Source organism: Paracoccus yeei ATCC BAA-599 (assembly GCF_000622145.1).
Classification (GTDB): domain Bacteria; phylum Pseudomonadota; class Alphaproteobacteria; order Rhodobacterales; family Rhodobacteraceae; genus Paracoccus; species Paracoccus yeei.
In genome coordinates, this window is sequence record NZ_JHWH01000007.1 from 1 (window position 1) to 113,955 (window position 113,955).

At 68.5% G+C, this 113,955-nt stretch carries 101 protein-coding genes and 1 pseudogene (1 of these 102 only partly in view); 43 read left to right on the forward strand and 59 right to left on the reverse strand.

What is annotated here, in order from left to right; all coding sequences use genetic code 11:
• The 4 genes from BU28_RS0104120 to lpxK all read left to right on the forward strand — a co-directional run.
• Window positions 1–296, forward strand: a 296-nt coding sequence (locus BU28_RS0104120; protein WP_028718334.1) for an IS5/IS1182 family transposase, incomplete at its 5' end; no start/stop codon positions are given.
• A gap of 328 nt (window positions 297–624) precedes the next feature.
• The gene (locus tag BU28_RS0104125; RefSeq protein ID WP_028718335.1) at window positions 625–870 is read left to right on the forward strand and encodes a DUF4170 domain-containing protein; all 246 of its coding nucleotides are present in this window, start codon (window positions 625–627) and stop codon (window positions 868–870) included.
• 23 nt (window positions 871–893) lie between these two features.
• Window positions 894–2,126, forward strand: a complete 1,233-nt coding sequence (locus tag BU28_RS0104130; protein ID WP_028718336.1) for a 3-deoxy-D-manno-octulosonic acid transferase — start codon at window positions 894–896, stop codon at window positions 2,124–2,126.
• Window positions 2,123–3,112, forward strand: a complete 990-nt coding sequence (gene lpxK, locus BU28_RS0104135) for a tetraacyldisaccharide 4'-kinase (protein ID WP_028718337.1) — start codon at window positions 2,123–2,125, stop codon at window positions 3,110–3,112. Before BU28_RS0104130 ends, lpxK begins: the two co-directional genes overlap by 4 nt.
• Window positions 3,113–3,153: 41 nt before the next feature.
• Here lpxK and BU28_RS0104140 read toward each other — a convergent pair whose 3' ends face one another.
• Entirely contained in the window at window positions 3,154–3,822 is a 669-nt protein-coding gene (locus BU28_RS0104140) for a DsbA family protein (RefSeq protein WP_028718338.1), read from the reverse strand.
• The gene (locus BU28_RS0104145) at window positions 3,819–4,376 is read right to left on the reverse strand and encodes a DUF721 domain-containing protein (RefSeq protein ID WP_028718339.1); all 558 of its coding nucleotides are present in this window, start codon (window positions 4,374–4,376) and stop codon (window positions 3,819–3,821) included. Before BU28_RS0104145 ends, BU28_RS0104140 begins: the two co-directional genes overlap by 4 nt.
• Window positions 4,377–4,527: 151 nt before the next feature.
• Between BU28_RS0104145 and BU28_RS0104150 the strand changes: the two genes are divergently transcribed.
• Both BU28_RS0104150 and BU28_RS0104155 read left to right on the forward strand, forming a co-directional pair.
• The gene (locus tag BU28_RS0104150) at window positions 4,528–5,541 is read left to right on the forward strand and encodes an A/G-specific adenine glycosylase (protein WP_088239169.1); all 1,014 of its coding nucleotides are present in this window, start codon (window positions 4,528–4,530) and stop codon (window positions 5,539–5,541) included.
• 4 nt (window positions 5,542–5,545) lie between these two features.
• Entirely contained in the window at window positions 5,546–6,682 is a 1,137-nt protein-coding gene (locus BU28_RS0104155) for an alkane 1-monooxygenase (RefSeq protein ID WP_028718341.1), read from the forward strand.
• On the opposite strand, the gene BU28_RS0104160 is transcribed toward BU28_RS0104155, so the two are convergent.
• The 6 genes from BU28_RS0104160 to BU28_RS0104185 form a co-directional block, all read right to left on the reverse strand.
• Window positions 6,677–7,459: a hypothetical protein gene (locus tag BU28_RS0104160; protein ID WP_036761933.1), complete on the reverse strand. Its 783-nt coding sequence runs from the start codon at window positions 7,457–7,459 to the stop codon at window positions 6,677–6,679. The two genes, BU28_RS0104155 and BU28_RS0104160, sit on opposite strands and share 6 nt — an antisense overlap.
• Window positions 7,456–8,505, reverse strand: a complete 1,050-nt coding sequence (locus tag BU28_RS0104165; protein ID WP_028718343.1) for a GSCFA domain-containing protein — start codon at window positions 8,503–8,505, stop codon at window positions 7,456–7,458. Before BU28_RS0104165 ends, BU28_RS0104160 begins: the two co-directional genes overlap by 4 nt.
• Window positions 8,506–8,632: 127 nt before the next feature.
• Window positions 8,633–9,763, reverse strand: a complete 1,131-nt coding sequence (locus tag BU28_RS0104170) for a site-specific DNA-methyltransferase (protein WP_028718344.1) — start codon at window positions 9,761–9,763, stop codon at window positions 8,633–8,635.
• A gap of 86 nt (window positions 9,764–9,849) precedes the next feature.
• Window positions 9,850–10,482, reverse strand: a complete 633-nt coding sequence (locus BU28_RS0104175; protein WP_028718345.1) for a ribonuclease HII — start codon at window positions 10,480–10,482, stop codon at window positions 9,850–9,852.
• On the reverse strand, window positions 10,479–10,958 hold the full coding sequence (locus BU28_RS0104180) for an ureidoglycolate lyase (RefSeq protein WP_028718346.1): 480 nt from the start codon (window positions 10,956–10,958) through the stop codon (window positions 10,479–10,481). The genes BU28_RS0104175 and BU28_RS0104180 overlap by 4 nt, the downstream gene beginning before the upstream one ends.
• A 61-nt stretch (window positions 10,959–11,019) precedes the next feature.
• Window positions 11,020–12,210 (reverse strand): MFS transporter, encoded by a 1,191-nt coding sequence (locus BU28_RS0104185; RefSeq protein ID WP_028718347.1) that lies wholly within the window; start codon window positions 12,208–12,210, stop codon window positions 11,020–11,022.
• Window positions 12,211–12,539: 329 nt separating this feature from the next.
• Here BU28_RS0104185 and BU28_RS21960 point away from each other — a divergent pair, with 329 nt between their 5' ends.
• From BU28_RS21960 to BU28_RS0104200, 3 genes are all read left to right on the forward strand, one after another.
• Window positions 12,540–13,220, forward strand: a complete 681-nt coding sequence (locus BU28_RS21960; protein ID WP_233144960.1) for a GntR family transcriptional regulator — start codon at window positions 12,540–12,542, stop codon at window positions 13,218–13,220.
• 102 nt (window positions 13,221–13,322) lie between these two features.
• On the forward strand, window positions 13,323–14,960 hold the full coding sequence (locus tag BU28_RS24475; RefSeq protein ID WP_233144961.1) for a L,D-transpeptidase family protein: 1,638 nt from the start codon (window positions 13,323–13,325) through the stop codon (window positions 14,958–14,960).
• 1 nt (window position 14,961) lies between these two features.
• Entirely contained in the window at window positions 14,962–15,804 is an 843-nt protein-coding gene (locus tag BU28_RS0104200; protein ID WP_081791267.1) for an extensin-like domain-containing protein, read from the forward strand.
• Between the two features lie 6 nt (window positions 15,805–15,810).
• On the opposite strand, the gene BU28_RS0104205 is transcribed toward BU28_RS0104200, so the two are convergent.
• Both BU28_RS0104205 and BU28_RS0104210 read right to left on the reverse strand, forming a co-directional pair.
• The gene (locus tag BU28_RS0104205; RefSeq protein WP_028718349.1) at window positions 15,811–16,542 is read right to left on the reverse strand and encodes a Crp/Fnr family transcriptional regulator; all 732 of its coding nucleotides are present in this window, start codon (window positions 16,540–16,542) and stop codon (window positions 15,811–15,813) included.
• Window positions 16,543–16,668: 126 nt separating this feature from the next.
• Window positions 16,669–17,979, reverse strand: a complete 1,311-nt coding sequence (locus BU28_RS0104210) for a FliI/YscN family ATPase (protein ID WP_088239171.1) — start codon at window positions 17,977–17,979, stop codon at window positions 16,669–16,671.
• A gap of 106 nt (window positions 17,980–18,085) precedes the next feature.
• Here BU28_RS0104210 and BU28_RS0104215 point away from each other — a divergent pair, with 106 nt between their 5' ends.
• The 11 genes from BU28_RS0104215 to BU28_RS21975 all read left to right on the forward strand — a co-directional run bounded on the left by BU28_RS0104215 (window position 18,086) and on the right by BU28_RS21975 (window position 27,438).
• Entirely contained in the window at window positions 18,086–18,472 is a 387-nt protein-coding gene (locus tag BU28_RS0104215; RefSeq protein WP_028718351.1) for a FlgB family protein, read from the forward strand.
• The gene (flgC, locus tag BU28_RS0104220) at window positions 18,472–18,864 is read left to right on the forward strand and encodes a flagellar basal body rod protein FlgC (protein ID WP_028718352.1); all 393 of its coding nucleotides are present in this window, start codon (window positions 18,472–18,474) and stop codon (window positions 18,862–18,864) included. Before BU28_RS0104215 ends, flgC begins: the two co-directional genes overlap by 1 nt.
• An 11-nt stretch (window positions 18,865–18,875) precedes the next feature.
• Window positions 18,876–19,154: a flagellar hook-basal body complex protein FliE gene (gene fliE / locus BU28_RS0104225; RefSeq protein ID WP_028718353.1), complete on the forward strand. Its 279-nt coding sequence runs from the start codon at window positions 18,876–18,878 to the stop codon at window positions 19,152–19,154.
• Between the two features lie 3 nt (window positions 19,155–19,157).
• On the forward strand, window positions 19,158–19,424 hold the full coding sequence (locus BU28_RS0104230) for a flagellar biosynthetic protein FliQ (protein WP_028718354.1): 267 nt from the start codon (window positions 19,158–19,160) through the stop codon (window positions 19,422–19,424).
• 4 nt (window positions 19,425–19,428) lie between these two features.
• The gene (locus BU28_RS0104235; protein WP_028718355.1) at window positions 19,429–20,145 is read left to right on the forward strand and encodes a flagellar hook-basal body complex protein; all 717 of its coding nucleotides are present in this window, start codon (window positions 19,429–19,431) and stop codon (window positions 20,143–20,145) included.
• Between the two features lie 13 nt (window positions 20,146–20,158).
• Window positions 20,159–20,944, forward strand: coding sequence for a flagellar basal-body rod protein FlgG (gene flgG, locus BU28_RS0104240; RefSeq protein ID WP_028718356.1), 786 nt, complete (start codon window positions 20,159–20,161; stop codon window positions 20,942–20,944).
• A complete protein-coding gene (gene flgA / locus BU28_RS0104245) occupies window positions 20,941–21,351 on the forward strand; it encodes a flagellar basal body P-ring formation chaperone FlgA (RefSeq protein ID WP_028718357.1) in 411 nt (136 codons plus the stop codon). Before flgG ends, flgA begins: the two co-directional genes overlap by 4 nt.
• Before the next feature lie 15 nt (window positions 21,352–21,366).
• Entirely contained in the window at window positions 21,367–22,119 is a 753-nt protein-coding gene (gene flgH / locus BU28_RS0104250; protein WP_051577726.1) for a flagellar basal body L-ring protein FlgH, read from the forward strand.
• A 19-nt stretch (window positions 22,120–22,138) separates the two neighbouring features.
• Complete coding sequence (locus BU28_RS0104255) at window positions 22,139–22,693, forward strand: hypothetical protein (protein ID WP_028718359.1); 555 nt, start codon at window positions 22,139–22,141, stop codon at window positions 22,691–22,693.
• Between the two features lie 176 nt (window positions 22,694–22,869).
• Window positions 22,870–23,832 carry a glycosyltransferase gene (locus tag BU28_RS21970; RefSeq protein ID WP_143809696.1) on the forward strand — a complete coding sequence of 321 codons (963 nt, stop codon included), beginning with the start codon at window positions 22,870–22,872 and terminating at the stop codon, window positions 23,830–23,832.
• A gap of 294 nt (window positions 23,833–24,126) precedes the next feature.
• Entirely contained in the window at window positions 24,127–27,438 is a 3,312-nt protein-coding gene (locus BU28_RS21975) for a calcium-binding protein (protein ID WP_233144962.1), read from the forward strand.
• Here the strand turns inward: BU28_RS21975 and BU28_RS0104270 are convergent.
• A complete protein-coding gene (locus tag BU28_RS0104270) occupies window positions 27,435–28,808 on the reverse strand; it encodes a phosphohexomutase domain-containing protein (RefSeq protein ID WP_028718360.1) in 1,374 nt (457 codons plus the stop codon). The genes BU28_RS21975 and BU28_RS0104270 overlap by 4 nt on opposite strands.
• Window positions 28,809–28,980: 172 nt before the next feature.
• Between BU28_RS0104270 and BU28_RS0104275 the strand changes: the two genes are divergently transcribed.
• From BU28_RS0104275 to BU28_RS0104285, 3 genes are read left to right on the forward strand one after another with little or no spacing between them, the layout of a single operon-like run.
• A complete protein-coding gene (locus BU28_RS0104275; protein WP_028718361.1) occupies window positions 28,981–29,382 on the forward strand; it encodes a ketosteroid isomerase-related protein in 402 nt (133 codons plus the stop codon).
• Window positions 29,379–29,960: a GNAT family N-acetyltransferase gene (locus BU28_RS0104280; RefSeq protein ID WP_028718362.1), complete on the forward strand. Its 582-nt coding sequence runs from the start codon at window positions 29,379–29,381 to the stop codon at window positions 29,958–29,960. Before BU28_RS0104275 ends, BU28_RS0104280 begins: the two co-directional genes overlap by 4 nt.
• Window positions 29,961–29,968: 8 nt before the next feature.
• Window positions 29,969–30,823 (forward strand): carbon-nitrogen hydrolase family protein, encoded by an 855-nt coding sequence (locus tag BU28_RS0104285; protein ID WP_028718363.1) that lies wholly within the window; start codon window positions 29,969–29,971, stop codon window positions 30,821–30,823.
• Window positions 30,824–30,830: 7 nt separating this feature from the next.
• Here BU28_RS0104285 and BU28_RS0104290 read toward each other — a convergent pair whose 3' ends face one another.
• The gene (locus BU28_RS0104290; protein ID WP_028718364.1) at window positions 30,831–32,297 is read right to left on the reverse strand and encodes an MORN repeat-containing protein; all 1,467 of its coding nucleotides are present in this window, start codon (window positions 32,295–32,297) and stop codon (window positions 30,831–30,833) included.
• 127 nt (window positions 32,298–32,424) lie between these two features.
• Here BU28_RS0104290 and BU28_RS0104295 point away from each other — a divergent pair, with 127 nt between their 5' ends.
• Complete coding sequence (locus BU28_RS0104295; protein WP_028718365.1) at window positions 32,425–34,095, forward strand: NAD+ synthase; 1,671 nt, start codon at window positions 32,425–32,427, stop codon at window positions 34,093–34,095.
• A 216-nt stretch (window positions 34,096–34,311) separates the two neighbouring features.
• A complete protein-coding gene (locus BU28_RS24100; RefSeq protein WP_233144963.1) occupies window positions 34,312–35,436 on the forward strand; it encodes a Hint domain-containing protein in 1,125 nt (374 codons plus the stop codon).
• On the opposite strand, the gene pncB is transcribed toward BU28_RS24100, so the two are convergent.
• Window positions 35,433–36,743 (reverse strand): nicotinate phosphoribosyltransferase, encoded by a 1,311-nt coding sequence (gene pncB, locus BU28_RS0104305; RefSeq protein ID WP_028718367.1) that lies wholly within the window; start codon window positions 36,741–36,743, stop codon window positions 35,433–35,435. The two genes, BU28_RS24100 and pncB, sit on opposite strands and share 4 nt — an antisense overlap.
• The gene (pncA, locus tag BU28_RS0104310; protein ID WP_028718368.1) at window positions 36,740–37,336 is read right to left on the reverse strand and encodes a bifunctional nicotinamidase/pyrazinamidase; all 597 of its coding nucleotides are present in this window, start codon (window positions 37,334–37,336) and stop codon (window positions 36,740–36,742) included. Before pncA ends, pncB begins: the two co-directional genes overlap by 4 nt.
• Before the next feature lie 94 nt (window positions 37,337–37,430).
• On the opposite strand from pncA, the gene trhO reads away from it, so the two are divergent.
• The gene (trhO, locus tag BU28_RS0104315) at window positions 37,431–38,321 is read left to right on the forward strand and encodes an oxygen-dependent tRNA uridine(34) hydroxylase TrhO (RefSeq protein ID WP_028718369.1); all 891 of its coding nucleotides are present in this window, start codon (window positions 37,431–37,433) and stop codon (window positions 38,319–38,321) included.
• 89 nt (window positions 38,322–38,410) lie between these two features.
• Here the strand turns inward: trhO and BU28_RS0104320 are convergent, their stop codons facing one another.
• The 4 genes from BU28_RS0104320 to BU28_RS0104335 form a co-directional block, all read right to left on the reverse strand.
• Window positions 38,411–40,693: an NADP-dependent malic enzyme gene (locus BU28_RS0104320; protein ID WP_028718370.1), complete on the reverse strand. Its 2,283-nt coding sequence runs from the start codon at window positions 40,691–40,693 to the stop codon at window positions 38,411–38,413.
• Window positions 40,694–40,777: 84 nt separating this feature from the next.
• Window positions 40,778–42,136 (reverse strand): oligosaccharide flippase family protein, encoded by a 1,359-nt coding sequence (locus tag BU28_RS0104325; RefSeq protein WP_028718371.1) that lies wholly within the window; start codon window positions 42,134–42,136, stop codon window positions 40,778–40,780.
• 13 nt (window positions 42,137–42,149) lie between these two features.
• Window positions 42,150–43,634 (reverse strand): GumC family protein, encoded by a 1,485-nt coding sequence (locus tag BU28_RS0104330; protein WP_028718372.1) that lies wholly within the window; start codon window positions 43,632–43,634, stop codon window positions 42,150–42,152.
• A gap of 41 nt (window positions 43,635–43,675) precedes the next feature.
• A complete protein-coding gene (locus tag BU28_RS0104335; protein ID WP_028718373.1) occupies window positions 43,676–44,413 on the reverse strand; it encodes a P-loop NTPase family protein in 738 nt (245 codons plus the stop codon).
• Between the two features lie 94 nt (window positions 44,414–44,507).
• Here BU28_RS0104335 and BU28_RS0104340 point away from each other — a divergent pair, with 94 nt between their 5' ends.
• The gene (locus BU28_RS0104340; RefSeq protein WP_081791269.1) at window positions 44,508–45,527 is read left to right on the forward strand and encodes a glycosyltransferase family 2 protein; all 1,020 of its coding nucleotides are present in this window, start codon (window positions 44,508–44,510) and stop codon (window positions 45,525–45,527) included.
• Entirely contained in the window at window positions 45,524–46,351 is an 828-nt protein-coding gene (locus BU28_RS0104345) for a glycosyltransferase (RefSeq protein WP_028718375.1), read from the forward strand. The genes BU28_RS0104340 and BU28_RS0104345 overlap by 4 nt, the downstream gene beginning before the upstream one ends.
• On the opposite strand, the gene BU28_RS0104350 is transcribed toward BU28_RS0104345, so the two are convergent.
• Window positions 46,348–47,127, reverse strand: coding sequence for a hypothetical protein (locus tag BU28_RS0104350; RefSeq protein WP_028718376.1), 780 nt, complete (start codon window positions 47,125–47,127; stop codon window positions 46,348–46,350). The two genes, BU28_RS0104345 and BU28_RS0104350, sit on opposite strands and share 4 nt — an antisense overlap.
• Window positions 47,128–47,401: 274 nt before the next feature.
• Between BU28_RS0104350 and BU28_RS0104355 the strand changes: the two genes are divergently transcribed.
• The gene (locus tag BU28_RS0104355; RefSeq protein ID WP_028718377.1) at window positions 47,402–48,109 is read left to right on the forward strand and encodes a sugar transferase; all 708 of its coding nucleotides are present in this window, start codon (window positions 47,402–47,404) and stop codon (window positions 48,107–48,109) included.
• A gap of 31 nt (window positions 48,110–48,140) precedes the next feature.
• Here BU28_RS0104355 and BU28_RS25235 read toward each other — a convergent pair whose 3' ends face one another.
• On the reverse strand, window positions 48,141–48,329 hold the full coding sequence (locus BU28_RS25235) for a hypothetical protein (protein ID WP_028718378.1): 189 nt from the start codon (window positions 48,327–48,329) through the stop codon (window positions 48,141–48,143).
• 174 nt (window positions 48,330–48,503) lie between these two features.
• Here BU28_RS25235 and BU28_RS0104365 point away from each other — a divergent pair, with 174 nt between their 5' ends.
• On the forward strand, window positions 48,504–49,709 hold the full coding sequence (locus BU28_RS0104365) for a glycosyltransferase family 4 protein (RefSeq protein WP_028718379.1): 1,206 nt from the start codon (window positions 48,504–48,506) through the stop codon (window positions 49,707–49,709).
• Here BU28_RS0104365 and BU28_RS0104370 read toward each other — a convergent pair.
• From BU28_RS0104370 to BU28_RS0104390, 5 genes are all read right to left on the reverse strand, one after another.
• Window positions 49,690–50,310, reverse strand: coding sequence for a 4'-phosphopantetheinyl transferase family protein (locus BU28_RS0104370; RefSeq protein ID WP_028718380.1), 621 nt, complete (start codon window positions 50,308–50,310; stop codon window positions 49,690–49,692). The two genes, BU28_RS0104365 and BU28_RS0104370, sit on opposite strands and share 20 nt — an antisense overlap.
• Window positions 50,307–54,962, reverse strand: a complete 4,656-nt coding sequence (locus BU28_RS0104375) for a MupA/Atu3671 family FMN-dependent luciferase-like monooxygenase (protein ID WP_028718381.1) — start codon at window positions 54,960–54,962, stop codon at window positions 50,307–50,309. Before BU28_RS0104375 ends, BU28_RS0104370 begins: the two co-directional genes overlap by 4 nt.
• Entirely contained in the window at window positions 54,959–55,948 is a 990-nt protein-coding gene (locus tag BU28_RS0104380; protein ID WP_028718382.1) for a glycosyltransferase family 2 protein, read from the reverse strand. The genes BU28_RS0104375 and BU28_RS0104380 overlap by 4 nt, the downstream gene beginning before the upstream one ends.
• Before the next feature lie 4 nt (window positions 55,949–55,952).
• Complete coding sequence (locus BU28_RS0104385; protein WP_028718383.1) at window positions 55,953–62,234, reverse strand: type I polyketide synthase; 6,282 nt, start codon at window positions 62,232–62,234, stop codon at window positions 55,953–55,955.
• A gap of 99 nt (window positions 62,235–62,333) precedes the next feature.
• A complete protein-coding gene (locus BU28_RS0104390) occupies window positions 62,334–63,755 on the reverse strand; it encodes a hypothetical protein (protein ID WP_028718384.1) in 1,422 nt (473 codons plus the stop codon).
• 119 nt (window positions 63,756–63,874) lie between these two features.
• On the opposite strand from BU28_RS0104390, the gene BU28_RS0104395 reads away from it, so the two are divergent.
• Window positions 63,875–64,642, forward strand: a complete 768-nt coding sequence (locus BU28_RS0104395; protein WP_028718385.1) for a WecB/TagA/CpsF family glycosyltransferase — start codon at window positions 63,875–63,877, stop codon at window positions 64,640–64,642.
• On the opposite strand, the gene BU28_RS0104400 is transcribed toward BU28_RS0104395, so the two are convergent.
• The 8 genes and pseudogenes from BU28_RS0104400 to BU28_RS0104430 form a co-directional block, all read right to left on the reverse strand.
• Entirely contained in the window at window positions 64,578–65,816 is a 1,239-nt protein-coding gene (locus tag BU28_RS0104400; protein ID WP_158212777.1) for a glycosyltransferase, read from the reverse strand. The two genes, BU28_RS0104395 and BU28_RS0104400, sit on opposite strands and share 65 nt — an antisense overlap.
• Before the next feature lie 148 nt (window positions 65,817–65,964).
• Complete coding sequence (locus BU28_RS26755; RefSeq protein ID WP_416171845.1) at window positions 65,965–67,065, reverse strand: Hint domain-containing protein; 1,101 nt, start codon at window positions 67,063–67,065, stop codon at window positions 65,965–65,967.
• Between the two features lie 231 nt (window positions 67,066–67,296).
• Window positions 67,297–67,992 (reverse strand): annotated as a pseudogene (locus tag BU28_RS26760) (calcium-binding protein); the annotation flags it as partial.
• 128 nt (window positions 67,993–68,120) lie between these two features.
• Complete coding sequence (locus BU28_RS0104410; protein WP_028718388.1) at window positions 68,121–69,167, reverse strand: ABC transporter ATP-binding protein; 1,047 nt, start codon at window positions 69,165–69,167, stop codon at window positions 68,121–68,123.
• Window positions 69,164–69,946 carry an ABC transporter permease gene (locus tag BU28_RS0104415; protein WP_028718389.1) on the reverse strand — a complete coding sequence of 261 codons (783 nt, stop codon included), beginning with the start codon at window positions 69,944–69,946 and terminating at the stop codon, window positions 69,164–69,166. The genes BU28_RS0104410 and BU28_RS0104415 overlap by 4 nt, the downstream gene beginning before the upstream one ends.
• Window positions 69,943–70,788 (reverse strand): ABC transporter permease, encoded by an 846-nt coding sequence (locus BU28_RS0104420; RefSeq protein WP_028718390.1) that lies wholly within the window; start codon window positions 70,786–70,788, stop codon window positions 69,943–69,945. Before BU28_RS0104420 ends, BU28_RS0104415 begins: the two co-directional genes overlap by 4 nt.
• Window positions 70,789–70,836: 48 nt before the next feature.
• Window positions 70,837–71,943 (reverse strand): ABC transporter substrate-binding protein, encoded by a 1,107-nt coding sequence (locus BU28_RS0104425; RefSeq protein WP_028718391.1) that lies wholly within the window; start codon window positions 71,941–71,943, stop codon window positions 70,837–70,839.
• Window positions 71,944–72,087: 144 nt separating this feature from the next.
• Window positions 72,088–72,927: a fumarylacetoacetate hydrolase family protein gene (locus BU28_RS0104430; protein ID WP_028718392.1), complete on the reverse strand. Its 840-nt coding sequence runs from the start codon at window positions 72,925–72,927 to the stop codon at window positions 72,088–72,090.
• A 145-nt stretch (window positions 72,928–73,072) separates the two neighbouring features.
• Here BU28_RS0104430 and mutS point away from each other — a divergent pair, with 145 nt between their 5' ends.
• Window positions 73,073–75,706, forward strand: a complete 2,634-nt coding sequence (gene mutS / locus BU28_RS0104435) for a DNA mismatch repair protein MutS (RefSeq protein ID WP_028718393.1) — start codon at window positions 73,073–73,075, stop codon at window positions 75,704–75,706.
• Here the strand turns inward: mutS and BU28_RS0104440 are convergent.
• The 7 genes from BU28_RS0104440 to BU28_RS0104470 form a co-directional block, all read right to left on the reverse strand.
• Window positions 75,695–77,071, reverse strand: coding sequence for a glycosyltransferase 61 family protein (locus BU28_RS0104440; RefSeq protein WP_028718394.1), 1,377 nt, complete (start codon window positions 77,069–77,071; stop codon window positions 75,695–75,697). The genes mutS and BU28_RS0104440 overlap by 12 nt on opposite strands.
• A gap of 36 nt (window positions 77,072–77,107) precedes the next feature.
• Complete coding sequence (locus BU28_RS0104445) at window positions 77,108–77,833, reverse strand: proteasome-type protease (protein ID WP_028718395.1); 726 nt, start codon at window positions 77,831–77,833, stop codon at window positions 77,108–77,110.
• A gap of 68 nt (window positions 77,834–77,901) precedes the next feature.
• On the reverse strand, window positions 77,902–78,813 hold the full coding sequence (locus BU28_RS21980) for a transglutaminase family protein (RefSeq protein ID WP_081791271.1): 912 nt from the start codon (window positions 78,811–78,813) through the stop codon (window positions 77,902–77,904).
• 12 nt (window positions 78,814–78,825) lie between these two features.
• The gene (locus BU28_RS0104455) at window positions 78,826–79,785 is read right to left on the reverse strand and encodes an alpha-E domain-containing protein (protein ID WP_028718396.1); all 960 of its coding nucleotides are present in this window, start codon (window positions 79,783–79,785) and stop codon (window positions 78,826–78,828) included.
• A 13-nt stretch (window positions 79,786–79,798) separates the two neighbouring features.
• On the reverse strand, window positions 79,799–81,205 hold the full coding sequence (locus BU28_RS0104460) for a circularly permuted type 2 ATP-grasp protein (protein WP_036761943.1): 1,407 nt from the start codon (window positions 81,203–81,205) through the stop codon (window positions 79,799–79,801).
• A 175-nt stretch (window positions 81,206–81,380) separates the two neighbouring features.
• Window positions 81,381–83,354, reverse strand: a complete 1,974-nt coding sequence (locus tag BU28_RS26575; RefSeq protein WP_051577730.1) for a M10 family metallopeptidase — start codon at window positions 83,352–83,354, stop codon at window positions 81,381–81,383.
• A gap of 26 nt (window positions 83,355–83,380) precedes the next feature.
• Window positions 83,381–83,725 (reverse strand): hypothetical protein, encoded by a 345-nt coding sequence (locus BU28_RS0104470; RefSeq protein WP_028718398.1) that lies wholly within the window; start codon window positions 83,723–83,725, stop codon window positions 83,381–83,383.
• 214 nt (window positions 83,726–83,939) lie between these two features.
• On the opposite strand from BU28_RS0104470, the gene BU28_RS21990 reads away from it, so the two are divergent.
• Window positions 83,940–84,299 (forward strand): STAS domain-containing protein, encoded by a 360-nt coding sequence (locus BU28_RS21990; protein ID WP_051577731.1) that lies wholly within the window; start codon window positions 83,940–83,942, stop codon window positions 84,297–84,299.
• 56 nt (window positions 84,300–84,355) lie between these two features.
• Window positions 84,356–84,877 carry an ATP-binding protein gene (locus BU28_RS21995; protein WP_233144964.1) on the forward strand — a complete coding sequence of 174 codons (522 nt, stop codon included), beginning with the start codon at window positions 84,356–84,358 and terminating at the stop codon, window positions 84,875–84,877.
• An 18-nt stretch (window positions 84,878–84,895) separates the two neighbouring features.
• Here the strand turns inward: BU28_RS21995 and hspQ are convergent, their stop codons facing one another.
• The 4 genes from hspQ to BU28_RS0104500 form a co-directional block, all read right to left on the reverse strand.
• Window positions 84,896–85,228 (reverse strand): heat shock protein HspQ, encoded by a 333-nt coding sequence (gene hspQ / locus BU28_RS0104485; RefSeq protein ID WP_028718399.1) that lies wholly within the window; start codon window positions 85,226–85,228, stop codon window positions 84,896–84,898.
• Window positions 85,229–85,301: 73 nt separating this feature from the next.
• Entirely contained in the window at window positions 85,302–86,048 is a 747-nt protein-coding gene (locus tag BU28_RS0104490; protein WP_028718400.1) for a metallophosphoesterase, read from the reverse strand.
• A 70-nt stretch (window positions 86,049–86,118) separates the two neighbouring features.
• Entirely contained in the window at window positions 86,119–87,708 is a 1,590-nt protein-coding gene (gene serA / locus BU28_RS0104495; protein WP_028718401.1) for a phosphoglycerate dehydrogenase, read from the reverse strand.
• Window positions 87,709–87,821: 113 nt separating this feature from the next.
• Window positions 87,822–88,976 (reverse strand): phosphoserine transaminase, encoded by a 1,155-nt coding sequence (locus BU28_RS0104500; protein WP_028718402.1) that lies wholly within the window; start codon window positions 88,974–88,976, stop codon window positions 87,822–87,824.
• 207 nt (window positions 88,977–89,183) lie between these two features.
• On the opposite strand from BU28_RS0104500, the gene serB reads away from it, so the two are divergent.
• The 3 genes from serB (at window position 89,184) to BU28_RS0104515 (ending at window position 92,326) form a co-directional block, all read left to right on the forward strand.
• Window positions 89,184–90,059, forward strand: coding sequence for a phosphoserine phosphatase SerB (gene serB, locus BU28_RS0104505; RefSeq protein ID WP_028718403.1), 876 nt, complete (start codon window positions 89,184–89,186; stop codon window positions 90,057–90,059).
• Between the two features lie 79 nt (window positions 90,060–90,138).
• A complete protein-coding gene (locus BU28_RS0104510; protein ID WP_028718404.1) occupies window positions 90,139–90,831 on the forward strand; it encodes a CDP-alcohol phosphatidyltransferase family protein in 693 nt (230 codons plus the stop codon).
• Window positions 90,832–90,859: 28 nt separating this feature from the next.
• Window positions 90,860–92,326 (forward strand): ABC transporter substrate-binding protein, encoded by a 1,467-nt coding sequence (locus BU28_RS0104515; RefSeq protein WP_028718405.1) that lies wholly within the window; start codon window positions 90,860–90,862, stop codon window positions 92,324–92,326.
• 107 nt (window positions 92,327–92,433) lie between these two features.
• Here the strand turns inward: BU28_RS0104515 and BU28_RS0104520 are convergent, their stop codons facing one another.
• The 4 genes from BU28_RS0104520 to BU28_RS0104535 form a co-directional block, all read right to left on the reverse strand.
• Entirely contained in the window at window positions 92,434–93,345 is a 912-nt protein-coding gene (locus BU28_RS0104520; RefSeq protein ID WP_028718406.1) for a lytic transglycosylase domain-containing protein, read from the reverse strand.
• Window positions 93,346–93,405: 60 nt separating this feature from the next.
• Entirely contained in the window at window positions 93,406–93,897 is a 492-nt protein-coding gene (locus tag BU28_RS0104525; protein ID WP_028718407.1) for a hypothetical protein, read from the reverse strand.
• 112 nt (window positions 93,898–94,009) lie between these two features.
• Window positions 94,010–94,750, reverse strand: coding sequence for a L,D-transpeptidase (locus tag BU28_RS0104530; RefSeq protein ID WP_028718408.1), 741 nt, complete (start codon window positions 94,748–94,750; stop codon window positions 94,010–94,012).
• Between the two features lie 283 nt (window positions 94,751–95,033).
• The gene (locus tag BU28_RS0104535; RefSeq protein ID WP_028718409.1) at window positions 95,034–96,335 is read right to left on the reverse strand and encodes a D-amino acid dehydrogenase; all 1,302 of its coding nucleotides are present in this window, start codon (window positions 96,333–96,335) and stop codon (window positions 95,034–95,036) included.
• Window positions 96,336–96,578: 243 nt separating this feature from the next.
• Here BU28_RS0104535 and BU28_RS0104540 point away from each other — a divergent pair, with 243 nt between their 5' ends.
• From BU28_RS0104540 to BU28_RS0104560, 5 genes are all read left to right on the forward strand, one after another.
• Window positions 96,579–98,213: an MFS transporter gene (locus BU28_RS0104540; protein WP_028718410.1), complete on the forward strand. Its 1,635-nt coding sequence runs from the start codon at window positions 96,579–96,581 to the stop codon at window positions 98,211–98,213.
• 50 nt (window positions 98,214–98,263) lie between these two features.
• Window positions 98,264–99,205 (forward strand): ABC transporter permease, encoded by a 942-nt coding sequence (locus BU28_RS0104545; RefSeq protein ID WP_028718411.1) that lies wholly within the window; start codon window positions 98,264–98,266, stop codon window positions 99,203–99,205.
• Window positions 99,202–100,014, forward strand: coding sequence for an ABC transporter permease (locus tag BU28_RS0104550; RefSeq protein WP_028718412.1), 813 nt, complete (start codon window positions 99,202–99,204; stop codon window positions 100,012–100,014). Before BU28_RS0104545 ends, BU28_RS0104550 begins: the two co-directional genes overlap by 4 nt.
• On the forward strand, window positions 100,011–101,591 hold the full coding sequence (locus tag BU28_RS0104555) for a dipeptide ABC transporter ATP-binding protein (protein ID WP_028718413.1): 1,581 nt from the start codon (window positions 100,011–100,013) through the stop codon (window positions 101,589–101,591). The genes BU28_RS0104550 and BU28_RS0104555 overlap by 4 nt, the downstream gene beginning before the upstream one ends.
• Before the next feature lie 71 nt (window positions 101,592–101,662).
• On the forward strand, window positions 101,663–101,887 hold the full coding sequence (locus tag BU28_RS0104560; protein WP_028718414.1) for a hypothetical protein: 225 nt from the start codon (window positions 101,663–101,665) through the stop codon (window positions 101,885–101,887).
• A 219-nt stretch (window positions 101,888–102,106) separates the two neighbouring features.
• On the opposite strand, the gene BU28_RS0104565 is transcribed toward BU28_RS0104560, so the two are convergent.
• On the reverse strand, window positions 102,107–103,063 hold the full coding sequence (locus BU28_RS0104565) for an L-malyl-CoA/beta-methylmalyl-CoA lyase (RefSeq protein ID WP_028718415.1): 957 nt from the start codon (window positions 103,061–103,063) through the stop codon (window positions 102,107–102,109).
• 160 nt (window positions 103,064–103,223) lie between these two features.
• Here BU28_RS0104565 and BU28_RS0104570 point away from each other — a divergent pair, with 160 nt between their 5' ends.
• A complete protein-coding gene (locus BU28_RS0104570; RefSeq protein WP_028718416.1) occupies window positions 103,224–104,084 on the forward strand; it encodes a D-amino-acid transaminase in 861 nt (286 codons plus the stop codon).
• A 37-nt stretch (window positions 104,085–104,121) separates the two neighbouring features.
• On the opposite strand, the gene BU28_RS0104575 is transcribed toward BU28_RS0104570, so the two are convergent.
• The 10 genes from BU28_RS0104575 to BU28_RS0104620 form a co-directional block, all read right to left on the reverse strand.
• Window positions 104,122–104,964, reverse strand: coding sequence for a calcium-binding protein (locus tag BU28_RS0104575; RefSeq protein ID WP_028718417.1), 843 nt, complete (start codon window positions 104,962–104,964; stop codon window positions 104,122–104,124).
• 163 nt (window positions 104,965–105,127) lie between these two features.
• Complete coding sequence (locus tag BU28_RS0104580) at window positions 105,128–105,904, reverse strand: amino acid ABC transporter ATP-binding protein (RefSeq protein WP_028718418.1); 777 nt, start codon at window positions 105,902–105,904, stop codon at window positions 105,128–105,130.
• Between the two features lie 10 nt (window positions 105,905–105,914).
• The gene (locus tag BU28_RS0104585; RefSeq protein WP_028718419.1) at window positions 105,915–107,366 is read right to left on the reverse strand and encodes an amino acid ABC transporter permease; all 1,452 of its coding nucleotides are present in this window, start codon (window positions 107,364–107,366) and stop codon (window positions 105,915–105,917) included.
• 1 nt (window position 107,367) lies between these two features.
• Complete coding sequence (locus tag BU28_RS0104590; protein WP_028718420.1) at window positions 107,368–108,621, reverse strand: amino acid ABC transporter permease; 1,254 nt, start codon at window positions 108,619–108,621, stop codon at window positions 107,368–107,370.
• Window positions 108,622–108,726: 105 nt separating this feature from the next.
• The gene (locus BU28_RS0104595) at window positions 108,727–109,752 is read right to left on the reverse strand and encodes an amino acid ABC transporter substrate-binding protein (RefSeq protein WP_028718421.1); all 1,026 of its coding nucleotides are present in this window, start codon (window positions 109,750–109,752) and stop codon (window positions 108,727–108,729) included.
• Between the two features lie 135 nt (window positions 109,753–109,887).
• On the reverse strand, window positions 109,888–110,622 hold the full coding sequence (locus BU28_RS0104600; protein WP_028718422.1) for an ATP12 family chaperone protein: 735 nt from the start codon (window positions 110,620–110,622) through the stop codon (window positions 109,888–109,890).
• Window positions 110,619–111,290, reverse strand: a complete 672-nt coding sequence (locus BU28_RS0104605; protein ID WP_028718423.1) for an HAD-IA family hydrolase — start codon at window positions 111,288–111,290, stop codon at window positions 110,619–110,621. The genes BU28_RS0104600 and BU28_RS0104605 overlap by 4 nt, the downstream gene beginning before the upstream one ends.
• Complete coding sequence (locus tag BU28_RS0104610; protein WP_036761956.1) at window positions 111,290–112,330, reverse strand: RluA family pseudouridine synthase; 1,041 nt, start codon at window positions 112,328–112,330, stop codon at window positions 111,290–111,292. Before BU28_RS0104610 ends, BU28_RS0104605 begins: the two co-directional genes overlap by 1 nt.
• Window positions 112,327–112,695, reverse strand: a complete 369-nt coding sequence (gene crcB / locus BU28_RS0104615; RefSeq protein WP_028718425.1) for a fluoride efflux transporter CrcB — start codon at window positions 112,693–112,695, stop codon at window positions 112,327–112,329. Before crcB ends, BU28_RS0104610 begins: the two co-directional genes overlap by 4 nt.
• On the reverse strand, window positions 112,692–113,955 hold the 3' portion of the coding sequence (locus BU28_RS0104620; RefSeq protein WP_028718426.1) for a replication-associated recombination protein A. The gene runs 68 nt beyond the window's last position; the window shows 1,264 of its 1,332 coding nt (coding positions 69–1,332); the start codon falls outside the window, past its right edge; it ends in the stop codon at window positions 112,692–112,694. Before BU28_RS0104620 ends, crcB begins: the two co-directional genes overlap by 4 nt.

The window sequence follows — 113,955 nt, forward strand, 5'->3', positions numbered from 1 at the left end:
GGGCGCTGCTGTCCTCGATCCCCTCGGCCGGGGCGTTGCTTGCAGACCGGGGCCATGACGCCGACTGGTTCCGCAACGCGCTGATCGAGAGGGGCATTTCGCCGTGCATCCCCTCCCGCACCGGCCGCAAGGCCCCGATCCCGCACGACGCCAGCATCTATCGCCTGCGTCACCGGATCGAGAACATGTTCGCACACCTCAAGGATTGGCGGCGGATCGCAATCCGATACGACCGCTGCCCGATCCTGTTCCTCTCAGCCTGCGCTCTCGCCGCAACCGTCATCTATGGGTTGTGAGTCCTGACTCTAGGCGGCTGATGCGATGTGAGGGCTGATGAAATCCCAATGTAGAGATATTCAATGCCGCCCGCACCAGTCCCGAGGACACCCAGCCCAGGGCACCGACAGCCGCGGACGGCCCCACCACAGGCCATCCGCGGCGTCAGGCGAAACATTGTCACCCTTACCACCACGACCGGATGCTCCAGGCCCCCTGCCGCTTCCCACATTATTAGCATTGCGAACGATCTTCTGCAAATGCGAAGCGCAGCGGGCTTGATGCAAGTGACAATGCCCGACGCCTCGGCTAGGGTCGCGGCGAAATTCGACAAGCAGGAGAACACCGATGGCGCAGCGCCTTCACCTCGTCTTTGGCGGCGAACTCACCGATCCCACCCGGACCGAGTTTCGCGACACCGGAAACATCCATATCGTGGGGATCTTCCCCGATTACGCCAGCGCCTTCTCGGCCTGGAAGGCCGAGGCGCAGCGCAGCGTGGACAGCGCCCACACCCGCTATTTCATCGCCCATCTGCACCGGCTGCGCGACGAGGAACGCGAGGTCAGCCCGACCGAGGAACTGGGCGCCTGATCCCGCCCGGCTGAGGCACCGGGATGGCCAGCGCCATGCAGGCGACCGCATCGCTCGCGCTTTGGCTGCACCTGCGGCGCCGGGCGGCCCTGGCGCATGAGCCTGCCGAGGCCGTCCAGCCCCCGCCGGGCGAGGCGCCGCTGCTGCTGGTCCACCTGTCCGACACGGCCGAGGACCCGCCCCCGCTTGCGGGTCTTCTGCGCACGCTGCTGGCCCGGCGGCCCGGCCTGCGCCTGGCCTTTTCCGGCGGCCCGCTGCCGGCCGCCGTGGGCGCGACCCTGCGCGCCGTGCACGTCGGCCTGCCCCAAGACCCCCAGTCGGCCGAGCAGACGATTCAGGCGCTGGAGCCGCGCGCGCTGCTGCTGCTGGGCGACAGCCTGCCGTCGGCGCTGATCGCGGCGGCCGCGGCCCGGGGCCTGCCCGTGATCCTGGCCGAGGCGCGTCTGGCCGATCAGGCCGGCCGCGGCCGCTGGCGCCGCATCCTGGACAGGGGTTTGATGGGCCGCGTCCAGCACGTCCTGGCCCCCGACCAGACGGCAGCGACGACCGCCCGGCAGCTGGGCGCCGATCCTGCGCGGATCGAGGTGACGGGTCCCGTGACCGAAACCCTGCCGCCCCTGCCCGCGAACGAGGCCGAGCGCGCCGCCCTGGCCCAGATCCTGCGCGGCCGCCACGTCTGGCTTGCCGCCTGCCCCACCTTGCCCGAGGCCAAGGCCGCGCTTGCCGCGCATCAGGCGGCGCTGCACCACAACCACCGCTCGCTGCTGGTGCTGGCGGGCCTTCCGCCCGAGACCGTCCCCGAGATCCAGGCCGAGGTCGAGGCGCTCGGCCTGGCCGCCGTCCTGCGGTCCGAGGACGACGACCCCGAGGCCGACGACCAGGTGCTGATCGCCGAGGACAGCTATGAAATGGGGCTGTGGTATCGGCTGGCCCCGGTCTGCTTCATGGGCGGCACCCTGTTCGAGGGACCGTCCCTGCCCCCGCGCCACCCGTTCGAGCCCGCCGCACTGGGGTCCGCCATCATCCACGGGCCGCTGCCGGGCCCCCATGCGGCGGAATGGATCCAGCTCGACGGCGCCTCGGCCGCGCGGCTGGTCGCGGATGCCGAGGCGCTGACCCGCGCCGTCTCGGACCTGACTGCGCCGGACCAGGCGGCGGCGCTGGCGGGCAGCGCCTGGGCGGTCAGCACCGGCGGCGCGGCGGTGCTGCGCCGCATCGCCGACACGGTGATCGCCGCGATGGAGCGCGACGCATGAGCCGGCGCGCCCCCGATTTCTGGTTCCGCCCGGCGGGCCTGCAGGCCCGGTTGCTGGCGCCCCTTGGCGCAGCCTATGCGGCGGCGACGGCCCGGCGGCTGGCGCGCGGGACCCGGAGCCGCGTCGGCGTGCCGGTGATCTGCGTGGGCAACATCAATGCCGGCGGCACCGGCAAGACCCCCACCGTCATCATGCTGGCGCAGCGCCTGCTGGCGCGGGGGATTGAGGTCCATGTCGTCTCGCGCGGCTATGGCGGCACCGAAAAGGGCCCGCTGCGGGTCGATGAGGCGCGCCACAACGCCGCCCAGGTCGGCGACGAGCCGCTGCTGATGGCGGCCTTTGCCCCGGTCTGGGTCTCGGACGACCGGGCCAGCGGCGCGCGGGCGGCTGTCGAGGCCGGGGCGCGGGCGATCCTGCTGGACGACGGCTTCCAGGACCCGGCGCTGTCCCACGACCTGTCGCTGGTGGTGGTCGATGCGGCGCGCGGCTTCGGGAACGGCCTGTGCCTGCCCGCCGGTCCCCTGCGCGAACCCGTGGACCGCGGCCTTGCCCGCGCCGACCTGCTGCTGTCGATCGGCGGACCCGAGGCGCAAGCCCGCTTTGCCGCCGATTGGGGATCGCGCCTGGCCCTGCCGCATCTGCGCGGCCAACTGGTGCCCTTGCGCACCGGGATGGACTGGCAGGGGCTGCGCGTGCTGGCCTTTGCCGGGATCGGCCACCCCGAGAAGTTCTTCGCCACCCTGCGCGCGCTCGGGGCCGAGATCGCGCGGGCCGAGCCGCTCGAGGATCACCAGCCCTTCACCCAGGCCCTGCTGACCCGGCTTCAGACCGAATCGCGCCTGCTGGGCGCGCAGCTTGTCACCACGGAAAAGGACGCGGCCCGCCTGCCCCGCAGCTTTCGCCCCCAGGTCCTGGCCCTGCCCGTGCGGCTGGAGCTTGAGGACGCGGGGCCCCTGGACGACCGGCTGGCCGCCCTGGGGCTGTAGGGGCATGAAAAAACCCCGGCGCGAGCCGGGGTTCCTGCGTCTCAGCCCTGCTTGCCGGCTTCGGCCAGCTTGGCGTCGATGATCTTCTTCATGTCCTCCCACGGCTGGTTCTGGACCTTTTCGCCACCGATGACGAAGCTGGGCGTGCCGTCGATCTTGTCCTCGGTCGCGTGCTTCTGGAAGGTGGCGACCAGGTCGGCGACCTTCTGCTTGTCGGCCCAGCAGGCGTCCATCTGGTCGGGCGTCATGCCGGCCTTGGCGCCGATCTTGCGCAGGTTCGCGGCGATCTCGTCGCCGGTCTTGGCGTCCAGCCAGGTCTTTTGTTCGTCGAACAGCATGCCGGCGACGGGATAGTATTTCTCGTCCCCGCCGCAGCGTGCCAGGATCCCGGCCCACAGGCCCACCGCGTCGAAATAGACGTCGCGCTGAATGAAGCGGATCTTGCCGGTGTCGATGTATTCCGCCTTCAGCTTGGGCAGGTTCTCGTCATGGAAGGCGGCGCAGTGCGGGCAGGTGAAGCTTGCATATTCCACGATGGTCAGCGGCGCGTTCGCCTCGCCCAGGGCGATGTCGGGCAGGACGCGGCCCTCGGGCATCTGCTCGGCGGCCTGGGCGTTCTCGGCGGGCTTGGCGTCCTGCGCCACGGCCGGCACGGCGGCAACGGTCATCGCGGCAACCAGGGCTGCGATCACGGGGCGAAAAAGGGTCATGGATTGGCCTTTCGGTCGTTGGCGTCCCGGCGGGACAGGATGTTCAGGGCCATCTGCCGCATGGCGGCGGAAAGCCGGGGGTCGTCGAAGGCGCGGGCGACCGCCTCGGCCTTTTCCGTCTTGGCGGGATCGGCGGGCACGGCCCGGCGGGGCGCGGGGGCAAAGCCCGCCTGAGCCTCGGCAAAGCCGTTCGCGTCGGCAAATCCGGTCGGCGCCGTCTGGGTCAGGGTGATGCGGGCCACCGCGTTGAAGCCATAGCAGGCATTCACCCGCGCCCGGATCTGGTCCAGCTGCATGGTGATCATGGGCGCCCGCGCGCCCGCGACCAGCAGCACCAGCGTCGCGCCGAAGCCCTTGCCATGGGTGATCTTGACCGGGCGGGTATGGGCGGCAAGCTCCGGGCCCACCACCTCGGGCCAATGGGTCAGCAGGCGGGCGACGGCGAATCCCCGGCCCTCGCCGACCGAGCGGATGCGGTTCGCGACAAGGCTTGCCGCAGCCTCGAACCCGCGCATCCGGCGGCGCGGGGGGGAATCGGCTTTCTTTGGGGCCATGCCGTGACCATATGGTTAGACTGGCGCGCAGAATGGACCCTGCCGCGCCCGGACGCCAGAGCGGAGAGACTGAAAATTGCGTGACCTTCCGGTGATATCGGCCGAGCTTCTGGCCTGGTACGACCGCCATGCCCGCGTGCTGCCCTGGCGGATGCCGCCGGGCGCCGGCGGGGCCGATCCCTATCGCGTCTGGCTGTCCGAGGTGATGCTGCAGCAGACCACCGTGGCGGCGGTGAAGTCCTATTTCGAACGCTTCACCAGCCTGTGGCCGACCGTGGAGGACCTGGCGGCGGCCGAGGACGCCCGGGTCATGGCCGAATGGGCGGGGCTTGGCTATTACGCCCGCGCCCGGAACCTGCTGGCCTGCGCCCGCGCGGTGGCCGCCCGAGGCGGCTTTCCGGATACCGGGGCCGGGCTGGCCGCGCTGCCGGGGATCGGGGCCTATACCTCGGCGGCGATCGCGGCCATCGCCTTCGACCGGCCCGAGACGGTCGTGGACGGCAATGTCGAGCGGGTCGTGGCGCGCCTGTTCGCGGTGGAAACGCCCCTGCCCGGCGCCAAGCCCCGGCTGGTCGCGCTGGCCGAAACGCTGACGCCCCAGGCCCGGCCGGGCGATTTCGCGCAGGCGATGATGGACCTGGGCGCGACGATCTGCACCCCCCGCAGCCCGGCCTGCGGCATCTGCCCGCTGGTCCTGCATTGCGACGCGCGACGCCTGGGCATCGCGGCCGACCTGCCGCGCAAGGCTCCGAAAAAGCCCAAGCCTTTGCGCCAGGGCACGGTCTGGATCGGCCTGACCGCCGACGCCGTCCTGGTCGAGACGCGCCCCGACCGGGGCCTGCTGGGGGGCACGCTGGCCTTTCCCTCGACCGGCTGGGACGGATCGGACCTGCCCCCGCCCGCCCCCGCCGACTGGCAGGAGGTCGGGCTGGTGCGCCATGTCTTTACCCATTTCGCGCTTGACCTGACCGTGATGCGCGCCCGGTTGACCGCGCCGCCGGAACGGGGCACCCTGTCGCCGCTTGGCGCTTTCGACCCCGGCGCGCTGCCGGGTCTGATGCGCAAGGCCTGGTCGCTGGCCCGTCCCGGTGCCAATGGTCCCATGCAAGCCCGCCCTGCGACGACGCGTCCCGCTGGCCAGCCGTCCCCCAACCCTTATGAATGAGCCCATGCAGACTGCCTTTCGCGCCCGCCTGATCGATGCGCTTCCCTTCTGGCTTTCCCTCGGGATGGTGCCGCTTGCCCTGATCGCCATGCGCTGGGGGGGCTGGTGCTTCCTGCTGATGCCGCTTTACGCCTGGTATCTGATGACGGTGCTGGACAGCGTCCTGGGCCTGAACGACGAAAATCCCGATACCGAGACGCCGGAATCGCAGCTGTTCTGGTATCGCGCGATCACCATCATCTGGTTCCCGGTCCAGGCCGCGCTGATCTTTGGCGGCATCTGGTGGGCGACGCGGGGGGGCCTGTCCGGCTGGGAAAGCCTTGGCCTGTTCTTTGGCATCGGCGTCGCCTCGGGGACCATCGGCATCGTCTATGCGCACGAACTGCTGCACCAGAAGAACCCGCTAGAGCGCTGGCTGGGCGACCTGCTGCTGGCCTCGACGCTTTATTCGCATTTCAGGACCGAGCACCTTCTGGTGCATCATTCCTGGGTCGCGACGCCGCGCGACGCGGTTTCGGCCCGCTACAACGAGGGGTTCTTTCGCTTTTTCCTGCGCGTGCTGCGGGAATGCCCGCAAAGCGCCTGGAAGGCCGAGACGCGGCGGCTGGCCCGGGCGGGCCGCTCGTCCCTCGACCGCAGGAACCCGTTCTGGCGCTACGGCGCGCTGCAACTGGGGATGCTGGCGCTGGCCGCGCTGATCGGCGGCTGGTGGGGCGTGGGGCTGTTCGTCTGGCAGGCCTTTGTCGCGATCTGGCAGCTTGAACTGACGAACTATGTCGAACACTACGGGCTGAGCCGCAAGCACCTGGGCGATGGCCGATACGAACACGTCATGCCGCGCCACAGCTGGAACAGCTCGCACACCGCGACGAACTGGCTGCTGATCAACCTGCAGCGCCATTCGGACCATCATTACAAGCCCGATCGGCGCTTTCCCCTGCTGCAGACCTATTCCCAGGACGAGGCTCCGCAGCTGCCGATGGGCTATCCCGCGATGACCTTCCTGGCCATGGTCCCGCCCCTGTGGCGGCGGCGGATGAACCCGCGCGTGCGCGCCTGGCGCCGGCAGTTCTATCCCGAGGTCGAGGATTGGCAGCCCTATAACCGGGGCGCCTTGCCGATGCCCCGCAACGCGCTATGACCCCAGCGCCGCCACGATCAGGTCGACCTGGCGCGCGCCATAGGCGGGATTGGCGTGGCCGTATTCCGTCGATTCGTGCGGGACGTCGCGGCGCGGCTGCATCCGCATGGACCCCCGCATCCATTCCGGCGCGGTGAAGACCTCGTCCAGGATCGTGTCGGCGGGCTGCGGCACATGGCGCGCATCCTGTCCCAGCGCCCGGCGCAGCAGGCGCAGATAGCGGGCGTGATAGGACGCCCCGTCGCCCCGCGCCGCCATCTCGACATGGGGGGCGAAGGTCTGCGGATCGTCGCGGCAATCGGCCGAGGGCAGAACCGTGTCCATGAAGAACACAGGCCCCTGCCCCAGCCCCGCCAGCGCCCGGATCAGCCGCAGCGCCGGCGACCGCTCGATTCGTTGGGCGACCAGCGCATCGGCAAAGCCGGTCGAGATCAGCGTGCAGTCCTCGCCCCGCGCGACTGAGGGGAAATCGCCGCTGCGATGCGTCTCCTGCAGGGCGGGCAGCGAGGAAAAGGACAGGCAGCCCAGCACCACGAAGGCGTCGTAGGCCGCCACCGGCAGGTCGGGCACGCCATTGTAATAGACCATCTTCTTGCGCACGTCGTCATTCGCCGGATGAAAGACGCGGTCGCGCAGGTCGAGTTCGGCGATGGTGTGGCCCGGCATGGCAAAGACGTCGGGCGCAAAGCCCGGCCAGCGGCCGGGGTTGTCGCGCAACGCGATGCGGGGGGCAGCCGTGTGCGAATTGCCCAGGACCAGCACGTTCCGGGGGCTCATTTGCGCATGGCCTCCAGCAGGATCTCCTCGCAGATGACGTCCTCGGCGGCGTCGGCTGCATCGGGGGATGCCACGGCACGGGCCGTCGGCTGCGGGGCAAGGCCGTGGGCGGCCAGAAAGGCCCCCATCACGGCCTGCACGCCCGCTGCCGTCACCTCGCGCAGGTTCGGCTGAAAGAATGCGCCCCGCGCGGCCGGGTTGGTGACGATCTCGTAGGACGGGAAGTAGTCCACATCCGGATGCGCGGTGGCGAATTCGTCGGCTGCGGCGCGCAGCACCGCCTTGGAGCGCGCGGTCGCGGCCAGCACATGCCCGCCCGAGGCCGTGGCCGTCAGCGGCACCGGCGAGACGGTCAGGATCATCCGCATCCCCGGGCTGAACCCCTGCAACAGCGCGCGTGCCCGCTCCAGGTCGGCCAGCACGTCCTGAAAGCCCAGGTTCAGGAACATGTGGCGGTCGGCGTCGAAGCGACCGGCGACCACGCCCGGGCAGGTCGGCCAGACACGCCCGTCCAGCCGATCGGCCCAACATTCCGTCAGCCCGAGCGTAAAGACGAAATGCGTGCATCGCGCAAACAGCGCCGCCACCGCCCGCAGATGCGCGCGCCGCAACGCGAGGACTTCGGCGGCCTGCGCCAGTCCGCCGGGTTCCACCGTGGGACGCAGCGCGTCGTAGAACCGCCCGTCCCGCTGCCAGACCTGCGCCGGATCGACGCGGACCGTGCGCGCATCCTCGATCAACTGGACCAGCTGGCGAGTCGTGTAGATGTTGCCGTAGCGCGCCGAATAGACGCCATAGCCGTAGGCCCGCGCCAGGTCGCGCCCGGCCAGCCGCGGCGGCGGCTCGACATCCAGAACGTTCAGCCCGGCGCCCGCCAGAGCCCGCCCGACATGCTGGGCAAAACAGCTGCCCGCCGTGGCGATGGCGGCGTCGCGGTCCAGCGCGAACTTGGGGCGGTGGATGTCGTGGGGGGCCGTCGGGTCGGCCTCGGCCACGCCGCTGCGCCAGAAGGCCCTGTCGGAAAGATCGGAATAGGGATGCGACATGGCGCGACCTTCCCACATTCGCCCGGCAACGAAAAGGCCCCGCCGTGCGGGCGGCCGCAAGGCGGGGCAAGGCGGTCCCGCCAGCGGCCGAATGGCGCGGATCGACGGGACCAGGCGAATGCGGGGATCAGTGCGGGCGGCCTTCCTCGCCCTCCATCTCGGCGCGGATCTGCTGGCGCAGGATGTCGATGGGGATCATCTTGCCCTCGCGCCGGAAGTGCCAATAGGTCCAGCCGTTGCAGCTGGGCGCGCCCTCCAGCGCGGCGCCCACCTGATGGATGCTGCCCTTGACGTCGTTGCCGATCAGGCTGCCGTCGGCGCGCACCTTGGCCTTGTGGCGGCTGTTCATCGAATACAGCTCCTCGCCCGGACGCAGCATGCCGCGCTCGATCACCTGGCCGAAGGGCACGCGGGGTTCGGCGCGCTTGGGCCTGACGGTGGCGATCGCTTCGCTGTCCAGACGGCGCACACGGCCGATGCGCTTTTCGGCGACCGCACGATAGGCCGCCTCGCGCTCGATCCCGATGAAGTCGCGGCCCAGCATCTTGGCGACGGCGCCCGTGGTGCCGGTGCCGAAGAACGGGTCCAGCACCACGTCGCCCGGATTGGTCGAGCCGACCAGGATGCGATGCAGCAGGGCTTCGGGCTTTTGCGTCGGATGGGCCTTGGCGCCATCCTCGTCCTTCAGCCGCTCGGCCCCGGTGCAGATCGGCAGCACCCAGTCCGAGCGCATCTGCACGCCCTCGTTCAGGGACTTCAGCGCCTCGTAGTTGAAGGTGTATTTCGCTGCTTCGGACTTCGACGCCCAGATCATCGTCTCATGCGCGTTCGTCAGGCGCTTGCCGCGAAAGTTCGGCATCGGGTTCGACTTGCGCCAGATCACGTCGTTCAGGATCCAGAAGCCCTGGTTCTGCAACTCGGCGCCGACGCGGAAGATGTTGTGATACGAGCCGATCACCCAGATCGCCCCGTCCGGCTTCAGGATGCGGCGCGCCGCCGCCATCCAGTCGCGGGTGAAGCTGTCATAGGCGGCAAAGCCGGAAAACTGGTCCCAGTGGTCGTCCACCGCATCGACGCGGGAATTGTCCGGCCGGTGCAGTTCGCCCCGAAGCTGCAGGTTGTAGGGCGGGTCGGCAAAGATCAGGTCGACGCTGTTTTCGGGCAGCGCGTTCATCACCTCGACGCAATCTCCCGCCAGGATCTGGTTCAACGGAAGGGGTCGCACAGCAGGGCGGATCTTGGTTTCGGTTTTCGTCATCGCTGCCTCAAAGTCCCGGCAGTCTGGCGCCGTGGTTGCCGGCAATGATGATTCAGACCCGATTCGCCGTCAAATTCTTTATTGAATCAACAGCTTGCTATTTCGGCTTTACACAAGATATTGTGGACGGGCGCAAAGCTGCGTCTATGGTATGGGGTTATCCCCAGATCCAGCAGCGCCTGCCGATGTGCCGGCGTCGGATAACCGGCGTTGACGTCCCAGCCATAGCCGGGATGCTGTTGCGCCAAATCCACCATGATCCTGTCGCGAAAGACCTTGGCGATGATCGAGGCGGCGGCGATCGACAGGCAGCGCGCATCGCCCCCCACCACCGCCTGCCCCGGCAGGTCCAGGTCGCGCGGCAGCATGTTGCCGTCGATCAGCGCCACGCAGGGCCGCCGGCGCAGCCCCGCCAGCGCCCGGCACATCGCCAGGTGCGAGGCGCGCAGGATGTTCAGCCTGTCGATCTCCTCGACGCTGGCATGGGCCACGGCCCAGTCGCAACGGGCCATGATCGCCTCGGCCAGCAGGGCGCGGCGGGAAGGCGTCAGCTTCTTGGAATCGTCCAGCCCATCCGGGATGCAGCGGATGTCCAGGATCACCGCGGCGGCCGTGACCGGCCCCGCCAGCGGCCCGCGCCCGACCTCGTCCACGCCGGCGACATGGCGCGCACCGCGCAGGATCGCGTCCTGCTCCAGCGTATAGTCGGGCCCGCTCATGCGGTGATGGTCACCGGGGCGATGGCGACCTCTTCAAGGTTCAGGCCCTCGCCCTCGCGGTCCACGACCAGGAAATCGGCCGGCCGGTCCAGGGGCGTCAGCACGCCGTGCCAGACCCCGGCGCGCAGGTTCACCCCCATGCCCGCGGGCACAAGGAAGGCCAGCGGCGCACCGGGCCGCCCGCCTTCATCCGGGGCCACGATCGACAGCCAGGGATCGGGCCCCAGCGGCACGAAGGCCTGGCTGCCCAGCGGATGGCGTTCCAGCAGCGTGCAGTCATAGGGCAGGCTCACCGGCTCGGACCGGAAGATCGAGAGGATCGCCTCGCCCCCCGACCGTTCGACGGTGGCAAGCGCGTGATGCCGCTCGCAGCGGCCGGCGTTGATCATCTTGGTGGGCGCCTCGCGCGGGGTCAGCAACTCGCCGAAAGGGGCGAAATCCTGCGCGGTGATGGGCTGGGCCTTGATCGTGCTCATGCTTCTTTCTTGTCCAAATATCCCGCGGGGGTCCGGGGGCGCGAAGCCCCCGGCGCCGCGCTCACAACCGTTCCATCCGTGGCAGGAAGACCGTCAGCAGTCCCATCAGCGGCAGGAAGGAACAGATCTTGTAGACGAACTCGATCCCCTTCGCATCCGCGACCACGCCCAGGACGGCGGCGGCGATCCCGCCCATGCCGAAGGCGAAGCCGAAGAAGATGCCCGCGATCAGCCCCGTCCGGCCCGGCACCAGTTCCTGCGCAAAGACCACGATGGCCGGAAAGGCCGAGGCGAGGATCAGCCCGATGATGACCGTCAGCACCCCCGTCGCCACCAGTCCGACATGGGGCAGGGCAAGCGTAAAGGGCAGGATGCCCAGGATCGAGAACCAGATCACCTTGAGCGGCCCGATCCGGTCTCCGACCAGCCCGCCCAGCATCACGCCCCCTGCCATGCCGGCCAGGAACAGGAACAGCATCAGCTGCGCCTGCTGCGTGCCCAGCTGGAACTTCTCGATCAGGAAGAAGGTGTAATAGCTGGAGATGCTGGCGGTATAGATGTTCTTGGTGAAGGTCAGCAGCGCCAAGACCAGGATCGCCGCCATCACCCTGCCCCGCGTCAGGCCCGGCAGGGCAGCGGGCTTGGCGCCGCCGGCCTTGCGCCGGCCCTCGGCCCAGGTGCCGATGCGCCACAGGATCGCCGAGCCCAGCATCGCCATGGCCGAGAACAGCGCGATCGAGGGCCGGCCCAGCGGCACCACCACGAAGGCGGCCAGCAGAGGGCCTAGGGCCGTGCCGAAGTTCCCGCCCAGCTGGAACAGCGACTGCGCCGTCCCGAAGCGCCCGCCCGAGGCGACGCGCGCCACGCGCGAACTTTCCGGGTGGAAGATCGACGATCCGACCCCGATCAGCATCGCCCCGGCCAGCAGCACCCAGTACTCATGCGCCAGCGCCAGCATCAGAACGCCCACCACGGTCGCCCCCATGCCCACCGCCAGCGAGCGCGGCATCGGGTTCTTGTCCGTCACCGCACCCACCACCGGCTGCAGCAGCGAGGCCGTCACCTGAAAGGCGAAGGTCATCAGCCCGATCTGCCAATAGGACAGCGCGAATTCCTGCCGCAGCAGCGGATAGATCGCAGCCAGCATGGACTGCATGATGTCGTTGATCATGTGGCACAGGCTGATCGCGACCAGCACGGCCCATGCCGTCGTTGCGGGGGCAACGCCCCGATAGGATGTCGCGTCGGCCATTGACCAAACCTCGTGCAGATCGGCGGGACATTCCTCCTCGGTGCCGCAATTGTCAACTCGCCCGCCACGGTGCGGGGGATTTAGGCGGACAGGGGTCTTGACCTCGACCCCCCATTAGTCTCAAAAAGTGAACCGAACAGTTCACATTGTATCAGGCGACAGTCCTGCCTCCGCGATGCATTCGCCCGGATTTTCAAAGCGAAATCGCAGATAGACCGAGTTTCCTTTCATAGCCCCCTCCGCTGATTGGCAGTCCCGATATGTACGAATCCCCTTCTCCGTCCGTCCCCTCCTCACCCGTTTCCCTGCTTGGAAAGAAGCGCAAGGGCATGACCTGGCAGGCCGTGCAGGATATCGTCCTGGAGCGCATCCAAAGCGGCGTCTGGGCCGAAGGCGCGCTGATCCCGACCGAAACCGAGCTTGCCGCCGAACTGCAATGCGCGCGCGCCACGGTGAACCGCGCCATGCAGGCCCTGGCCGAGACGGGCGTGGTCGAGCGCCGCCGCAAGGTCGGCACCCGCGTCGCCATCCATCCCAGGGTGCAGCTGGTCCGTTCGCTTCTGCGCCGCGAGATCGAGACGGCGGGCCGCGAATACGGCTATCGCCTGATCTCGGCGCAAGAGGACCAGCCGCCCCCGGACGTGGCCGCCGCCATGCTGCTGCGCACCAGCGAGACGCTTTTGCGCAGCCGGTCGCTGTTTCTGGGCGACGGCCAGCCCTATTGCTGCGAGGAACGCTGGACAAACACCTATTCGGCCCCGGGCCTGAGGGCCGATGTGCTCGAGACCACCAGCGCCTGCGAATGGCTTCTGGGGCATGTGCCGCTGAACCGGGCCTCGACCTCGCTGGGGGTGACGCTGGCCGACGACAAGTTGATCGCCCCCGCCCTTGGCGTCCCCGTCGGCGACCCGGTCCTGATGCTTGAGCGACTGGAATGGCTCAACAATATGCCCGTGTCCCATTACCGGCGGTATTTCCCGCCGGACCATCGGTTCGAAGGCGAGGTCTGATCCGCGACCCGGGGCGGCCCAACCTTGGCTTGCCTTGCGCGGGCCAAAGGGTCAAAGCTTTCCCCAACGACAAGAAACCAAGCAAGACGACCGGACCCGAGCATGTTCCACAGCACCCTAGCCGGCGCAGCGATGCGCCTGACGCTTCTTGCGGCGACGATGCTGCCTGCGGCGGCCGTGGCGCAGCAACCGATGATGCTGCTGGAATCGAACCCGCCGCCGCGTCCCCCCGCGCGCGCCGCCGCGGTGACCGCCACGCTGCCCGCGCAGACCGCCGCCACCCCTGCCCCGCCCGCCACCGCCATCGGCACCACGCCCGCCGGCACGGCCGAGCCCGGCCCCCTGGCCTCGATCTCGGCGGCCGAGATCGAGACGGCCACCTACACCGGCGGCGACCTGCCGCCCGGCCAGTCGGCGCTGACGGCCAAGGTCCAGATCCTGCTGGACCGTTCGGGCATCTCGCCCGGCGTGGTCGACGGCTGGCGCGGCGGCATGAGCGAAAGCGCGATCAAGGCGTTCCAGCGCCGTGCGGGCCTGCCGATGACCGGGCGGATGGATTTCGCGGTCTGGGACCTGCTGCACGGCTTTGCCGCCGAGCCGCTGACCAGCGCCTATACGATCGCCCCCGAGGATGCCGAGGGGCTGGTCGACCGCATCCCGACCGACTATGCCGAAAAGGCGGCGATGACCTCGCAAGGATACACCAGCGTTCTGGAAAAGCTGGGCGAGCGGTTCCACATGGACGAAAAGTTCCTGGCCAAGCTGAACCCCGGCATGGCCTTCCGCCCCGGCGAGACGATCAGCGTCACCATGCCCGCCAAGCCGATCCGCGCCACGGTCACGCGCATCATCGTGGACAAGCAGACCCGCCGCGTCGCCGCCTATGATGCGCGCGGCAACCTGATCGCCGACTATCCGGCGACGGTCGGGTCGTCGGACACGCCCTCGCCGCACGGGACGCATGTGGTGAACGCGGTCGCGCTGAACCCGACCTATACCTACAACCCGCAGCGCAATTTCAAGCAGGGCGACAACGACCGCGTGCTGATCGTGCCGCCCGGCCCCAACGCGCCCGTGGGAAATGTCTGGATCGACCTCAGCGAGCCGACCTATGGCATTCACGGAACCCCGACGCCGTCGCAGCTGTTCGTGAACCAGTCGCACGGCTGCGTGCGGCTGACGAACTGGGATGCGTGGGAACTGGCCCATATGGTCAAGGCCAAGGTGACGACGGTCGAGTTCCTGGACCCGGGTGTCAGCATCGCCGACGTGACTGGAACGACGCCCGCGCCCGATGCGGCGACGGTCCTGGCGACCAGCGTGATAGCCGCGACCCGGCCGCCGATGCGCTCGGCCGGCGTCCTGGCGCGGGCGGCGTCAAGCGCCCTGCCTGCCACGGCCGTCGCGGCGACCGGAGCCGTCGCGGCCGCTGCCGCCATCCCCGACCCTGCGGAACCCGTCCCTGCGGCGCCCGCTGACCTCGCACCAGCCGCCGCGGATGCTGCGGCCGGGCCTGCCGTTCCGGCGCCCGCCGCGCCTGCCGATCCCGCCCCGAGCCCCGGCGCCGTCAGCCTGTCCGAGGCGCTGGCCCGGGCCGAGGCGCTGGCCGACGAAATGATCGCCCGGCAGGCCCCGCAAACCGCGCCGGAGGAGCCCGAGTATCCCTCGGACGCGCCCGTGCCTGCGCGGGTGCTGCCCCCCGCAACCGTTGTCCCCGCAACCCCTGCACCGGCGCGATAGGATGCTGCGGGCCGCCCTGCTTGGTCTTCTGCTGACAGGGTTGGCCGGCCCGGGCGGCGCTCAGGACAGCCCACCGGCCCCCCGACCCGCGGCCCCGGCGTCGGAAAGCCCTCGGCCCGAGGCGCGGCCCGAGCGGACCGAGCCGGACACCCTGCCTCTCGAAAAGCCCCAGCCCGCACCCCAGCCCAAGGCACCCGCGCCCCCTGCGCCCGTTCCCGTGCCCGAGCCGATCCCGGAACCACAGGGGCCGCCCGCCCCGCCGCTGCGCGAGACATTGCGCGAAAGCGACTTTGTCCATTCCGTCTGCCTACTGGACCTGTCGCTTCTGGGCGCGGTCTATGACGAGCCCGCGCCCGTCACCGACCCGGTCCAGCGCGATTGCGGTATCGCGCGGCCGATCCTGCTGCATGCGCCCCTGCCGGGGATCGAGATCCCGGGCGGCGCCCTGATGCGCTGCGAAACCGCCTGGCATCTGGCCCATTGGCTGCGCGACTTCGTGCGCCCGGCTGCAGCGACGCTGGGCCAGCCCCCGCTGACCGCGCTGGAGCCGGGATCGGCCTATCAATGCCGGGCGACGGTGGGCGACAAGGACCGGGACCTGTCCGAACACGCCTTCGGAAACGCGCTGGACATTGCCGCCTTCCGCTTCGCTGACGGTAGCCGGATCGAGATCCGGCCCCGCGACCGGGACGGCGACCGGGAGGCCGCCTTTCAGGCGGCGGTCCGGGGCGCGGCCTGCCTGCACTTCACGACTGTCCTGGGCCCTGGGTCGAATGCCGCGCATGGCGACCACCTGCACCTGGACATCAAGGCGCGTTCGGGCGGCTGGCGGCTGTGCCAATAGGCACGTCTAGCGGCGGGCCCGGTCCAGCTGCAGGTAATCCGGCTTGAACCGGGCCATGTGGGCCAGCCGCGACCAGTTCAGGATCTCGACCTGCTGGCCGGTCCAGCGGATCAGCCGGGCGTCGCGCAGGTCGCGGACGGCGCGGTTGATGTGGATGGGCGTATAGCCCAGGATGTCGGCCAGTTCCTTCTGCAGCAGGGGCAGCGTGAAGACGTGGTTCTGCGCCGCCCCCACGCTGGCAAGCCGGGTATAGATCTCGCACAGAAGATGGGCCAGGTGCGCGCTCGAGCGCAGCGAGGCCGCCGCCACCAGCCATTGCCGGTGGACCGCCGCGTCGATCACGGTGGACATCCACAGCAGCCGCGTCAGATGGGGGAAGTTGACCGTGATCTCCTGCAACTCGTCATGGTCGATGAACTCGACCTCGGATGCGCCCATCGAGACCACCTCGTGGTCAAGACACTCCAGCACGAAGCTGTGCAGGTCCACGAAATCGCCGGGGACATGCAGCGCCGTGATCGCCCGTTCGGTCGGGCGGTCGTTCAACATATGCTGGCGGGCCGACATGCCGCGCAGCATCATGCAGCTTTGCCGGGGGGAAACGCCCTTCGGCACGATGATCTCGCCCGGCTTGAAGGCCGCATGGGTGGTCTTGATCGCCCGCAATCTTTCCAGGTCCGACAGGCTGAGTTGATCACGGCGTTGCAGGTATCGCACGAAATATTCAGTAATTGCCATGTCTTCCCTCAATCGAGCCGCAGGAGATTGTCAACTCGTTCCAAGGCGCGCAATCTGAGTTGTAACGTCTTAACTTACATCAATGCCCCTTCGTTTCGGCGATCGCGCACTTTCTTTCCCTCCGGCTCAGCGCGGCGACGGCAGACCCAGGGTTTCGGCCAAGGCGCGAAAGCTTTGCCGCGCATCCGGGCACTTGCGGGTGAAGAAAACGTCCAGCCCCGGGTAAAGCCGGACGGCCTCGTCCAGCTTGGGATCGGCGCCCGAGGCGTAAAGCCCCGCGCGAATCATCAGCTCGGATTCCGCATAGGTGCCCAGGGCGTCGCGAGCCTTGGCGATCAGCGCGTTTTCCTGCGCGCTGGCCGCATGCGGCAGCGAACGCGAGACCGAGCGCAGCACATCCACCGCCGGAAACCGTCCGCGCTCGGCAATGGCGCGGTCCAGCACGACATGCCCGTCCAGCACCCCGCGCAGGATGTCGGCGACCGGCTCCTCCATGTCCGATCCGGCGACCAGCACGCTGAAGATCGCGGTGATGTCGCCCGAACCCTGCGGACCGGGGCCGGATCGTTCCGCCAGCGACATGATCAGATGTGAGGTCGAGGGCGGAAAGCCGCGATAACTGGGCGCCTCGCCGGCGGACAGCGCGATCTCGCGATGCGCCTCGGCAAAGCGGGTGATCGAATCGGCCAGGAACAGGACGTGCCGGCCCTGGTCGCGGAAGTGTTCGGCCACGGTCATCGCGGCCCAGGCGCAGCGCCGCCGCATCAGCGGCGACTGGTCCGAGGTCGCGGCGACCACGACGGCGCGGGCCATGCCCTCGGGGCCCAGGGTTTCCTCGACGAACTCGCGCAGTTCGCGGCCGCGTTCGCCGATCAGGCCGATCACCACCACATCGGCGCTGACCCCCTTGGCCAGTGCCGAAAGCAGCGTGGACTTGCCCACGCCCGAGCCCGCGAAAAGCCCCATCCGTTGGCCTCGCACCAGGGGCAGGATGGTATCGAAGACCGCCAACCCGGTGTTCAGGCGGGCCCCCAGCCGGTTGCGGCTGGCGGCCGGCGGGGGCGGGCTGCGAAAGCCGCGCTCACGCGTGCCGCCGGCTAGGGGCCGCCCGTCCAGGGGCTGGCCGAAGGGGTCGATGATTCGCCCGATCCAGGCGTCCGCCGGGGCCAGCACGGGCGCGAACAGCAGTTCGACCCGCGTCCCGATGGACAGCCCGTCGGTCGGCCCCTCGGGCAGGACGGCCGCGGCATCGGGCAGCAGGGAAACAACCTCTCCGAACAGGGGCGCGCCGGAAGCCGTTGAAAAAATGACCCGATCCCCCAGGGCCGCGTGACCGTTCAGTCCCGCGACCAGGATGATGCCCCCCTGGATCGCGCCGACCCGCCCGAAATAGCGCGCCAGCCGCACCTGCCGCAACCGCGCTGCGGCCGATCGCATCCCGTCCATTCCCGTCCCCCTTTTTTCGCCCCAAGCGGGCAGCTCGAAAGGGTTTCTAAACCTATTGGAGTTAAGACCCGGTTATCGGAACTGAGGAGAAACCTCGATGTTTGACCGAATCGAAACCCTGCGGATGGCCAGCGCCCTGACCGCGCACGCATCGGAACGGCAGAGGCTGATCGCCCGGAACGTCGCCAATGCCGACACCCCCGGCTTTCGCTCCCAGGACCTGGGGCGCTTTGCCGAAACCTATCGCTCCGACGTGGCGACGGAACTGCGCGCGACGCAGCCCGGCCACCTGACCGGCATCACCTGGGGCGGCGACGGGCGGCCAAGGGACGCCGGGGGCGAGCCTGCGCCGAACGGCAACACCGTCTCGCTTGAGGACGAGATGATCCGCACCGCCCAGGCGCGGCGCGAATTCGACCTGTCGCTGGCCGTCACCCGCTCGTCGCTGTCGATGATCCGCACCAGCCTTGGCCGGAGGGCGTGATGACCGAGCCCCTGTCCGCCACCGAAATGGCCGCCTCGGGCATGCGCGCACAGGCGATCCGCCTGCGTCATGTGTCGGAAAACATCGCCAACGCCGATACGCCCGGCTATCGCCGCAAGCTTGTGACCTTCGAGGAGCAGATGGATTTCGGCCGCAGGACCGGCGCGGTCGAGGCCAGTCCGACCCGGCTGGACCAGCGCGAACCGCCCCAGGTCTATGACCCCGCCAACCCGATGGCGGACGAGAACGGCTATTACGACGGCTCGAACGTCGATCTGGTGGTCGAGGTGGCCGACGCCCGCGAAGCCAGCCGCAGCTATGAGGCGAACCTGCGCGTCTTTGAACAATCCCGCCAGATGGGCAGCGCCCTTCTGGACCTGATCCGCCGCTGAAGGGGACGACGATGATTGCCAACCTGAACGCCGCCAGCGCCTATAGCCGCGCCCGGCCGGCCGTCTCTCCGGCCGAGGGGCTGCCGCAAGGTGTCACGAACGCCGCCGCCGATTTCGCCAGGGTGATGGAGCAGGTGGACCGCTCGGCCACCGGCGCGATGACCGGAACCACCGACACGCACCAGCTGGTGCAAAGCATCGCCCAGGCCGAGGTCGCCCTGGAGACCGCGGTCGCCATCCGCGACAAGGTGGTCGAGGCCTATCAGGAAATCCTGCGGATGCCGGTCTGAGCCATGGACGAGAACCTGATCTTCGACCTGACCCGGCAGGCGCTGTGGATCGCGGTGCGGATGTCGGCCCCCATGCTGGCCGTGGCGCTGGTCGTGGGCGTCGTAATCGGCCTGTTCCAGGCGCTGACCTCGGTGCAGGAGATGACGCTGACCTTCGTGCCCAAGATCGGGCTGATGCTGGTCGTCTTCTGGGTCAGCATGAGCTTCATGACCGCGACGCTGGCCGGGTTCTTCACCGACCAGATCCTGCCCCAGATCGCCGGGTCCTGAGGCCATGGACAACGCCATCTATGCCTCGCTGACCCGCCAGTCCGGCCTGATGCGCGAAATGCGCGCGGTCGCCAACAACATCGCCAACGTCAACACCTCCGGCTTTCGCCGCGAGGGCGTGGTGTTTTCCGAATACATGGTCCCTCTGCAGTCGAACGGCGAGACGCTGGCCATGGCCAATGTGCGCGGCCGGATGGTGGACCTGAGCCAGGGCGGCATGACGCTGACGAACGGAGCCTATGACCTTGCCATAGACGGCGACGGCTTCTTCATGGTCCAGACCCCCCAAGGGAACCGTCTGACCCGCGCCGGCGCCTTCCAGCCCAATGCCGAGGGCGAGCTGGTCAACCCCGACGGCTATCCGCTGCTGGACGACGGCCAGGCTCCGGTGGTGATCCCGCCCGGCACCCGCAGCGTCGGCATCGGCGAGGACGGGACCGTCTCGGCCGACGGGCAGCCCATCGGCCGCGTGGGCGTCTTCGCCAGCCCCGACCCCGCGGACCTGCGCCACGTGGGGGGCACGCTGTTCGATCCGGGCCGCGCGCCCGAGCCGATGGACGACGCCCGCATCCGCCAGGGCTTCATCGAGGAATCCAACGTCAACCCCGTCACCGAGATCGCCCGCATGATCGAGGTCCAGCGCGCCTATGAGCTGGGCCAGTCCTTCCTCGACCAGGAAGACCAGCGCATCCGCCAGGCCATCACCTCGCTGACACGATGAAAGGAAGACATCCATGAGGGCCCTGCAGATCGCCGCCACCGGCATGAGCGCCCAGCAGATGCGCGTCGAGGTCATTTCGAACAACCTCGCGAACATGTCGACGACCGGCTACAACCCGCGCCGCGCCGAATTCGCCGACCTGCAATACCAGCAGGCGACGCGGCCCGGTACGCTGACCGCCACCACCGGGGCGATGGTCCCGGCCGGGGTGCAGCTGGGTCTTGGGGTGCGCCCTGCCTCGGTCACGGTCATGCTGGGCCAGGGCTCCCCGGTCCAGACCAACGGCGACCTTGACGTCGCGATCGAGGGGAACGGCTATCTCGAGGTGACGATGCCCTCGGGGATCTCGGCCTATACGCGCGACGGCAGCCTTAAACGCTCGGCCGAGGGGCAGCTGGTGACCTCCGACGGCTATCCGCTGGTTCCCGACATCACCATCCCGCAAGAGACCAGCAGCATCTCGATCAGCCCCTCGGGCGAGGTCATGGCCTATTTCAACGACCAGGTCGAACCCGAGAACCTGGGCCAGATCACGCTGGCGAACTTCGTCAACCCCAAGGGGCTCGAAGCGATCGGATCGAACCTGTTCCTCGAGACCACCGCCTCGGGTGCGGCCCAGGTCGCCGCCCCGGGCGAGGAAGGGCTGGGCACGCTGCGGGCAGGCTATCTCGAGGAAAGCTCGGTCGACCCGGTGCGCGAGATCACCGAACTGATCAAGGCTCAGCGCGGCTATGAGCTGAACTCCAAGGTCATCACCGCCGCCGACCAGATGCTGAGTGCGACGGTGCAGGTCCGATGAGGGTGCTGGTCCTGATCCTGGCGCTGCTGCCGACCCCCACCCTGGCGGGCGAGGTCCTGGCCGCCCGCACCCTGCGCGCAGGCACTGTGCTGGTACCCGAGGACCTGCGGCTGGCCGAGGCCGGCGCCGCTGGACTGGATGCGATGGAGGCCATGATCGGCCAGGAAACCCGCGTCATGGTCACCGAGGGACGCCCCATCGAGCCCGCCTTCCTGCGCGCGCCCCGCATCGTCGAGCGCAACCAGATCGTCGTCCTGGCCTATGACCGGGACGCTCTGCGGATCGAGGCCGAGGGCCGCGCGCTGAGCGACGGCGCCCTGGGCGACACGATCCGCGTCATGAACAACCTCTCCCGCGTCACGGTCAGCGGCCGCGTCGCCGCCGATGGCTCGGTCATCGTCCATTAGAACAAGGAACCGATCATGTGGCAGAATGCCCGTCTTTCCCCCTGCCTGGCGGCAGGCTCCATCCTTCTGGTGCTGGGCGCCTCGGCCTGCGGCCGGGTCGGCCAGGTCGGGCGCGTCCCCCAGATGACCGAGGCCCAGCAAAGCGCCGAGTTCGACGCCATGACCTCGCCCGAGCTGGCCATCGAGACGCTGCCGGTGCGGCCAGACGGGGCGGCGTCGCTGTGGACCACGTCGCAGAATTCGCTGGTCGCCGACCGGCGCGCGGCGAACCGGGGCGACATCCTGACCGTGGTGATCGAGATCAACGACCAGGCCACGATCCAGAACAGTTCGGGCCGCAGCCGCAGCGCCTCGGACAAGGTCAGCATCCCGGCAATGGCCGGCCTGCCCCAACGCATCGACGAGGCCCTGCCCGAAGGCGCCAGCATGGACGAACTGGCCGAGGCCAACGGATCGTCGACCTTCAAGGGCAGCGGCAACATCTCGCGCAAGGACAAGATCACGCTGCGCGTCGCCGCCACCGTGATCGAGCGTCTGCCGAACGGCGTCCTGCGCATCGAGGGCACGCAGGAGGTCCGCGTCAACTACGAGGTGCGCGTGCTGACGGTCAGCGGCTTCGTGCGCCCCTCGGACATCGGGCGCAAGAACGAGATCGCCTATGACCGCATCGCGGGCGCCCGCATCTCCTACGGTGGGCGCGGCCAGATCAGCGACGTGCAGCAGCCGCGCTATGGCCAGCAGATGGCCGACATCCTTCTGCCCTATTAAGCCCGAACGGAATCGCGCGATGAAGAAGATCCTTGTCCTGATCCTTCCGGTGATCGCCTTTCTGGGCGGGGCGGTCGGCGGCGACATGCTGCACGCAGACAAGACATCGTCCGCCGAAGCCGCGGCCCCCGGCCACGAGCCCGCTGCCGGGGGCGGCCACGATGCGGCCGGTGGAGAGGCGGGCCATGACGCGGCGGCCGAGACCGCCGAGGCAACCCCGAGCCACGGCGAAGAGGCGGCGGCCGGCGACTCGGAGGACTGGTTCCATTTCCCGAACCAGTTCTTCGTGCCGATCCTGCGCAACGGCACGACGACGGCGGTGATGGTCATGTCCCTGACCATCGAGATGCCCGCCGAAAAGCGCGCCGACATCGAAGCAAGGGAACACCGGCTGCGCGACGCGCTGCTGAACGCGCTGATGGTGCAGGCGAACACCGGGGGGTTCGACGGCAACTTCACCGCCGAACCGAATCTTGAACGGTTGCGCAAGGCGCTGCTGGCCGCCGCCCAGAAGGCCGCCGGTCCCGAGGTCACGCGCGTCCTGATCGAGGACATTGCCCGGCAGGACCAATAGCGCGGCCTCCGCGCGCGGAAAGCCGGGCCTGATGTTCTCTGGGCGGGCGGAGCGTCGGCTGCGCCCCTGCGACCCTCCCGCTTCGGCGGCGCGGCGCCTCACGCTGGAAAGGCAGGGGCTCTGGCCATGCGCCGCCCGCCGGGTATAGTCGGGTGGGCCAGCTGCGGGATTGCGCCTTGTCTTCGATCATCACCATCGCCATGGCGACCTATAACGGCGCCCGTTACCTGCCGCCGCAGCTGGACAGCATCCTGGCGCAGCAGGGGGTGGAGTGGCGGCTGCTCGTCTCGGACGACGGCTCGACCGACGGGACGCTGGATATTCTGGATGGCTATGCCCGGCGCCATCCGGGGCGCATCGCGGTGATCCAGGGACCGCGCCAGGGAGCCACGCGGAACTTCCTGCACCTGATCGCCAAGGCCGATCCCCGGGGCTGGGTCGCCTTTGCCGACCAGGACGACCTGTGGCGGCCCGGCAAGCTGGCCCGCGCCGCGCGCTGGCTGGAGGGGCAGCAGGGCCCGGCGGTCTATGCCGCGCGGACCACCATCTGCGACGAGGACCTGCGCGAACTGGCCCCCGCCCCGCATTTCCCCGGCCCCTTCGGCTTTCGCAACGCGCTGGTTCAGGCCTGCCTGCCGGGCAACACCACGGTCGCCAACGGCGGCGCATTGCGGCTGATGCAGGCGGCGGCGGGGGCGGCATCGGCGGCCGAAGTCATATCGCATGACTGGTGGGTCTATCAGCTGATGTCGGGCGCCGGGGCGGCGATCCGCCGCGACGCGGCGCAGGTGGTTCTGTACCGCCAGCACCGCGAAAACCTGATGGGGCGCAACGATACCGCCAAGGCGCGCGCGGCGCGGCTGTCGATGCTGTTCGACGGCCGCTTTGCCGACTGGCTGGCGCGCAACCAGCGCGCGCTCGAGCCCGTGGCGGACCTGCTGACCCAGGAAAACCAGGCGATCCTGCAGCGTTTTGGCGCGCTGCTGGAATCGCGCGGACCTCGGGCCCTTTCGGCCGCGCTGGCTCTGGGGCTTTACCGCCAGACGCGGGCGGGAAGCTGGGCCATCCGGGCGGCGGCCCTGGCGGGACGGCTGCGGACGCGGAGCCCCGCGCCGGCGGCTTTCGGCAAGGCTGGTTAAGGCCGCCGCCGGCCGCAACCAGGGCCATTCCCGGCAAACCGGCAACCGAGATCAACCTTTTGATTGCCAATGACAAATGGATCAGGCACTGCCTGCTCGAACCCCGCAGCGACCGTAAACCGACGTAAACGAAAGATAAAATGCCGGGCGATTAGCGAATGACGGCGCGCGCGGAATGGCGCCTGAATAGGGTCAGGCCCGGGATCACCTCGGGCTGTCCCTTTCGCAACCTTCGCCAATGCCATGCTCAGCTATCGTCTTGTCGCGACATATCTCGGGTCGAAGATCCCGTTCGTGACGGCCGTCACCGACCTGCGGATCGTCCAGACCCAATCGGGCCAGATGCTTTATTCCGTGACCCAGATGGGCGGCGGGATCAGCGCCTATCGTCTGGGGGACGCCGACCAGGCGGTGCAGCTTGCCGGGTCGCGCGCCTATGCGCCGGCCCTGGGCTATCTGGACACGCCCCAGCTCTCGGTCGCCCAGATCGGCGGCACGACGGCGGTCTTCGGCACCGGCCTGACCAATGGCACGGCGCTTGGCTTTGCACTGGACGGCCAGGAAAACCTGGCGGGCGGCCTGTCCCTGGCGGGCGCGGGCCGGCTGCCGGGCGACGTGACGATGCTGGGTTCGTTCCAGTCGGCATCGGGGGATTTCCTGTATTCCGCGCGCAACGGCTCCACCGGCTATGACATCTGGCAGGTCAACCCCTCGGGCGCGATCAGCCGGGTTGCCAGCGCCGTCATCCCCTGGGGAAACGAGGGCCAAGGCGCCGAACTCAGCGACATGCAGATGGTCGGGGTCGGCGGGCGAAACTACATGGTGACGACCTCGGCCATGGGCAACTTCGTCGCGATCCAGCAGGTCGGCGCCAGCGGAGCCCTGGGGAATGCCCTGGTCCTGTGGGCAGATCGGGGCGACGGCATCGCGGCCCCCTCGCATCTGGGCACGGTCACGGTCGCCGGGGTCACCTACCTGATCGTGGCCTCGGCGCAAAGCTCGTCGCTGACGACCATGCGCATCACCTCTGACGGCACGCTGGTGCCGACCGACCATGTCGTCGACGAACTGACGACCCGCTTCAGCGGCACCACCGCGCTGGAGACGGTGATGCTGGACGGGCGGGCCCTTGTCTTTGTCGGCGGCAGGGACGACGGCATCTCGGTCTTTACGGTCATGCCCGACGGGCGGCTGCTGCATCTGGCCACCTTGGAGGACAGGGGCGATCGCACGTTGGCCGATGTCTCGGCCATCAGCGCGACGGTGATCGACGGCAAGATCGCGCTGTTCGTCAGTTCCGCGTCCGAGCGCGGCATCACCCATCTGGTCTTCGACCCCGGCACGATCGGCGAGACGCGGATCGTCGGGGCGGGCGAGGTGCGGGGAAGCGATGGTGCCGACATGCTGATGGCAGGGGCCGGGACGTCCGAGCTTCGCGGCGGCGCGGGCGACGACATCCTGGTCGCCGGAAATGCCGGGGTCGGGCTGAGCGGGGGCGACGGCGCCGACCTGTTCGTGATCGGCGCGGCCCAGGGCACCATCATCATCCGCGACTTCGAAAAGGGCGTCGACCAGCTGGACTTTTCAAACCTGGGGATGATCCGCAGCACGCTGCAGCTGTCCTATCGCTGGCAATGGGACGGGATCCGCATCGCCTTTGGCGACACGATCATCATCATCCGCACCCGGGACGGCAGCACGCTGCAGACATCGGATTTCGACAATTCGATCTTTCCGGTGGCGCATTACCAGCCGCCCGCGCCTTCGGCCAACCGGCTGGGGACGGGTCAGGACGACAGGTTGTTCGCGGGTGCGACGGGCGGCGCCATCTATGGCTTCAACGGGTCGGACCTGCTGGGCGGCGGCATCGGCAATGACACGATCCTGGGCGGCATGGGGCTGGACACGCTGCTTGGCGGGCCGGGCCGGGACAGGCTGCTGGGCGAATGGGGCACCGACCTGCTGCGCGGCGGGGATGGCGACGACGAACTGTACGGCGGCGATGCGAACGACACCCTGTTCGGCGGCAACGGGCTCGATGCGCTTTATGGCCAGGCGGGGAATGACCTGATCTATGGCGAGGCGGGCAACGACCTGATCCAGGACTGGCTTGGCGCCAACGTGGTCTGGGGCGGCCTTGGCGACGACGAGATCCGGACCGGCCTGGGCAACGACCGGCTTTACGGCGATGACGGCCGCGACACGATCGACGGCGGCGGTGGCAACGATCTGATCCTGGGCGGCGCGGGCGACGACAGCCTGATGGGCGGGATCGGGTCGGACACCCTGTCCGGCGGCCTGGGCAATGACCTGATCGACGGCTCTGCCGGCAACGACCGGCTCGAGGGCGGGGATGGCAATGACAGGCTTCATGGCGGGCCTGGCCTTGACACGCTGCACGGCGGCGCGGGCGCCGATCTGATGATGGGCGGCCTCGATGCGGACCTGATGGCCGGGGAAGCGGGCAGCGACGTGCTTTACGGTGGCCTTGGCAACGACACGCTGCAGGGCAATGCCGACAATGACAGCCTTTACGGCGAGTCGGGCAACGACCTGCTGACCGGAGGCGACGGCAACGATGTCCTGCTGGGCCATGCCGGGAACGACAGCCTTCACGGCCAGGCCGGCAACGACATGCTGAATGGGCAGGCGGGACTCGATCGGATGTTCGGCGGGGCGGGCAACGACACGCTGTGGGGCGGCGCCGGGAATGACTGGCTGGAGGGGAACGACGGCAACGACCGCCTGTGGGGAGAGGCCGGAAACGACATCCTGCAGGGCGGGGCGGGCAACGACGCGCTGGGCGGGGGGGACGGCAACGACCGCCTGATCGGCGGGCTGGGCAACGACATTCTGGCCGGCTCGACCGGCGACGACATCCTCGAAGGGGGTGACGGGGCCGACCTGCTGCAGGGAGAGGGCGGGAACGACCGCATGCTGGGCGGCACCGGCAACGACACGATCCAGGGCCACACAGGGGACGACCGGATGCTGGGGGGGACCGGCAGCGACCGGATGTTCGGGGGCGAGGGTCAGGACGTGATCCAGGGCGAAGCCGGGTTCGACCTGCTCTATGGCGGCGGCGGCAACGACACCATGCTGGGAGGCACGGAAAACGACCAGCTGTGGGGCGAGGCCGGAAACGACCGCATGGACGGCAGCGCGGGCAGCGATACGCTGAACGGCGGCTTGGGCAACGACGTGCTGACCGATCTTTACGGCAACAACCGGCTGTGGGGCGCGGCCGGGGCGGACGTGCTGCAATGCGGGGCCGGCAGCGACACGCTGTCGGGCGGCGCGGGCGCCGACCGGCTGACCGGAGGGGCCGGCGCGGATGTGTTCCTGTTCACCGCCCCCACCGATTTCGACAAGAGCCGCGATGTCATCACCGATTTCGCGCTGGGGCGCGACCTGATCGACATGCGCGGCCTGGGGCTGAGCTTCATCGACAACGGGGCGTTCAGCGGCGGGCGCCAGGTGCGCAGCGTCCTGACCGCCACCGGCGAAAGCCTGATCCAGGTGGACCTGAACGGCGACCGCACCGCTGACCTGATCATCTCGCTGGGCGCGGGCGGGCGGGCGGATGCCGACGACTTCCTGCTTTAGCCCTGGGTCCCGGTCAGCAGCGCCCCGATCCGCCGCGCCTGCCGGGCCACCAGATCGGCATCGCCCGCCGCCTCGACGTTCAGCCGCACCACGGGTTCGGTGTTCGAGCGGCGCAGGTTGAAGCGCCAGTCGGCGAACTCCAGGCTGATCCCGTCGGTGTCGTCGCGCGACCGGGCTTCTGCGGCATAGGCCGACAGCACGCGGTCGATGGCGGCATCGGGATCGTCCAGGCGAAAGTTGATCTCTCCCGACGAGGGAAAGGCCGCGATGCGCTGCGACAGCAGCTCGGCCAGCGGCTGGCCCTTGCGCGACACCAGTTCGGCCACCAGCAGCCAGGGGATCATGCCGCTGTCGGCAAAGGCGAAGTCGCGGAAATAATGGTGCGCCGACATCTCGCCGCCATAGATCGCGCCCGATTCCCGCATCGCCTTCTTGACGAAGGCGTGGCCGGTGCGGGCCTGGATGGCCTGCCCCCCCGCCTCGGCGATCATGGCGCGGGTATTCATCACCACGCGCGGGTCGTGGACGATGCGCTCTCCCGGGTGCCGCTCCAGGAAAGCGGTCGCGAGCAGGCCGACGATGTATTCGCCCGGAATGAACCGCCCGTCCGCGTCGAAGAAAAAGCAGCGGTCGAAATCGCCGTCCCAGGCCACGCCCAGGTCCGCGCCATGCGCCCGCACGGCATCGGCCGTCATCGGCTGGTTTTCCGGCAGCAGCGGGTTCGGGATGCCATTGGGGAAAGCCGCATCGGGATCATGGTTGATGCGGATGAAGCGCAGGGGCGCGCCGCGCCGGTCCAGCTCCGCCGCGATGGCATCGAAGGTCGGCCCGGCGGTGCCGTTCCCGGCATTGACCAGAATGGTCATCGGCCGCAGCGCCGCGACATCGACGAAATCGACCACGGCGCGGGCATAGCTTTCCCGCGCCTCGGGGAACGGGCGGGCGGTGCCGGGCGTGGCGGGTGAAAACGCACCCGCCTGCGCCAGATCGGCGAGCCGGGCGAAGTCGGTGTCGGGGTCCAGCGGCGCGGCGCCCGGACCCACCAGCTTCATGCCGTTGTAGTCGATGGGGTTGTGCGACGCCGTCACCTCGATCCCGCCATCGGCGCCGTAATGGGCGGTCGCGAAATACATCTCCTCGGTGCCGGCCAGGCCCAGATCGCGCACGTTCGCGCCGCCCTCGGTCAGGCCGCGGATCAGCGCGGCGGCCAGCGCGGGCGAGCTTTCGCGGCTATCGCGGCCCACGATCACCTCGCGCCGGGATGCGGCAAAGGCGCGGCCGACGCGCCAGGCCACGTCCTCGTCCAGGTCGATCCCCAGGCGGCCGCGAATGTCATAGGCCTTGAAACAGTCGATCCGGCGTCGCGTCATGGGCTGTCCTTTCCTTGCCGCCCCTTGGCTATATCAGCTTGGCGGTCTTGAAAATCCGCATCGCGCCCGGCCATAGCCGCAGGAGGTGAAGAAGTGCTCAAGTCCATCCAAATGCTCAGGTGACGCCTTGCGCCCAAGCGGCTAGAAAACAGGCCCAGCACATGAGGAGCCCATGGACAGCAAAGCCCTGATCGCCGCCTATTACGACGCCTTCAACGCCGGCCGCACCGACGAGATGCTGACCTATCTGCATGACGAGGTCGAACATCACGTCAACGAAGGCGGCATCCGCCGCGGCAAGGACAAGTTCCGCGACTTCAACGCCAAGATGACGGAAAGCTACCGCGAGCACCTGACCGACATCGTGATCTTCGCCAACGAGGCGGGCGACCGCGCGGCGGCCGAATTCACCGTGAACGGCACCTATCTGAAAACCGACGAGGGCCTGCCCGAGGCGCGCGGCCAGACATACGTGCTGCCCGCCGGCACGTTCTTCACGATCCGCGACGGCAAGATCGCGCGGGTGACGACCTATTACAACCTGTCGGACTGGACGGCACAGGTTTCGGCGTGACCCTGACACGCATCCTGACGGGCGATTCGGTCGGGGCCGTGCTGGACGACCTGGCACGGCTGCGCATCGCGGTGTTCCGCGACTGGCCCTATCTTTACGACGGCGATCCTGCCTATGAACGCGACTACCTGCGCGCCTATCAGTCGCCCGGCGCGGTGGTGGTCGCGGCCTATGACGGGGCGCGCATGGTCGGTGCCGCGACCGGCGCCCCGATGGAGCATCACGCGGGCGACTTCGCCGCAGCCTTTGCCAACCGCCCTGAAAGGCTTGAGGAAATCTTTTACTGCGCGGAATCCGTGCTGCTGCCGGCGTATCGCGGCCATGGTCTGGGGCACGCCTTCTTCGACGGGCGCGAGGCGCAGGCGCGCGCCCTTGGCCGGCGCTACAGCGCCTTTTGCAGCGTGCAGCGCCCCAAGGACCACCCGCTGCGCCCAGCGGGTTACCGCCCGCTGGATGACTTCTGGCGCAAAAGGGGCTATGAGCCCCTTTCCGGCGTGGTTGCAGAGTTCGACTGGAAAGACATTGACGCGCCGGTTTCGACCCGAAAACCGCTGCAATTCTGGATGAAGACCCTGTGACACGCGAAATCAAGATCGCCGCCGCCGCCTACAAGTTCGACTGGTTCGACGACTTTGACGCCTATCGTGCCAAGCTGACCCGCTGGGTCGAGGCTGCATCCGACTGCGACCTGCTGGTGTTTCCCGAATACGGCGCGATGGAACTTGCGTCGCTGGGCGGCAAGGACATCGCCTCGGACCTCGAAGCGTCGCTGCACGAGGTCGCAAGGGCGCAAGCGGCCCGCGACGCGCTGCATGCCGAGCTTGCAGCCGCGCATGGCATCCACATCCTGGCCGCCTCGGGCCCGGTGTTCGTGGGCGAACGGCCCTTCAACCGCGCCGTCCTGTTCGGCCCGGATGGCGTCATCGGCCATCAGGACAAGCAGATCATGACGCGGTTCGAACGCGAGGAATGGAATGTCGTGGCCAATCCGGGCCTGCGCGTCTTTGACACCCCCGTCGGCCGGCTGGGCATCCTGATCTGCTATGACAGCGAATTTCCCCTGCTTGCGCGGCAACTGGCCGAGGCAGGGGTCGAGGTGATCCTGACGCCGTCCTGCACCGACACGGTCGCGGGCTTCAACCGGGTGCGTATCGGTGCCATGGCGCGGGCGCTGGAAAGCCAGTGCGTCGTCGTCCATTCCCCGACCGTCGGTTCCTGCGACTGGAACCCCGCCATCGACGAGAACCGCGGCCGGGCCGCGATCTATGCGCCGTCGGACGGGCTGTGGCCCGAAACCGGCATCCTGGCCGAGGGCGAGATGGACAAGCCCGGCTGGGTCAAGGCCCGCGTCGACCTGGACCGCGTGCGCGAAAGCCGGCAGGACGGCCGCGTCCTGCCCTTTGCCCATTGGCCCGAAAGCGCCGCCAGCGGGGTCATCTGACGCGCGCTCAGGGCTGCGCCGGCTCGGCGGGCACGCGCCCGTCGGGGGTCGCGTCCGGCGCCTCGCCGCGGGACGCGACGCCGCCCACCGGCTCGGGCCGGGCCAGCCGGTTGTCCTGCCATTCGCCCGAGGCGACCTGCCCCGTGGCATAGCGCATGACCCCCGCGCCCTGCCGCTTGCCCATCACGAAATGGCCCGTGTAGACGTCGCCATTGGCATAGGTCGCAACGCCTTCGCCGTCGATCTCGCCGGCCTTCCAGCTGCCTTCGTAGCGGAACCCGTCCGGCGCGATCAGCCGGCCCTTGCCCTGGCGCAGCCCGGCGACGAAGGACCCGTCATAGGTCGTGCCGTCGGGATAGGTCGCCTGACCCTGGCCCTGGCGCTGCCCGTCGTGCCAGGCGCCGTTATAGACATAGCCGTCGGGATAGGTCATGCGTCCCTGGCCTTCGTTCCGGCCGCGCCGGAACCCGCCCTCATAAACCAGTCCGTTGGCATAGCGGGCGACGCCCTGCCCCTCGATCACGCCGGCCAGCCAGTCGCCGTCATAGCTCGCGCCATCGGGATAGGTGATGATGCCCTTGCCCTCGGGCAGGTCGTTCCTCAGCGCGCCCTCATAGACCGAGCCGTCGGGATAGGTGATGCGGCCCAGGCCCTCCATCCGGCCTTCGACCCAGTCGCCGGCATAGACATAGCCGTCGGTGCCGGTGAAGGTGCCGGTGCCGTGCCGGCGGTCGGCGCGGAAATCGCCTTCGTAGCGGTCGCCGTTGGCATAGGCAGCGGTGCCGCGCCCCTCGCGCCGGCCATTGGCAAAGCGGCCCTCGTAGCTGTCGCCCGAGGGCTGGACCAGCCGCCCCTGCCCCGCCATCTGCCCGGCCATCCAGCCGCCCTCATAGGTCAGCCCATCGGCCATCACCAGCTTGCCCTGCCCCTCGCGCTGGTCGGCCCGCATCTCGCCCTCGTAGGTGGCGCCGTCGGGATAGGTGATCTTGCCGCGGCCTTCCTTGACCCCGGCCTTCCAGTCGCCTTCGTAGCGATAGCCGTTCGGCTGGGTCAGCACGCCCTTGCCATCGTGCAGCGCGTTCAGGAACCCGCCCTGATAGACCGAGCCGTTGGCGTAATGCGCGACACCCTGGCCGGTGATCTGGCCCTCGGCCCAGTCGCCTTCATAGGTGCCGCCATCGGCATAGGTGATCTTGCCCTTGCCATGCGGCTTGCCCTGGGCAAAGGCGCCCTCATAGACCGAGCCGTTCGGGAACCTGGCGACGCCCTGGCCCAGGATCTCGCCCTCGACCCAGTCGCCGGTGTATTCGTAACCCGAGGGCAGGCGATAGGTGCCGCGCCCGTGCTGCTTGCCGCCGCGGAACGTGCCCTCGTAGACGCCGCCGTCGTCGTATTGCTTGGTCACGACACCCTGCGCCGCGGCCATGCCGACCCCGGCCAGCACCATCGCGCAAGCGAACATGGCTGCTTTCATCGGTCTGCCTCCGCCTCGTGCCTTGTTTGCGCCGGGTTTACCGCAAGCGCCGCGGGTCGCAAAGGCCGACTTTCCCTTTGCCCGTCCCTGCCCTATCAACAGGCCCACAGCCGGACAGGAGCACGCGATGACCGACCGATTTCGCATCACGCTTGGGCAGTTGAACCCGACCGTCGGCGACCTGCCGGGCAATGCGGCCAAGGCGCGCGACGCCTGGGCGCAGGCCAGGGCCGCCGGCGCGCAGCTGCTGGCCCTGCCCGAGATGTTCATCACCGGCTACCAGACCCAGGACCTGGTGCTGAAGCCCGGCTTCACCCGCGACGCGATGGCCGCGATCGAAGGGCTGGCGCGGGACTGCGCCGACGGCCCCGCCATCGGCATCGGCGGCCCCTTTGCAGAAGGGGGCAAGCTTTACAACGCCTGGTGGGTGCTTCAGGGCGGCAAGGTGCTGACCCGCGTACTGAAACACGAACTGCCCCACAAGCAGCTGTTCGACGAATGGCGGCTGTTCAATCCCGGTCCGCTTGCCGGCCCCTTCAGCCTGGAAGGGCTGCGCATCGGCAGCCCGATTTGCGAGGACGCCTGGTGGCCCGACGTGGCCGAGACCCTGGCCGAGAGCGGGGCCGAGATCCTGCTGGTGCCGAACGGCAGCCCGTATCACCGCAACAAGCTGGACCTGCGCATGGGCCACATGGTCGCGCGCGTGGTCGAAACCGGCCTGCCGCTGATCTATCTGAACGCGGTCGGCGGCCAGGACGACCAGCTTTACGACGGCGCGAGCTTTGCACTGAACCCGGGCGCGGATGGCGGCGCCGACAAGGTGATGCAGATGGCGCCCTTTGACCAGGCGGTCCTGCATCTGGACCTTGAACGCACGGCCCACGGCTGGCGCGTGGTGCCCGGCCCGATGGAGCATCAGCCCGACGAATGGGAACAGGACTATCGCGCCATGACCGAGGGCCTGCGCGACTACATGCGCAAGTCGGGCTTTCGCAAGGTGGTGCTGGGCCTGTCGGGCGGCATCGACTCGGCCCTGGTCGCCACGATTGCCAGTGACGCCGTGGGGCCGGAAAACGTGCGCTGCGTCATGCTGCCCAGCGAATACACCTCGCAGACCAGCCTGGACGATGCGGCCGATTGCGCGTCCCGCTTGGGCACGCGGCTGGACACCGTGCGCATCGACGGCGCGCGCGACGCGGTGGGCGCGGCCCTGGCGCCCCTGATGGCGGGCACGAGCCCCGACATCACCGAGGAAAACATCCAGTCCCGCCTGCGCGGCGTCATGCTGATGGCGCTGTCGAACAAGTTCGGCGAACTGCTGCTGACCACCGGCAACAAGTCCGAGGTGGCGGTGGGCTATGCCACGATCTATGGCGACATGGCCGGCGGCTACAACCCGATCAAGGACCTGTACAAGACCCGCGTGTTCCGCACCTGCCGCTGGCGCAACGAAAACCACCGCCCCTGGATGCTGGGCCCGGCGGCCGAGGTGATCCCGCCCCGGATCATCGAAAAGCCCCCCTCGGCAGAACTGCGCCCCGACCAGAAGGACGAGGACAGCCTGCCCCCCTACGAGGTGCTGGACGCAATCCTTGAGGGGCTGGTCGAAAAGGACCTGGCGCTGCGCGATCTGGTCGAACAGGGCTTCGAGCCCGAGACGGTCAAGCAGGTCGAGACGCTGCTTTATGGCAGCGAATGGAAACGCTATCAGGCCGCGCCGGGGCCGCGGATTTCCACCAAGGCCTTCTGGCTGGACCGGCGCTATCCGCTGGTCAATCGCTGGCGCGACCGGATATGACCGCCGCCCGGTCGGGCGGATTTGAAGCGTTTTTTCAACAGTTGGGATTCGCCTGACCGGGCGCAAGCGGCTATGCCTGATCGCAGACGGCCGGGCATCGGCCGACGTTTTCAGGCACCCTTCGGCCGGCACCAGCCGCCGTCGCGACCGCGTCGCGACGGCGAATGGCACCGGCCGCCCCTGGCCCAAGGCCCCGCGACCAACCGGAACGAACCCATGTCGACCGACACCACCATCCAAGCCATTTCCCTGGGTTCCTTTGCCGAACTCGACACCGATGAAAAGCAGATGGGGGCAGACAAGGCCGGCTCTCTGGTCGGCAGCAGCTTCGGCAGCAGCACGGCGCCGCTGGCGAACTCGATCCTGCACCTGGGACTGCACGACGCCGATGCCAACGGGTCGCTGGCCTTTGGCAATCACACCGTCGGGGCCGAATACATCACCATCAACGGGACGCGGCAGGCGGTCGATGCTGGCGTTCAGTATCGCGGGACGGTGACCTACATGGACGGCACCTCCACCGCCGGGGTAACGCTGCGGATCATCCAGGACGGCACGGGACAGCTGTATCTGCTGCCGCCGCCCACGGACGCCGGCCGCCCCGAAATCGAGGCGCTGACGCTAAAGCCCATCGCGGCGGTCACGCTGACGGCGGTCAAACAGAACAACTTCGGCGCGCTGATCAGCAGCCGCTATGGCCTGCAAAGTCCGACCTTCCTGTGCTTTCGCCATGGAACGATGATCCTGACCGACCAGGGCGAACGCGCGGTGGAAACGCTGCGCCCGGGCGACCGGGTGATGACCCGCGACCACGGCTGGCAGGCGATCCGCTGGATCGGGTCGCGGCGGGTGGACGGCAGCCTGCTGCGCGCCTTTCCCAAGATGCGCCCCGTGCGCATCGGCGCGGGCACGCTGGGGCCGGACCTGCCCCGGCGCGATCTTTACGTCTCGCAGCAGCACCGGATCCTGGTCGGCTCGCGCATCGCAGAGCGCATCTTCGGCCAGCCCGAGGTGCTGGTTGCCGCCCGGTTCCTGACCGGCATTCCGGGCATCGCGGTCGATGAAAGCGACGATGGCCTGGACTATTTCCACCTGCTGTTCAACCGCCATGAGATCGTGATTTCGGAAGGCGCGCAGACCGAGTCGCTGTTCACAGGGCCCGAGGCGCTGAAGGCCGTCTCGGCCGAGGCGCGGGCCGAGATGCTGGCGCTTTTCCCCGACCTGCTGCGTGGCGATGTGCCGCCGGTGCCCGCCCGCACCATCGCCGCCGGCCGCCAGGCCAGGGAACTGGCCCGACGGCATCAGGCCAACGGCAAGGTCATGCAGGCGGCGCGGGCCTAGACGACCACCGCCATCGCCTGCTGCTGGCCCACGTCGAAGATCCTCCGATAGCGGGCGATATCCTGCGCGGGGCCGGTCGCCTTTTCCGGGTTGTCGGACAGCTTGACCGTGGGATGGCCGTCCGCCGCCACCGCCTTGCAGACCAGCGAGAACGGCGCCAGCCCGTCCCCGGGCACCAACCCGCGAAAGTCGTTGGTCAGCAACGTGCCCCAGCCGAAACTGACCTTGACCCGGCCCTGGAAGCGCAGGAACAGCTCGGACATCTTGTCCACGTCCAGCCCGTCCGAAAAGATGATCAGCTTTTCACGCGGGTCCTCGCCCCGGCTTTGCCACCAGGCGATGGCGGTCTCGGCCCCCTCGGCGGGGTCGCCGCTGTCGATGCGGATGCCGGTCCAGCCCGCCAGCCAGTCCGGCGCCTTTTCCAGGAATCCCTTGGTGCCGTAGGTATCGGGCAGGATGATACGCAGGTTGCCGTCGTGCTCCTCGTGCCAGTCGGCCAGGACCCGATAGGGCGCCTCGCGCAGCTCCTGATCGTTGCGGGCCAGCGCGGCATAGACCATCGGCAGTTCGTGGGCGTTGGTCCCGATCGCCTCGATGTCGCGGCGCATGGCGATCAGGCAGTTCGAGGTGCCGGTGAACCGCTCGTCGCCCAGGCCCTCGATCATGGCCTGCACGCACCAGTCCTGCCACAGGAAGCTGTGCCGCCGCCTGGTGCCGAAGTCAGCGATGCGCAGATCTGGGCCCAGTTCGCGCAGTTGCTCGATCTTTTCCCACAGCCGGGTCATGGCGCGGGCGTAAAGCACCTGCAATTCGAACCGGCCCAGTTCCTTCAGCACGGCGCGCGAGCGCAGTTCCATGATGATCGCCAGCGCCGGGATTTCCCACAGCATGACCTCGGGCCAGCGGCCCTCGAAGGTCAGCTCATACTGGCCGTCGCGCTTTTCCAGCTGATAGGGCGGCAGCCGCAGCCCTTCCAGGAATTCCATGAAATCGGGGCGGAACATCTGCCGCTTGCCGTAGAAGGTGTTGCCGCGCAGCCAGGTGCTTTCGCCCCGCGTCAGCGACAGGCCGCGCACATGGTCCAGCTGTTCGCGCAACTCGCCTTCGTCGATCAGTTCGGCCAGCCGGATGCGGGTCGTGCGGTTGATCAGGCTGAAGGTCACATGCGTGTCGGGGCGGTTGCGAAACACCGACTGGCACATCAGCAGCTTGTAGAAGTCGGTGTCGATCAGCGAGCGCACGATCGGATCGATCTTCCACTTGTGGTTATAGACCCGGGTCGCGATATCCACCGTCGCCGTCATCATAGCAGCCGCACCCCCGCGTCCAGCATGGTCTGCCGCGCCCCCTCGCGCGAGCCGTTCAGGTCGATGGCCCGCGTCGCCGCCTCGATCACCGAGACCTGGAAACCCAGCCGCGCCGCATCGACCGCCGACCAGGCGACGCAGAAATCATAGGCCAGGCCCACGAAATACAGGTCGTCCAGATCGCGTTCGCGCAGATAGCCGGTCAGGCCGGTCGGCGTCTTGTAGTCGTTTTCAAAGAATGCCGAATAGCTGTCGATACCCGGACGAAAGCCCTTGCGGATAACCGCCTCGGCACGCGATGTCTGCAGCGCCGGGTGAAATGCCGCCCCGTCCGAGCCGATGACGCAATGCCGGGGCCACAGCACCTGCGGGCCGTAACCGGTCTGGACCAGCGAAAACGGCTGGGCGCCGGGATGGTTGTCGGCAAAGCTGCTGTGGCTTTCGGGATGCCAGTCCTGGGTCATCACCACATGGTCGAAATCGGCCATCAGCCGATTGATCGGATCGACGATCTCGTCCCCGCCGGCGACAGCCAGCCGGCCGCCCGGACAGAAATCCACTTGAACATCGACGACGATCAGGGTCCGGGGCATGCGCTTCTCCTTTCGGAGATTGGTAGGGGGCGCCCGCCGGGGCGTCAATGCCCGCAGGCTTGATCCGGCAGGCCCGCGCGTCTAAGGCCGGATCATGCTGACCGTCGCCGCGCTTTACCATTTCACCCGCTTTCCCGACCCCGCCGCGCTGAAGCCGCCGCTGGCGCGGCTTTGCTGCGCGCTGGGGGTGCGCGGCACGCTGCTGCTGGCACCCGAGGGGATCAACGGCACCATCGCCGGATCGCGCGAGGCGATCGACGCGGTGCTGGCCCATATCCGCGCCCTGCCCGGCTGCGCGGAGCTGGACTGGAAGGAAAGCGCGGCCGAAACCATGCCCTTTGGCCGCATGAAGGTCCGCCTGAAGCGCGAGATCGTGACCATGGGCCAGCCGGACGTCGATCCTGGCACGGCGGTCGGACGCTATGTCGCGCCCGCCGACTGGAACGCGCTGATCGCGGCGCCCGACGTGGCGGTCATCGACACCCGCAACGACTATGAGGTCGAGATCGGCACCTTCGCCGGCGCCATCGACCCCGGCACCCGCAGCTTTCGCGACTTTCCGGCGTGGTGGCGCGACAATGCCCACCGCTTCGCCGGCAAGCGCATCGCCATGTTCTGCACAGGCGGCATCCGCTGCGAGAAATCCACGAATTTCCTGCTGGGCGAAGGCGTCCCCGAGGTGTTCCACCTGAAGGGCGGCATCCTGAAATACCTCGAGGAGGTGCCCGAGACGGAAAGCCTGTGGCAGGGCGAATGCTTCGTCTTCGACAAGCGCGTCAGCCTGGGCCACGGGTTGCGGCCCGGCCATTACGACCTGTGCCACGCCTGCCGCCGCCCCCTGGCGCCCGAGGACCGCGACCGTCCCGAATACGAGACCGGCGTCAGTTGCCACCGCTGTCACGCCGAATACTCCGACGCCGACCGGCACCGGTTCCGCGAACGCCAGCGGCAGGCCGAACGGGGCGAATGCTTCGGCGAGAGCTGACGGCCAGGCCGCTTCTTTCGTGTCCCAATATCCCGGGGGGCGCCTTGCCTGCCTGCAGGGCGGGCAAGGGGTGGGGGCAGAGCCCCCCTTTACTTCACCTGCCCCACCCGGCCCGCCGCGATGGCGGCCATGTTCAGGATGTCGTTCACCGTCGAGCCGGTCGAGCAGATCTGGATGGCATCGGGCACGCCGGTCAGGATCGGACCGACCACCGTGGCGCCCGCCATCTCTTGCAGCAGCTTGACCGAGATCGAGGCCGAGTGCCGCGCCGGCACCACCAGGACGTTCGCCGGCCCCGTCAGGCGCGAGAACGGGTATTTGGCCGCCTGCACCGGGTTCAGCGCCACGTCCACCGTCATCTCGCCCTCGTATTCGAAATCGGCGCCGCGGCGGTCGAGGACCTCGGTGGCGTGGGCCATCTTGACCGCGCGCTCGCTGACCGGATAGCCGAAGTTCGAGAACGACAGGAAGGCCACGCGCGGCTCGAGCCCCAGGCCGCGGGCGACATGGGCGCCGCGGGTGGCGATATCGGCCAGGTCCTCGGCCTCGGGCCACTCGTGGACCAGCGTGTCGCCGATCAGGATGACGCGGCCGTTGTGCAGGACCGCCGTGATCCCCACCGCCCCCGCCGCCGGGGTCACGTCGAAGACCTTGCCGATCTGGGCCAGCACATGGGCGTTCTTGCGCGTGGCCCCGGTCACCAGCCCGTCACCGTGGCCATGCGCCAGCATCAGCGCGGCAAAGACATGGCGGTCGCGGTTCGCCAGCTTGTTGGCATCCTCGCGGTCATAGCCCTTGCGCTGCAGCCGGTTGTACAGCGTCTGGTGATACTGCTCCAGATGGCGCGAATTCGAGGCGTTGACCACCACGATCTCGCGCGCCGCATCGCCCAGCCCCACCGCATCGAGCTTTTCGCGAACATCCGTCTCGCGCCCGACGACCAGGGACTGGCCCATGCCGCCGCGCTGCCAGGCGACGGCGGCGCGCAGCACGCGGGGGTCGTCGCCCTCGGCAAAGATCATCCGGGCCTGGGCCTGGCGGGCGCGGGCATGGATGCCTTGCAGGATGGCGGCGGTCGGGTCCATGCGCGCCTTCAGCGACTGGACATAGCCCTCCATGTCGATGATGGGGCGACGCGCGACCCCGGTGTCCATGCCGGCCTGGGCGACGGCCGGCGGGATGACATGGATCAGGCGGGGATCGAAGGGAGTCGGAATGATGTAGTCGCGCCCGAACTGCAGCTTGCGGCCATAGGCCACGGCAACCTCGTCCGGCACATCCTCGCGCGCGAGTTCCGCCAAGGCGCGGGCGCAGGCGATCTTCATCTCGTCATTGATGGCGCGGGCGTGGATGTCCAGCGCGCCGCGGAACAGATAGGGAAAGCCCAGGACGTTGTTCACCTGGTTCGGATAGTCGCTGCGTCCGGTCGCCACGATGGCGTCGGGGCGGACGGCATGCGCCTCTTCGGGGGTGATTTCCGGGTCGGGGTTCGCCATGGCGAAGATCACCGGGTTCTCGGCCATGCTTTCCACCATCGCGGGCGTCACCGCCCCCTTGGCCGATACGCCCAGGAACACGTCCGCGCCCTTCATCGCCTCTTCCAGCGTGCGCGCCGAGGTATTGGCGGCGTGGGCGGACTTCCACTGGTTCATGCCCTCGGTCCGGCCCTGCCAGATCACGCCCTTGGTGTCGCACATGATGCAGTTGTCGTGCTGCGCGCCCATGGATTTCAGCAATTCCAGGCAGGCAATGCCGGCCGCGCCCGCGCCGTTCAGCACGATGCGCACGTCCTCGATCCGCTTGCCCGACAGTTCCAGCGCGTTCAGCAGGCCCGCGGCGCAGATCACGGCGGTGCCGTGCTGGTCGTCGTGGAACACCGGAATGTCCATCAGTTCCTTCAGCCGTTGCTCGATGATGAAGCATTCTGGGGCCTTAATGTCCTCGAGGTTGATGCCGCCGAAGGTGGGGCCCATCAGCTTGACGGCATTGATGATCTGGTCCGGGTCTTCGGTGTCCAGCTCGATGTCGATGGCGTTCACGTCGGCGAAGCGCTTGAACAGCACCGCCTTGCCCTCCATCACCGGCTTCGAGGCCAGCGCGCCCAGGTTCCCCAGCCCCAGGATGGCGGTGCCGTTCGAGACGACGGCGACCATGTTGCCCTTGACGGTATAGTCATAGGCGGTCTCGGGGCGCGCGGCGATGGCTTGGACCGGGACGGCGACTCCCGGGGAATAGGCCAGCGACAGGTCGCGCTGGGTGGCCATGGGAGTCGAGGCGACGATGTCGTACTTGCCCGGCCGCGGTTCGAGGTGATAGGCCAGCGCCTCCTCGGGGGTGATCCGGGACCTGTGGGGGGTGTTGTCGTCGCTCATGCGCGTCTCCTCCTGACTTTCCGTCTCATTAGCGCGGAGGACGGCGGGGCAGAAGGGGTTAACGGCGCCCGGACGGGCGCCGGATCAGACCAGCAGCGCCGCCACGACGACGTCGCGATGCAAGGTCAGGGCCAGCGCCGCGCCCAGGACGGCCAGCACGGTCGCGGCGATGTCGTGGCGCGGGTCCCAGGCCTTTTGCCGCCGTGCCATCCAGACCGAAACCGGATAGCAGAACAGCTGCGCGATCGCCTGCGCCGCCAGCAGGCCCATCAGCCCGTAAAGCCAAGCCCCGATCACGACCAGCGTGAAATAGATCAGCGCCCGGCTGGATTGCATGACGAAGAAGGCCCGTGAATCGCCCGCAGCCAGGGCAGCCGTCTCATAGCTCAGCGGGATGATCAGCAGCATTTGGATGCAGGCGATGGCAACCAGGATGCCGCCCGCCCGATGATAGCGCGAATCGTAAAGGGCATCGACCAGCCAGGGCCCGATCAGCGCCAGAACGATCGCCACCACCATCAGCAGGCCCGTAAAGGCCGCCCGGGTGCGGGCCAGCGTCCGAAAGTTCGCGGCGCTGTCGCCGGGCGGGTGTTCGCGGTACATCGGGATGAACAGCCGCCCCGCAATGGCCGTGCCCAGAAGGCCCGGCACCGTGGCCAGGAACTGGCCGATGTTGTAGATGCCCAGGTGGTCCAGCGTCAGCACGCGGCCCAGGATGATCCGGTCGCCTTGGAACAGCAGAAAGCCGCAGATGGTGCTGAAGAAGATCCACTTGCCGAACTTGACGATCTCGTCCCGTGCGGCCTTTTCCATGCGGAAGCGGTCGACATGGCCCGGCAGCATGTAGTGAAACAGCGCCAGCTGGACGAAGGCGCCCAGAACCTGGCCCCAGACCAGCGCCCAGACGCTTTGCAGGATCAGGGCGGCGGCGATGGTGATCAGGATGCCGATCATCTGATTGGCAAGCTCGATCAGCGTCAGGCGGCCGATCTGCAGGTGTCGCCCGGCGCTGTCGATGCGCGTCGGAAAGAAGCCGCCCACCAGCATCGAGATCGCGGCAGCCGGAAAGACCCAGGCGAATTGCGGCGCGTCGTAGAACAGCGCCAGCGGCCAGGCCAGGACGCAGGCCGTGCCGAAGATGATGAAGCCGCGGATGACCTTGATCGTCCAGGCCGTGTCCAGGAAGGCCGGGTCGTCCCCCCGCTTGCTTTGCATGATCGAAGGGCCAAGCCCCATGTCGCTGAACATGTTCAGCCCGATCAGGAAGCTGCCGACCAGGGCCATCAGGCCGAAGTCGTCGGGGCTGAGAATGCGCGTCAGCACCAGGTTCGAGGCGAGCCGCATGATCTGGCCCAGGCCGAAATTGGCCATGGACCAGGCCCCACTGCCCAAGGCGCGCGAGGCGAAGCTTTTGCGCGGAGCGTCCGTCGAGGTGTCGCTCATCTCCAGCCCTCCCTCAGCCCATGCCGGCGGTCGGGGCCGGCACCACGGCCGGCGAGGGCAGGCCCGGGATCCAGCCCAGCAGCCACAGCGCCACGAAGGTCCCCGCGATCAGCAGCAGCAGCATGTAAAGCACCCGCAGGCGCCGCATCCGCAGGTCGCGGGCGCTTGGCCGATAGGGCAGCGCGATGACGGGGCGGGTGCCGGTCGCGCGGGCGAACTGGTCGGTCCGGCGCAGGACGGGGTTCATCAACTCGAGGATGAAAGCGATGGCAAAGGACAGGCCGATGCTGCCCATTGCGCCCAGGGCCGCCTTTTTCTTGCGGCTCGAGATGGCGGGGTATTCCGGCGGCAGGGCGCGTTCCAGCATCACGAAGCGTTCGGCCTGGTCGTTGTTCATCAGAAGCTGCTGGGTCTCGACCTGGGCCAACTGGCGCGAAATCTCGGCGTAGCGGTCCTGAAGCCGGCGCTGTTCGCGCGTCATCGCCTCGAGGTCGCGGGCGACCTGGGGCGCGCGGGCACGGGCGCGGTCGATTTCGTTCCGCCGCTCCTGCACGCGGTTCTTTTGCTGGGCCAGCTGTTCAAGCTGGCTGTCGTAAAGCTGCGCCTCGCGCTCGGTCAGGTTCGAGCTGTTCTCGTCGCCCGCGTTCAGGCGGCGCAGGTTTTCCTCGAGCCGCGCGATCTCGGGATGGTCGGGGGCCAGGGTGCGCCGGGCCTGGGCCAGTTCGATCTCGGCCGTGCGGATCTGCTGGACCAGCGTGGCCGAGGCCCGCGTGTCCGCGGTCAGGCTCGGACGCTCAAGCCCCAGGCGGCTGCGTTGCAGCGCCATGATCTCGCGATCGAGGGTGTTTTCGGATTCGGCCAGTTGCGCCAGTTCGGTCTGCAGGAACTCCTGCGAGCTGGGCAGGGCGTCCTCGTTGCGGGTGCTGAACTCGGCCAGGCGGCGGTCCTGCACGGCCAGCGCCTCGCCCAGGCGCGCCTCCTCGCGCATCAGGTAGTTGCGGGCCTCGACGATGCGGGCCTCGCGGTTTTCGCGGTCGCGGCTGACCACGCTGTCGGCGAAGTCGTTGGCGATGGCCGCCGCCATCATGGCCGTCTCGGCCTGCGAGGTGATGATGATGGCCGCCAGCGACATGCGCGAACCCGCCGCGACCCCCGGGGCCGCGACGCTGTTGATGCGGGTCGAGCTGCGCACCGCGGCGATCTTGTCGGTATCGCTCATCCCCGGGGTGTTCTTGAACATGCCCAGCCGGTCGATCACGTCCAGGATGTTTTCCCGCGCCATCAGCCGCTGTTCGATCAGCTGCACCCGCTGCGACGCGGGCAGCGAGGCGTCGCCCCCCGGGTCCACCGCGGCGGGCATGTCGATCTGGATCACGGCCGAGGCCTCATAGACCCGGGGCGAGGAAACGATCAGATAGAAGGAAAACAGGATGCCCAGCACCACCACCGTCAGCATCAGCGGCAAGCGCCGCCGGATCATCGAGATGATGTCGGCCAAAGATTGAATTGGTCCCAAACGCCTGAATCCCTAATCGCTCGTCAGTCTTCGGATTTGTTCAAAATGAGGCCCAGGACGGGCGGCATGCCGGTCAGCAGCCGCTGCGCCTCGGCCATGTTGGCGGCGGTGTTGCGTCGTCCGTCCGCCACCAGCAGGATCGCGTCGGCCATCGGCAGCGTCGCCAGCGCCTCGTCCTCGGCCAGCAGGGGCCCGGTGTCCATCAGCGCGATCCCCTCGGCGGGCATCGCCTCGACCAGCGACTCGAGCGCCTGAGCCAGACCACGGTCCTGCAAGATCTCGGACGCATCGGGCTCGGCCCGGCCGGGGGCCAGGACAGAGAGGTTCGGCGCCTCTTCCACCAGCCTGATCAGCGTTCCGATCGCGCCACCCGACGTCAGCGTGGCCGACACGGAATCGCAACCCGGGATGCCCAGGGTCGATGCGATGGCGGGCCGCGCCAGGTCCATGTCCAGCAGCATGACCTGGGTGTGCTTCTGCCGAGCCAAGGCCAGGGCCAGGTTGACCGTGACGAAGGTCGCCCCCGCCCCACGGGTCAGCGGCGCCACGGCCAGCTTGCGCCAGCCCCGGTCGCGCATTTCACGCAGAAGGCGTGTGCGCAGGATGGAGAAACGCTGGGCGATGACCTTAGCGTGGTCGTCGTCCGAGGCGCGCGCGCCTTCGCGGCGGATGAACTTGCTCGAGACGGGCTGGCGCGCCGGCGCAAGCGCAGAAACGCCGGCCGGCGTCTCGTCCGGTGTCTTTCCTGTTTCGGCCTGCACCCTGTGGCCCCTCTGCCTCTGGTAGAACGACGACGACACAAGCCACGCACCGGGACGATGACTTTGCCGCTGCGCGCATGGTAACGTCCCCGCCATGAGCGCGACAACCGAAAACCGTCCAGATCACGACAATGCTCGGCAATTCCCCTGCGCGGGTGCGAATCGGGTCACAGCCATCGCCATTGGCCGGAACGAGGGCGAGCGGCTGATGCGCTGCCTGCGCTCGTTGCTGCCGCAGGTCGGGCGGGTGATCTATGTCGATTCCGGGTCGACCGACGACAGCGCCGCCCGGGCCGAGGCGCTGGGGGCCGAGGTGGTGCGGCTGGACATGACGCGTCCCTTTACCGCCGCCCGGGCGCGCAATGCGGGCCTTGCGCTGGTCGCCGAGGCCGATTTCATCCAGTTCGTCGACGGCGACTGCGAGGTCGAGCAGGGCTGGATCGACACTGCGCTGGCGGCGCTGGCCGCCGACCCGCGCCTGGCCATCGTCGCCGGGCGCCGGCGCGAGCTGTTCCCCGACCGCTCGATCTACAACCGCATCTGCGACGACGAATGGAACACGCCGGTGGGCCCCGCCCGCGCGGTCGGGGGCGACATGCTGGTCCGGCGCGCGGCGCTGACGGACATCGGCGGCTTCGATCCCACGCTGATCGCCGGCGAAGAGCCCGAGATGTGCCTGCGCATGGCCCGGGCCGGCTGGACCATCCGGCGGCTGGACGCGCCCATGACGATCCACGACGCGGCGATGACGCGCTTTGGCCAGTGGTGGCGTCGGTCGCGCCGCGCCGGGCACGCCTTCGCCGAGGTCTCGTGGCGTTATCGCGATGGACCCGAGGGGTTCTGGCGGCGCGAGACGCGGCGCGCGGTCCTGTGGGCCCTGGCGCTGCCCCTGGCCATCCTTCTGGGCGCGCTGCTGACGCCCTGGGCCTGGCTGCTGCTGGCGCTTTATCCCCTGCAGGTCGCCCGCATGGCGCTGCGCGACCCCAACCCCCGCGACCGCTGGCGCCGGGCCGGCATGACCATGCTGGGCAAGTTCGCCGAGGCGCGGGGATTGCTGGAATTCCACCTGAACCGCCTGGCAGGCCGCCGCGCCGGATTGATCGAATACAAATGACCCCTTGCACCATCATCATCCCCGCCCATGACGAATCGGCCTATATCGACGGCTGCCTCGACAATCTGCTGGCCCAGGACTACGCCGGGCCGGTCGAGGTCATCGTCGTGGCCAACGGCTGCCAGGACGATACTGCCGACCGCGCCCGCGCCCGCACGGACGACTTCGCCCGACGCGGCTGGTCGCTGCGGGTCGAGGAACTGGCCCAAGGCGGCAAGATCGGCGCGCTGAACCACGGCGACGCCTGCGCCGGCCCGGGCATCCGCTGCTATCTGGACGCGGACCTTCGGATGGCGCCCCGCCTTCTGTCGCGCATGATCGAGGTGCTGGACGTGCCCGAGCCGCGCTATGCCGGCGGCAGGCTGGTCGTGGCGCCCGCGAAAAGCTGGGTGTCGCGCCGCTACGGCCGGTTCTGGCAGACCCTGCCCTTTGTCGCCCGGACGGTCACGGGGGCCGGCCAGTACGGCGTCAATGCCGCGGGCCGGGCCCGCTGGGGGGCGTTCCCGCAGATCATCTCGGACGACACCTACGCCCGGCTGCAATTCGACGAATCGGAACGCATCCTGATCGACGAGCCCTTCTACTGGACCATCGTCGAGGGCTTCGGCACCCTGGTCCGTGTCCGCCGCCGCCAGGACAATGGCGTGGCCGAGCTTGGCCGGCTTTACCCCGAACTGCTGTCGCGCCAGGGCCATGTCCGCCCCGGCAAGGTCGAGCTTCTGCGCCTTGCCGCGGCCGATCCCCTGGGCTTTGCCACCTATGCCGCCGTCGCCCTGGCGGTGCGGCTGGGCCGCAACGACCAGGACTGGGCACGCGGCCGCTAGTCGGGCTTGTCGAAGGCCGCGACCGTTTCCTGCGCCAGTTGCTGCAGGACCTCGACCTGATCCTTGGGAACCGGGGGATAGGCCCCGTATTCGCCCATCAGTTGCCGCGGCAGGCCGACCGGGCTTTTCCCGGTCAGGACGGCATAATGGATCATGGTGACATAGTAGAAACCGGCATCGGTCGGATGGATGTCGTCGCGAAAGAAGTCGCGGATGGAATCGGCCCCGGGCACCCGCCCCTCGGCGATGGCGTCATGCAGCCGCACCATGCCCAGGCCGGCCGGGATCAACTGCATGGGCGCGGCGTCCGCCGGCAGTCCGCCGTTGACCTTGTCCACGATCCCCTGCCATTGCGGCAGATCCGACAGGATCCGGTCGCGCCAGGTCCGGGTCGTCCCGGTCTGCGCGTCGTCGATGTCGTCCCAGGTCTGGTAAAGATAACTTTGCACGCGGGGGTTGGCGTCCAGCGCCAGCTTGACCCAGCGCGCCGCATAGCCCGCGCTGTCGTGATATTCGATGGTCGGAGCCAGCGGCACCCGTTCGGTCAGCACCAGAACGTCGACCGGATGGTCGGGGATCCAGGAGCGCCCATCAACGCCCTGTGCCACGGCGCTTTCCTTCCACTGCACCTCGAGGGGCGCGCCGTTGATGATCTGATACTGGATCGTGGCCTTGGTCACGTCGCGCATCATCTCGGGCAGGGTGGGACTGACAAGGCTGTGACCCAGATAGAAAGCCGTGATTCCCTCGGCAAGAAACTGCAGGACACTCGTCAAAATACAACTCCAAATTGATAACCCGACTCTGGCGAGTGTGGGGGAATGGCCGGCCCGCGACAAGCCAATTCAATTCAAGGTTGTTTCAACTTTTCAAACGCAACCGAGGCTTTGCAGCGGGGCATGCTGCCCGGGTCCGCGCCTCAGCCCAAAAACATTCATAAGTCTTTGAAAACAAACCAACCTATCCTTTTGGGCAACACAGCATTTCGTTCTAGTTTTATTAAAAGTCGCGGCTATACTGCCCGATGTACCGATTACACAGGTTAAAGAAATGCAGCACATCCATAGTTTTGTTGCGCAAGCTGATTTGGACCCCGTTGTTTCCATTCTGCAAAACACTTCCACCGCAACTCCCGAACCCGTCGGCGTAAGCTCTGCCTATGCCCGTTTCATCAAGCGTCCGCTGGATATCGCGGCGCTTCTTCTGGCAGCGCCCATCGTCCTGCCGGTCGTCCTCATCCTGGCGCTGATCGTGGCGTTCCAGGGTGGCAAGCCCTTCTATTCGCAGATGCGGGTGGGCCGCTCGGGCCGCGCCTTCCGCCTGTGGAAGCTGCGCACCATGGTGGTCGATGCCGATGCGCGCCTGGCCGAATACCTGGCCGCCAATCCGGCCGCAAAGGCGGAATGGGACGCGACCCAGAAGCTGAAGAAGGACCCGCGCATCACCCCGGCCGGGCGCTTCCTGCGCAAGACCTCGCTGGACGAACTGCCGCAGCTGTGGAACGTCCTGATCGGGGACATGAGCATCGTGGGCCCGCGCCCGATGATGCTGGACCAGGCGCAGCTGTATCCTGGCGCGGATTATTACCACCTGCGGCCCGGCGTCACCGGGCTGTGGCAGATCTCGGATCGTAACGACAGCACGTTTGCCGCCCGGGCCACCTTCGACGCGAAATATGCCGCAGACCTCAGCTTCGCGGGGGACCTGTCGATCATCGCGCGAACAGTCGGCGTTGTGGTGCGCTGCACCGGCTACTAAGCCACGATCGGGCGGCCTTGGCCGCCCTTTTCTATTTTTCGTGATATTCCATGCACCGATAGCGGCGCCATGCCAGGAACAGCAGCGCCAGCGTACCGCTAAGCGAATACAGCCCCAGCGCCGCCAGCAGCGACAACTCAAGGGCGAACATGCCCCAGGCGGCGCAGACCATCGCGATCACGATTGCTATGGTAACAATGCCGCTCAGCGGAGCCTCCAAGACCTACTCAGGGTTGTCTTGCCAATATAAACCCGAAATGCTACGGAATCTCTACTCTTTTCGTATCATGGCCTATCAAGGCCTGGATTCGCCTAACGGCGTGGTTTGCTAGGCAGAAACCAGCTTAAATCGCCGCTTCTGCGTGCCTCGGGTGTTTGATAAAGGTTTACAGCCTTGCGAATCGGCTATCTCGTCAACACCTACCCCCGCCCCTCGCACAGCTTCATCCGGCGTGAGATTGCGGCGCTGGAAGCCCTGGGTTTCGACATCCATCGGTTTTCCATGCGGGGCGAAGCCCAAGCCCTGAAGGACCCGGCCGACCGCCAGGAACACGACCGCACCGAACGCATCCTTGAGGCGGGCGGCCCGCGCCTGCTGGGCGACCTGGCCCGCGCGGCGGGCGCCAATGCCGGGCAACTGCGCCGTGCCGTTTCCAGGGCCCATGCCCGAGCGCAGGCGGGCGAATCCAGCCTGGCGCGGCAGCTGATCTATCTGGCCGAAGGCGCCCGCATCGCGGCGCGGTCCAAGGCCCTGGGCTTGCAGCACATCCACGCCCATTTCGGCACGAACTCTGCGCGGGTCGCGGGTTTTTCGCGGCTGCTGGGGGGGCCGCCCTTCAGCTTCACGGTGCATGGGCCCGAGGAGTTCGACCGCCCCCAGCCCCTTGACCTTGGGGGCAAGCTGGCCCTGTCCGAGTTCTGCGTGACGGTCAGCAGCTTTGGCCGGTCCCAGATGTATCGCTGGGCCGATTCGGCGGACCTGGACAAGGTCCGGGTCGTTCATTGCGGCCTGGATCTGGACCGCTGGCGCGACCCGGCGCCCATGCCACAGGGGCCGCTGCACCTGGTCGCCGTAGGCCGCTTTGCAGAGCAAAAAGGCTTTGGCCTGATGATCCGGGCCTTTGCCCAGGCGTGGCGCGAAAACCCTGCCCTGCGCCTGTCGCTGGTCGGGGACGGAGAGTTGCGCCCGCTGGTCCAGCAGGTCATCGCGGCCGAGGGCATGGAGCCCGCGGTCTCGCTGCTGGGCTGGCAGGATGAAACGGGCGTCCGGGACGCCATCGACGCGGCCCACGTCCTGGTCACCCCCAGCTTTGCCGAGGGCCTGCCCGTCGTGCTGATGGAGGCCATGGCCCGCGCCCGCCCCGTGATCGGCACCTATATCGCCGGGATCCCCGAACTGGTCCGGCCCGGACAGGATGGTTGGCTGGTTCCGGCGGGGGATGCCGATGCGCTGGCCCAGGCGATGCTGGACGCCGCCGCCTGCGCGCCGCAGGCTTTGTCCGAGATGGGGCAGTCGGCCCTGGCCCGGGTCACGGCCCGTCACGACATTCGCGAATCGGCCCGGCGGCTGGCGGCGCTGTTCACCCGCGCCACAGGCTGATCGCCAGGTAATAGCCAGCGGCCACGCCCCAGCGGCCGCCGATCAGGCGATGCCCCAGGCAGGCCCGGATGCGGTCGCCGCGCACCACCGCCGGCACGGCCGAGAAATCCAGCATCCGGCCGCTTGCCGGATATTGCGCCTTGAACATCGCCTCCTTGCCGCAAAAGACCAGCAGCGGGGCTGGGTTTGCCATGCGATAGGGCATGACCACCTCGGACAACCCTTCGGGCGGGGCACGGTCCAGGGGTTCGATATCCACGCCAACCCAAGGCCCGCCCGGGGGGGCCGCGATGGCGATGCAATGCGCGCCGCTGTGCGACAGGCTGGCGCGCTGCGCCTGCGGCAGGTCCGGGCGTCGGTCCGGACGCTGCGCAATCGGGACGGACGCGGGCCTCTCGTGGCCCGCCTCGGCCAAGGCCCGGCGCAGGGCCATGCGGCCCAAGGCGAATTCGCGCCGGCGCTTGGCGACCGCGCGCGCCATCGCCACCTCCTCGGCCGGAAGCAGCGGATCGGGGTCCTGCGCCAAGGACAGGACAGCGCAACCGAAACCCGGCGGCATCAGGCGCAGCGCCAGATCGCGCAGCGCCTGTTCGGGGTTCACCGGCCCCCGCGCAGCTGCGCCCGCAAGGCCCGGCGCCGGGCCATGGCATCGTCGCCGCCCTGCCCGGACGGCGTCTCTGCGGCGGCGGCGGGTGCTGGCGCCGCGGCAGGAGCCGCTGGCGCGCCCACCGGGGCCGACGCCGGCACCGGCGAGGCGCTGTTGGCCGGGGCCAGCGTGGCGACATGGCGGATGAAATCGCCCATCACCGGAAAGCGGAAGATGTCCGTCACCCCCAGGCGCGGCAGGGCCAGACGGTCGCGCATGGTCCGGTGCAGCTGGATCGCCAGCAGCGAGTGGCCGCCAAGCGCAAAGAAATTGTCCCGTGCGCCGATCTGGGGCACGCCCAGCACCTCGGACCAAAGCGCATGGACCGCCGAAGCCAGTTCCTCGGTGGAAGCGGCGGCCGAGGACGCGGCCGCGGCCTCGACGGCCGGTGCGACCGCGGTCGCGGCGGGGGCGGCACCAGCGGCGCCCGGCACCGGCAGCTGCTTGCGGTCGATCTTGCGGTTCGGGGTCAGCGGCATCCGGTCCAGCCGGATGATCCGGCCCGGCACCATATGGGCGGGCAGATGCGCCACCAGCGCCTCGCGCAGTGCCTTTTCCGCCAGCGACGCATCGCCCGTCACATAGGCCACCAGGCGCTTGTCGCCGGGCGTGTCCTCTCGGACCAGGGCGACGGCCTCGCGCACGCCGGGTTGGTCGGCCAGGGCGGCCTCGATCTCGCCCAGTTCGATGCGGAAGCCGCGCAGCTTGATCTGATGATCGGCGCGGCCGATGTAGTCCAGCCCGCCGTCGTCACGCCAGCGCACCAGATCGCCCGTGCGATAGATCCGCGCACCCCAGGGCGCGCCGCGATCCGCCGGAACGAAGGGATCGGGGCGGAAGGCCGCCTCGGTCAGGTCCGGGCGCTGCCAATAGCCGCGCGTCACCCCGTGCCCGCCGATCCACAGTTCGCCCTGGGCGCCCGGAGCCACCGGCACGCCCTCGGGGTCCAGCACATACAGTTGGGTGTTGGCAATGGGCCGGCCCAGCGTCACCTCGGCCGCTTCGGTCACGTCGGCCACGGTGGACCAGATCGTCGTCTCGGTCGGGCCATACATGTTCAGGATGCGCGCGCCCGTCGCCTTGCGAAGATCGGCCAGCAGCGCGGGGGGCAACGCCTCGCCCCCGACCATCATGCATTTCAGCCCCGCCATGGCATCGGCCACGACCGGGTCCGACACCAGGATCCGCGCCATGCTGGGGGTGCATTGCAGGTGCGTCACCTTCCACCGGCGGATCTGCGCGGCGATCGAGAAATCGCGCGGGTCAAGCTCGGCCTCCACCGGGTTCACCTCGGCCCGCAGCCGCGCGAGCAGCGGAAAGCCCGCGACGACCTGCTCGGGCGCGATGCCATAGTCGATCAGGCAGGCCACCTCGCCCACGCCGATGGTCTTCAGATGCTCGACCCGGGCAATGGCATCGTCCAGCGAGCCGAACAGGCCCGAATCCTCGAAATAGCGCAGGAAGGCGAATTCCAGAATGCCGTCCAGTTCCTCCTCGCTGAGCGAGCCGAGGTCGATGGCCATGGGGTTGGTCATCCCTTCGGGCTTGCGGAAGGCCGGAAAGTCCCAGGCATATTGCTTGACCAGGGCGGCCGCGCTGCGCAGGTAGTTCTTCATCGGCTCGCGGGCGATCTCTCGCGCCGTCTCGCGATCCTCGGCCAGGCAGGTGTGCAGCATCAGCGTGACGGTGAAGTTCGCCGGGTCATGCCCGACCGAGCGCAGCGCCGCGTGATAGTCCTTGATCCGCTGCGCCACCACGTCGATGCTTTGGCCCAGCAGGTGGGTCAGGACGTTCATGCCCAGACGCCCGGCCTCGACCCAGGTGTCGGGGTTGCCGGCGACGGTCATCCACAGCGGCAGGTCCCTTTGCACCGGGCGCGGCTGGGTCACGACGCCAAAGGGTGTGCCATCCTTGCGCGGGAATTCGACCGCCTCGCCGCGCCACAGCCGGCGCAGCTGGTCGATGCCCTGGATCATCGCCGCCTTGTTGGTCGGCGGCGCGTTTTCGGGGCGCAGGATAAAGTCGTCCGGCTGCCAGCCCGAGGCGATGGCCAGTCCCGCCCGGCCGCCGGTCAGGTTGTCGATCACCGCCCATTCCTCGGCCACCCGCGCGGGATGATGCAGCGGCAGCACGCAGCTGCCGGCGCGCACGGAAATGTTCTTTGTCACCGCCGCGACGGCCGCACCGGACACTGCGGGGTTCGGATAGGGTCCGCCAAAGGCGTGGAAATGGCGCTCGGGCGTATAGACCGCGACGAAGCCGTTCTGGTCGGCAAAGCGCGCGCCATCCAGCAGAAGCTGGTATTTCTTGGGCCCCGGCCCGTCGTCGTTGCCCCAATAGAACAGGCTGAACGCCATGCCGCCCTGCACGTCGCGGCGCGGCTGGGCGGGGGCGCTGGACACCGCCAGCCGCGATTCCTCGCCCGCGATCACAAGCCGCAAGCCGCGCGCCAGCGACCAGAAGATTTCCAGCACCGAGATGTCGAAGGACAGGCTGGTGACGGCCAGCCAGCCGTCCCCCTCGGCATGGGGAATGACCGCGTCCATGCCGGCGAAGAAGTTCGCGACATTGCGGTGTTCGACCATCACCCCCTTGGGCCGGCCGGTCGAGCCAGAGGTGTAGATCAGATAGGCCAGGTTCTGCGGCTGAACGCCCGTGGCGGGCGCGGCGACCAGCCCATGCGGCAGGTCGGTCGGAATGGTCACAACCTGTGCACCATGCGTCGGCAGCCGGTCGGCAAGCCCGTCCTGGACCAGAACGACCCGGGCGCCGCTGTCCTGGATGTAAAGCTCGATCCGGTCGGCGGGATAGTCGGGGTCAAGCGGCACATAGGCGCCGCCCGCCTTCCAGATCGCCAGCGCGCCGATCACCAGTTCGGGCGAGCGCTTCGCGAACAGCCCGATCGGCTGGTCGGGACCGACGCCCATCTGCACCAGCCGCGCAGCAAGCGCGTTCGCCGCCCGGTCCAGCTGACCACGGGTCAGCACCCGGTCCTCGAAAATCAGGCCGGGCGCATCAGGATCGGCCGAGGCCCGTTCGGCGATCAGTTCGTGGATGCAGGCCAGGCGCACGTCCACCAGGGTGTCGTTGCGCGTCACCAGCAGGTCCCGCAGCTCGGCCGCGTCCAGCAGCGAGATGTCACGCAACGCCGTGTCGCCGGGCAGAGCCAGGCCGGCGTCCAGGGCGCGGGCGATGCGACCCGCCTGGGCCGGGCTGACGCGGTCCGGGTCGTGCAGCAGGGCCGCGCCACCCTCGGTCAGGGCCACAGTCAGGGCCGCGCCCGCAACGGGTTCCAGGTCGCGCAGGTTGATCGCCAGGTCGGGCGTCGCCGCATCGCGCAATTCGGGCGCGCGCTGGATCAGGTCGGCCAGGAAGTATCCCCGTTTTCCGGCCTCGGCCTGCCGGTCGGCAAGCTGCGCGGCGAGATCGGCCAAAGTCATGGCCGAACGCGCCTCGACCGCCAGCGGCTGCCAGCCGGCTACCAGCGGGTCGCGCGGCGTCTGGGCGGGCAGCAGCGCCAGATCGAACTGCGGCTGCGCGGCCAGCCGCCCCAGCAGCGCCGCGGCCAGCGCCACCCGCTGGTCCGAGGCTCCGGGCATCAAGGCAATCCGCTCCACCCGGCCCGAGGGCTCGCCCTGGATGACGGCCGGGCTCATCCGGGCCAGGCGCCTGCGCCACCAGCCGTCGTGGCGGGCGGCCGCCTCGGCCAGTGCCGTCAGATGGGCGCGACCCTCTGGCGACAGCGGCGGGATCACCGTCCCCAGGGTGGGCAGATCACCGCGAAAGATCAGCCGGACCGCACCGTCGCCCGTGGCGATGGTCGCGATCTCGCCATGATGGGCCAGGACGGTGCCGGGCGCGGCGGTCGCGGGTTCGGTCCCGGCCGAGGCCGTCACCCCCAGCAGCCGCCCGTCCGCCAGCCTGACCTTGGCCTCGGTCAGCGGGTTCCAGTAGCCACCGTGGTCCAGGCCCCGGACCAGCGCGCAGATGCGCCCGGCGGGCTGGGAAAAGTCGATGACCCCGCCGGCCTCGGGACGCTTGTCGCGACCAACGTAGCTGCGCTGCGACAGGTCTTGCGGCACCCGGCGCGGGCCTTCGCCCTCAAGCTGGGCCACGACCTCGGGGAAGCTTTCGGCGGCGCGGGCAAAGCAGCGCGCGTTCAGCGTCAGCGCGGTGTCGTCCGGGCGCATGTCGAACAGGACCTGCGCCAGGATGTCGCCTTCGTCGACGCCACCCTCGATCATGTGCCAGGTGACGCCGTGCTGCGGTTCCTGCCCGATGATCGCCCAGACCGGCGCGTTCAGCCCCGCCAGGCGCGGCAGGGGGCCGTCATGGAAGTTGATCGCCCCCTTGCGCCCGCGCGCCAGCATCTCGGGCTTGAGGATCGACAGGTTCGCGACGCTGAACAGCCAGTCGGCCGCGGGCGCATCCGCCGGCATCGGCGCGTCCTGGTCCTCGACCGCAAGGCCCGCGCCGCGCGCCCAGGCCTGCAATTCGGGGTTGCGCGTCACCACGGCGGCGATGCTGTGCCCGCGGGCCAGCAAGGTCTCGGCCGCGTGGCGCAAAAGCAGCTCGTTACCGACCAGAATCGCGGAAAATTGCGTCATGGCTTACCCTTTTCAACATGAACCGGCCTTGGCTGGCGACGCAAGGCGTGGCGCGTCAGCTGGCCCAGATGGCCCGGCGGAACCCCGGTGTCGCGGCGCTGGACCAGGCAGCGCAGGCGCCAGACCCCCTCGCCCGCCAGGTTCGCCGCGGTGGCCCAAAGGGCGCCCGCACGGCCGTGGTGCTTTTCGAAATAGCGGCGGCGGGAGTCGTACCAGTAATCCGGCACCCGTTGCCATGTCTTCATCCCCGTGCTGGCCGAGCCGATATGCTCGACCTCGCTTTCGACGACGTAATGCGTCTGCCATCCGGCATCGGCGGCGCGCCGGCACAGGTCCGTTTCCTCGAAATAAAGAAAGAAACCTTCATCGAACAACCCGATCCGGTCCAGCACGTCCATGCGGATCATCATGGACGCACCGGCAGACCAGTCCACGCGACCCGATGTCACGGGCTGCGGCATGGCCACCACGCGGTCGCGGAACAGTCGCGTCACCGGGCCGCTGCGGCTGGCCGCCTCGAAGTCGCCGGCGGCCGAGGGAAAGCGAAAGGCGGTCAGGTGCGGTTCGCCATCGGTGCCGCGCAGGCGCGAGCAGGCGATCCCCGCCTCCGGGTGCCGGCCGAGATAGTCGACCAGCGCCCGGATCGCGCCCGGTTGCGGAATGGCGTCCGAGTTCAGCAGATAGACCAGATCCGGCCGCCGCCCGTCGGGCAGGCCCTGGCGGATGCCGTGGTTGTTGCCGGCGCCGAAGCCGCCGTTCCAGCCCGATTGCACGACCGCCACGCGGTCGGCAGGCCAGCCGCGCGCCGCCGCCTCGGCCCGGATCCGTTCGAACGAGCCGTCGCCCGAATCGTTGTCGACGATGGTCACGCCGCCGTCCATCTCCGCCAGTTCGCGCAAGGCGGCATCGGCCGCATTCAGCGACAACTCGGGCGTGCGCCAGTTCAGCACGACGACCTGCACCGCAGGGGTTTGCGTTCCCGCCATGGCCCTACTCCGCCGCCTGGGCGCGGGCCGAGGCCTCGCCGTCCGCATCGCGCAGCAGTTCGCGCAGGACGCTGGCCATGCGGCGGACGTTCGGCTCGAGCACCATCGAATCGTGGTCGCCCGGCACCTCGATCACCCGCAGCTTCGGCATCCAGGGCCCCCAGCCGTTATCCTCGAGCAGGTATTCCCGCGCCGAGGTCACATGCCGCCCGCCCGAAACCCGGAAGCGGGGATCCAGCGGCGGGCGGAACATGGCCACCGGCCCGTCCCACTCCGTCAGCGTCATGCCGGGCAACCAGGACAGGAAGGCCGCCTCGATCGCCAGATCGTGGAAGGCCCCTTCGGCCGCCTGGGCGCCGGCCTCCAGCGCCTGGGTCTTGGCCCGCCGGCTGACTTCATAGCGGATGCGGTCGCCGACCCATTGGCGGATATAGCCGAAACCGCCCTCGCGCGTCTCGGCCAGGCGGATCAGCAGCCGGTCCTTGCGGCTCAGCGGTTCGCGAAGGGGCAGCGGCGTGTCAAGCATGACCAGCATCGCCACCTCCTCGCCCGAGGCGCGCAGCTGCCGCGCCATTTCATAGGCCGTCAGCCCGCCGCCCGAAAAGCCGCCCAGCAGATAGGGGCCCTGCGGCTGCACCTCGCGCAGTTCGGCGATATAGTCGCGCGCGGCATCGGCAAAGCTTTCGTGGGGCTTGTCATCGCCCAGAAGCCCCCGGGCCTGAAGCCCGTAGAACTTGCGGTCCGCCCCCAGGCGCTGCGCCAGCTGACGCAGGTTCATCACGTTGCCGAACATGCCGGCCACCATGAAGAAGGGGGTGCCGTCGCCCCGCCCGCCCATGTCGACCAGGAAGCGGCGCCGCGCACGACCCTCGGCCGCCGGAAGGGTGCGGACATTGTCCGCGACGGGCAGCCGGGGGCCGGTCCGTTCCTCGACCAGGGCGGCGAGTTCGGCGATGGTCGGCGCCTCGAACAGGGTCGAGATCGGCAGGTCCACGTCGAATTTCTTGCGCAACTGCCCGAACATGCGCACCGCGATCAGCGAATGGCCGCCCAGGTCGAAGAAGCTGTCCGCCGCGCCGACCTGGGCGATGCCCAGAAGCTCGGACCAGATGGCGGCAAGCTCCGCCTGGGTGCCAGGCGTGGGTTCGACGAAATCGCTGTCCAGGTCGGGCCGCTCGAACCCGCCCTCGGCCGGGGCGGCATCGGTGACCACCGCCGCCTCGGCCATCAGCGCGTTCAGGTCCAGCGACGAGACATAGACCTGCGACAGCCCGGTCGAGATGGCACGCGACAGCATCGCGGGACCGACCGCCGCCGGGATGCCCTGGCTGATGTTGTGGTGCAGCCGCCGTTCGGCCGGCGACATGCTGCGGCCCGCCTGCGCCCGGCGCGGCTGGGCGCTGATCGCCGCCGTCAGCTTGCGCAGGGCAAAGCCGCGGATTTCGGCGCAGACGGTGCCGTCGGGCGCGGCCAGGGTGATGTCGAACTGCGCCATGCCCAGGGCATCGGTGTTCTCGCCGGCATTGCGGATGCGGCTGACCACCTCGGCCGGAAGCGGCCGGTAAAGCCGGATCGAGCGATAGCCCATCGGCACCCACAGGTGCCCCGGGCCCCAGCCGCGGATCAGCGCCATGGCCCAGCCGGTGGCGATGTCCATCAGCGCCGGATGCGCCAGCCAGCCCTGATCCAGATCGGAACGGAACTCGGGGTCCAGCGCCAGTTGGGCCAGGCCCTCGCCCGCGGACAGGCGGAAACGGCGCAGCACCTTCCAGCGCGGGCCGAAGTCCATCTGCCCCTCTTGCGCCGAAGGCAGCGCCGCACCCTGTCCGTCCTTGTCCCACGGGCCGGTGGTTTCCAGGGGCGCGGGCGCGGCCTCTTGCAGGGGGGCCAGCAGGGCGGTGACATTGGGCGCGCCCTGCGGGTCGTCCAGGATCGTCACCCGCAGGCTGTCGCCCGCCGGCTCGACCCGGGTGGTGACAAGGGCGGTGTCATCGACCAGCACGGGGCGCTGGAACTCCAGGTCGCGGATGACAAACGGCAGCGACAGGCCCGATTCCAGCGCCGCCTCGGCCACCAGCTCGATCCAGCCGGTGCCGGGCATCAGCGCCTGGCCCTGCGCGGTCTTGTGGCCGCCGATGATCCAGTGCTCCATGCGAAGCGCGGTGCGGAATTCGCGCCCGACCGGCATGGGCATGACCTGATCCAGCAGGGGCCGGTCGACGACGGCGCCGGCGGGCGGCGCCTGGTCCAGACCCAGCGCCCGCGCGGCCATGCCGGCATCGGCCCAGACCCCCCAGTTGACCGCGACCACCCGACCCAGCGCCGCCGGCGCAGAACGCGCGACCGCGTTCAGGTATTCGTTCGCCGCCACGTAATCGGCCTGCCCCGCCGGCGCGATCACCGAACTGGTCGAGGCGAACAGCACCGTCAGCTTGGCCGGATCGTCCGCCAGCGCCTCGGCCAGGGCGCGGGTGCCCAGCAGCTTCGGCGCCAGCACATCCCAGCTTTCGTCGTCGGTCTTGGCGGCGATCAGGCTGTCGCGGATCACGCCCGCCGCATGCAGCACCACGTCAAGGCTACCGAAGCGCGCGCGCACCTCGGCCGCGGCGCGGGCCATGTCCTCGGCGCTGGTCACATCGGCCCGGATCGCCAGGACCTGGGCGCCCAGCGATTCCAGGTGCCGGACCGCGGCGGTCACGGGCGCGGCGTCCGTCCGCCCGCGCGTGGTCAGCGCCAGCTTCACCCCGCGCGGCGCAAGCTCGCGCGCGATGGCCTGTCCGATGCCGCCAAAGCCCCCGGTGATCAGGCAGACGGCACCGTCCGGGATGCCCGCCATGCCGTCCTCGGCCAGGGCGACGCGTTCCAGCGACTGTTCAAAGCGGCGCCCGTCGCGCCAGGCGGCCAACGCCGCGCCCGACGGCGCCAGCGCCTCCTCGAGCAGCATGGACGCGGCGGCGTCCTGCCCCTTGCGGTCGGGCAGGCGGATGTCGACCAGCCGCGCCGAAACCTGGGGCATTTCATGGGGCAACACGCGGATCGGACCGGCGGCGCAGGCCTTTTCGGGCGCGCTGGCGGGTTCGCCCGCGACCTGCAGCGCGTCGTTGCAGACTGCGATCAGGTCGAGCCGGGCATCCGGCAGTTCGGTTCCCAGCGCCTGCGCCAGATGCAGCAGGCTGAAATAGCCGCGTTCCAGCTGGCTGTTGAGCAGGCTGGACCCGGCGCGGAAGCTGACCCCGCGGGTCAGCGACCACAGATGCAGGATGCGGTCGGGCACGCGATCCTGCGCCGCAAGCGCGGCCAGCAGCATCTCATAGCCCTCGCGGTCGGATTCGACGGGCAGGGTAAAGCGCCCCTCGCCCTTGTCGGCGAAGGTGTCGGCGATCGAGACCACGGCCACGCCCTGGTCCAGCCCGCGCAGCAGTTCCGCCAGCCGGTCGCCGATGCCCAGATCGTCGGCAAAGACCAGCCAGTTGCGCCGCTGGGATGCGATGGGACCCTTGGGCCCGATCTCGATGGCGGGCGAGTCGAGCTTCCAGGCCGGGCGCCATCCCCAGGCGGCCGGATCCTCGATCCGGGCCAGTTCCGCCTCGGCCTCGGCCACCGCCGTGGTCGAGCGTTCGATGAAATAGCGCTTGCGCTGGAACTGGTAACCCGGCAGCGACAGCCGACGACGCCGCGCACCGCCCCAGATCTGGTCCCAGTCGATATGGCCGCCGCAGGCCCAGACCCGCGCCAGCGCCGCCATGAAATAGGCGTCGTCCGCCGTCGCGTGGTCGCGGTGGCGCAGGGTCGAGATGACCTGCCCCGCATTGACCGCAGGATGCGCCTTGGCCATGGCCTGCATGGCCCGGCCCGGCCCGACCTCAAGGAAGATGCGGTCCGGGTTCTGCGCCAGATGCGCGATGCCGTCGGCGAAGCGCACCGTGCCGCGCAGGTGCTGGACCCAATAATCGGGGCTGGTCGCCTCGGCCTCGGTCAGCGGCTGGCCGCTGCGGTTCGAGATGATCGGGATCTGCGGCGCATTGAGCGGGATCGAGGCCAGATAGGCACGGAATTCGGCCAGGATGCCTTCGAGCATGCGCGAATGGGCCGCGATCGAGATGGCGATGCGCTGGCATTCGACCTCGCGCGCGGCCATGCGGGCGGCGAACTGGTCCAGCACCGCATCGGGGCCCGAGACGACCGACATCGAGGGGCCGTTGACCGCCGCCAGGTCCAGTCCCAGCGCATCCAGTTCGGTCTGGAATTCGACCGGCTCCAGCGGCACGGACAGCATCCCGCCGGCGGGCACGCGGTCGAACAGCAGCCCGCGCAGCCGGACCAGGCCGATGCAATCCTCGAAGCTCATGACCCCGGCGATGCAGGCGGCGGTGTTTTCGCCCATGGAATGGCCGATCAGCGCCGTGGGCCGCACGCCCCAGCTGATCCACAGCTGCGCCAGCGCGTATTCCGTGATCATCAGCAGCGGCAGTTGCAGCGAGGGCTGCAGCAGCCGGCGGTCCGCCTCGGCCTCGGCCCCCGGTTCGGGCAGCCACAGCGCGCGCAGGTCCGTGCCATGCGCCTGCGCCATGTGGTCAAGGCCGCGGTCCATCCATTCGCGGAACACGGGCTCGGTCTGGTAAAGGCCGCGCGCCATGCCGGCGTATTGCGCACCCCCGCCCGGCAGCATGAACACCGGTTCGGCCCCCTCGGCCACCAGCTGATGGTCGAACACCAGCCGGTTGTCGCCCCCGTCCAGCAGTGCCGCAGCCTCGGCCGCGTCATGGGCGACCAGCACCCGGCGGCGGTCGAACTGGCGCCGCCCTTGCGTCAGGGTAAAGGACAGGTCGGCCATGTCGACGCCCGGATTGGCCCGCAGCCAGGCCGCCAGCGCCGCGCCATTGGCATCGACCGCGGCCTTGCTGCGCCCGGACACGGCGACGATATGGAAGGGCCAGTCGGAGTCCTCGGCCGCCACAGGCGCCGGGGGCTGTTCCAGTATGCAATGGGCGTTGGTGCCGCCCACGCCCAGCGAGTTGACGCCCGCCCGGCGCAGGCCCGCAACCGGCCAGTCGCCCAGGCGGTCGTTGACCTGGAACGGCCCGCCCTCGAAGTCGATGGCGGGGTTCGGCGCCTCATAGCCCAGGCTGGCGGGGATGCGGCCGTGATGGACCGCCAGCGCCGACTTGATCAGCCCGGCGCTACCCGCCGCCGTGTCCAGGTGCCCGATGTTGGTCTTGACCGAGCCGATGCGGCAAGGCCCCTGCCGCGTGCCGTCGGACACCCGCGCATAGGCCTGGTTCAGCGCCGCGACCTCGATCGGGTCGCCCAGGGCGGTGCCGGTGCCATGGCATTCCACATAGCCGATGCTGTCCGAGCTGACGCCCGACATCACCAGCGCCTCGGCGATGGCCTGGGCCTGGCCCTCGACGCTGGGCGCCAGGTAGCCGGCCTTGGCCGCGCCGTCGTTGTTGATCGCGCTGCCCTTGATGACGGCCCAGACATGGTCGCCGTCGGCGATGGCATCCCGCAGCCGGCGCAGCACCACGACGGCCGCGCCGCTGCCGAACACCGTGCCCTGCGCCCGGTGATCGAAGGCGTGGCAATGGCCGTCGGGCGACAGGATCTCGTTTTCCTTGTAGAGATAGCCCAGACCATGCGGCATCTCGATGGTGACGCCGCCGGCCAGCGCCATGTCGGTTTCGCCCGAGTTGAGCGACTGGCAGGCCATGTGGATCGCCACCAGCGAGGTCGAGCACGCCGTCTGCACGTTGATCGACGGGCCGGTCAGATCGAAGACATGGCTGACGCGGGTGGACAGGAAATCCTTGTCGTTGCCGGTGTGGCGCAGCAGGAAATGGCCGACGCCATCGACCAGGTCGCGGTTCGAGCAGACGTTCCAGTAGAAATAGCTGCCCATCCCGCAGCCTGCCCAGACGCCGATGTTGCCCGCGAAACGGTCCGGGACATGGGCCGCATCCTCGAGCGCGTGCCAGCAGGTTTCCAGGAACTTGCGGTGCTGGGGGTCCATGATCGCGGCTTCCTTGGGCGAGAGGCCGAAGAATTCCGCGTCGAATTCGTCGTACTGGCCCAGGATCGCCGCCGCCGGCACATAGTTCGGGTCCGACAGCCGCGCCCGCGATTCGCCCCGCGCGATCAGCTCGGCCTGGGGGATGCGCTGGATCGATTCCACCCCCCGGCACAGATTGTCCCAATATTCCGCGACATTGGACGCCCCAGGAAGCTGGGCCGCCATCCCGACGATAGCGATATCGGTTTCGGAAATCTGACTTTCGTCGAAGGCCATGTCATGCCTCTTCAATGTGGACACGTCGTTTCTGGCAGAAATTAATTTAACAACTGTTGCGCGTATCAGGGGATAGCGAATCCGGGTCCTTTGACCAACCTATAAAACCGTCTGGATGCCTGCCTTTTTAGGCAGATACTGCGGGACCGCGGCCGATGTGCCCGTCGCTTCGACGCCGACGAGCAGCCTTCGGGCATTGCCCAGCAGGGCGCCCGCGGCCAGCCAGGTGATGGGCGTCTGCGTCGCGTTGGGAATCAGGTCCAGGCAGTTCATCGCCAGCATCAGCGACAGGCAGCCCAGCGACAGGTATTCCTGCCGCACCGGCCCCCCGCCGCCCTTGGGCATGGCCCGCAGCATGGTGAAGATCGGCACCAGCAGCAGCAGGAAGATCGCCAGATAGCCGTAGATCCCCTTGGCCCCGATCCAGATCACCCACTGCCCGTCCGGCACCGAGCTGAGCCGCCCGTCGTAGGGATCGTAGAACAGCGGCCGCCCCCAGCCGCCCCAGCCGAACAGGGGCCGTTCCAACGCACGCTCAAGAAGCTGCTCTTCGTTGGTCAGGCGAAACTCCAGCGACCGGCCCCGTTCGGGCGAGATGGCCATCGCGGTGTCGAGGATGCCCTGCATGGGCGAAAACGGCGTTGCCCTGAGGGTCGGATAGGTAAAGGCCACCGTGGCGACCAGGGCTGCGACAAGCACCATCAGCCGGGGCCGGGCCAGCGCCACCAGGGGCGCGGCCATCAGCGTCTGGATCAGCGCGCCGGCGGACTTGCACAGCAGGACGATGCAGCCCAGATAGCAAGCGATCAGGATGTTGCGCCCGGTCGGATTGCCCCGCGCCAGGGCGATGGCCGCCAGGAACGCCCACATGGTGATCAGCGCGACCCACAGGGGATGCTCCAGGAACACGATGGGTCGATAGCCGCCATAGCGGATGGTCTGGATGAAGTCGTGCTGGAAATAGCCATAGACGATGATGTTCGTCTGCGGGCTGAAGCGCAGTTCGAACAGCATCAGCGCGCTGTAGCACAGGATCCCCGTCACCAGCGCCTTCAGCAAAAGCTCGGCTCCGCGCTGGTTCCACAGCACGTTGTAGCCCATCAGAAACGGAAGCAGCTGCATGAACAGCACCATCGTGTCGCCCATCCCCTGGGTGATCGACATGTTCGGACGCACGTTGATGCCGTCATACAGCGTGTCGGGATTGGTGATCGTGGTCAGCATGGGGCTGGTGAAGTTCATCACCAGCAGCAGGCTGACGACCAGGCCCATGGGTGGCGGATGCGGGTCGTCGCGGCGCTGGTCGCGGCTCAGGAACAGCATCAGCCCGGCGCAGAGCGCGGGGATCATCGCCTTGTTGATGCCGGGAAACAGCGGCAGGTCGATCTCGATCAGCGGGGGCAGGATCAGATAGCCGGACAGCATCGTCCAGACCAGCGCGCGCTGGTGGTCCATGCGCGAAAAGATCACCGCGGTGACCACCGGCCAGATCAGCAGCATCAGCAGTGCGAATGCGGGCAAAACCCTGTCTCCCTTGGCCGAAGCGGTGCGGCCTGTTGCGGATCCGGGCGGAAAGAAGATTGCATTCCCGGCCCGCGCGACCCATCCTGCCCGCAGTCAAGGCCGGATAGTTCCACATCATGCATTTCAGCTTTCCCGACGGCAATGCCGTTCGGATCAATTGTCCAGATTCCGCATCCCTGCTGTCGCAGGTCCGCACCCGCCTGAGCCGGGGCCAGGGCTTTGCGCTGGCCACGATCAACGTCGACCACCTGCAGCGGCTGGCCGAGGATGCGGCCTTCCGCCGGGCCTATGCGGCCCAGGACCTGGTCTGCGCCGACGGCAACCCTATCGTGTGGCTGTCGCGGCTGGCCGGCAGCCCGGTGCAGCTGGCGCCCGGCTCGGACCTGGTGCTGCCCCTGGCGGCCGAGGCCGCAAGCCTGGGCCTGCCGGTGGCGCTGATCGGCAGCAGCGATGAATCGCTGGCCCTGGCCGCCCGCGCCATGCAGGACCGCGTGCTGGGGCTGACGGTCGCGCTGACCCATGCGCCGGGCTTTCCCTTCGACCCGGACGGAGAGGAGGGCGCCCAGATCATCGACCGCATCCGGGCATCCGGCGCGCGGCTGTGCTTTCTGGCGCTTGGCGCGCCGCGCCAGGAACGCTTTGCCATCCGGGCGCGGGATGCGCTGGGGACCGTGGGCTTCGCCTCGATCGGGGCGGGGCTGGATTTCCTGTCGGGACACCAGAAGCGCGCGCCCCGGCTGGTGCGGCAGGCCAGGATGGAATGGCTGTGGCGGGCGCTGTCGAACCCCCGCCGGCTGGCGCTGCGCTATGCCAAGGGCTTCACGATCCTGCCAGGCCATGCCGTGGCTGCCCTGCGGCAGAGGCGCTCCGGCCCAAACGGCTGAACGCCTGCGCCAGGTGACGCATCCGGGCGTCGAACTCGGCCGCGAAATCGTGCCCCTGGGCATAGGACAGCGCCGCATCCGCCCGAGCCAGCAGCGACGCGCGGTTGCGCTCCAGCCCACCGATCAGCGCGGCCATGGCCGACAAGTCCCCCATCGGCGCGCACCAGCCGCCCCCGCTGTCGGCGACCAGCGCCGCCAGCATCCGGTTGGCAAAGCCCACCACGGGCAGGCCGCAGCCCATCGCCTCGAGATAGGTGCAGGACGGGTCGGACTGCACATGGCAGCTGACGAAAACATCGGCCGTCTGGCGCGACAGAGGCACAAGCCGGGTCTCGAAGGGCACGGGTCCGTGCAGCCTGACCCGGTCCGACAGCCCGCCGGACGCGATGCCTGCGGCGATGTCGTCCTGCAGGCTGCCGGCGCCATAGATGTCCAGCGTGAATGCCACCCCCGCCGCCTGCAACGCGCGGGCCAGGGGAACCAGCAGGTGCCCGCCCTTCATCGGCTCCAGCCGGCCCGAATGGATCAGCCGCAGGGGCTCGCCCCGGGCATGGCGGTCGCGGCGGGCCTGCATGTCCGCCGGGGCCGCCATCATGTCCAGCGTCATGCGGTTGTCCAGATAGCGCAGCGGCAGCGGGTTCAGGCCGGCATAGTCGCGATCCGCGGGAAAGCCGTTCATCTGGATGCCGTCCGCCGCCCGCAGCGCCGCGCGGCGGTGCCGCTCCTGGCGCAGGTTCCACAGCATGGACCACAGCCGTCGGGCCGGACCCCGGCTGCGGTCCAGCCGCGCCACCTGCATCCGGGTGTCCAGCGTGTATTCGATGCCATAGACCACCGACAGGCCCCGCGCCCGCGCGGCCGGGCCAAGGGCCAGCTGCTCGGTCACGTCGGCGGAACACAGCACCAGCCCCGGCCCGTCGCGCAATGCGGATTCCAGCGGCGCATCCGGGGCAAGCAGGGTCGCCTGGAAGGGCAGCGACGCCGGATCGACGGCCGAGGCAAAGGGCAGCCCCTCTGCGCGCGTCTCACGCAGGACGGCGCGGACCGGCCCCGCCCATTGCGCGGCATGAAGCGCCATCCCCGACACGAACTTGTCATCCAGAAGCAGGCGGCCATCGGCCGCACGCCCGGCGGGCACGGCAGCGAAAAGCGTGAGCTCGGGTCGGGCGGACATGGCCATCATCCTTTCGATCGGCATCGCCGTCAGAATGGGGCGAAGGCCGACGGCCAACAATGAAATAATCGCCGTGATTTGCAGGATTGCCGGGGTCCTGTCGGGCCAAAGGGGCGACGGGGCATCGCGGCCCTGTCGCCCGAAGGGTTCAGCGCGCGACCAGTTCCTTGTGGTTGCGCTGGTGCCGTTCCGCCATCTGCCGGGCCTTGGCGCCGGGAACGAAGGGACGGGCCGCCGGGGCGGGCGTCTCGCGCAGTTCCGGGAACAGGGCAAAGATCTCGTCGCGCGCCGCGGCGCCCAAGGCCTTCAGCGCCTCGGCCCCGGTGTAAAGCGATTCGGTCTCGGCCCCGTTCGACAGGACGATCTCGTGCCGGTCGAACAGGATGTGGAAATACTCCACCGTGTCGACGCGAAGCTCCTCGATCCCCTCGATGGCGGTCAGCTGGCGCGCGGCGACCAGAACCTCGGCGGCGCCGAACATGCGCTTCGCGATGGTCGAGCGGACCAGCACCCGATGCTGGGGCGAGACCAGCAGATCCTGCCGCGGCAGCCCCTGCCCCAGCGCGCCGGCCCGGATGCGGATCGGGTTCAGCCTGGGCGCCAGCGCCAGGTCGACGCGGTCCAGCGCCCGGCTGCCGATCCAGCGGATCGGTTGCAGCCCGTTGTCGCGGGTCACGACCAGGTCGCCCGCGCGCAGGTCCTGGACCGCGACCTCTCCGCGCGCCGTCAGGATCATCGTGCCGGCGCAGAAGCAGGGGATGCCGATCGACACCAGCTTTTCGCGGGTCAGGCTGTCGGGATCGACCCCAGCCAGCCACAGTTCCTCGCCATTCGGGAAGGAAATGACGGCATAGGGATTGCCATACTGGTCGGTATCGGCCCGCACCACCACATCGTCCACCTTGATGGGGTTGCCGTCAGCGTCATGCAGGTCGCTGACATCCAGCCGGTCGGCCGGCGCGGGGTTGCCGTCGCTGTCGCGATCCCCGCCCAGCGAGAACGCCCGCACCGAATCCGCGCCGAAGCCATCCTGCAGGACCAGCGTATCCGACGAGGCGTCATAGACGTTGCGCCCCGAAAAGATGTCGCCCGTCATCGAGATGAAGTCATTGCCCTGGCCGCCGCTGATGGTGTCGGCGCCCCAGCCGCCCTCCAGCGTGTCGTCGCCATTGCTGCCGATGATGGAATCGTCGCCCCAGTCGGCGAACACGCGATAGCCGTCCACGTTCGCGTTCGACCCGTCGATCACGTCGTTGCCGTTGCCGGTGCGCATGTTCTGCATGTTCAGGAAACGGATATGCCCGTCAACCCCGCCCAGTGCGTCGATATCGCCCGAACTCGAACTGTCGAAGACCAGATGCACACCCGCGCTGACGCCATTTGCGTCGGGCGTGGTGCATTGCCAGGCATTCAGCGTATTGAAGCCCGCGCCGCCGTCGTAAATGTCATTGCCGACCGAGGCGTTGCTGTTGCCGTTGCCCCAGCGAAAGCCGTCATCGCCGCCCTCGCCATAGGCCACGTCGTCGCCGCTGCCGGTCTCGATGACATCGTTGCCCTCGCCGCCGTGAACCACGTCGTTGCCGCCGCCGCTTTGAATATAGTCGGTACCGGTGCTGCCGTGGATCGTGTCCTCGCCCGCGCCGGAATACAGGCGGATGCCGACCGAATGGATCGGCTGGCCCTGGCTGTTCAGCCCGTCGTGGTACAGGATCTGCGCGCCGCGGGCATCGACCAGGTTGTCGCCATCGCCCAGATAGACACGCTCGATCCCGTCAAAGGAGATCTCGTTGCCCAGCGCGTCGGTCGCCTGGCCGTCTTCGGTGTTGGAATAGGTGACGGTCAGCCCTTCCGAGGTGCCCAGGTTCAGGCCCAGCGAATCGCCGCCGTTGTGGTTGTAGGGGTCAAAGGTATAATTCTCGGAACCGGCGACCGAGGTGACATGCGTATGGCTCTCGTCCCAGACCGGCTGGTGGTCGTCGCCGCCGACATAGACGTCTCGGTCGGTGCCATCGGCCGAGCCGTTCCAGTACAGCTTGTCGGCCCCTTCACCGCCCCTCACCAGGTCGTCGCCCGCACCACCATCTAGGATGTCATTGCCCGCGCCGCCGGTCAGCGTATCGTCGTCAGGGGTTCCGATCAGGGTATCCGCACCATCGGTTCCGTCGATAACTGCCATTACTCGCTCCTGAAAAATCTTTATACAATCCGCCCTGGCCCAGTGACGGGGCTGCCGAATCCCGTCGGCACATATCTGCCGGTGTAAGCCGAATGTCGCCGGAACAAGAGCTATCCTTTTGGACAGGATCAGGGGGTCGCGGCACCTGCCAGCACCAGCCAGCGGCTGCCCTGAGCCGCGATATGGACGGCTTCGCCCGGCTGGGGAAGCCGCGCCGAGGGGGCGTTGAAACGGTCCACGACGACATCCTGCCCGGCCACGCGCAGCCGCAGCCTCTGGACCGAGCCCAGGAACTCGGCCCCCGCCACCTCGGCCGGGATGCCGCTGTCGCCAAGCACCAGCCCCTCGGGGCGCGCGGCCAGCGTCAGCGGGCCGGACGGAACCGCGTGATCCAGCCGCACGTCGACCCCCGCCACGCGCAGATGGCCCGCCGCGCCATCGACCACCTCGGCCGGGAAGCGGTTCAGGGTGCCCACGAAGCCCGCAACGAAATCCGTCGCCGGATGGTCGTAGATCTCGCGCGGGGTGCCGGTCTGGTCGGCCACACCCTGATGCATGACGACGATGCGGTCCGAGATCGACAGCGCCTCCTCCTGATCGTGGGTGACGAAGATGGTGGTGATGCCCAACTGCCGCTGGATCTCGCGGATCTGGTTGCGCAGGGACACGCGGATCTTGGCGTCCAGCGCCGACAAGGGCTCGTCCAGCAGCAGGACGCGGGGGCGCGGCGCCAGGGCTCGGGCCAGCGCCACGCGCTGCTGCTGACCGCCCGACAGCTGCCAGGGATAGCGCCCGCCCAGGTCGGGCAGGCCGATCAGTTCCAGCATCTCGGCCACGCGGGACGCGCGCTCGGCCCGGGCCACGCCCGCGACCTTCAGCCCGAAGCCCACGTTCTCGGCGACCGTCAGGTTCGGGAACAGCGCATAGGCCTGGAACACCATGCCGATGCGGCGCTGGTTCGGGCGCGCCCGCGTGACGTCCTGCCCGTCGATCAGGATGCGCCCGGCGCTGGGGCTTTCGAACCCCGCCACCATGCGCAGCACCGTGGTCTTTCCGCAGCCCGAGGGGCCCAGAAAGGACACGAACTCGCCCTTTTCGACGGACAGGCTGAAATCATGCACCACCTTGGTCGGCCCGAAGGATTTTTGCAGGTGGTCCAGGGTCAGAAAGCTCATCTTTGGGTCCTTCGCACGCCCGCGAGGCGAGAGATCAGTTGCATCAGCCCCATGCAGCCCCAGGTGGCGGCAAAGGCGATCACCGCCAGCGCCGCGGGTTCATAGGCGCGGTTCGCGCCCAGAAGCTGCATGTAGGGGCCGAAGGCCGGGCGGTTCAGCAGCGCCGCCATGGTGAATTCGCCGATGACGATGGCGAATGACAGGAACGCCCCCGACATCACCGCGCCCAGCACATTGGGCAGGATCAGCCGGCCGATGATGCGCGCCCACCCCGCGCCCAGCGATTGTGCGGCCTCGGTCAGCGAGCGCACGTCCATGGTCGAAAGCCCGGTGTCCACCGCGCGGTACATATAGGGCAGCGCCAGGGTGGCATAGCCGCAGAGCAAGAGCAGGTTGGTCCCGCCCGCCGTGCCGGTCAGCGGCAGGATCGAGCTGGTGTTGTAAAGCCGGATATAGCCGAAGACCACGACGATCGCCGGGATGACCAGCGGCAGCAGGGTGATGAACTCGATCACCGGGCGCAGGCGCGGCAGGCGCAGGCGCACCCAATAGGCGGTCGGCACCACCAGAAGCACCCCCAGCACGATGGTCAGCAGCGCCATCATGACCGAATAGCCGAAGGTTTGCCGGAACGCAGGGTCCGACAGGACCGATCGGTAGGCGTCCAGTGAATATTCTCCGCGCCGCATCCGCAGCGAGAATTCGACCGTGCCGATCAGCGGCAGCAGGAAATAGAGCGCGCCAAGGATCAGCGCCGCCCAGGACCAGACCCGTCTCATCGCAGCCACCGCTCGGCGCGGGCGCGCATGACGACATAGGCGAGGTTCGCAAGCCCGGTGATGACGATCATGCCAAAGGCCATGGCATAGCCCAGATGCGGGTCCTGCAGCACGTCGCCCCGGATCTGCGCGAACAGCATGATCGGCACGATGGACAGCGACGAGCCGGTCAGCGCATAGGCCGTCGCCACTGCCCCGAAGCTGTTGGCAAAGAGCAGCGCGAAGGTGCCCAGAAGCGACGGGAACAGGATCGGCAGCGCCACCATGCGCCAGTACTGGAAGGTCGAGGCGCCCAGCACCTCGGCCGCCTCGCGCCATTCGCGCCGCAGCCCCTCAAGCGCCGGGGTGATGATCAGGATCATCAAGGGGATCTGGAAGAACAGATAGGTCAGCGTCAGGCCCCAGAACGACAGCAGGTTGAAGCCCATGGCATAGATGTTGATGCCGAACCACTGCCGCAGCAGCATGGTCACCAGCCCGACCCGCCCCAGCGTCGAGATGAAGGCGAAGGCCAGCGGCACCCCGGCAAAGTTCGAGGCGACGCCCGAGAATGTCATCAGCGGCGCCTTGATCCAGCCGGGCAGGCCGCCCATGACCACGGCGGCCGCCATGGCAAAGCCGATCAGGCAACCCAGCGCCGCCGAGGCCAGCGAGATCTGGATCGAGATCGTGAAACTGTCCACGATGCGCGGTGACCACAGCCCGGCCAGGTTGGCCAGCGTGAACCCGCCCTGCGGCGTCTGGAAGGCGCCGATGACGATGTTCATCGTCGGCAATACCAGAAACAACAGCGCGAAGGCGAAAAAGGGCAGGACGCCCAGCCAGTTCCAGCCCGTTCTCATCTTGTCCCCGTCCGACTGGCCCCGCCCGCTGGGGGCGGGGCCGATGGATCATTCCTTGACCGCGGCCCCGACGACGCCGTCCCAGCCCTCGGTCGCGACCTTCTTGTTGGCCTCCTGCTGCTCCAGCGTCGGGAAGATCGCCTTTTCATAGGCTGCGGCGGGGGGCAGCGCGTCTAGCAGTTCCTGCGGCACCTTGCCCTGCGCGACCAGGTCGTTGAAGCGGATCGGGTGGCAATAGCCCTTGAGCCAGCCCAGTTGCCCCTCGTCGGAATACAGGTATTCCATCCACAGCTTGGCGGCATTCGGATGCGGCGCATAGGCCGAGATCGCCTGGACATAGACGCCTGCGACAACGCCATCCTCGGGGATCACCACCTCGACCGGCGGGTTGCCGTTCAACCCGTCGCGCCAGGACAAAAGGTTGTAATCCCACGCGGTGACGATGGGCGTCGCGCCCTGGGCGATGGTCGCCGACTTGCCGATGACCGGGACGAAGTTGCCGGCCTTGTTCACCTCGGCCATCAGCTCCATGCCCTTCTGGCCCGAAGCCTCGCCCGGCTCGCCGCCATTGGCGATGCCCGCCGCCATGACCGAGATGATCGCCTGGGCCGAGGCGCGCGGATCGCCCGCCAGCGCGAAGGCATTGGCGTATTCCGGCTTGGTCAGGTCCTTCCAGGTCTTCGGCACCGTGTCGATCAGGTCCGAGTTCACGCCGAAGGCCATGACGCCGTAATAATCGCCGTACCAATAGCCGTCGGCGTCCTTGGCATCGTCCGGGATCGAATCCCAGGTCGCGACCTTGTAGGGCTGGATCAGCCCCTCGGCCTTGGCCTGCGGGCCGAAGGACAGGCCGACGTCGATCACGTCGGGCGCCTGCGGGCCCTTGTTGTCCTTGTTGGCGCGGATCGCCTCAAGCTCGTCGGCCGAGCCCGCGTCGGGGTTCAGTTCGTTGACCTTGATCTCGGGGTATTTCGCCTTGAAACCCTCGATCACGCCGCCGTAGTTGCACCAGTCATGCGGCAGGGCGATGGTGGTCAGCATCCCTTCGGCCTTTGCCGCCGCCTCCAGCGCGGCCAGGTCCTGGGCCGAGGCCGCGCCCGGGGCGGCCAGCAGGGTCAGCGCGGCAAGGCCCGCAGCCGTCGATTGAATGGTCATGTGGTCAACTCCGTTCCTGAACGCGCCCCTTGGGCGGCTGGCTGCGACCTAGCCGCCTCGGGTGACAGTGTTGCGACAGGAAGCCGCGCAAGGCAAAGGATTTATCCGCACGCCGGCGCGCTGCCCGCGGCAGGCCGGGCGGTATCAGGGCACCAGCGTGACCGAGGCGCGCATCGGATGCCCGGCTATGTCGTATTCCGCCTCGATCCGCTGGCCGGGCAGGGCCGGGCCAAGAGTGCCGAACGACCCCAGCGAGATGATCATGCCGGGCGTCAGATCCTGCCCGCCGCGCTGGACCAGCCACAGCACCACATCCAGCGGGTGGCCCAGCAGCGCGCTGCCCTGCGCGGTGGTGACGGTCCTGCCATCGACCTTCAGGGCGATGGTCATGCGGGCCAGATCCCCCACCGGGTCGGCCAGGTCGGCCAGGGCCACGCCCTGACCCAGGACGCCCCGCCAGGGGGTGACGCCATAGGCGGCCATCAGCGGCGCGGTCGGCACCACCCCCTGGCGCAGCGCGATGTCGGGCAGTTCGATGAAGGGGCGCACGTCGCGCAGCGCGGCCGCCGCCTCGGCCCGGGTGCGGGCGTGCATGATCGCGGCGTCGCCCACGGTCACGACCAGATCGGCCTCATAGAGCGGGCTGCGCGCGCCCCGCAGGCTGAGCCGGCTGCCGTCGCCGACCAGCATGGGGGCGAACAGCGCGCCCGCGATGGGCTCGCTGATGCCATAGCGGCTTTGCACCGCCGCCGAGGTGAAACCGACCTTGACCCCGACGGGCGGGCCGAGTTCGGCCGCAAGCACGTCGCGGAAGGGCGCGTAGGCACAGCGCGCGTCCGCCATCGTGGCGACGACCGGGTCGGGCAGCCGCTGGCCCGCGATCCAGCCGCGCGCGGCATTGCGCATCAGCGACTGGTCCGGGCAGGCAGCCTGCGCAGCATGTCCGGCAATGGCAATAAATATGACGAATATCAAAGGTTTCATCCGCCGTCCCCAAGGATAAATTGTTTTTGTCCACGATGCCGCAAGACGGCAATCCTGTCACCGTGAATTTATGGTCTGGTTTCGGGCCGCTTGCATCGCGCCGGTCATCGCCTAGAAGGGCTGGGCCGGCAGGACAGGGCAGCGCATGAACGACCAACCGACCCCGATGATGGCCCAGTATCTCGCGATCCGCGAGGCGAACCCCGGTGCGCTGCTGTTCTATCGCATGGGCGACTTCTACGAGATGTTCTTCGAGGACGCGGTGGCCGCCTCGGCGGCGCTGGACATCGCGCTGACCAGGCGCGGCACCCATCTGGGACAGCCGATCCCGATGTGCGGCGTCCCGGTCCACGCCGCCGAAAGCTATCTGCTGACGCTGATCCGCAAGGGCTTCCGCGTCGCCATCGCCGAGCAGATGGAGGACCCGGCCGAGGCCAGGAAGCGCGGCGCGAAATCCGTCGTCGCCCGCGACGTGGTGCGGCTTGTCACCCCCGGCACCCTGACCGAGGAATCCCTGCTCGAGGCGCGGCGCCACAACTTCCTGGCGGCCTTTGCCACGGTGCGCGACGATTGCGCGCTGGCCTGGGTCGACATCTCGACCGGAGAGTTTCGCGTCATGCCCTGCCCCGAGCCGCGGCTGGCCCCGGAACTGGCGCGCCACGCCCCGCGCGAATTGCTGGTGCCCCAGGGCGCCCGGCTGACCGAGATCGCGGCCGAGGCCGGGGCCGCGCTGACCGAACTGCCGCCGGGCAGTTTCGACAGCACCGCCGCGACGCGCCGGCTGGCCGCGCTGTTCGGGGTCGAGACGCTTGAAGGGTTCGGCAGCTTTTCCCGCGCCGAACTGGCGGCTATGGGGGCCATCGCCGATTACCTGGACCTGACGCAGAAGGGCCGCATGCCGCTGCTGCGCCCCCCGGTGCGCGAGGCGGCGGGCGGCGCCATGCAGATCGACGCGGCGACCCGGCGCAACCTGGAACTGACCCAGGCGCTGTCGGGCGGGCGCGAGGGATCGCTGCTGGCCTCCATCGACCGGACGGTGACAGCGGGCGGTGCGCGCCTGCTCGAACGCCGCATCAGCGCGCCGTCGCGCGATCTGGCGGTGATCCATGCCCGGCAGGCGGCGGTGGCGCATCTTGCGCGCGATCCGCGCCTGACCGCCGACCTGCGCGAGGCGCTGCGCCGCGCCCCCGACATGGACCGCGCCCTGTCCCGGCTGGCGCTGGACCGGGGCGGGCCGCGCGACCTGGCCGCGATCCGCGCCGGTCTGACCCAGGGCGCGGCCATCGCCGCCCTGCTGGGCGACGACAGCGTGCAGGTCCTGGCCGAGGCCGCGCGCGATCTGACCGGACATGACGCGCTGATCGACCTGCTGGACGACGCCCTGGTGGCCGAACCGCCGCTGCTGGCGCGGGACGGCGGCTTTGTCGCGACCGGCCACGACGCGGTTCTGGACGAAACCCGGCGCCTGCGCGACGAGGGGCGCGGCGTCATCGCCGCGATGCAGGCCGACTATATCGCGGAAACCGGCGTCACCAGCCTCAAGATCAAGCACAACAACGTGCTGGGCTATTTCATCGAGACCACCTCGACCCATGCCGAGCGGATGCTGGCGATGCCCGACCGCTTCATCCACCGCCAGACCACCGCGAACCAGATCCGCTTTACCACCGTCTCGCTGTCGGAGCTGGAAACCCGCATCCTGAACGCCCGCGACCGCGCCCTGGAGATCGAGCGCGAGATCTTTGGCCGCCTGACCCGCGCCGTGCTGGACCGCGCCGGACCCATCGGCCAGGCCGCCCGGGCGCTGGCCGAGATCGACCTGACCGCGGGATTTGCCGATATCGCCGCCGGCGAGGGCTGGGTGCGCCCCGAGGTGGACGACAGTCGGGCCTTCCTGGTCGAAGGCGGCCGCCACCCGGTCGTGGAACACGCGCTCAAGCGCAAGGGCGAGGCGTTCGTGGCCAACGACTGCGCGCTGACCACCGGGGCCACGCCCGCCATCTGGCTGCTGACCGGGCCGAACATGGCGGGGAAATCGACCTTCCTGCGCCAGAACGCGCTGATGGCCATCCTGGCGCAGGCCGGCGCCTTCGTCCCGGCGACGCGCGCCCATGTCGGGCTGGTCAGCCAGCTGTTCAGCCGGGTCGGCGCCGCCGACGACCTGGCGCGGGGCCGTTCGACCTTCATGGTCGAGATGGTCGAGACCGCCGCCATCCTGAACCAGGCCGACGACCACGCGCTGGTGATCCTGGACGAGATCGGGCGCGGCACCGCGACCTGGGACGGGCTGTCGATCGCCTGGGCGGTGATGGAGCATCTGCACGCGAAAAACCGCTGCCGGGCGCTGTTCGCCACCCATTACCACGAGATGACCGGACTTTCCGCCAAGCTGCCGGGAGTCGAGAACGCGACCGTCGCCGTGCGCGAATGGGAAGGCGAGGTGATCTTTCTGCACGAGGTCAGGAAGGGCGCGGCGGATCGCAGCTATGGCGTGCAGGTGGCCCGGCTGGCCGGCCTGCCCGCGTCGGTGGTCGAGCGCGCCCGCGATATCCTGCACCAGTTGGAAAGCGGCGCGCGCGAAGGGGCGCGTCCGGTGGCCCTGCTGGATGACCTGCCGCTGTTTCGCGCGGCGCCGCCCGCCCCCCCGGCCCCCGCGCAGCCCCAGCCCGCCTCGGCGGTCGAGGAGCGGCTGCGCGGCCTGAACCCCGACGAGATGACGGCCCGCGAGGCGCTGGACCTGGTCTATGAACTGCGGGGGATGCTCGGCTCAGCCGGTTGAGGCGCGGGCCGTCTGCTTGCGGCGACGACGCTCGAGATCGCGGTCGATCAGCCGGATGATGCGGTCCGTCGCGCGCCGCCCCACATGCACCCCCAGCAATCCCTGGGAGATCGGCGGCACGGCATCGGGGTCCCCTGCCCCCGCGATATCGGCAAAGACCGTCGTGTAGTTGCAGCGCGAGACATGGGCCAGGGGCAGGAAGTCCCCCCAGCGGTAAAGCTGGGTCTGGCGGTGGCCGATCTCGATCACGGTGGTGTCGGGGCGGGCATAGGCCATGTTGGCAAGCCCCGCCCCGTGCGGCGCGATCACGATGTCGGCGCCCTGCATCGCCGCCACCTGTTCCAGCGGCCCCAGATGTTCGAAATTCACCACCTCGAACCCGCGGGCGGAAAGCTCCTCTAGCAGCGGCTCGTGCCCGGTCAGCGGGCGCAGCCGCGCAGCCTGGCCCGAGCTGTCCCGGCCCATCCAGACCAGACGGGGCATCGTGGCGGCCAGCCCGGCCGGAACCCGGCGCAGCGCATGGTCGCGCAGCAGGCGCAGGCTGCTGTCGAACGAGGCCATCGACACGGCCTTGCGATACATGGTTTCCGACCGCAGCGCGGTCCAGCGCGGATCCAGCGCCTGCGCCGCCGCCTGCGTCACCCGGTCGTCGCGCACCTGGTACAGGTAATGGCGGTGGTTATAGACCGACCGAACCGCCGCGTAAGGCTGCGGCGCATGGACCAGGCGCACCCTGGGCGCGAGTTCGGGAAAGATCGCGGCGATGAAGCGGCCGACAAAACCGCGCAGCTCCCCCTCGGGCAGGTGCAGGTTGATGGGGCGGCCGCCTTGGTCCTGGGCGAAATGGGCCAGGCTGCCCAGCGTCTCGGCCGTGAAATGGAAATAGTTGAAGCCGTTCTTCAACTGGATCGCGATGTCGAGATCGCCGCTGTCCTGGCGCCAGACCGGAATCTGGAACGAGGCGCCGAACTGCGCGTGGCGAAAGGCGATGGTCGTGCGTTCCTGCCGCGCCTTGCCGGGATTGGCCAGGTCGTATTTCATCCGCAGCCGGTCGCCCGAGGCGCCGTTCAGCCAGTAGCGGCCGGCGATCCGGGCATAGCTGCCCCAGAACTCGGCCCCGGTCAGCACGACGGGGCTTGCGTTGATTTCCATGGCGCTGCCCAGCAGGCGCGCCTCTTGCCCGTCGATGGTCGATTGCTGCAGTTCCAGCAGGGCGTTGCTGTCGCTGGCAGCGAACAGGCGCAGGCTGGCGGCGGGGGCGGGGCGGATGATCCAGCCCGGACGCGGCGGCAGGTAGAAGATGCCCGGATGCAGCGAAGGCATGTGGAATGCCTCCATCGGGGGACGGGCCAGATCCAATGCCATGAACGCCTTTCCTTGCTCGCCGCCCGGCCGGACCCCCTAGATCGTCACCTTCACGAAGCTTTCCCGCAGGGCCGCAGACCACGCGGCCGACATTTCCATGAAAGCGGGGTCGCCGTCCAGTATCCGGCGGCGGTGGGTCAGCCGCAGGTCGTCCCGTTCGATCACCGCAAGATCCAGCGGCATCCCCACCGACAGGTTCGACCGCAGCGTCGAATCCATCGACAGAAGCACCGCCTTTTGCGCATCGGCCAGCGAGGTGTCGGGCGTCACCACCCGGTCCAGGATGGGCTTGCCGTATTTGTGCTCGCCGATTTGCAGAAAGGGCGTGTCCTCGGTCGCCATGATGAAATTGCCCTGCGGATAGATCAGGAACAGCCGCATCTCGCCGCCCCGGCGCTGGCCGGCCAGGATCATGCTGGCGCTGGCCTGCTGTTCAAGGTCGCGGGTCTGTTCGGCGATCTCGCGCCGGGTGCGGTTCAGCGTGTCGCCGATGATCGTCGCCACCTGCAGCATCGAGCCGGCCTTCATGATCGAGGTGGTCTCATCCGCCTCGGGGTCGTCGATGGCCTCCTGCAGGCGGCCCAGCGTGGTCTGGGTGACCGACAGGCTGCCCGCCGTCATGATGGCGATGATCCGGTCGCCGGGCTGTTCAAAGAAGAACATCTTGCGATAGGTCGAGATATTGTCCAGCCCGGCATTGGTCCGCGTGTCGGACAACAGAACCAGCCCCGCCTTCAATTTCAAGCCCACGCAATAGGTCATCGCCCGCACCCTCCGGAATGGGCGACTGATAGGTCCGCGGGCGGTCCTTGGCAACCGGGCGAAAACGCCTATTGCTGGCGCTGGCCCGATTGCTGGTCCTGCCACTGGGCCTGGTCCTGCGACGGGCTCTCGCCCTGGCCTTGGGACTGGGCTTGGGCTTGGCCGGGGCCGGGGCCGGGGGGCACTTCCTCGACATGGACGCGGACGGCCAGCGCCTCGACACCCTGGCCGAAGGCCATGCCGCGCACCGGCGCCGCGTCCTGCGCATCCAGGCCCGAGCCCAGCCGCACATAGCGGTCGTCGGGGCAGCAGGCATTGGCCGCGTCAAAGCCCACCCAGCCCAGAGAGCCGACATGGATTTCGGCCCAGGCATGGGCGGCGTCGTGCGGCTCGCCATCCTCGCGCGAATGCAGATAGCCCGAAACATAGCGCGCGGGCAGGTTGCGGACGCGGGCGCAGGCGATCAGCGCATGGGCATGGTCCTGACAGACCCCCTGCCCCAATTCCAGCGCCTGCGCGGCCGAGGTCGCGGCCTCGGTCACGCCGGGGCGGTATTCGATGGCCTGGTTCACGGCGGCACAAAGCTTGTGGGCCAGGTCCAGCGCATCCTCGCCCTCGACCGAACGGGCCAGGGCGCGCAGCGCGTCGTCGGGCCGGGTGGCGGGCGTGTCGCGCAGATAGACCAGCGGATTGACCCATTCGCGGTGGCCGCGCAGGACGCCCGCCGTGTCGCGCGTCTCGACCAGCCCGTCGATGGTCACGGTCACGACCTCGACCGGGCCGCGCACGGTCCAGCCCTCGATCCAGTCGCCCGCCCCGTCGCGAAAGGCAGCGCCGCGCTGCCCCCCCGAAACCGAGATCTGCCAGTCTCCGACCCGCTGGCCTTCATAGACCGATGGCGTCAGCCGCAGGCTTTGGACCAGCGCCTGCGCCGGAGTGTCGTAGCTATAGCGGGTTTCGTGGGTGATCTTCAGCTTCATGACGCTCCCCCCTTACATTCGGCCGCTGAAATAATCGTCGTGCACCGCGTCCGAGATGGCGCCGATTTCGCCGATGAACCAGGTCAGGAATTCGTGCAGCCCTTCGTCGAAGATGGCGTCGATGTCGCGCGCCATCAGCGATTCCAGCGTCTGGCGCGCCTTGACCGAGGCGGTGGCCGGAACCCCCTCGCCATAGCGGCGCACCAGCCCGTCGAGGTTCCAGACCGCCTCGTACAGCGATGTCAGCAGCGACCGCGGGCTTTCTCCGTTCAGGATCAGGAAATCCGCGACCTTGCTGGCGGTGATGTCGCCACCATAGGCCCAGTGGAACGCCCGATGCGCCGACAGCGCCCGCAGGATCACCTGCCACTGGTAATTGTCCAGGCCCGAACCCACGAACTCGACCCGCGGCAGCAGGACGAAATACTTGACGTCCAGCAGCCGCGAGGTGGCGTCCGCCCGTTCCAGCGAATAGCCCAGGTTGATGAAATGCCACCCGTCGCTGCGCAGTTGCGTGGCATTGATCGCCCCCCGCACGGTCGAGCCGTGGCGGGTGGTGAAGTCGGTCAGCATGGCGGTGTCCACCGTCTCGCGCGGCTGGCGCTTGAGATCGCGCAGTTCCTGATAGGCGGTGTTCAGCGCGTCCCAGACCTGGCTGGTCAGGGCGGTGCGCACGATCCGCCCGCCTTCGCGCGCGCGTTCGATGCAGGACGCGACCGAGGACGGGTTGTCGCAATCGAAGAACAGCCAGGAAACGATATTGTCCTGGTTGATCGCATCGCCATATCGGCTGGCGAAGGCGCCCCGGGCGCCCGCCGACCGCAGCAGCGATTCCCATTCGTTGCGATAGCCTTCCTCGGTATTCGGCAGCAGGGTAATGCGCTGGCCCACGTCCAGCAGGCGGGCGGCGGTTTCGGCGCGCTCCAGGTGGCGGCCCATCCAGAACAGGTTGGCGGCAGTGCGGCTGAGCATTGGCTGACCCTCCTTATTCCGACAGGACCCAGGTGTCCTTGACCCCGCCGCCCTGCGACGAGTTCACCACCAGCGACCCTTCGCGCAGGGCCACGCGCGTCAGCCCGCCGGGCACCAGTTCGATCCGGTCGCCGCACAGGCAATAGGGGCGCAGGTCGACGTGGCGCGGCGCGATGCCTTCGTCCACAAAGGTCGGGCTGGTCGACAGCGCCAGCGTGGGCTGGGCGATGTAGTTGCCGGGGTTGGCCTTGATCCGCTCGGCGAACTGGGCGATTTCCTCGGCGCTGGACCGCGGGCCGATCAGCATGCCGTAGCCGCCCGAGCCGTGCACCTCCTTGACCACCAGATCCTTGAGATTGGCCATGACGTATCGGTAATCCTCGTCCTTCCACAGGGTCCAGGTCTGGACGTTTTGCAAAAGCGGCTCCTCGCCCAGGTAAAAGCGGATCATCTCGGGGACGAAGGTATAGACCGCCTTGTCGTCGGCCACGCCCGCGCCGGGGGCCGAGGCGATGGAAACCCCGCCCGAGCGATAGACATCCATCAGCCCCGGCACGCCCAGCATGGAATCCTTGCGGAAGCACAAGGGGTCCAGGAACGGGTCGTCGATCCGGCGATAGATCACGTCCACGCGCTTCGGCCCCTGGGTCGTGCGCATGTAGACGAAGCCGCCGTCCACGAACAGGTCGCTGCCCTCGACCAGTTCGACGCCCATCAGATTGGCCAGGAAGCTGTGTTCGTAATAGGCGCTGTTGAAATGGCCCGGCGTCAGGATGACGATGGTGGGGGTGCCGTCGCATTTCGCCGGCGCGACCGAGGCCAGGGTGCGGCGCAGCAGCTCGGGATACTGGTCCACCGGCTCGATCCGGTTGTAGCGGAACAGCGCCGGGAACATGCGCATCATGATTTCCCGGTTCTCCAGCATGTAGCTGACGCCCGAGGGGGTGCGGCAGTTGTCCTCGAGCACATAGAAATCGTCGCGGCCGGTGCGCACGATGTCGATGCCGACGATATGGGAAAACACCCCGCGCGGCGGCACGACGCCGACGACAGCCTTTTCATAGGCCTCGTTCTGATAGACCAGCCGGGCGGGGATGCGGCCGGCGCGGACGATCTCGCCCCGCGAATAGACGTCGCGCAGGAAGGCGTTCAAAGCCCGCGCGCGCTGCTTGATGCCGCGTTCCAGCTTGCGCCATTCGCTTTGCAGAAACACCCGCGGCATCATGTCGAAGGGGATCAGCCTGTCGGGGTCGCCCCCCTCGCCATAGACGGCAAAGGTGATGCCGATGCGGCGGAACAGCGCCTCGGCCTCGGCCTGCTTCATCTGGCGGATTTCGCGGGGCATCGTCTCGACCCAATCCGAGAGCATGGCATAGGGCGCCCGCACCTGCCCGCCTTCGATCATCTCATTATAATACATTCTATCCCCGGCTTCCCTCACCACTGCCCATGGTGTTCGCAGTTGGGCAGACAGTGTCCACAGGGGCAACAGAAGTCCTATGGTTCCAGTTCCTTAATGCCCATGCGAAAGGCAGCCGTGCCTGAACAAAATGCAAGGCAAGGGGCGGCACAGAGATCCCGCCCCTGCCCCCGTCTCAGACGATGATCAGGTCGTCGGCCAGAAGCCCGGGGCGGGCAAGGTCGGCGACTGTCAGCCGGTGCCCGCCGCCGAAGTCGAGGACCAGGTCGCCATCGACCACCGTGGCCATCCGCAGGACCTGCGCCACGCTGCGCGCCGCGCCGCCCCACAACGCATCGTCCACCCGGATCGTGTCCAGATTGTCCTGGAAATCCAGGATCACGTCGGCACCATGGTCGAAGAAGAAAGTGTCGGCCCCGGCCCCGCCGCTCAGCAGGTCTGCACCCGAGCCGCCCGACAGGATGTCGTTGCCGGCTCCTCCGAACAGGTGGTCGGCGCCCTGCTCTCCCGCCAGCCTGTCGGCACCGTTGCCGCCCCGCAGCGTGTCCGCGCCGCCGCCGCCGCGGAGCAGGTTGGCCAGGTTGTTGCCCGTCAGCACGTTCGCCAGCCCATTGCCGGTGCCATTCCGGGCCGCGGCGCCGGTCAGGACCAGGTTCTCGAGATTGGCGCCCAGCACATAACTGACCGACAGGCTGCTGACGGTGTCGCGCCCGCCGCCCGCCGCCTCGAGGATGGCGTCCTGCGCCTCGGCGACATAGGTGTCGTTCCCGGCGCCGCCATTCAGCGTGTCGCGCCCCGCGCCCCCCGACAGCCAGTCGTCGCCCAGCGCGCCCCACAGGCGGTCGTTCCCGGCGCCGGCCCAGATCCGGTTGTTTGCGGCGTTGCCGGTCAGCATGTCGTTGCCCGATCCCGCTGCCAGGTTCTCGATCACCGTTCCGGCCATGATCGAGATGTTCCCGCGCAGCCCGTAGGCATGGGATATGCCGCCCGAGACCAGGGTGACGACCTGGTTCGTGCTGTCCCCAGACAGGTCCAGCGTGTCCACGCCGCCCGTGTCGACGATGGTGAAGGCGATCTCGCGGCGCGCGCCGGTTTCCAGCAGGTTGGACACCCGCTGGTAGTTGCCGCCCGCAGTGCTGTTCTCGCCATAGACGGTATTGCCGGGCCGCAGGCTTGCCGCGCCGTAAAGCGTGCGCATGGCCGCGATGTCGGCCATCATCGGCGTCATCACCCAGGCGAAGCTGGCATCGACGAAGGTGTTCTGGTCCTGGTGGAAATAGGACATGATCGAGGCCTGCCAACTGTCGTTGACGTAAAGGTTGTCATATCCGTATTCGGCCCAGCCGTTGTAGTTGCCGGCATGGCCCAGGCCCAGGGCATGGCCGATCTCGTGGATGTAGGTCTGGAAGGAATAGCCGGCAAAGGCGGTGCCATAGGATGCCAGCCAGTCCTGCCCGACGTTGACCGACGAGCTTTCGATATCCCCGCCCAGCGTGAACGACTGCGAATAGGCGCCGCTGCTTGCATCATCCAGCGTGATGTGGACGGGCTGGCCGGCCGCCGGCGTGGTGTCGAAGCGGACCCCGGTCACGTCCGTCCACGCCTCGAGCGCGGCGCGGGCCAGCCGTTGCCCCGGCCCGTCCAGGCCCGAGATGTCCACGTTCAGCACCTGTCCCGGGGCGACGTCGAACGCACGCCGCGACGCTCCGATCGACTGCCAGTATCCGTCGGTCAGCTGCTGCGCGATCTGCGGGATGGTGTAGACGGCATCGGTCATCTTCAGGCTATAGGCCCCCGCTCGGCTCGCCTCATAGGACCCCGCCTCCAGATAATAGGTGCCGGCGGTGGCCACGGTCACCGTCAGGCGCGAATTCAGCCCCGAACCCGAATCGTCGTCCTGGGCGACAAGGGTGCCGCTGGCGTCGTAAAGGCGCAGGTAGGGGTCGCTTAGGGCCTGGGGGTCGGCGCCGTCAAGGGTGGCGATATAGGTGCCCGCCCTGAGGTCCACCCGCACCCAATCAGCGTCGCCCAGACGCAGGCTGCCCTGGAATTCGTCCCCCAGGGTCATGCGATAGGGCGTTCCGGCATGGGCCGGCGCATCCGCAACTTCCCGGTGCAGGGCCCGGATCTGTGCTGTCGAATTGGTCATGAAAATGATCCTTGTCCATGGTTAACCTACAATCCCGCCCCCTTCAGCAGGGTGGCGGCAAAAGTCTCGATGCTGTCCTGTGGGATCGGCGTGCGATCCATGATCGTCAGTTCGGCCGGTCCGCGGGTCCAGGAACGACCGTCGCGCAGGATGGTCAGCGTGGCGCGCAAGTGGTTCGGGGCCACGTCCTCGGCCGTCAGGGTCAGCACGGCGGGCTCATCGATCTGCCGGACGATCCCGGTCAGGGCATCGCACAGCCTGGTCGCCGCCGGCCCCGAACTCTGACATCGCAGCTCGGCCGGATCGCCGGCCAGGGCCGCCCCTGCCGACAGGCAGGCCAGCGCCACGAAGGACAGATCGGCAGAGCGCATGAACCCCCCAGCGCCCGCCCCGAAAAATGCGGGACCGGCCCCTCTATACTAAGCCCCCGCGACAGGGGGATCAACGGACAACCCCAAAGCGGGCAGGCGGATAAAAGGCAAGGTATTTTCTGCTCGTCCCAAGGGAAAACTCGGGCCAGGCTTACGGAATGCTAACCTTTCGCCCCTAAGCCTTGGACATGGAACAAGGACCCGGATCTTAAAGATGCAACTGACCCTGCTGCCCCGTGAAAACGGCGTGATCATACGCGTCGAAGAAAAGCGCCTGGACGCCGCCGTGGCCACCGCCTTCAAGGACCGCGTCAGGAACCTGGTCGCCGATGCCGGGCCCTGCGTGACGCTGGACCTTGGGCCGGTGGACTTCATGGACAGTTCCGGCCTGGGCGCGGTGATCGCGATCTACAAGGCGATGCCGCCGGGCAGTTCGCTCGACCTCGTGGGCGTGACCCCGAACGTCGAACGCGTGTTCCGCCTGACCCGGATGGACACGATCCTGACCATTCATCTTGCCCCGCCCCCGGTCCCCGGGGCCGCGCCGGGCCATGTGGCGGGGCCGGCCGAATGACCCTGCGCCCTGAACATTTCCGGCATCTGCGCAGCGTGCCGCCAGGGCGCCATCCGATGTTCCATCAGATCTTCCGCGCCGACCCCCTGACGGTGCGCGACGCGCTGGTCTACATGCGCCAGCGCTTTCTGGGCAGCGCCGCCGAGGAGGTGATCGCCAAGGTCGAACTCGCCCTGGCCGAGGTGCTGAACAACATCTGCAAGCACGGCGGCCGGGATGACGCCCCCCGCCCGGGCAGCGCGCTCCATCCGCCGCTGATCCACCTGTGCATCGTGCGCCATGTCGGCGGCATCGCCTGCGCGGTGACCGACGACGGCAAGCCCCTGCCCCCGCAGTGCCTCGACCCCCGCGACCTGCCCTTCGTCGGCGACGATCCCGCCGCACCCGAGGCGACGTTCCTTTTGCCCGAAGGAGGATTCGGCTGGTACCTGATCCAGGACCTGACCGCCTCGCTCAGCTACTTCCGCGAAGGCCGGCGCAACTTCCTGGCCTTCATCGTCCCCGTGGGCGACCCGCAGGGCGGCGAACCCGCGACCCCTGGATGGAAGGATGCCGTCCACACCGCCCGACCCAGCTGACGCGACGCGGCACGGCCGTCAGTTCAGCCCGAACTGCAGCGGATAGCGGCCATCCTGGAATTCGCCGAACATCTCGTCGACCTCGGGATGCTCCAGGGGCTCGCCCGAGATGTCGGGGACCAGGTTCTGCTCGGACACATAGGCAACGTAATAGGTCGCCTCGGTTTCGGCATACAGATGATAGAAAGGCTGGTTGCGGGACGGGCGCGATTCCTCGGGAATGGATTCGTACCATTCCTCGGTGTTGGCGAATTCGGGATCGACGTCGAACACCACGCCCCGGAACGGATGTTCGCGGTGCCGTACGACCTGGCCCAGACTGTATTTCGCCGTTTTGGACGGAATGCGCATCTCGATATCCTGCTTCGCCGCGCTCATACCCCGAAACGCGGGGGCCTGTCCACCGCAGGCGCGACGCCCCCGTTCAGGCCGGCAGCGCCGTGCGATGGATCGGGACCCGGCCCTCCTCGGTCAGGTCATGCAGGCCGTCGTCGTCGAAAACGACCGCGCTCAGCGCCCCGCCATAGGCGGCGCCCGTATCGACGGCCAGACGATTGCCGAAATGGGTGACGCGGTCGACCGGGGAATGGCCATGCACCACCAGCACCCCGTGATCGCTGGCATCGTCCAGGAACCCCTGCCGGATCCAAAGCAGGTCATGCTCGGTCTGGCGCTCCAGCGGAACGCCGGGCCGCATGCCGGCATGAACGATCACCGCCTGCGGCAGCCTGTGGAACAGCGGCAGTTGGTCCAGCCAGCGCAGATGCGCCTCGGGCACCGCCTTCAGCGTGTCCTCCAGCACCGCGGCATGGGGCCTGTCGCCCCGTTCGACCCCATAGGAGGCCAGCGTCGGCCCGGCCCCCAGGGTCGTATGATCCAGCCAGTGCCGCCCCGAGGCCAGCCCCGGGTCGATCCAGTCCGGCTGGGCCGCAAAGCGCGGCAGAAAGCGGTCGTGGTTGCCCTTGAGCACCGTCCAGGGCCGCCCCGCCATCTGGCCCCGCATCAGGTAATCGACGACCCCGCGCGAATCCGGCCCGCGGTCGATCAGGTCGCCGACATGGACCAGATGGCCGCCCCCGCCTCGGGCCGCGTCGTCGCGCGCGATCCGTTCGTGCAGGGCCATCAGCAGTTCAAGCTGCCCGTGGATGTCGCCGATGACATAGGTGCGCATGATATCCCCCAAAAGAACGGCCCCCGGGACGTTACTCCCGGGGGCCACGAGTGCAAGCGGCAAGCCGCGCTCAGACCTCGAAGCTGATCGGACGCACCTGGATGAACTTGCCGGTCGCGTTCAGGGCGTCGACCACCTCGGGCTTCAGCGGCTCGTCCAGATACAGGATGGCGATGGCGTCGTCCCCCGACTTGGTCCGGCCCAGGGTAAAGTTCGCGATGTTGACGCCCAGATCGCCCAGCGTCGTCCCCAGCGCACCGATGACGCCCGGGACGTCCTTGTTGCGGGTATACAGCATGTGCTCGCCGATCTCGGCGTCGATGTTGATACCCCGGATCTGGATGAAGCGCGGCTTGCCGTCGCTGAAGACCGTGCCCGCGATCGAGCGCTCGCGCGTGTCCGTGACCATGGTCACCTTGATGTAGCCGTCGAACACGCCCGTCTTGGCCTGGGTCGTGGTCGCGACCTGAACGCCCCGCTCGGCCGCCATGACGGGTGCCGAAACCATGTTCACGTCCGGGTTCGTGGCCTTCATCACGCCCGCGATCACCGCCGCGTTCAGCGCCTTCAGGTTCATCTCGGCCGCCGTGCCGTCGTAAAGCACGTTGATCGCCTTGATCGGCTCGTCGGTCATCTGGCCGACGAAGGTGCCCAGGTGCCCGGCCAGTTTCAGCCACGGCCCCATGGTCGCGGCCTCCTCGGCCGTGACCGAGGGCATGTTCAGCGCGTTCTGCACCGCCCCGGTCAGCAGATAGTCCGACATCTGCTCGGCGACCTGCAGGGCGACGTTCTCCTGCGCCTCGGTGGTCGAGGCGCCCAGATGCGGCGTCACCACGACATTCGGCAGGCCGAACAGCGGGCTTTCGGTCGCGGGCTCGGTCGCGAAGACGTCCAGCGCGGCGCCGGCGACATGGCCCGACTTCAGCAGTTCGGCCAGCGCCTCCTCGTCGATCAGCCCGCCGCGCGCGGCGTTGACGATGCGCACGCCCTTCTTGGTCTTGGCCAGGTTCTCGCGCGACAGGATGTTGCGGGTCTTCTCGGTCAGCGGCACGTGCAGGGTGATGAAATCGGCCTTGGCCAGCAATTCGTCCAGTTCGACCTTCTTCACGCCCAGTTCCTTGGCCCGCTCCTCGGACAGGAAGGGGTCATAGGCCAGCACCTTCATCTTCAGCCCCAGCGCCCGGTCGATCACGATGCTGCCGATGTTGCCGGCACCGATGATGCCGAGCGTCTTGTTGAAGACCTCGACGCCCATGAAGCGGTTCTTTTCCCACTTGCCCTCATGGGTCGAAACGCTGGCCTCGGGCAGTTGCCGCGCCACGGCGAACATCAGCGCGATGGCATGTTCCGCCGTGGTGACCGAGTTCCCGAAGGGCGTGTTCATCACGATCACCCCCTTTTTCGAGGCGGCCGGAATATCGACGTTGTCGACCCCGATGCCGGCGCGGCCGATCACCTTCAGATTGGTCGCGGCCTCCAGCAGCTTCGCCGTCACCTTGGTGGCAGAGCGGATCGCCAACCCGTCGTACTGACCGATCACCTCGGCCAGCTTTTCCTTGTCCTTGCCGAGATCCGGCAGGTAGTCCACCTCGACGCCGCGATCGCGAAAGATCTGGACGGCGGTTTCCGACAGCTTGTCCGAAACAAGAACCTTGGGCATTTCTCTATCCTCTGGATATGCAGGAACGGGCAGGACCCACGGGCCCCGCAACGATCATTCTTTCTTGTCTAAATATCCCGGGGGTCCGGGGGCAGCGCCCCCGGTCCGGCAGATCAGGCGGGAACGGCCTGCGCCGCGATCTCGGACTCGAAGGCGTATTCGATCCAAGGCATCAGCGCCGCCACATCCGAGGTCTCGACGGTCGAGCCGCACCAGATCCGCAGTCCGGCCGGCGCATCGCGATAGGCGCCGGCGTCCAGCGCCACGCCTTCCTTCTCCAGCCGCTTGGCGACGGCCTTGGCAAAGGCGGCGCCGTCCTTGATGCGCGGATCGGTGAACTTCAGGCAGACCGAGGTGGTCGAGGCGGTGGCCGGGTCCTCGGCCAGGTCGGCGATCCAGTCACGCGTGGCGATGAAGTCGCGCACCGCCTTCGCATTGGCCTCGGCCCGCGCGATCAGGGCCTTGCGCCCGCCCAGGCCTTTCGCCCATTTCAGCGCCACCAGGTAATCCTCGACACACAGCATCGAAGGCGTGTTGATGGTTTCGCCCTTGAAAATGCCCTCGATCAGCTTGCCGCCCTTGGTCATGCGGAAGATCTTCGGCAGCGGCCATGCTGGCGTATAGCTCTCCAGCCGTTCCACCGCGCGCGGCGACAGGATCAGGATGCCATGCGCGCCCTCGCCGCCCAGCACCTTCTGCCAGGAGAACGTCACCACATCGAGCTTGTCGAAGGGCAGTTCCATCGCGAAGGCGGCACTGGTCGCGTCGCAGATGGTCAGCCCGGCGCGGTCGGCCGGAATGGCGTCGCCGTTCGGGACGCGCACGCCCGAGGTGGTGCCGTTCCAGGTAAAGACCACGTCGCTGTCGAAATCGACCTGCGCGAAATCCACGATCTGGCCGTAGGGCGCCTTGCGCACCGTGGCGTCCAGCTTCAACTGCTTGACCACATCCGTGACCCAGCCCTCGCCGAAGCTTTCCCAGGCCAGCATCTCGACCGGGCGGGCGCCCAGCAGCGACCACAGCGCCATCTCGACCGCGCCGGTATCGGATGCGGGGACGATGCCGATGCGATAGTCGGCCGGCACGCCCAGGACCTCGCGGGTCAGGTCGATGGCCTCGGCCAGCTTCGCCTTGCCCACCGCCGCACGGTGCGAGCGGCCCAGCGGCGCGTCGGCAAGCATGTCCAGAGAATATTGGGGGATCTTGGCGCAGGGGCCCGAGGAAAAGCGCGGATTGGCCGGACGCGCGGCCGGGGCAGTCATGCTCATTATGTGTAGCCTTCCAGCTAGATAGCGCCGCGTTGGGGCGGCGTGTCCCAAGGACGCCTCTACAACCCGCCGCGGATTCCCGCAAGGAAAATGTGCAAGGGATGCTTGCGACAGGATCATGGCAGGATTCCGCCGCATTGATCCGGGCAGGCGCTTTGGCTAGTGCTGCGCGCAGAACCGGCGCAGAACCAATCCCTGAGGGTCCCCATGTTCACCATCACCGTCCTTGCCGCCCCCGGGCGCGCCGATCTTGGCACCGCCCTGGTCGAGGAACTGCGCCTGATCTGGGGCGGCGGCCACGCGATCTGGCTGAACCACGGCATCGCGGCCGAATTTCCCGTCGCCGTGCGCCCGGCGAACTTCTGGCAGGTGTGGGAAAACTTGCAGGCCAAGGGCTTCGACCTTGCGATCCAGCCCACGCAGGGTCGGCGCAAGGCGGTTCTGCTGGCCGACATGGATTCGACCATGATCCGCCAGGAATGCATCGACGAACTGGCCGATTTCGCAGGCGTCGGCGAACGCGTGGCCGACATCACTGCCCGCGCGATGAACGGAGAGCTGAACTTTCACGAGGCGCTGATCGCCCGCGTCGCGCTGCTGGCGGGCCTGGACGAATCAGCCATTGGCGCCGTGCTCGACGACCGCATCACGCTTGCCCCCGGCGGGCGCGAACTGGTCGCGACCATGCGGGCGCAAGGGGCGTATACGGCGCTCGTCTCGGGCGGGTTCACGGTCTTTACCGGGCCGGTGGCCGCCGCGCTGGGCTTTGACGAACACCGCGCGAACACGCTTTTGGCCGACCAGGGCGTGCTGACCGGCCATGTCGGCCTGCCTGTCCTGGGCCGCGAGGCCAAGATCGAGGCGCTGCAAGACATCACCGCCGCACGCGGCCTGACCCCGGCCGACGCCATTGCCGTGGGCGACGGGGCGAACGATCTGGGGATGCTGCAGCTTGCGGGCACCGGCGTCGCACTGCACGCCAAGCCCGTCGTCGCGGCCCAGGTCGACCTGCGCATCAACCATGGCGATCTGACGGCGCTTCTGTATCTGCAGGGCTACGGGGTCGAGGAATTCGTGTCCTGATCGCCTGTCCCGCGCCATGAGGCCGCCGCTCGGCGCTCACGAACTTGCGAACATGACCTTTCAGTGACAGAACCATGGGATGAAACCTCGCGTCAAAGCCCTGTCCGTGCATCTTCTGACCGCCACCGGCGCGGTCCTGTCGATGCTTGCCCTGCTGGCCGCCGCCAATGCGGAATGGTCGTCGATGTTCCTCTGGCTGGTCATCGCGCTGATCGTCGACGGCGTAGACGGGCCGCTGGCTCGGCGCTACCAGGTCAAGAAGAACTGGCCGACCTATGACGGCGTCCTGATGGACCTGATCATCGACTACCTGACCTATGTGTTCATCCCGGCCTATGCGCTTTTCATGTCGGGGCTGCTGCCCGGCTGGACTGGCTGGATCGCGATCATCGCCATCACCTACGGCAGCGTGATCTATTTCGCCGACACACGGATGAAGACGCGCGACTATTCCTTCGCGGGCTTTCCGGCCTGCTGGAACATGGTGGTGCTGGTGCTGTTCGCGCTGAAACCCAGCTTCTGGGTGATCCTGCTGATCGTGGTGGCGCTGACCGTGACCATGTTCACCAACGTCAAGTTCATCCATCCCGTCCGCACCCGCCGCTGGCGCGCGATATCATTGCCGGTCTGCGCGGCCTGGGTGGTCTTCGCGGTCTGGGCCGTGATGGTCGATTTCCACCCGGAAAGCTTTGCGCGCTGGGGCCTGCTTTTGACCTCGCTCTGGCTGCTTTGCGCGGGCTTTGTCCAGCAACTGACCGAAAAGCGCGCCTGAGCCGCGCATTGTTTGCGAAAGGCCTGCCATGACCATCCGTTTCATGCTGTCTCTGACCCTTGGCCTTGCTGCGGGCGGGGCCATGGCGCAAGACAGCATCACCCTGGGCATGGTGCTGGAACCCCCGAACCTGGACCCGACTGCGAACGCGGCGGCGGCGGTCGACGAAGTGGTCTATGGCAACATCTTTCAGGGCCTGACCCGGATCGCCCCTGACGGCACGGTCCAACCCGCCCTGGCCGAAGGCTGGGAGGTCCAGGACGGCGGTCGGACCTATGTCTTTCACCTGCGGCCGGGCGTAACCTTTCACGACGGCAGCGGCTTTGACGCGCAGGACGTGATCTTTTCGCTGGATCGCGCCCGCGCGCCCGAAAGCACCAACGCGCAAAAGGCCCTGTTCGCGGGGATCAAGACCGTGACCGCGCCCGACCCGCAGACCGTGCGGGTCGCGCTTTCCGCCCCCGACGGCGCTTTCCCCTTCAAGATGGCCTGGGGCGACGCGGTGATGCTGGATCCCGCCACCGCCGCCCAGGCAGCGACGCGGCCCGTGGGCACCGGCCCGTTCCGCCTGGCCGAATGGAAACGGGGCGATCACGTCACGCTCGAAGCCTTCGACGGCTTCTGGGGCCCGAAGCCCGCGATCCGGCAGGCGACCTTCCGCTTCATCCCCGATCCCAGCGCGGCCTTTGCGGCGCTGATGGCGGGCGATATCGACGCCTTCCCGATCTATCCCGCGCCAGAGACGCTGCCCCAGATCCAGGCCGATCCACGCTTCAAGGTGCTTGTCGGCACGACCGAGGGCGAGACCATCCTGGCCATGAACCACAAGACCCCCGCCCTGGCCGACAGGCGCGTGCGCGAGGCGATCGCCCATGCCATCGACCGCGACGCGCTGATCGACGGTGCGATGTATGGCCATGGCACGCCGATCGGCAGCCATTTCGCCCCGCATCACCCCGACTACGTCGACCTGACGGGGCTTTCCGCCCATGATCCCGAACGCGCCAGGGCACTCCTGGCCGAGGCGGGCGCGACCGACCTGACCCTGCGCCTGGCCCTGCCGCCGCCGCCCTATGCCCGCCGCGGCGGCGAGATCATCGCCGCCCAACTGCGCGCCGTGGGGATCGAGACCACGATCACCAACATGGAATGGGCGCAATGGCTGGAGCAGGTGTTCAAGAACGCCGATTACGACCTGACCGTCATCAGCCATGTCGAGCCGATGGATATCGGCATCTATGCCCGGCCGGACTATTATTTCAACTATGCCAATCCCGCCTTCAACGACACCATGGCGCGGCTTGACGCGGCGACCGACCCCGCCGCGCGCTCGGACCTGCTGAAACGGGCCCAGCAGATCCTGGCCGAGGACCATGCCAACGCCTTCCTGTTCCAGCTGCCCAAGATCGGCGTCGCCAAGGCCCAGATCCAGGGCCTGTGGGAAAACGCGCCCATGCCGGCCAACGATCTCGGCGAGGTCCGCTGGAGCGACTAGCGGCACCGCCGGATTCGGGTATTTGAAGAACGGTGAAGACCGGGCGCGCGCCAGGTTCTCTCTGTTTTCCAAATTCCCATGCGATGCCGGCAACGGGTGCCGGGCGTTCAGTTCTTGAGCACGATGCAGCGGCCGCCAAAGCTGCGCAGCCGGGTGCAAAAGGCAAAGGCCTCGTTCTTGGACGAATAGCCGATCTGTGCCGTATAGACCTTGCGCGGCCCGCCCGAGACGCGGCGCCGCACATAGCTGACCCGCTTGCCGCCCAGAATCGGGCGCAGCACCTTGTTCAGCCGCGCCACCTGCCCCGTCACGCCGGACTGGCTGGCATGGGTGGCGACGATGACGCCCCAGGGCCAGGCATGGTCCGGGGTCTGGAACTCGCGCAGCTTGCGCCGCCCGGCCAGATCCACGCAGGCAGCATAGAACGGACGCTCCTTGTCCAGGCGCAGGTCGGGGTTGCTGGCGGGCTTTTCGCGCCAGTTCCAGGCGGTCAGCCCGGTGATCGCCTGGACATAGTCCTGCGTTTCCCATGGCAGGTTGCCGCCTTGGGACAGGAAGCGCGCGGCCCGGTTCTCGCCGCCGTTATAGGCGACGGCGGCCAGCCCGACGCTGCCGAAGCCGTCTGCCAGCTTGCGCAGGTAGCGGGCCGAGGCGGCGATGGCCTTGGCCGGGTTGAAGGGATCGTCCAGCCCCACCAGATCGGCGGTGCCCGGCATGAACTGCGCGATGCCCATCGCGCCGACCGGGCTGACGGCATTGGCCTCGAACAGGCTTTCCTTCCACAGCAGGCGGGCAAAGAAATGCGGGTCCAGCCCGTTCTGACCCGCCGCCCGCTCGATGGTCGAGCAGACATCGGGAACATAGTTCGACACCGAGATGCAGAGCCGCGCATCGTCGGTGCAGCGGGACTTGGACGACGGGCGCGGCGCCGGGATGCCATGCAGGGCATCCAGCGCCTCATAGGCGGATGCGGGGGCGACGGACAGGATCGCGATCAGGGCAAGGGCCAGACGGAGCATCGATTCCTCGGCGGCAGGTCTTGCCTTGCGATAGCAAAGGAAAGCGCGGTTGAAAACGCCTCAGGCGTCCTTCTGCGCCTTGCCGGCCTTGCCCTTCTTGCCGGGCTTGGCGGGCCCCGCCCCGGGCTTCGCGGTCTTGCGCTGCGCCTTTTCGGCCTGCTTGGCGGCCTTTCTTTCGGCGCGCTCGGCTGCGTTCACGCGTTTCTTTTCAGCGCGCTCGGCCTCCTTGCGGGCCTTTTCCTCGGCCTTGGCGGATTTGTCGGGCTTGCCTGGTTTCGCCGCCTTGGCGGCCGGCACCTTTGCCGGCTTGGCCCCGGCGGGTGCCGCATCGGCCTTGCGGCCGCGCTTTTCGTCGGCGGCGCGGCGAATCGCCTTGGCCACGGCCTTTTGCCGGGCAGGCTCGGCCGGGGCCGCCTTCAGGGCGCGCAGGTCTCGCAGCAGGGCGGCCAGCGCCTTGTCGTCCAGCAGGCGCAGCGCCGAAGGCTGGGTCCGTTCGTCGATGGCCGCCAAATCGGCCAAAGACGCGGGCTGGGAATCGGTCTGCTGGGACATCGGTCGCTCCTGTAGGATCTGTGCGAATGATCTGCCACGCCGGAACCCGTCCCGCCAGACGAAAACACCCCGGCCGCGCGGGCCGGGGTGCGATCGGGCCGGGTGCTGCCTGTCAGCGCGGCAGGCTCGCGGTCTGCGCCGCCCCAGCCGGTTGCAGATAGCCGTCCGGCATCTCGACCAGGGGACCCTCCAGCGCCAGGCTTTCGGCCTGGGTGCGAACCTTGACTGGGGTGCCGGTCGGCACTTCCTCGAACAGGTCCATGATGTCCTGGTTGAACATGCGGATGCAGCCGGCCGAGGTCGCCTTGCCGATCGAGGACGGATCCATCGTGCCGTGGATACGATACAGCGTGTCGCGCCCGCCCTTGTAGAGATAGAGCGCACGCGAGCCCAGCGGGTTGTCGATCCCGCCGCCCAGGCCGTTCTTCAGCGGGCCGTAAAGGTCGGGCATGGTCCGCACCATGTTGGCGGTGGGCGTCCAGCTGGGCCAGGCCTGCTTGCGGTTGATCGTGGCCGTCCCCTGGAAGTTCTTGCCGGCCTGGCCCACGGCAACGCCATAGCGCATCGCCTCGCCCGGGGCGATGACGTGGTACAGGAAGCGCGCGTAGGGATCGACGACGATGGTGCCCGGCTCCTCGGGACCGTTGTAGGCGACGCGCTGGCGGGTGTTGCGGTCGGTCAGATAGGCCTTGCGGACGGCATGGATCTCGATCGGCTCGCCGGACGGGCCGCTGTCGGTGCGCGCACCGTAGACGCCCGAGGCGACCGCCGGGTTCGATGTGACCGTCGGGGCCGAGGGCGCGCAGGCCGCCAGGCCCAGGACCGTGGCCAGCAGCAGCGAAGCTATTCGCATGGTTGTTCCCCTTTGTAAGGCGGCGCGGCGCGGGGCGCGCGCGACCGCTGGCAGCATTGCGATTCGTCGGGACGCGCAACACGGGGCCGAGCAGAGGCCCCTTGCGCATCGAATCCTCTCAACAGTCCTTCGCGGCCCGGTGGCGTCAAGGACAAGCCTTTGTGAACGCGCGCATTATGTCAGAACTGTTGCGCAATCGCTGGCTGCACGGGGGTTTTGGCCCGTTCCCGGCGCGGCTGCGGAACCCCCCGCGCCGGGCAGCGTTTCCTGCGGTGGTACGCCCTCAGGCGTGGACCGGCTTCATCCGGGCGTTCAGGCGGGCCTTGGCGCCCCTGAGATAGCGGGCATAGCCCAGATCCTCGGATTCGATGTCGGGGGTGCGCCCCGAGATCAGGTCGGCCAGCAGCCGCCCCGAGCCTGCCGACATGGTCCAGCCCAGCGTACCGTGGCCGGTGTTCAGATACAGGTTCGGGATCGGCGTCGCCCCCACGATCGGGGTGCCGTCGGGCGTCATCGGCCGCAGCCCGGTCCAGAACGTCGCCTGGGCCGGATCGCCCGCGCCGCCGAACAGTTCGGTGACGGACTTCGCCAGCGTCTCGCGCCGGCGGGGGTTCAGGCTCAGATCGTAGCCCGCGATCTCGGCCAGACCGCCCACGCGGATGCGGTCGCCCAGGCGCGTGATGGCGATCTTGTAGGTTTCGTCCATCACGGTCGAGACGGGCGCGCGGCTTTCGTCCAGGATGTCGATGGTCAGCGAATAGCCCTTCAGGGGATAGATCGGCAGCTTCAGCCCCAGATGGCGCACCAGCTGCGGCGAATGGGGGCCCAGTGCCAGCACATAGCGGTCCGCGGTGATCCGGCCCTGGTCGGTCAGGACGCCGGTGATGCGCCCGGCCTCGGCCTCGAGCGCCCGGATGTCGACGCCCCAGCGGAAGGTGACGCCGGCCGCCGCTGCCATCTCGGCCAGGCGGTTGGTGAACTTGAAGCAATCGCCGGTCTCGTCGCCGGGCAGGCGCAACCCGCCGACGATGCGGTCGGCCGCGCCGGCCAGCCCCGGTTCGGCGGCGACACAGCCGGCGCGGTCCAGCACTTCGAAGGGAACGCCGTCGGCGCGCAGCACCTCGATGTCCTTGCCGGCGCCATCCAGCTGTTCCTGCTTGCGGAACACCTGCAGCGTGCCCTGGGTGCGTTCGTCGTAATGGATGCCGGTTTCGGCGCGCAGCGCGCCCAGACAGTCGCGGCTGTATTCGGCGATGCGGACCATGCGGCTTTTGTTCACCACATAGGCGTCATGGGTGCAGTTCGCCAGCATCCGGGCCATCCAGCCCAGCCGGTGCATGTCCAGCCGCGGTTGCAGGACCAGGGGCGCGTGGCGCTGGAACATCCATTTCAGCGCCTTCAGCGGCACGCCCGGCGCCGCCCAGGGCGAGGAATAGCCGGGCGAGATCTCGCCCGCGTTGGCATAGCTGGTTTCCAGCGCGGGACCGGCCTGGCGGTCGACGACTGTGACCTCGTGCCCCGCCTTGGCCAGATACCAGGCCGAGGTGACGCCGATGACGCCCGCTCCCAGAACAACGATCTTCATGTCCGCGCACCTTTCGCCAGAGATTGTCCCAAGGATAGCGCATGGCAAGGAAATGAAATCCCGATCTGCGGCGTTCTGCCGCAGGATCGTGCATGATTATTCGACGATTTAACATTTTCTTGAAAACTTCTTCGATGAACGCACAACTAGCCGGGCAATGTGCGCTGTCCTGGGCCAGAATCGCCCCGGTTGCCCCCGCCGGCAGGCCTGCCTAAGGTCTGCTGCGCAGCCACGTTGGATCCGATGCAAGCCAAGCCCCGCAAAAGCGCCTTTGCCCCCTTTCGCCATGGCGACTTCCGCCTGCTGTGGAGCGCCACGCTGATCTCGAACTTCGGCGGTCTGGTGCAGGCCGTGGGCGCGGCCTGGATGATGACGCAACTGACCGATTCGGCCACGCTGATCGCGCTGGTGCAAGCATCGAACACGCTGCCGATCATGCTGTTTGCGCTGGCTTCGGGGGCGCTGGCCGACAATTTCGACCGCCGCACGCTGCTGTTGGGGGCGCAGTTCTTCATGGCGGCGGTCTCGCTGGTGCTGGCGGTGCTGACCTGGCAAGGCTGGATGACACCCGTTCTGCTGCTGACGCTGACCTTCCTGATCGGGGTGGGACAGGCGGTCTACAACCCGCCCTGGCAGGCCAGCATGGGCGACCTGGTCCCGCGTGAGGATCTGCCCGCCGCCGTCACGCTGAACTCGGTCGGCTTCAACCTGATGCGCAGCGTGGGCCCTGCGGCGGGCGGCATCATCACCGCGGCCTTCGGCGCTGCGGCGGCATTCGCGGTCAACGCGGCCAGCTATGTGCCGCTGCTGGGCGCGCTGCTGCGCTGGCATCCCCGCACGCCCGAACGGCTGACCACGCGCGAGCCCTTCCTGTCGGCCGTCGGCGCCGGGCTGCGCTATGTCGCGCTGTCGCCGAACCTGGTGCGGGTGCTGTCGCGCGGCGCGCTGTTCGGCTTTGCCGCGATCTCGATCCTGGCGCTGCTGCCCCTGGTCGCGAAAAGCCACCCCGAGGGCGGCTCGCTGCTGTTCGGCCTGCTGCTGGGTTGCTACGGCCTGGGCGCGATCTCGGGCGCGCTGGTCAACCCCCGCATCCGCGAGCGGCTGAACAACGAAAACATCGTCCGCATCGCCTTTGCCGGCTTTGCGCTGTCGGCCCTGGTGCTGGCTTTCACCGATCACGTCTGGATGCATGCGCTGGCCATGCTGCCCGCCGGGGCAAGCTGGGTGCTGGCGCTGTCGCTGTTCAACGTGACGGTGCAGCTTTCGACGCCGCGCTGGGTCGTGGCGCGGGCGCTGGCGCTTTACCAGACGGCGACCTTCGGCGGCATGGCCATCGGCAGTTGGGTCTGGGGCGCCATCGCATCGGACCAGGGCATCGACGCGGCGCTGGCCTGTGCCGCCGTGCCGCTGATCCTGGGCGCGATCCTGGGCCACTGGTTCCGGGTGCCCGAATTCGGCACGCTGGATCTGGACCCCGTGAACCGCTTTCGCGAACCGGAACTCAAGCTGGACCTGCGCGGACGGTCGGGCCCGATCATGATTCTGATCGACTATCGCATCGACCAGAAGGACGTGCCCGAATTCCTGCGCCTGATGGCCCGGCGGCGCGACATCCGCCGCCGCGACGGCGCGCGCAACTGGGCGCTGCTGCGCGATCTGGAGCACCCCGAGATGTGGTCGGAAAGCTATCACATCGCCACCTGGGACGAATACGTCCGCCACAACCTGCGCCGCACCAAGGCCGATTTCGAAAGCTACGAGGACCTGCACCGGCTGCACTGCGGCCCCGAGCCGCCGCAGGTCCACCGCATGATCGAACGCCACAGCGTCGATCCCGGCGACGACCTACCGCTGATCGGCAAGCTGGAACTGCCCTGAAAGACAGCAGCCCGCTTTACCCGGCACGGCCGCACGTCTAGCCTGCCGCCATGCGCCGCTATCTGATCCGCCGCCTGATCGTGCTGGGCCTCAGCCTTGCTGTGGCCTCGGCGGCGATTTTCGGCGTGGTGGCGCTGGTGCCGGGGGATCCGGCCAGCTTCATGCTGGGCACCGGCGCGCAGCCCGACACCCTGGCCGCGCTGCGCCAGCAGATGGGCCTGGACCTGCCCTGGCCGCTGCGCTACGCGCGCTGGCTGGGCGGCGTCCTGACCGGCGACCTGGGCCAAAGCCTGACCTACAAGACGCCGGTGGGCGGCATGATCTTGGAACGGATGCAGGTCTCGCTGCCCCTGGCGCTGATGGCGCTGGCGGTGGCGGTGGCGATCGCCTTTCCCGTCGGCACTCTGTCGGCCGCCCGCCACGGCCGGGTCGCCGACACGGCGCTGATGGCCGGGGCGCAGATCGGCATCTCGCTGCCGAACTTCTGGTTCGCGATGCTGCTGGTCCTGGTCTTTGCGGTGAACCTGCGCTGGCTGCCGGCGGGCGGCTTCCCAGGCTGGGATCATCCGCTGGCCGCGCTGCGGGCGCTGATCCTGCCCAGCATCGCGCTGGCCCTGCCTCAGGCCGCGATCCTGGCGCGCGTGCTGCGCGCGGCCCTGGTCGAGACGCTGGGCCAGGACTATGTCCGCACCGCCCGCGCCAAGGGGCTGAGCCCGCGCCAGGCGCTGCTGCGCCATGCGCTGAGGAATGCGTCGATCCCCGTCCTGACCATCCTGGGGATGCAGTTCTCCTTTCTGCTGGCCGGCGCGATCATCATCGAGAACGTGTTCTACCTGCCCGGCCTCGGCCGGCTGATCTTTCAGGCCATCACCCAGCGCGACCTGGTCGTGGTGCAGGGCGCGGTGCTGGTGCTGGTCGCGGCCGTGATCCTGGTGACATTCCTGGTCGACCTGGCTTACGCCGCCGTCGACCCCCGGCTGCGCCGCGCATGAGGGGGTCGCTGATCCTTGGCCTTGCGCTGACGGGGCTTGCGCTGCTGGCGGCGGGGCTCAGCTTCCTGTGGACGCCGGGGGACGTGACCCAGCTTGCCATCGCGGACAAGCTGCAACCGCCCTCGGGCCGGCACTGGCTGGGGACGGACCAGCTGGGCCGCGACATGCTGTCGATGGTCATGGTCGGCGCCCGGGTGTCCATCGCGGTGGCCCTGGTCGCGGTGGGCATCGGGCTGGGCCTGGGCCTGCCGCTAGGCCTTCTGGCCGCCGCCCATCCCGGCACCTGGATCGACGAGGCGGTGATGCGCGCCAATGACCTGGTCTTTGCCTTCCCAAGCCTCGTCATCGCGATCCTGATCACGGCGGCGCTGGGACCGTCCGCGCTGAACGCGATCATCGCCATCGGCATTTTCAACGTCCCGGTCTTTGCCCGCGTGGCGCGGGGCGCGGCGCTGCCCCTCTGGACGCTGGATTACATCCGCGCCGCCCGGGTGGCGGGCAAGGGCGCGGCCCGCATCAGCCTGCAGCACGTCCTGCCCAACATCGCCCCCGTGCTGATCGTGCAGGCCACGATCCAGTTCAGCCTGGGCATCCTGGCCGAGGCGGGCCTGTCCTATGTCGGCCTTGGCGCGCAGCCCCCCACCCCCAGCTGGGGCCGCATGCTGGCCGAGGCGCAGACCCTGACCGCGCTTGCCCCCCATGTCGCCATCGTGCCGGGCCTTGCCATCATGCTGACGGTGCTGGGGCTGAACCTGCTGGGCGACGGACTGCGTGACGCGCTGGACCCCCGGCGGGAGCGCGCCCGGTGATCCGGGTCCGAAACCTGGGCGTCACGCTGGGCGGGCAGGCGCTGCTGCAGGGCCTGGACTTGGACCTGGCGCCGGGACGGATCACGGCGCTCGTCGGCGAAAGCGGCTCGGGCAAGTCGCTGGCGGCACTGGCGATGATCGGCCTTTTGCCCCGCGGCATGACGCCCGAGGGCCGGGTCGAGATCGACGGCCAGGACATCCTTCCCCTGCCCGAACGCGCGCTGTGCCGCATCCGGGGCCGGCGCATCGGCATGGTCTTTCAGGAACCCATGACCGCGCTGAACCCGCTGATGACCATCGGCGACCAGGTCGCCGAGACGCTGCGCCTGCACCTGGGCCTGCATCGCGACAAGGCGCTGGAGAAGGCCCGGCTGACGCTGGACCGCGTGGGCATGCCCGGTCCCCGCTTTCCGCTGACGCTCTATCCGCACGAACTGTCGGGCGGACAGCGCCAGCGCGTCGCCATCGCGCTGGCCATCGCGCTGCGCCCCGACCTGCTGATCGCGGACGAGCCGACCACCGCGCTGGACGTGACGACCCAGGCGCGCATCCTGGACCTGATGGCCGGGCTGGTGCGGGACCAGGGCATGGGGCTGCTGCTGATCACCCATGATCTGGCCGTGGTCCAGGGACTGGCGCAGGACATCGCCGTGCTGGAACGCGGCCAGCTGGTCGAAACCGCCCCGGCGGCCGATTTCTTTGCCGGTCCCCGGCAGCGCTATTCCCGCGAACTGCTGGCGGCGGCCGCCCATCAGCCGCGGTTGGTGCTGACCCAGCCCGGCCCCCGGCCCCTGCTGGAGGTCCGGGACGTGGTGCGCGACTATGCCCTGCCCCGCGCCGGGCTGCGCGCCAGCGGGCCGGGCCGCCTTCGGGCCGTGGACGGGGCCAGCCTGACCGTGCTCGAGCGCGAATCCGTAGGGCTGGTCGGCGAATCCGGCTGCGGCAAATCCACGCTGGCCCGCGCCATCCTGGGCCTCGAACCCGTGCAGGGCGGCCGCATCCTGCTGGACGGCCAGCCCGTCTCGCCCCGCATGCCCAACGCGCTGCGCGCCCGTGTCCAGGTGGTCCTGCAGGACCCGTTCGGCAGTTTCGACCCGCGCTGGCGCGTCGAGCGTCTGGTGGCCGAGCCCTTTCACCTGACCGGCCGCCCCCCCGACTGGCGCGAGCAGGTGGCCGAGGCGCTGTTCGACGTGGGCATCCCGGGCGATGCCATGCGCCGGCGGATCCACCAGTTTTCCGGTGGCCAGCGCCAGCGGATCGCGCTGGCCCGGGCGCTGATCATCCGGCCCAGCCTGATCGTGCTGGACGAGGCGGTCAGCGCGCTGGATGTCCGCGTCCGCGCCCAGGTGCTTGACCTGCTGGTGCGGCTGCGCGTGCGCCACGGCCTGTCCTATCTGTTCATCGGCCACGACCTGGCGGTGGTGCGCCAGATCACCGACAGGGTTCATGTGATGCGGCAGGGACAGATCGTGGAAAGCGGTCCGACCACGACGGTGCTGGACCGGCCCGCCCATCCCCATACCCGCGAACTGCTGGCCGCGACGCCGCGTCTCGTGACGCAGGCCGTTCACGGATAGGTCAGACCACTTGCGGTTTCCCCCGCTTGCCCGTAACTGACCCGGCTTTCGAAGACGAAAAGGCGCCATGGATGAAAGACCTGCCCGATCCGGGGATTTTTTCCCCAGCCCGCCCGCTCGCCCGGTCGCGTGCCGGAGCGCTGATCGACCAGTGCCTGGCGGCCCAGACCGTGGCCCTGCCGGGGGCACCCGAAGGCGTCAGGCCGGCCATGGCCGAATCACCCCTGCCGATTCGCCGGCCGCGGCCCGACCCGCGCGGCACCCCGCCCGCGCCGACAGCGCGCCGCCGCGACTAGGCCCGGCGCGACGGTCGGGCGACGGCTTCGGGCAGGATGCGGCATCCTGTCGCAGGCCATTGTAACCGACAAATCAACGTTCTATGACAATCGCCCTGCGGGGCGGCGAACACCCGGCGGGACCAAAAACAACAGGCCCTGCTTGCGCAAGGCCTGCTGCTCCTCCCCTGGCATGGCGGCCAAGCCTCCCCGAATGGCCGCCCAGGTATTCCGTGGCGATCAGGCGCTGATCAACTCTGCCTGCCGCACGATCACTTGTGCCTGACGGATGGACGCTATGTCAACCAGTCTACCCTTGTACACCGTGGCGCCGGCCCCGGATGACCGGGCGTCCTCCATCGCAGCCAGGATCTCGCGCGCCTCGGTCACGGCCTTGTCGCTGGGCGAAAACACCTCGTTCGCCAGCGCGACCTGCTTGGGATGGATCGCCCATTTCCCGACCATGCCCAGCGTGGCCGACCGCAGCGCCTGCGCGCGGAACCCGTCGTCGTCGCTGAAATCGCCGAAGGGACCATCGACCGGCAGGACGCCATGGGTGCGGCAGGCCGCGACGATGGCGGCCTGCGCCCAATGCCAGGGGTCCGACCAATAGCGTGCCCCCTCATGCGCCATGTAATAGTTTTCCTGCGTGCCGCCGATGCCGGTGGTCGCCATCCCCATGCTGGCCGCGAAATCGGCCGCCCCCAGGCTCATCGCCTGCAGGCGCGGGCTGCTGGCGGCGATCTCCTCGACGTGGCTGATGCCGGCGGCGGATTCGATGATGACCTCCAGCCCGATGCGCTTTTGCCGCCCCTTGGCGGCCTCGACGGCGGTGACAAGGGCGTCCACGGCATAGACATCGGCGGCATTGCCGACCTTGGGGATCATGATCTGGTCCAGCCGCTCACCCGCCTGTTCCAGCAGGTCCACCACGTCGCGATACCAGAAGGGCGTGTCCAGCCCGTTGATCCGCACCGACAGCGTCTTGGCCCCCCAGTCCACGTCGCCGATGGCCTGGATCACATTGCGCCGCGCCTGCTCCTTGTCGTCGGGCGAGACGGAATCCTCAAGGTCGAGGTTGATGACATCGGCCGCCGAGGCAGCCATCTTTTCGAACAGCGCCGGGCGCGAGCCCGGGCCGAACAATTGGCAGCGGTTCAGGCGCGCGGGGGGGCTTGGCTGGATACGGAAGGACATCGGCACCCTTTCGGCAATGATGTTTCAATCTCTATATGCAAATGGATAGATAATTGCTGCGTCTGCATCAAGCCCATTCTGCATCTGCATCCCAAGCGGCGCTTGACGCCCCGGCCCTTTCGGCGCAGGACGCCCCAAACCCCTGCGAAAGGAGATCAGGATGACCCGCACCGTCTATCTCAATGGCGACTACCTGCCCGAGGCCGAGGCCAAGGTCTCGATCTTCGACCGCGGCTTCGTCATGGCCGATGGGGTCTACGAGGTGACCAGCGTGCTGCAAGGCAAGCTCCTGGACTTTCCCGGCCACCTGGCGCGGCTCTCGCGCTCGCTCACGGAACTGGGCATGGGCAACCCGCTGTCGGACGAGGAATGGCTGGCGATCCACCGCAAGCTGGTGGACCTGAACGGCATCGACGAAGGCATCATCTATCTGCAGGTGACGCGCGGCAATGCGGGCGACCGCGACTTTGCCTTCCCGCCCCAGGACACGCCCCAGACGGTGGTGCTGTTCACCCAGTCCAAGCCGGGCCTCGCCGACAATCCGCAGGCCAGGACCGGGCTGCGCGTGATCTCGGTTCCCGACCTGCGCTGGTCGCGGCGCGACATCAAGACGGTGCAGCTCCTCTATCCCTCGATGGCCAAGATGGAGGCCAAGGCCCAGGGCGCCGACGACGCCTGGCTGGTCGAGGACGGCTTCGTGACCGAGGGCACCTCGAACAACACCTATATCGTCAAGGACGGCAAGATCGTCACCCGCGGTCTGTCCCAGGACATCCTGCACGGCATCACCCGCGCCTCGCTGCTGCGCTATGCGGCCGAGGCGCAGATGCAGATCGAGGAGCGCCCCTTCACCATCGCCGAGGCGCAGGCGGCGGACGAGGCCTTCTTCACCTCGGCCTCGGCCTTCGTGCTGCCGGTGGTGGAAATCGACGGGGTGAAGCTGGGCAGCGGCACGCCGGGCCCCGTCGCAACCCGGCTGCGCGAGCTTTATCTCGAGGAATCGCTGAAATCGGCGATGTGACAGGACCAGGGGCGCCCGTGCGGCGCCCCTTCCCGTATCAGCCCGAGACCGCCTCTCGCACCAGGGTGACGGTGCCCACATCCGCGACCAGCGTGTCGCGCAGCACGGCCAGGACCCTGCCGTCCACGACCAGCTGCACGTTGCTGCCGTCCTGCACCAGCTCATAATCCTCGGCGCCGGTGTAATCCTCGGCCAGGGTAACGGTCAGGCTGTCCGAACCGTCATAGGTCACGTCCGCGGCGCCGCCGGCATCGCTGCGCAGCATGATCAGGTCGCTGCCGTCCCCGCCGTCCACCAGGTCGTTGCCGCCGGCGTGGATCGTGTCGTCGCCGTCCCCGCCCAGCAGCGTGTCCCGCGCATCCGCCGTGGAATCGTCGGCCGACAGGATCAGGTCGTCCCCGTTCTCGCCGTCGATATGGGCGGTGCCGCCGTTGTCGGTGATGCTGTCGTCGCCATCGCCGCCGGTGATCGAATGGTTGCCCAGGTTCGTCGTGATGGTGTCGTCGCCCGAGCCCCCGTCGATGGTGTCGTCGCCTTCGTCCGCACCCAGGTCCAGCGCGCCATAGACATCGCTGTCCCCGCCCAGAAAGACCTTGTCGTCGCCCGCATCGGCGCTGACGGTATCCGAGCCGTAGCCGGTCCAGATCCAGTCGTCGCCTGCGCCCCCGGATACGGAATCGTCGCCGGCAAAGGATTGGACCGCATCGTCCTCCGCCGTGCCGACGATGGTGTCGGCCTCGTCGGTGCCCTCGATGACGTCGCGCCCGCCAAAGGGATCGCCCGGCGCCTCGGGGCCTTCGTCATCGTCGTTGCTGGACACGAGCGAGCCGATGCCGGCCAGCCCAAGAACGCCCAGCAGCAGGAAAATGGTCTGGTTCATCCGCAGCCTCCAAGGTCTTTCGCGCGACCATAGCCCGCCGCCCTGCCGCCGGGCAACTGCCTGCGCCTTCGCCGGCTTCTTTCTTGTGGAAATATCCCGCAGGGGGAGGCCGCCGCATGGCGGCGGGCGGGGGACGCGAAGTCCCCCCGCGGCGGTGCCGCGTTCAATGCCCCAGGATCTGGCTCAGGAACAGCTTGGTGCGCTCGCTCTGGGGGTTGTTGAAGAACTCGCGCGGGGTGTTCTGCTCGACGATCTGGCCCTGGTCCATGAAGATCACGCGATGCGCGACGGCCTGGGCAAAGCCCATTTCATGAGTCACGCACAGCATGGTCATCCCCTCCTCGGCCAGTTCGATCATCGTGTCCAGCACCTCCTTGATCATCTCGGGGTCGAGCGCCGAGGTCGGCTCGTCGAACAGCATGATGCGCGGCTTCATGCACAGCGACCGGGCGATCGCCACGCGCTGCTGCTGGCCGCCCGACAACTGGCCCGGGTACTTGTGCGCCTGGTCGGGGATCTTGACCTTGGTCAGGAAATGCATGGCCGTTTCCTCGGCCTCGCGCCGAGGGATCTTGCGCACCCAGATCGGGGCCAGGGTGCAGTTCTCCAGGATGGTCAGGTGCGGGAACAGGTTGAAGTGCTGGAACACCATGCCGACCTCGGAGCGCACCTTGTCGATGTTCTTCAGGTCGTTGGTCAGTTCGGTCCCGTCCACGATGATCTGGCCGGACTGGTGCTCTTCCAGCCGGTTGATGCAGCGGATCAGCGTGGATTTGCCCGAGCCCGAGGGCCCGGCGATCACGATGCGCTCGCCCCGCGCGACGCTCAGGTCGATGTCGCGCAGGACATGGAAGGTGCCGTACCACTTGTTCAGCCGGACGATCTCGATCGCGGGGCCGCCAAGCTGGGACTGCGACTGGGTCTGGGATTGGGTCTGCATGGGATGCTCCTCAGCGATGGTCGCGCTTCAGCCGGCGTTCCAGATACATCGAGTAACGCGACATGCCGAAGCAGAGGATGAAGAAGATCGCGCCGACGAAGATATAGGGCTCCCAATAGGCGCCCTTCCATTCGAAGCTGGCGCGGATGGTGTCGGACATGGCCTTCAGGGGATCGAACAGGCCGACGAAGACCACCAGCGTGGTGTCCTTGAACATGCCGATGAAGGTCGACACGATGCCGGGGATCGAGATCTTCAGCGCCTGCGGCAGCACGATCAGCCGCTGCGCCTTCCAATAGTCCAGCCCCAGCGCGTCGGCGGCCTCGTACTGGCCCCTGGGCAGGGCGGCAAGGCCCCCGCGGATCACCTCGGCCATATAGGCGGATGCAAACAGCGTCACCATGATGATGACCCGCAGGATGATGTCGAAGCTGGTGCCCGGCGGCAGGAAGTAGTTGAGCAGCAGCGAGGCCACGAACAGCAGCGTGATCAGCGGCACGCCGCGGATGAACTCGATGAACATGACCGCGAACATCTTGACGACCGGCAGGTCGGACCGCCGCGCCAGGGCCAGGATGATCCCCAGCGGCAAGGACAGCGCGATGCCCGAGACGCCGATGGTGATCGACAGCACGAAGCCGCCGAACTGGTCGGAACTGACCGGCTGCAGCCGCAGCGGCACCAGCCCGGCCAGCGCCTGCGCCACCGGGCCCGACAGCCAGAGCCACCAGACGACCGCCGCCGCCACCGCCGCGAAAAAGGCGAACATGCCGAACCGCGCCAGGGCCCGCCAGACGGCAAAGCCCAGGCCGAAGCCCGCCAGCGCCATCGCCGGCCCCCAAAGCGAGCCGCCCCACAGCAGCCAGACGGCGGCAAAGGGATAGACGCAGCTTGCCAGCAGCGCCCAGGCCGGCCGCGTCTCGATCAGAAGCGCCCAGGCCAGCATCAGGACTGCCATGCCGGCCAGCGCCGCGGCGGGGGCGCCGAGGATCCAGGCGATGACGAAGCTCAGCACGACAGCCAGGCCCACGACCGTCCAGCGCGCCCGCCGGCTGTCGGAAAACAGCACCGGCGCCAAGGCCAGGAACAGCAGCCCGAAGGCCAGCACCGGCCGCCAGTACAGCGCCGGCGGATAGAAGCCGAAGACGAACTGGTTCCAGCGGTGCTTGATCAGCGCAAAGCAGGCGCCGTGGGCATCGGGTCCCCAGGTTTCGGCGATGATCCGGCGGCAGTCGGCCATGCCCTCGGCGTTCCAGACCGAATGGGACAGCCAGGGACCGACGGTGCTGACGACCAGCCAGACGATCCCCAGCCCGAGCACTGTCAGGACGATGTTCAGCGGGCCCGAGAACAGGTTCTCGCGCAGCCACTTGATGACTCCCCGCTCGGCCACCGGGGGCGGCGCCGGCGGCAGCATCGTGTCGCGCACGAAGGCCGCGGTCTGGGCGTGGGTCTCGCTCATCTCAACGCTCCTTCAGGCTGACGCGGGCGTTCAGGACGTTCATCCCGCCCGAGATGATCAGGCTGAGGATCAGATAGACCCCCATCAGCAGGACCATGCATTCCATCTCGCGCCCGGTCTGGTTCAGCGTGGTGCCGCCCAGCGTACCGCGCAGGTCCATGTAGCCCACGGCGATCGCCAGCGAGCTGTTCTTCATCAGGTTCAGGTATTGCGAGATCAGCGGCGGGATGATGACCCGCAGCGCCTGCGGCAGGACGATCAGCGACATGGTGCGCCCCGGACGCAGGCCCAGGGCGAAGGCCGCCTCGCTTTGCCCGCGGCTGACGGCCAGGATGCCCGCGCGCACGATCTCGGCGATGAAGGCCCCGGTATACAGCGTCAGCGCCAGCCACAGCACCACGAAGCTGTTGTCGAGGTTGATGCCTTCGGCAAAGTTGAAGCCGCGCAGCACCGGCGGGATCAGGTGCAGCCCGAACCACCAGGTCAGTGCCCCCAGCGGCAGGGCGAACAGCGCAAGCGTGATCCACCAGGTCGCGGGCCGCCGGCCGGTCGCGTCCTGGATGCGCTGCGCGCGCGCCCGCAGCAGATGCCGCCCGATCAGCGCGGCCAGGATCGCCAGGGCATAGATCGGGACCGCCCAGCTGATCGCCTCGCGCCCCATCTGGATCGAGCCCGGCGGATTCGTCATGCCGATCGAGGGGATCGCGGTATAGCGGTTCGTCGGCGCCACCATGTCGAACAGGATCATGCCGGCGGCCGGATTCTCGCCCCGATAGGCGTTCGGGGGCGGCATCACCTCGGTAAAGATCGCCAGGATCACCAGGATCCACAGAAGCAGCGGGATGTTGCGGAAGATCTCGACATAGACGGTCATCAGCCGCGCGATCAGCCAGTTCGAGGACAGCCGCAGCACCCCCACCAGCACCCCCACGACGGTGGCGGCGATGCAGCCCAGCACCGTCACCTGCAAGGTGTTCAGCAGGCCCACGACGGTCGCCCGCAGATGCGTGTCGTCCGAGGTATAGGGGATCAGCTGCTGGGGAATGTCATAGCCGGCACGCCGGAACAGAAAGTCGAAGCTGAGCGTCTTGCCCATGATGGCAAGGTTTCTCAGCGTATTGTCGATCAGCCAGCTTGCCAGCAGCATGACCCCGATGAACACCGCCGCCTGGATCGTCAGCGACCGATAGCGGCGGTCGTAAATCAGCATCGACAGACGAAAAGGCGGATTGGCCGCGCCCGGATAGGTTGCCATATGTTACCCCCTGTTGGCCGGCCGCCGGGTCTTGTGCCCGTATTCTTGCCGGCGTCGGAATGAAACGGGCGGGGTCATGGCCCCACCCGTCCCGTTCGGCAGCAATCAGCGGAAGGGCATCGCGTACATCAGCCCGCCCTGGGTCCACTGCGCGTTCAGCCCGCGCGCCAGGCCGATGGGGGTCTGTTCGCCGATGGTGGCGGCAAAGATCTCGCCATAGTTGCCGCCGGCCTTGATCGCGCGCCGGGCCCATTCGGCGTCCAGCCCGATCATCTTGCCCAGGTCGTCCGTGGTGCCCAGCAGGCGCTGCACCTCGGGGTTCTGCGAGGACTTGGCCAGTTCGTCGATGTTGGCCGAGGTGACGCCGTATTCCTCGGCCGCGACCAGCGCGAACAGCGTCCAGCGCGCGATGTCGCCCCAGTTGTTGTCGCCGTGGCGCACCGCCGGCCCCAGCGGCTCCTTGGAGATGATCTCGGGCAGGATGATGTGGTTTTCCGGGTCGGCGAAGGCCGCCCGCGTCGCCGCCAGCCCCGAGGCGTCGGTGGTATAGGCGTCGCAGGCGCCGGCCATGTACTGCTGTTCACCCTCGGCGTTGCTGTCGATGTTGACCGGCTGGTAGGTCATGTTGTTGGCCTTGAAATAGTCGGCCAGGTTCAGTTCGGTCGTGGTCCCGGTCTGGATGCAGATGGTGGCGCCGTCCAGCTCCTTGGCCGAGGACACGCCCAGGTCCTTGCGCACCATGAAGCCCTGGCCGTCGTAATAGTTCACGCCGATGAAATCCAGCTTCAGGTCGGTGTCGCGCTGGAAGGTCCAGGTCGAGTTGCGCGCCAGGATGTCCACCTCGCCCGAGGACAGCGCGGTGAACCGGGTCTGGCCCGTGGTCGGCACGAACTTGACCTTGGTCGCATCGCCCAGCACCGCCGCCGCCATGGCCTTGCAGAAGGCCACGTCGAAGCCCGACCAGTTGCCGTTTGCGTCGGGTGCGGCAAAGCCCACCAGGCCGGTATTCACGCCACAGTTCAGCACGCCGCGGGCTTTGACCTCTTTCAGCGTGTCGCCTTCAGCAGCCATGGCCCCGGACGCCGCAAGGGCGAAGGCGGTGACCGTGCCGAAGAGTGCAGATTTCTTCATGGAGTCCTCACTGTTGTTCCTGCGCCCCTGGGATGGGGGCGCGCAGAATCTGGGGCTGGACAGGCTAGCCCGGTTGAGCCGAGGGACAAGAGCATTGCCCCCATAAGCGGCATTGTGCCGAAGCCGGGCAGGGCGTCAAGGAATAAGCCGAACCGCCGGGTTCACGCGGCTGAGTTGCCAGAACCGCTGCGAATGGCGCAGCGCGTCCAGCCGGGCGCGGGCCGCGGCCTCGGCCTCGTCGTCGCGGCCCCAACGTTCGGCCTGAAATTCCTCGTCAATCCGGGACAGGGCGTGGGACTGATCGGCATCCAGCCGGCCGCGGATCACCGCAAGCCCCAGGATCAGCGAACCCGGCAAGGTGACCAGATCGTGCAGCGCCGTCAGCCCGAACGGGTCCAGCGCCGAAACCTCTGCCCGCAATTTCAGCAGCGCGCCTTCGTCCTGGGGCACGGGCAGGACGCCGTGGGTAATGCGCAAGGGCGCGCCCAATTCGGTCGCGGCCCAGTCGATCAGCGGGTCCCAGCCCCGGGCCTGGGCCTCGACCAGGGCCTCGGGCGCCTCGGCGCGATAGGACAGAAGGTCGGTGCCGCCATAATCCGACAGCATGGCCACCACCGCGTCGAACTGGGGCGTCACCCGTTCGATGGCGGAATTGGCCGAACGGGTCAGCGGCATGGTGTTGGGGTCGATCACCGAAACCTGCGCGTCCCATTCCGCCGCAACCGCCCGGGCCAGGCCTTCGGTCGGCAGCACCAGAGGCTGCTTGCCCGGGGTGCGCAGCGCCCGGTCGTCCAGCCGGACTTCCCAGCCCGCGCCGGTGTCCTGCACATCGGCGGCGGTCCAGAACCGCCGGGCTTTCCATTCGCTCATGCGGCGCGCTCCTCGGCCCAGTCCAGCAGCGCGGCGGTCAGCGCGGGATAATCGGGCGCGACCAGCACGGCCCCGGTCGCGTGCAGCCGCTCGGCCGGGTGATAGCCCCAGTCGACGCCAAAGCCCGTCATGCCGGCGGCCTGCGCCATCTCCATGTCGAAGCTGGTGTCGCCGACCATCACCGCCCGCCCCGCCGGCACCCCGGTTTCGGCCAGCGCGCTTTCCAGCATCGCCGGATGGGGTTTCGAGGGATGCCCGTCCGCCGACTGCCGGGTCGCGAAGCGCCGCTCCAGCCCATGCGCCGCCAGGATCGCCGTCAGCCCGCGCATCGGCTTGCCGGTGGCGATGCCCAGGGTCACGCCGGGCAGCGCGGCCAGCGCATCCAGGCAGTCCAGCGCGCCGGGATAAAGCGGCGGATGCCGGCCCGCCGCCCGCGCCGCGACAAAGGCGGCGCGATAGCCCTCGACCACGCGGTCGTGCAGGTCCGGCCCCGCGCCCGGCAACAGCTGCGCCACCGCGACCGGCAGCGACAGGCCGACGATGGACAGGATCGCCTCGGGTGCAAGCTCGGGCAGGCCCGCGCCCGAGATGCCCAAGTTCATCGCCTCGACGATCTCGTGCTGGCTGTCGACCAGCGTGCCGTCGACGTCGAACAGGACCAGGCGCATCATGCCTCCTCGAACGGGTCTTCGGGCACGTCGCTTTCGGACCAGCCCAGGGTCTGCCAGGTGCGCGCCATGTGGTCGGGCAAGGGGGCGGTGACGGTGACCAGCTTCTTGGTGATCGGATGCTCGAACCGGATCAGCCGGGCGTGCAGGTGCAGCTTGCGGCTGATCTCGCCGCCCAGCTGGGCGCCCCAGCCGTCGCCCAGGTTTTCCTGCCCCGAGCCGCCGTACTTGCCGTCCCCGACGATGGGGTGGCCGATCTCGGCCATATGGGCGCGCAGCTGGTGGGTGCGGCCGGTGACGGGCACCATCGCCACCCAGGATACGCGGCCGCCCAGGGCCGACAGCACGGCGTAGTCGGTATGGGCGCGCTTGGCGCCCTCGGTCGCGGCCACCTCCGAGGGGTGGACTGCGACCATCTTCTCGCCCTCGCCCATGCGGCCGCGGCCCGGCGCCTTGACCAGGCCGTACTTGATCGAACCCATGCGCGGATGCGGCACGCCCGCGACGGCCGCCCAATAGATCTTGCGGGTCAGCCGGTGCCGGAACGCCTCGGACAGGGATCGGGCGATGCGGTCGGTGCGCGCCAGCAGCAGGACGCCCGAGGTGTCCTTGTCCAGCCGGTGCACCAGCTTCGGCCGGTCCTTGTAGCCGAACATCAAGGCCTCGGTCAGCCCGTCCACATGCCGGTCGCCCTGGCCCGAGCCGCCCTGCGAGGGCAGGCCCGGCGGCTTGTTCAGCGCGATGATATGGTCGTCGCGCCACAGCACGGCCGACTGGATCATCTCGGCATCGGACTGCTTGACGCGGGGCTTCGCCGCCGGCGGGGGCGCGCTGCCCTCGGGGATCGGCGGGATGCGCACCTCCTGCCCGGCCTCGATCCGGGTGTTGGCCTTGACCCGGCCTCCGTCGACGCGCAGCTGGCCGGTGCGGCACATCTTTTCGACCGCGCCCTGGGTCAGCTGGGGAAAGCGCTTCTTCAGCCAGCGGTCCAGGCGCTGCTCGCCCTCGTCCGCGCCGATGCGGATCACCTGCACGCTCATGCGAAGATCCCCCGGCCAAGGGCCAGGCCCGCCGTCACCGCCATCAGCGACAACAGGACCGAGGCCGCGACATAGCCCAGGGCCAGCGCCGCGGCGCCCCGTTCCCACAGGGTCAGCGTGTCCAGCGAAAAGGCCGAAAAGGTGGTATAGCCGCCCAGCACGCCGGTCAGCAGCAGCGGCGCCAGGTGCTGACCGCCCCGGAACGCCAGGCCCGCGGCCAGCAGCCCCATGGCAAAGCAGCCCGTGACGTTCACCGCCAGCGTGCCCAGGGGCAGCGTGGTCAGCCGCCCGGCCAGGATGGTCACGCCGTAGCGCGCGGTCGCGCCGACGGCCCCGCCGACGGCCACTTGCAGAAAATTGTTCATGTCTTGCCCTCTGTCCGCCGCTTCTGGCGCAGACCGGCGAACCATTCAACGCGCTTTTTCAGGTCGCGTTCAAAGCCGCGCTCGACCGGAGCATAAAGCACGGGACGCCGCATGCCCTCGGGGAAGTAATCCTGGCCGGAAAACGCATCCTCGGCGTCGTGGTCGTACTGATAGCCCGCGCCATAGCCCTGATCCTTCATCAGCCCGGTCGGCGCGTTCAGGATATGCGCGGGCGGCATCTGGCTGCCCGTGCGCCGCGCCAGGTCGCGCGCGGCCTTGTAGGCGACATAGCCCGCGTTGGATTTCGGCGCGAGCGCCAGATAGATCAGCGCCTGGGCCAGCGCGAGTTCCCCCTCGGGCGAGCCCAGCCGTTCGTAAAGCGCCCAGGCATCCAGGCAATGGCGCTGCGCCGCCGGGTCGGCCAGGCCGATGTCCTCGACCGCCATGCGGGTGATGCGGCGGGCAAGGTATCGGGGATCCTCGCCCCCCTCCAGCATCCGCGCGAACCAGTAAAGCGCCGCGTCCGGGTCGCTGCCGCGCACGGATTTGTGCAGCGCCGAGATCAGGTTGTAATGTTCATCCCCCGACTTGTCGTATTTCGCCGCCCGCCGCATCAGCCGCTGCGCCAGCTGGTCGGTGTCGAGCTTGCCCTGGACCTTCCAGGCCATCACCTGCTCGATCAGGTTCAGGGCGGCGCGGCCATCGCCATCGGCCATCTCCAGCAGCCGTTCGCGTGCCTGGGCGGTCAGGGGCAGCGCCCGGCCCAGTTCGCGCTCGGCCCGCTGGGCCAGACGCTCCAGGTCGGCCAGGCTCAGCCGTTCCAGCACGATCACCTGGGCGCGCGACAAAAGCGCGGCGTTCAACTCGAAGCTGGGGTTTTCCGTGGTGGCGCCCACCAGGACGATGGTCCCGTCCTCCATATGCGGCAGGAAGCTGTCCTGCTGCGCCTTGTTGAAGCGGTGGATCTCGTCGACGAACAGCAGCGTGCCGCGGCCCTGGCTGCGGCGAAGCCGGGCGGCGTCGAAGACCTTGCGCAGTTCCGGCACGCCCGAGAAGATGGCCGAGATCTGCACGAAGGCCAGGTCGGTTTCCTGCGCCAGAAGCCGCGCGATGGTGGTCTTGCCGACCCCCGGCGGGCCCCACAGGATCAGCGAGGACAGGCTGCCCGACCCCAGCATGGCGCCCAGCGGCCCCTCGGGCCCCAGCACCTTGCCCTGGCCCACGACATCGGACAGGCGCGCCGGCCGAATGCGATCGGCC

Excerpts from the sequence above, each read along its gene's own strand:
- BU28_RS24100 (WP_233144963.1), top strand. The coding sequence starts at position 34,312 with ATGTCGACCGACACCACCATCCAAGCCATTTCCCTGGGTTCCTTTGCC.
- BU28_RS0104160 (WP_036761933.1), bottom strand. The coding sequence starts at position 7,459 with ATGAGCCCCCGGAACGTGCTGGTCCTGGGCAATTCGCACACGGCTGCC.
- BU28_RS0104530 (WP_028718408.1), bottom strand. The coding sequence starts at position 94,750 with ATGCGAATAGCTTCGCTGCTGCTGGCCACGGTCCTGGGCCTGGCGGCC.
- BU28_RS24475 (WP_233144961.1), top strand. The coding sequence starts at position 13,323 with ATGTTCCACAGCACCCTAGCCGGCGCAGCGATGCGCCTGACGCTTCTT.
- BU28_RS0104395 (WP_028718385.1), top strand. The coding sequence starts at position 63,875 with ATGCATTTCAGCTTTCCCGACGGCAATGCCGTTCGGATCAATTGTCCA.
- BU28_RS0104580 (WP_028718418.1), bottom strand. The coding sequence starts at position 105,904 with ATGCAGACCCAATCCCAGACCCAGTCGCAGTCCCAGCTTGGCGGCCCC.
- BU28_RS0104290 (WP_028718364.1), bottom strand. The coding sequence starts at position 32,297 with ATGAAAGCAGCCATGTTCGCTTGCGCGATGGTGCTGGCCGGGGTCGGC.
- BU28_RS0104425 (WP_028718391.1), bottom strand. The coding sequence starts at position 71,943 with ATGACCATTCAATCGACGGCTGCGGGCCTTGCCGCGCTGACCCTGCTG.
- lpxK (WP_028718337.1), top strand. The coding sequence starts at position 2,123 with ATGAGCCGGCGCGCCCCCGATTTCTGGTTCCGCCCGGCGGGCCTGCAG.
- trhO (WP_028718369.1), top strand. The coding sequence starts at position 37,431 with ATGCTGACCGTCGCCGCGCTTTACCATTTCACCCGCTTTCCCGACCCC.
- BU28_RS0104230 (WP_028718354.1), top strand. The coding sequence starts at position 19,158 with ATGGACGAGAACCTGATCTTCGACCTGACCCGGCAGGCGCTGTGGATC.
- BU28_RS0104455 (WP_028718396.1), bottom strand. The coding sequence starts at position 79,785 with ATGCTCAGCCGCACTGCCGCCAACCTGTTCTGGATGGGCCGCCACCTG.
- BU28_RS0104430 (WP_028718392.1), bottom strand. The coding sequence starts at position 72,927 with ATGAAACCTTTGATATTCGTCATATTTATTGCCATTGCCGGACATGCT.
- BU28_RS0104170 (WP_028718344.1), bottom strand. The coding sequence starts at position 9,763 with ATGACGAAAACCGAAACCAAGATCCGCCCTGCTGTGCGACCCCTTCCG.
- BU28_RS0104460 (WP_036761943.1), bottom strand. The coding sequence starts at position 81,205 with ATGTATTATAATGAGATGATCGAAGGCGGGCAGGTGCGGGCGCCCTAT.
- BU28_RS0104575 (WP_028718417.1), bottom strand. The coding sequence starts at position 104,964 with ATGAACCAGACCATTTTCCTGCTGCTGGGCGTTCTTGGGCTGGCCGGC.
- pncB (WP_028718367.1), bottom strand. The coding sequence starts at position 36,743 with ATGATGACGGCGACGGTGGATATCGCGACCCGGGTCTATAACCACAAG.
- BU28_RS0104590 (WP_028718420.1), bottom strand. The coding sequence starts at position 108,621 with ATGGCAACCTATCCGGGCGCGGCCAATCCGCCTTTTCGTCTGTCGATG.
- BU28_RS0104410 (WP_028718388.1), bottom strand. The coding sequence starts at position 69,167 with ATGAGCTTTCTGACCCTGGACCACCTGCAAAAATCCTTCGGGCCGACC.
- hspQ (WP_028718399.1), bottom strand. The coding sequence starts at position 85,228 with ATGCGCATTCCGTCCAAAACGGCGAAATACAGTCTGGGCCAGGTCGTA.
- fliE (WP_028718353.1), top strand. The coding sequence starts at position 18,876 with ATGATTGCCAACCTGAACGCCGCCAGCGCCTATAGCCGCGCCCGGCCG.
- BU28_RS0104550 (WP_028718412.1), top strand. The coding sequence starts at position 99,202 with ATGAGGGGGTCGCTGATCCTTGGCCTTGCGCTGACGGGGCTTGCGCTG.
- BU28_RS21995 (WP_233144964.1), top strand. The coding sequence starts at position 84,356 with ATGTTCCATCAGATCTTCCGCGCCGACCCCCTGACGGTGCGCGACGCG.
- BU28_RS0104565 (WP_028718415.1), bottom strand. The coding sequence starts at position 103,063 with ATGTCCTTCCGTATCCAGCCAAGCCCCCCCGCGCGCCTGAACCGCTGC.
- BU28_RS0104175 (WP_028718345.1), bottom strand. The coding sequence starts at position 10,482 with ATGAGCGGGCCCGACTATACGCTGGAGCAGGACGCGATCCTGCGCGGT.
- BU28_RS0104235 (WP_028718355.1), top strand. The coding sequence starts at position 19,429 with ATGGACAACGCCATCTATGCCTCGCTGACCCGCCAGTCCGGCCTGATG.
- BU28_RS0104355 (WP_028718377.1), top strand. The coding sequence starts at position 47,402 with ATGCAGCACATCCATAGTTTTGTTGCGCAAGCTGATTTGGACCCCGTT.
- serA (WP_028718401.1), bottom strand. The coding sequence starts at position 87,708 with ATGCCCAAGGTTCTTGTTTCGGACAAGCTGTCGGAAACCGCCGTCCAG.
- BU28_RS0104205 (WP_028718349.1), bottom strand. The coding sequence starts at position 16,542 with ATGGCAATTACTGAATATTTCGTGCGATACCTGCAACGCCGTGATCAA.
- BU28_RS0104510 (WP_028718404.1), top strand. The coding sequence starts at position 90,139 with ATGAAACCTCGCGTCAAAGCCCTGTCCGTGCATCTTCTGACCGCCACC.
- BU28_RS0104150 (WP_088239169.1), top strand. The coding sequence starts at position 4,528 with ATGCCGCCGGGCGCCGGCGGGGCCGATCCCTATCGCGTCTGGCTGTCC.
- BU28_RS0104155 (WP_028718341.1), top strand. The coding sequence starts at position 5,546 with ATGCAGACTGCCTTTCGCGCCCGCCTGATCGATGCGCTTCCCTTCTGG.
- BU28_RS0104380 (WP_028718382.1), bottom strand. The coding sequence starts at position 55,948 with ATGGCGGGAACGCAAACCCCTGCGGTGCAGGTCGTCGTGCTGAACTGG.
- BU28_RS0104520 (WP_028718406.1), bottom strand. The coding sequence starts at position 93,345 with ATGCTCCGTCTGGCCCTTGCCCTGATCGCGATCCTGTCCGTCGCCCCC.
- BU28_RS26575 (WP_051577730.1), bottom strand. The coding sequence starts at position 83,354 with ATGACCAATTCGACAGCACAGATCCGGGCCCTGCACCGGGAAGTTGCG.
- BU28_RS0104340 (WP_081791269.1), top strand. The coding sequence starts at position 44,508 with ATGAGCGCGACAACCGAAAACCGTCCAGATCACGACAATGCTCGGCAA.
- BU28_RS0104595 (WP_028718421.1), bottom strand. The coding sequence starts at position 109,752 with ATGAAGAAATCTGCACTCTTCGGCACGGTCACCGCCTTCGCCCTTGCG.
- flgA (WP_028718357.1), top strand. The coding sequence starts at position 20,941 with ATGAGGGTGCTGGTCCTGATCCTGGCGCTGCTGCCGACCCCCACCCTG.
- pncA (WP_028718368.1), bottom strand. The coding sequence starts at position 37,336 with ATGCCCCGGACCCTGATCGTCGTCGATGTTCAAGTGGATTTCTGTCCG.
- BU28_RS0104400 (WP_158212777.1), bottom strand. The coding sequence starts at position 65,816 with ATGTCCGCCCGACCCGAGCTCACGCTTTTCGCTGCCGTGCCCGCCGGG.
- BU28_RS0104255 (WP_028718359.1), top strand. The coding sequence starts at position 22,139 with ATGAAGAAGATCCTTGTCCTGATCCTTCCGGTGATCGCCTTTCTGGGC.
- BU28_RS0104515 (WP_028718405.1), top strand. The coding sequence starts at position 90,860 with ATGACCATCCGTTTCATGCTGTCTCTGACCCTTGGCCTTGCTGCGGGC.
- flgH (WP_051577726.1), top strand. The coding sequence starts at position 21,367 with ATGTGGCAGAATGCCCGTCTTTCCCCCTGCCTGGCGGCAGGCTCCATC.
- BU28_RS21990 (WP_051577731.1), top strand. The coding sequence starts at position 83,940 with ATGCAACTGACCCTGCTGCCCCGTGAAAACGGCGTGATCATACGCGTC.
- BU28_RS0104165 (WP_028718343.1), bottom strand. The coding sequence starts at position 8,505 with ATGTCGCATCCCTATTCCGATCTTTCCGACAGGGCCTTCTGGCGCAGC.
- BU28_RS0104130 (WP_028718336.1), top strand. The coding sequence starts at position 894 with ATGGCCAGCGCCATGCAGGCGACCGCATCGCTCGCGCTTTGGCTGCAC.
- BU28_RS0104125 (WP_028718335.1), top strand. The coding sequence starts at position 625 with ATGGCGCAGCGCCTTCACCTCGTCTTTGGCGGCGAACTCACCGATCCC.
- mutS (WP_028718393.1), top strand. The coding sequence starts at position 73,073 with ATGAACGACCAACCGACCCCGATGATGGCCCAGTATCTCGCGATCCGC.
- BU28_RS0104445 (WP_028718395.1), bottom strand. The coding sequence starts at position 77,833 with ATGACCTATTGCGTGGGCTTGAAATTGAAGGCGGGGCTGGTTCTGTTG.
- BU28_RS0104420 (WP_028718390.1), bottom strand. The coding sequence starts at position 70,788 with ATGAGAACGGGCTGGAACTGGCTGGGCGTCCTGCCCTTTTTCGCCTTC.
- BU28_RS0104490 (WP_028718400.1), bottom strand. The coding sequence starts at position 86,048 with ATGCGCACCTATGTCATCGGCGACATCCACGGGCAGCTTGAACTGCTG.
- BU28_RS0104540 (WP_028718410.1), top strand. The coding sequence starts at position 96,579 with ATGCAAGCCAAGCCCCGCAAAAGCGCCTTTGCCCCCTTTCGCCATGGC.
- BU28_RS0104295 (WP_028718365.1), top strand. The coding sequence starts at position 32,425 with ATGACCGACCGATTTCGCATCACGCTTGGGCAGTTGAACCCGACCGTC.
- BU28_RS0104375 (WP_028718381.1), bottom strand. The coding sequence starts at position 54,962 with ATGACGCAATTTTCCGCGATTCTGGTCGGTAACGAGCTGCTTTTGCGC.
- BU28_RS0104185 (WP_028718347.1), bottom strand. The coding sequence starts at position 12,210 with ATGGCCGACGCGACATCCTATCGGGGCGTTGCCCCCGCAACGACGGCA.
- BU28_RS0104415 (WP_028718389.1), bottom strand. The coding sequence starts at position 69,946 with ATGAGACGGGTCTGGTCCTGGGCGGCGCTGATCCTTGGCGCGCTCTAT.
- BU28_RS0104470 (WP_028718398.1), bottom strand. The coding sequence starts at position 83,725 with ATGCGCTCTGCCGATCTGTCCTTCGTGGCGCTGGCCTGCCTGTCGGCA.
- BU28_RS0104605 (WP_028718423.1), bottom strand. The coding sequence starts at position 111,290 with ATGCGCCTGGTCCTGTTCGACGTCGACGGCACGCTGGTCGACAGCCAG.
- BU28_RS0104610 (WP_036761956.1), bottom strand. The coding sequence starts at position 112,330 with ATGAGCGTGCAGGTGATCCGCATCGGCGCGGACGAGGGCGAGCAGCGC.
- BU28_RS0104560 (WP_028718414.1), top strand. The coding sequence starts at position 101,663 with ATGAAAGACCTGCCCGATCCGGGGATTTTTTCCCCAGCCCGCCCGCTC.
- BU28_RS0104585 (WP_028718419.1), bottom strand. The coding sequence starts at position 107,366 with ATGAGCGAGACCCACGCCCAGACCGCGGCCTTCGTGCGCGACACGATG.
- crcB (WP_028718425.1), bottom strand. The coding sequence starts at position 112,695 with ATGAACAATTTTCTGCAAGTGGCCGTCGGCGGGGCCGTCGGCGCGACC.
- BU28_RS21980 (WP_081791271.1), bottom strand. The coding sequence starts at position 78,813 with ATGAAGCTGAAGATCACCCACGAAACCCGCTATAGCTACGACACTCCG.
- flgC (WP_028718352.1), top strand. The coding sequence starts at position 18,472 with ATGACCGAGCCCCTGTCCGCCACCGAAATGGCCGCCTCGGGCATGCGC.
- BU28_RS0104140 (WP_028718338.1), bottom strand. The coding sequence starts at position 3,822 with ATGACCCTTTTTCGCCCCGTGATCGCAGCCCTGGTTGCCGCGATGACC.
- BU28_RS0104440 (WP_028718394.1), bottom strand. The coding sequence starts at position 77,071 with ATGGCATTGGATCTGGCCCGTCCCCCGATGGAGGCATTCCACATGCCT.
- BU28_RS0104385 (WP_028718383.1), bottom strand. The coding sequence starts at position 62,234 with ATGGCCTTCGACGAAAGTCAGATTTCCGAAACCGATATCGCTATCGTC.
- BU28_RS0104500 (WP_028718402.1), bottom strand. The coding sequence starts at position 88,976 with ATGAGCATGACTGCCCCGGCCGCGCGTCCGGCCAATCCGCGCTTTTCC.
- flgG (WP_028718356.1), top strand. The coding sequence starts at position 20,159 with ATGAGGGCCCTGCAGATCGCCGCCACCGGCATGAGCGCCCAGCAGATG.
- BU28_RS0104215 (WP_028718351.1), top strand. The coding sequence starts at position 18,086 with ATGTTTGACCGAATCGAAACCCTGCGGATGGCCAGCGCCCTGACCGCG.
- BU28_RS0104180 (WP_028718346.1), bottom strand. The coding sequence starts at position 10,958 with ATGAGCACGATCAAGGCCCAGCCCATCACCGCGCAGGATTTCGCCCCT.
- BU28_RS0104345 (WP_028718375.1), top strand. The coding sequence starts at position 45,524 with ATGACCCCTTGCACCATCATCATCCCCGCCCATGACGAATCGGCCTAT.
- BU28_RS0104145 (WP_028718339.1), bottom strand. The coding sequence starts at position 4,376 with ATGGCCCCAAAGAAAGCCGATTCCCCCCCGCGCCGCCGGATGCGCGGG.
- BU28_RS0104210 (WP_088239171.1), bottom strand. The coding sequence starts at position 17,979 with ATGCGATCGGCCGCAGCGCGGTTGCGGCAGGTGCGGCTGGCGCGCTAT.
- BU28_RS0104325 (WP_028718371.1), bottom strand. The coding sequence starts at position 42,136 with ATGAGCGACACCTCGACGGACGCTCCGCGCAAAAGCTTCGCCTCGCGC.
- BU28_RS0104320 (WP_028718370.1), bottom strand. The coding sequence starts at position 40,693 with ATGAGCGACGACAACACCCCCCACAGGTCCCGGATCACCCCCGAGGAG.
- BU28_RS0104270 (WP_028718360.1), bottom strand. The coding sequence starts at position 28,808 with ATGACGCGACGCCGGATCGACTGTTTCAAGGCCTATGACATTCGCGGC.
- BU28_RS0104535 (WP_028718409.1), bottom strand. The coding sequence starts at position 96,335 with ATGAAGATCGTTGTTCTGGGAGCGGGCGTCATCGGCGTCACCTCGGCC.
- BU28_RS21960 (WP_233144960.1), top strand. The coding sequence starts at position 12,540 with ATGACCTGGCAGGCCGTGCAGGATATCGTCCTGGAGCGCATCCAAAGC.
- serB (WP_028718403.1), top strand. The coding sequence starts at position 89,184 with ATGTTCACCATCACCGTCCTTGCCGCCCCCGGGCGCGCCGATCTTGGC.
- BU28_RS0104525 (WP_028718407.1), bottom strand. The coding sequence starts at position 93,897 with ATGTCCCAGCAGACCGATTCCCAGCCCGCGTCTTTGGCCGATTTGGCG.
- BU28_RS0104275 (WP_028718361.1), top strand. The coding sequence starts at position 28,981 with ATGGACAGCAAAGCCCTGATCGCCGCCTATTACGACGCCTTCAACGCC.
- BU28_RS0104570 (WP_028718416.1), top strand. The coding sequence starts at position 103,224 with ATGACCCGCACCGTCTATCTCAATGGCGACTACCTGCCCGAGGCCGAG.
- BU28_RS0104600 (WP_028718422.1), bottom strand. The coding sequence starts at position 110,622 with ATGAGCGAATGGAAAGCCCGGCGGTTCTGGACCGCCGCCGATGTGCAG.
- BU28_RS0104200 (WP_081791267.1), top strand. The coding sequence starts at position 14,962 with ATGCTGCGGGCCGCCCTGCTTGGTCTTCTGCTGACAGGGTTGGCCGGC.
- BU28_RS0104545 (WP_028718411.1), top strand. The coding sequence starts at position 98,264 with ATGCGCCGCTATCTGATCCGCCGCCTGATCGTGCTGGGCCTCAGCCTT.